The organism is Marinobacter sp. C1S70 (genome assembly GCF_000475355.1).
In the GTDB taxonomy this organism is placed as follows: Bacteria; Pseudomonadota; Gammaproteobacteria; order Pseudomonadales; family Oleiphilaceae; genus Marinobacter; species Marinobacter nauticus.
Window position 1 is genome coordinate 230687 of the sequence record NZ_AXBW01000073.1, and the last position, 115343, is coordinate 346029.

The window sequence follows — 115343 nt, forward strand, 5'->3', positions numbered from 1 at the left end:
CAGCATTCTACATTCTGCTGGCCCGGGATCACCATGGCTCGGCAGCCGATGAATACGGCAACGAGGAAGAGTCGTCCTCAACGCAGGCGCCAGCCGGCAACCACTGAACCGGCACGGCAGTCATAAAAAAGCCCGGCATGGCAACATGTCGGGCTTTTTTGCGTCAGGAGACGGCAATCCGGGCTGGTGGTTCCAGCGCCGGTTCTCCCGCCTGCAAGCGGCGGCGCCACTGGACGGTTTCGCTGGGCAACTCTCCGAAGTGTTCCCGGTACAGCGCAGCAAACCGCCCCAAATGCGAAAACCCTTCATCGGCGGCGTACCAGGAAATATGGGGCACATCGCACTGGCAATCCACTAGCCGGCGCCGAACCCGGATCAACCGGCAGCGCTGGTAGAAACGGTACGGGGTCATGCCGGTTTCCCGCTTCATCAGATAATACAGATTGCGCTCACTGACCCCGGAATGATTGGCCAGTTCCTGTAAATCAAACTCCCAGGCTGGCTCCATGCGGATTTTGTCGATAACCCGGAGAAGCCGGCGGTCGAGCTCCGGGGGCGCTTCGTTGGCTTCACAACCACCCTCCCGGGCGATGTCATCCAGTTCTTCAAACAGGATATGGGCAGAATCACAGGCATCGTTGTAATCCTGGAAGAAGTTGGAGCGCAACAGAAAATGATTCACCCGATCCGCCATACAGGCTAACGCCCCCTGCCCCGGGGTGACGTTGCTGCGCCACTGCTCCGGGTTTAACAGAATCAGACGGGAATGCTCGCAGGCACGCACCGAAATCGACTGAGTGGAGGTAATGGTGGCCATCGGAAAAGCCGGCTGTCTGCAATCGCCGTTCACCAATACATCGCACTGCCCCGATACCGGCACCACCAGCAATGTCCCAGGCAGTCCGCACAGATGCACCTCGGCATCCTGGGCCAGATCCAGGGCACACACGACCCCACGGTCAACACTCAGGGAAGACAGCGACCCAGCAACCGTTTGCGGCCGCTCAAGAGTGAGACCAACGTCATCACAGGCCAGCAACTCACGGATAGCCGCCTGCCATTCGCCGGCCGCAGCGCGATTGAGTCGAAGGTAGGCATCCAGATCCGGTTTGGCAGTGAGATTGCGCATACAGCGTGAACAGGCAGTGAGTGAGCTTGCTGTTTTAAGCCAGCGTGCCGCAAACCCCTAGCCAAATCTTGCAAAACGGCAAGAAATGGGACGGAGTTTGCCTGTTAATTGATTCTTATCAATCCAGTGGCAGCTCACTCAGGGGGGACGGCCGGGCCATCAGGTAGCCCTGGCCACGGTGACAGTTCAATTCCTGGAGCTTACGTTTCTGAATCTCGGTCTCGATGCCCTCCGCTACCACCTCCAGACTCAGCGCCTCGGCGATGGCCAGAATGGCGGAGACAATCCGCGAATCCCTGCCATCCTGCCCCAGCCGCTGAACAAACTGCTGATCGATCTTGAGCACATTCACAGGCAGCGCATGCAGATACGCCAGCGAGGAATACCCGGTACCGAAGTCGTCAATGGCAACCACCACTCCCTTGTCACCGAATTCCCGGAGTTTGTCCAGGCAACGGCGTGACAGGTTCATCAGGTGGGTTTCAGTAATCTCGATTTCCGGCTGCCAGCCAACCTGTCGAACCCGTTCGAAAAAAGGCTCCAACAATCCATCCAGCCGGCCATCAGCAATCTGGCGGGCGGAAATGTTAATGGCCAGGCGTCGGCCTCGGCCATGATCGACAGCGCAGGCCTCCAGATCCCGACGGATGCACCGGATCAGTTGCTCGGTCAGTTCGTGGATGTGCCCGCGCTGCTCGGCCACCGGGACAAAGTCCCCCGGAGACACCGCCCCCAGCTCAGGATGTTGCCAGCGCAAAAGAGCCTCCATGCCGGCCATGGCGCCGGTGGCAAGATCGTACTGGGGCTGGTACACCACCGAGAATTCCTCCGGCGCCACTTTCAGGGAAGCCACGAGGGCTTCGGACAGCCGTTGTTGCTGCTGGCCATGCTGGATTTCGCTCGCACTGTAGATCCGGTAGCAGGCCCGCCCGGCCAGTTTGGCGGTATACATGGCCCGGTCGGCATTCTGCAGCAATTCACCCGCGGTCTCGCCGTGATTCGGATAGATAGCGGCGCCCACCGAGGCGGAGAGAAAATATTCCCGGTGCTCCACCATCACGGGTGCCCGGAACACATGGGTCATGCGCTCACACACCGCTTTCAGTTGATCTTCGGTATCCAGTTCGATGATGGCGGCAAACTCATCCCCCGATAGCCGGGCAATCACATCGCCCTTGCGAACCACGGCCTGGATACAGGCCGCAGCCTGTTGCAGCACCCGGTCACCACAATCGTGGCCATGCAAGTCGTTCACAGACTTGAAAAAGTCCAGGTCGATATAAAGCACCGCAAACAGATCAGCGGTGTCTTTACGCTGGTTGACCCGGGCCTTCAGGAATTCCTGGAACAATGAACGGTTGGGTAGTTCGGTGAGGGGGTCGTAGTAGGCCAGAGTTGCCAGCCGTTCATCGCTGGCAGCCAGCTCACCCACATCCATGAACACCCCGGCATACAGGCGCTTGCCCTGATAGTCCACGGGGTAGATAGTCAGCCACTGGGGATAGTTCTCGCCGCTCTTGCGCCGGTTCCAGATCAGGCCTTCCCATCGACCGCTCTCATTCAGGCTTTCCCACATGGCCTGATAGAACTCAGGCGAGTGCAGCCCGGAACTGAGCACCGACGGTGCCCGACCCAGGACTTCTTCTGGGCGGTATCCGGTCACGGCCTGGAACATCCGGTTCACATAGGTAATCACGGCGTCCGGAGTTGAAAGCATGATGGCTCGCGGATGATTATCCACCAGGGCTTTGAAGTCCTGTTCTGTCAACGCCTGCATACGCCAAGTACCTTCCGTGTCCGGCCTGCTACAGGCAGGCTCTTTTGTCCCAGCATAAGCAGGAAATGTCGTAAACCTATCCATATTTTGCAAAAACCTCTCGCCTATGACCAAAGGCGGAGAAAAATGTGAACACAATTTCAACATTTGCAATATTCGGATACCCCGCCAACGAATACAGGTCGATAGTAGGTGCAAAACGAAACAAACGCCCCGCAGGAGCGCCCCATGCGCAGGAACGAACCGGTTACCGGTCACGAGCGCGAATACCCCGCGCACTATCACCTGATTACCACCACAGATCTGAAGGGAAAGATTACCGCTGCCAATGAAGAATTCGCGGAAGTCGCCGGCTACAGTATTGATGAACTGGTAGGGCAGCCCCACAACCTGATCCGGCACCCGGATATGCCACCCCAAGCCTTTGCCAATCTCTGGGAGACTATCCGCAAGGGCGACTCCTGGCGCGGTATGGTGAAGAACCGCTGCAAGAACGGCGACCATTACTGGGTGGACGCCTATGTCACGCCAATCATGAAAAACGGCGAACTGGTGGAGTTCCAGTCGGTACGCTGCCAGCCCCGCCGCAGCCAGGTCCGGCGTGCGGAAAAGGCCTACGCCGCCTGGAACCGTGGCTCCCTGCCCCGGCGTTTCCTGGCGGTGTCACCCCCACTGATTTCCAAACTCGCCTGCCTGTACGGGCTGCTCACAGGCAGTCTTCTGGTGTTTGGCCTGACCGCCCTGTCGATACCGGAAATGGCCGTGCTACAAGCCCTGGTCCTGTCTGTTTTCGGTGTTCTGTTCTGGCTGACCCTACCCATGATGCGAACCGCACGGGAAGCCTGTTGTGACGTCCACCCCGTGATGCCCTGGATCTATACCGGACGGCGCGACGAGGGCGGCTGGATCGAATACGATCGGCAAAAGCGCGATGCCACCTTGCGCGCGGTCTCGGCACGCATGCACGCCAACATCGGCAAACTGCATGGCCGCAAGCAGCGCACCATGGAGTGGGTTTCCAGTTCGGTGGCGAGTATCCGCAGCCAGCAAAGCGATATTGAGCAAATCACCCGGGCCTTCGAAGAACTGGCCCAGAGCGTCCGTCGTGTCAACGAGATGACCGTTCGAACCCAGCAGGCCAGTGCCGACGCCCGCCAATCTGCCAGTCAGTGCCAGCGCCAGATGGATAGCGTCAACCATTCGCTATCACGGTTACGGCAGCAGCTAACCAGCGCTAACGACGAGATGGATCGACTGACCGAACGCAGCAATACCATCAGCATGGTGCTGGAAGTTATCAGCGACATTGCCGAGCAGACCAATCTTCTGGCCCTGAATGCTGCGATTGAAGCCGCACGGGCCGGCGAGTCGGGCCGAGGCTTTGCGGTGGTGGCGGACGAGATCCGGGGCCTGGCCCAGCGCACCCACGATTCCACCCGCCGTATCGACACCATGATTGAGGAATTGCAATCGGAAACCCGGATGGTGGTCGACGTCATCAGCCAGGGCAGCGCCGCCTGTGAACAGACTGCCACCATGGCCGACGAAGCCCGCCAGGCCCTCACCACTACCCTGAAAGACATGAATATTATTGATGACTGCGCCCGTGAAGTGGCTGGTGCAACCGAACAGCAATCGGCACTGGCAGCTCAGGTGGAACGCCAGGCCGAACATCTGCTGCACCTGGGCAATCAATCGGTTCAGAGTAGCGAGAGCGCCCGCCAGGAGTCCGAGCAACTGGGATCCAATGTTGACCAGGCGCAGTTGCTGACCAGTCATTTCCTGCAGATGCTGTGCGACAAGCTCCTCAACAAGGGCGCCCAGACATCGACCCGGCAATTTCCCGAGCCGGCACAATAGGGTAGTCTGGCGATTCGTGGGGGATGGAGGCTTCGTCCCCTTTGCAATCACCCACAGGATTCCTCGTGCCTTGACCCTAGCAACCCTCTTCTGGCTGTTTGTCGCCGGTTTTGCCGTCTGGTACTGGTGGCGGGCCAAAGCCATCAAGGATTTTGTCTTGCAGGCTGCTCACCGGTACTGCAAATCCATGGACGTAATGCTGCTGGACGACGCCGTTTATCTGCGCGGACTCTGGTTCAAGCGCGATCAGAACGGAAAACTGCGAGTGTGGCGGCGTTTCCTGTTCGACTTCACCACCACCGGCGAAGAGCGTTACACCGGCCGTATCATCATGCTTGGCCAGAGCATCATTCACACCGAACTTGAACCGCACCGATTCTGACCGACTGTCACCGGAGCCGCCTCACCCAAATGGGCGATTACCGGCACCCGTGTTCGTCCGCGATACTCCCTGTTGCATGTCGACAACCAACAAAAACAACAGGAGTCATCTATGCGTTTTGCCATGCCCGTCCGGCTTGTGGCCGGAATTCTCATGCTGGTGTTCTCGGTACTGAGCCACGCCAGCTACACCCAGACCCGTCATCCGATTGTGCTGGTGCACGGTGTAACCGGCTTCAATACCCTTGGCGGTCTGATCAACTACTTCCACACCATTCCCTGGAACCTTGAACGCAGTGGCGCAAAGGTCTATACCGCCAGCGTGTCCTTCGTGAACAGCAGCGAACAGCGTGGCCAGCAACTGGCCAACTACGTCAACAGCCTGGGCCACAGCAAGGTCAATCTGATGGCGCACAGTCAGGGTGCTCCCACCTCCCGGGTGGCAGCGGCCCTGATTCCCCACAAGATCGCGTCGGTCACGTCGATTGACGGCGTGAACAAAGGCTCCAAAGTCGCCGACGTTATCCGGGGCATCATCCCTCCCGGCAGCTATGTTGAAGGTGGCGCCGACGCCATTGCCAACGCCCTGGGCGGGCTGATTAATGCCCTGTCCGGAGCCAGCAACCCCCAGGATGGTATTGCCGCCCTGGAAACCCTGACCACTCCGGGCACCACCAGCCTGAACGACGCCCTGGGTTGGAAAGGGGTTAATCGTAATGCCTGCGCGGGTACCAGCGAAGATGTCTGGATCAGTGGCCAGAAGATCAAGTTTTTCTCCTGGACCGGACGCGCCGTATGGACCAACGTGTTCGACATTACCGATCCGTTCCTGGGCGTGACCTCCCTGGCCTTTGGCAGCGAGCCCAATGATGGTCTGGTCGGCGTCTGCGCCACCATGATGGGCAATGTCATCGGCACCCACTACGACATGAACCACGTTGATGCCATCAACCATCTGCTGGGCGCCCGTTCTCTCTGGACCAACCCGGTCTCACTCTACCGCAGCCAGGCCAACCGTCTGAAAAACCGCGGTCTGTGAGGTGGTTATGAAGCACCAGTCCACCCGGAAACTGCGGTGGCTGCTTCCCGTTGCCCTGCTGGCCATTATGGCCAGCAGCGGCCTCTGGTACTGGCAGGCACCGGGTTCAGAACCCAGGCCAGACCCGGCAAAAACCTTTGCCAGTGCGCCTGCTGTCACGCCACCGGCGGTCACCCAGGCATCGGCCCCGGTTCCTTCCAATAAGAAACCGCCACACCAGACACCCGCCAGCCTTCCCGACCAGAACTTTGCCCGTTCCCTGGCCGGCACGGATATCGACGGCGCCCTCAAGGCAGACCGCAACGGCGAGTTGATTCTGGACCTTGGCGTTCGCGACTTCTTCGATTACTTCCTGAGCGCCGTGGGTGAAGTCTCACCAGAGGCCGCCATCGGACAGATCCAGTCCCTGGCCCGCAACTATCTGCCGGAACCGGCCGCCAGCGATGCCATGGTTCTGCTCGACCAGTACCTGGCTTACAAGCAGGCTGCGTTACAGCTGATGCAGACGGAACTGGATCCGAGCCGACAACACGACCCTGGCTACCAGCTAACCGCCCTCGGCGATGCCCTGAGCAGTCTGAAACAACTGCGCCGTTCGACCTTCAGCCCGGACGCACATCAGGCGTTTTTCGGCGAGGAAGAGGCCTACAGCGAGTACACCCTGGCGGCCATGAGTATCCAGCAGCGGGAAGATCTTTCCGATCAAGGCAAACAGGCGCTGATTGAATGGCACCGCAAACAGCTGCCGGAGTCGCTTCGGGCAACCGAGCAACGACTGCAGAGCGAAACCCGCGAGCATCAGGCCCGACTGTCTGCCCTGGAGAATACCGAATCACCGGAAGCCGCCGGCCGGAAGCTGGTGGAGCTGGGCATGGACCCGGAAAGTGCCGAAGGGGTCGTCAGTTACCTTAAACAACGTGAAAGTTTTGATCAGCAGTTTTCCGAGTTCGAACAGGCTGTTGACGCCGAGGATCTGGAAGGCCTGGCCGGAGCAGATCGTCAGAAACACAAGGATGCCCTGCTGGAGCAATACTTCCCCGATGAACAGAGCCGAACCTGGGCCCGACTCAGAATGCTGAACCAAAGCTGACCACTCTGTGCTCTGGCTCCCGAAATCCGGAGCCAGAGCGTTCTAGAATCGGAGCTTGTGTTCCGTGGATATCCCGACCATGACGGCCGAACAAATCCAACAGCAACAGGCCAGAGGATTCCTGACCCTGCGTTTTGTGCCGGCACTGGAAGCCGACTACCGCAAAGCGCGTTCTGCGTTAATCCGCCAACGGGCGAGACTGGCATCTATCGCTGGTCTGCTGCTCTTTCTGGTGTACGCCCTGGTAGACCTGATGACCCTGCCAGCCGAGCTGGCCCGTCTCACGGCTGGAATAAGACTGGCCATTACCTGCCCGATCATCGCCCTGGTTCTCTGGCTGGCCCACCGGAAAACCCCCGACGACCACCACTTCGAGCGGCTGTACGTGTTTGCCTATATCGCCGGAGGCCTGAGCGTCATTGCCATTATCCTGGCCGCCCGCTGGCACAGCTACCCTCTGCCTTATGAGGGCATGATACTCATGCTGATGTTCGGATACTTTGCCATGGGACTGCCTTTTTTTTCCGCCTCGGTGGCCTCCTTTGTTCTGGTGTGGGCCTACCTGCTGGCAGAGCTCTGGGCCGGCAACCCTGCCACCGCCACCCTCACCAATCTGTTCTTTCTGATGACCGCAAATGTCATTGGTATGGTCGGCGCCTGGATCAGCGAGTACCGTCACCGTGCCCACTTTCTCGACCGCCAGCTCCTGGATCTGTTGCACCAGTCCGCCAGGGACGAGAGCCGTCGGAAAACCGAGCTGATCACTGCGGCCAGCCATGATCTGCGCCAACCCCTGAATGTCATCGACCTGACGCTGGAAACGCTGCAACCTGAACGCGAACACTCCGAGGTGATGAATCAGCTTCGTGATACCGTGGGTCAGCTCCGTAATCTGCTGGGAACGGTGTTCGACAGCGCCCGACTGAACGAGGGCATGATTCAGCCGGAGCTCCAGCCTGTGCAACTGAACCATACGTTGCAGGAGCTTGAAGATCTGTTGTCAGACACCTTGTCCCGTCGCGACATCCGCCTGGACATTGCCCCGGCCGAGCCCGGGCTGGCCTTGACCGCGGATCCCAGCTTGCTGTTGCGAGTATTGCAGAACCTCGTCATCAATGCCGCCGACCACAGTGGTGGCCAGCGCATTCAGGTCAACACGGTCACCACCGGGAACTGGGCCCGCATCCGGGTGTGCGATGACGGGCGTGGGCTGCCGGAAAGCCTGCACACACAGGTCTTCGATCCCTACATCCGTGCCGGTGCCAGCCACCAGGCGGGGCTCGGGCTGGGCCTGACCATCGTGCGCGAATTCTCCCGGCTCATGGGCGGGCAATGTGGAACCGAATCATCTTCGGGCCGGGGCGCGGTATTCTGGGTGGCACTGCCGATTGCTGTTACAACCAGCCCAGGGCCCGGGCCCGGTTCACGCATTCAGTCCGATTGTGCACCCCCAGTTGGGTAAAGATCGCTTTCAGATGGGTTTTGACCGTGTGTTCGGTCAGGCCCAGGCTCTGGCAGATGCGTTTGTTGGGAAACCCCTGGGCGAGAAGCGTCAGCACTTCGAACTGACGCGGCGTTAACGGGGCTTCCGAAACCAGGGGCGCCATGCCCCCGGGGAAATAGCCCTGTCCCCGCCGTACCGATTGCATCATACGAACCAGCGCCGCGCGCCCGGCTGATTTGGCCAGAAACCCGGCCGCCCCGGCCGTTCGCACGGCCCTGACGGTGCTTTCGTCCTCACTGCTGGAGATAATCACCACCGGCGGGGTGTTCCGCAAGCCAGCCAGACGCGGCAACAGCGAAAGTCCGGCTTCTCCGTTAAGTGCCAGGTCAAGCAATACCAGATCGACCCCGGTGCCATGCACCAGTTGCTCGGCCGCGGCCTCCAGCGTGCCCACCGTGACCACCGAGAGAGCCAGTTCCTCCTGCCGGATCAGGCCCGCCAGCGCCTGCGCAAACAGGGCGTGGTCATCGACCAGCAAAACCTTCTCAAAGGCTGTGGTTCGATGATGTTCTGCCGAAGATGAGCCATGCCGGAGCGATGTCACATGCATGATGGTGCCCCGCTGTGTTTGTTTTTGTTACTGCGGACACCCCACTATAATCCAGCAAGCCCGGCGCCTCAGCGGCCTGCTTAACACTTTCTTACAAAAGTATTGAACCTTTCGCGCCATCTGATCTCGCCTGAAACATAAATGTCATATTTCTGAAGCATCCTTCCGGCATCACAACCATATGATCTGAAAAGGTTTTCAACACGATGCCTGATTTCACAAGGAAGACCGCCGGCCACTGGCTGGCAATGCTTGCAAGCGCCAGTCTCTGCGCCAGCGCCTACGCCCATGAGCTGGAAATTCACGGCTCCAACACCGTCGGCGCCACACTGGCACCCATGCTGGTAAGCGGCTATCTGGCACAGCAGGGTAATGGGTCGGTCAGTCGCCGGGCCACGGGCACCGAGAACGAGCAGATTCTGCTGACCGAGACCGAACAGGGTCCCATCAGTGTTCTGGTGGCCGCCCACGGCTCCAGCACCGGCTTCCGCACCCTGGCCAGCGGTCAGGCGCAGATCTGGGCATCCTCCCGGCCGGTCAAAGCCGCTGAGGCGGAACAGGTTCGCCAGAAGGCCGACCTGACAGCCCTGGAGAGTGAACATGTCATCGCTATTGATGGCCTTGCCGTACTGGTGCACCCCGACAACCCTGTCAATGCCATGAGTATCGATACGCTCGGGCGCATTTTCGCTGGCCAGATTCGTAACTGGTCGGAACTTGGCGGGCCGGACCGGCCAATACGGCTCTACGCCCGGGATGATCGTTCTGGCACCTGGGATACCTTTAAATCCCTGGTTCTGGGTAAAGGCTACCGCCTGGACGAATCCGCCAAACGCTACGAATCCAACGACCAGCTGTCCGATGACGTGTCCCGCGATCCCGGTGGTATCGGCTTCTCCGGCCTGGCCTCGGTGCGCAACAGCAAACTGCTGGCGATTTCCGAGGGCAATGCCCCGGCCCTGAAACCGAATCAGCTCACGGTTGCCAGCGAAGACTATCCGTTGTCCCGCCGACTGTTCATGTACACCATGGGGGAGAAAACGCCGGTCTTTGCCAAAGGCTTGATCAACTACGCCCTGGATGAGGACGGCCAGAACCTGGTGGCCGAATCCGGGTTCATTTCCCAGAATCCGATCGCGGTAAAACCGGAATTCGACACCTCCGTACCAGAGAGCTTCCGGCGACTGACCAGCAATTACCAGCGCCTGACCGTCAATTTCCGCTTTGCCGAAGGCCGCACCAAGCTCGATAACAAGGCCCAGCGGGATCTGCTACGGGTGAAGCATTACCTGCGACAGCATAATCGCGACGCCAGTGATCTGCTGTTGATCGGTTTTGCAGATGCACAGAGTCACGAACTTCGGGCCCAGATGATTTCCGAGCTGAGAGCGTTGTCGGTGCGCAAGGCACTGGGCCAGGCAGGTGTGGCGAACGTTGCCTACACAGGTTATGGCCACTACATGCCCGTTGGCGGCAAGGGAAACCTGCGCAATGGCCGGGTAGAAGTCTGGATCAAGAACCCCTGACCAGCCGGGGATTCGACCAAAGTCTGCCTGCAGACTTCGGCAATCCCCTATCCGCACCCCCATCACAGATATGTTTGGGTTTCCTATACTGCCGTTGTCACCCTCCAACCAACAGACCGGGACAATGGACATCAAAAACGACCACCGTTACGCGATTAACCTGAACGTACGGGGCATCCAGCCCTCCGCAACCCTGCGCATCAACGAGCTCAGTAACCAGCTCCGTTCCGAAGGCAAGGACATCATCAAACTGGGGCTGGGGCAGTCGCCGTTCCCGGTACCGGATCGCGTGGTCGACGCCCTCAAGGAGCACGCCCACGAAAAAGATTATCTGCCGGTCAAAGGTCTGAAGGGCCTGCGTGAAGCCATCGCCGGCTACATCAACCGCAGCGAGCGCATGCGCTGTACCTGGGAAGACGTGCTGATCGGCCCGGGCTCCAAAGAGCTGCTGTTCATGCTGCAGCTGGCCTACTACGGCGACCTGCTGATACCGCGCCCGAGCTGGGTGTCTTATGCGCCCCAGGCCCGCATCATCGGCCGTTCGGTACACTGGCTGCCGACCCACGCCGAGAACAATTGGCAGCTGACCGCCGAGGAACTGGACATCATCTGCCGGGACGACCCGTCACGCCCGCGTATCCTGATTCTCAACTATCCGTCCAACCCGACCGGATGCACCTACACCGACGATCAGCTGCTGGCCATCGCCAACGTGGCCCGCAAGTACAAGCTGATCCTGCTCTCAGACGAGATCTACGGAGAAGTTCACTTTGAGGGCAAGCACAAGTCCATTGCCCGCTACTACCCGGAAGGCACCATCATCAGCACCGGCCTGTCCAAGTGGGCCGGCGCCGGCGGCTGGCGCCTGGGTACCTTTATCTTCCCGCCCGAGCTGAGGCCACTGCAGGACGCCATGGCGATCATCGCCAGCGAAACCTACACGGCGACCAGCGCCCCCATCCAGCACGCTGCCATTGCTGCTTTCAATGGTGGTGAGGATATTGAGGAATATCTGGTTCAGTCGCGCCGGGTGCTGAAAGTGGTGGGTGAATACATGCATCGCCGTCTGACCGACATGGGCGCTGTGGTTCAGAAGCCCGAAGGTGCGTTCTACCTGTTCCCGGACTTCTCCGGTTTCCGCGACCAATTGGCCCGCAAGGACATCAAGACTTCCCAGGCCTTCTGCACCGCCCTGCTGGAGAATACCGGCGTCGCCATCCTGCCCTCCAGTGATTTCGGCTTCGTACCGGATCACCTGGGCGCCCGCCTGGCGTTTGTCGATTTCGACGGTGCCGCGGCCCTGAACCTGGCCGGTGGCGATTACGCCGACCAGGAGCTGGATGACAGCTATATCCAGCAGGCCTGCCCAAGACTGGTGCTGGCCATGGATAAAATGGAGAAGTGGCTGAACAGCCTGTAAGCCTGCCGTGCTAGACTGGCACCCTCACAGTTTCAGAAACCGCGGGGGTGCCATGTCTGACTCAGTTTCTCTCCAGGAAATCGCCGATTTCACCGAAGCCCTGGCCCGCGAAGCCGGCGAATTGATCCGCCACGAGCGGGAAGAAAACACCCTGCGCACCGACTACAAACACCAGACCGAACTGGTCACCCACGCCGACGTGATGGCCGACGAATTCATCACCGGCACCATCCGCGAACGCTTCCCCCACCAACGCATCCTCTCCGAGGAAACCATGCCGGATCTGTCCCAGGCGGAAGAGCTGGAAACGCCATTGTGGATAGTCGACCCCATCGACGGCACGGTGAACTACGCTTACGGCCATCCCCAGGTTGCGGTGTCCATTGCCTACGCCGAGAAGGGCAAAGTGCGGGTGGGCGTTGTGCACGCGCCGTTTCCCGGCGAGACCTTCCGGGCCACCGAGAGCGAAGGCGCAACCCTGAACAACCAGCCTATCCGCCACAGCGGCGCGACCGACCCCAGGCAATCGCTGTTCGCCACCGGTTTTCCGTACACCAAGGACAACCTGGAACCGCTGGTACGCCGCTTGGACGCCATGATTCACCAGTGCCGCGACCTGCGCCGGATCGGCTCAGCCGCTCTGGACATCTGCTGGGTGGCCTGTGGCCGGCTGGACATCTACTACGAAAACGTCAGCCCCTGGGACTTCGCCGCCGCCCGTCTGATCGCAAAAGAAGCTGGCGCTACGGTAGGCCATTTCGGGGAAGTTCCGGAGGGCTATCCGGCGGATCTCTATGGGCGGGATATTCTCATCTCGGCGCCGGCCGTGTGGGCGCCAGTGCGCTCAATTCTGCGGACTGCTTCCGGATACGAGTAAGGTTGGATAATATCGCCAACACCTAGCCTCATATTTTGGAGTTAGGCATGGGCTGGGATCCCTTTCCCGAAACCGCTACGAGCACATCCATGTGCGCTTCTCTCCGGCCATCCTTGGCCTCCGAAATTTCGGGAAAGGGATCCCAGCCCATGCCTTTCTGACATCAGCGATAACGCACCGAATCTAGGTTTGATCAGGAAATAGAAATCCATAGAGAAAGATCGAGGGGTATAACTCGACTATCCCAACAAAGTTCGATCGTTGTGACTGGAAGGCTAGGTGAACGAAACTCCACGGCTCAACCCCAGACCGCCTCAGACACCAGCCCCCAGGCCTCGTCGAAATCACTCGTCGGCAAGCGCGAAAACGAAGACCGTACAAAGCGCTGAATCCGGCCTTCCACGAACACCATGACAAAGTCCGCACCACGGGCCGCCGTGGTTCTGGGCCGCAGGCCCTGACGGATTTCACCTTCTTTCAGGGCCTGGCGAATCTGGGTTTCCAGCCGCTCGAAAAACTGGGATGCCCGCTTTCTCAGGGATTCATCCTCCCCCATCAGCGCATCGCCAGTCAGCACACAGCAAAGGCCCGGATTACGCTCGGCAAACACCAGCACCAGATGCGACAGCTGCTGCAGGCGCACGCGCACGTCCTCCTGTTCCTGCAGAATCACCTGGCAACGGGAAAACACCGCCTCCTCGGCAAATTCGATCAGCGCCTCAAACATTTTGCGCTTGCTGGGAAAATGCCGGTACAAGGCCGCTTCGGTAACGCCCACGGTTTTGGCCAGGCCAGCCGTGGTGATTCGGGCACCGGGATCGCTTTGCAACAGCTCGACTAGCGCCTGGAGAATAGACTCCCGGCGACTGGGTTTCTGGTTGGTCATGACAGGACTACAGCGCTCTGAAATTCTGGTTTTGGTTTTATATGCCCTCCCCGGCAAGGGAGGGACTTTTCAGAAAAAAGTGCCGTCGATCGGTGACGAGGCACTGGCATACAGTTTCTTGGGCATACGGCCGGCGAGGTATGCTTCACGGCCGGATTCGATGGCCAGGCGCATGGCGTTGGCCATTCTGATCGGATCTTTGGCCTGGGCGATCGCGGTGTTCATCAGCACGCCGTCACAGCCCAGCTCCATGGCAATAGTAGCGTCTGAGGCCGTACCAACACCCGCATCCACCAGCACCGGCACCTTGGCGTTCTCGACAATCAGCCGGATGTTATAGCGGTTCTGGATACCCAGGCCCGATCCAATCGGTGCACCCAGAGGCATGATGGCCACGCAGCCCATTTCTTCCAGACGCATAGCCAGCAACGGGTCGTCCGAGCAGTACACCATCACCTTGAAACCATCCCTGATCAGCTCTTCTGCCGCGACCAGGGTTTCCGGCATGTTAGGGTACAGGGTTTTATGTTCGCCCAGCACTTCCAGTTTGACCAGATCGTGTCCATCCAGCAGTTCCCGGGCCAGCTTGCAGGTGCGGACCGCATCTTTGGCGGTGTAGCAGCCGGCAGTATTGGGCAGGATGGTGTAGCTTTCCGGGGAAATCACGTCCAGCAGATTGGGTTCATCCGGGTTCTGGCCCAGATTGGTACGGCGTACGGCCACAGTCACGATCTCGGCGCCACTGGCCTCGATGGCATGACCGGTTTCCATCAGATCGTGATATTTGCCAGTGCCCACCAACAAGCGGGACTGGTATACCTTGCCCGCGATTTCCAGGGGTTTGTCTTCGGGGAGCTGAATCTCTGGTGTCTCTGTCATAACCTGCCTGAGTTATCTGGATAAAGTAAGAGCGGGAACCGCCTGGCTCTGATGAGGTATCAACCACCACCGATGGCGTGGACCACTTCCACCCGGTCACCTTCATTCAGGGTGAACTGCGGGTGCTGGCTGCGGGGTACAATGTCTTCGTTTACCTCCACCGCCAGGCGTTTCCCGGTCAGGGTGAGTTGTTCTATCAGGGCGGCAATGGTCGCTCCGCTTGGGAGTTCCATCGCCTCGCCATTCACCTGTACCAACATGGTTACCATTGCCTCCGTTACTTCTTCAGGGCTGCGACAATCAGCAACACCCAGCCCACCATAAAGCAGACGCCGCCCACTGGTGTCACCGGACCCAGCCAGTGGATTCCTGTCAGAACCAGCAGGTAGAGACTGCCACTGAACAGCAACATGCCGGCAAGCCAGAAGCCACAGGACAGGGTCAACAGATTTCGCGGCAGGCCAAGCGCCGGCATCAGACTCGCGGCCACCAAAGCCAGGGCATGGTACATCTGGTAGCTGACAGCCGTCTGGAATACCTCAAGGCCGCGTTCGGATACCACATGGCGCAGGCCATGAGCACCGAAAGCGCCAGCCATAACGGCCAGCAGGCCGGCGACGGCGCCGGCGACAAGTGCCCAGCGTACAATCCGGGTTCCGGGGTCAGCCGCAGTCACAGTGGATTTTCTCTCCGGTATCGAGATTCATCATGGTCAGGGCGCCGCCCCATACACACCCGGTGTCCAGCCCGATAAACCGGTCGCTGCCGGTGTTGCCTTCCAGCGCAGCCCAGTGGCCAAACACCACTTTTACATCGTCCTGACGGGGATAGGTAAACCAGGGGGCATAGCCCTCAGGCGCCTGATCGGCCGACTCTTTGGTAGCCAGTTCCAGGCGGCCGTCGCTGGCAATAAAACGCATGCGGGTAAAATAATTGGTAATCACTCGCCAGCGATCCATACCGGTGAGGGTATCACACCAGGTTTCAGGCTGATTGCCATACATTTGGCTGAAATATTCGCTCGCCTGGTCGTCCCGGATCACGGCTTCCACTTCCCGGGCACAGGCCACGGCCTGCTCCACACTCCAGATGTGCGGCAGACCGGCATGGGCCATCACCAGGTTTCGGCCGGCGTCGTGCACGCACAGATGCTGCTGGCGCAGCCACTGGATCAGCCGGTCGTGATCCGGTGCGTCCAGAATGTCATGCAACGTATCCTTGCGCTTCGGTCTGTGGCCGCCAAGCGCGACCGCCAGCAGATGCAGGTCGTGGTTGCCCAGTACCACAACGGCGGCATCGCCCAGGCTTTCGATGTAGCGCAGGGTTTCCAGTGATGACGGGCCGCGGTTAATCAGATCACCGGCCACCCAGAGCCGGTCACGGGACGGCGAAAAATCAACCTTCGCCAGCACATCCCGCAGCCGATCGTAGCAACCCTGAATATCGCCGATGGCGTAGTCAGTCATCACTTACCTCGCTGTCATCTGCCTGCAGCTTACCAGTGTCTGCCAGCAAATCCGCAATCCTGACATAGTCGGCCAGGCCCAGGTTTTCCGGGCGCAGGCCATCGTTGATTCCGAGGGACTGCAGCTGTTCTACGGTAACCATGGCCGCCAGCGCCTTGCGCAGGGTTTTTCGGCGGGCATTGAACGCGGTGCGTACCACTGCCTGCAGCGTTTTCAGGTCTTTCGCGGGGTACGGCAGTTCCTTGTGGGGCACCAGGCGGACAATGGCGGAGTCCACTTTCGGGGCCGGGCGGAAGGCGCCAGGGCCTACTTCGAACAGCGGCTGCACCTTGCAGAAATACTGGGCCATGATACCCAGGCGGCCGTAATTGTTGTCGCCCGGTACCGCCGCCAGCCGCTGCACCACCTCCTTCTGCAACATGAAGTGCATGTCCTGCACCACACCGCTCTGGGACAGCAGATGAAAGATCAGCGGGGTGGAGATGTTGTAAGGCAGGTTGCCGACAATGCGCAAAGGCCGGTCACTCACCAACTGGCTGAAATCGAAACTGAGGGCATCGGCCTCGTGAATCCGGAATTCCGGGTAGTTGAAGAACTTGGTGCGCAGCACCGGAATCAGGTCCCGGTCCAGTTCCACCACCTGCAAACGGGGATTGATGGCAAGGATTTCTTCGGTAATAGCCCCCAGACCGGGGCCGATTTCAACAATCGAGTCTTCCGGCTTGGGATTGATCGCGCGCACGATGCGTTCTATCACACCTGGATCATGCAGGAAGTTCTGGCCAAACCGTTTACGGGCCTGGTGCCCGTGTTTGTTGCTCATGACAGTTCTCCGGCCCGTGCGGCCTTGCGGCAGCGGGCCATCTGCTCGCCCACACGGATAGCGGTATGCAGGCTGCCGGCATCGGCCTTGCCGGTACCAGCCAGATCCAGGGCAGTGCCATGGTCAACCGAGGTACGGACAATGGGCAAGCCCAGGGTGATATTAACGGCCCGGCCAAAGCCTTGGAATTTCAGTACCGGCAGGCCCTGATCGTGATACATGGCCAATACCGCATCGGCATTGTCGAGCCAGTGCGGGGTGAACAGGGTGTCCGCCGGCAACGGCCCGGTCAGTTGAATTCCCTCGGCCCGCAGCTGTTCGAGGGTCGGCTCAATCACCTCGATTTCTTCCCGGCCCAGATGGCCCCCTTCACCGGCGTGGGGATTCAGGCCAGCCACCAGAATGCGCGGCTGATCAATACCAAAAAAGGCTTTCAGGTCCGCGTTCAGAATACGCGTCACCTGAGTCAGCCGGTCCGGTGTAATGGCCGCAGAAACGTCTTTCAGGGGTAAGTGGGTGGTTACCAATGCCACCCGGAGTTCTTCCGTGGCCAGCATCATCACCACCCGTTCTACGCCACACAGCTCCTGCAGGAATTCGGTATGGCCACTGAAGACGATGCCGGCTTCGTTAATAACGCCCTTGTGCACAGGCGCGGTCACCATGCCGTCGAAATCGCCATTCAGGCAACCCCGGGCGGCGATGGTCAGGGTATCCAGGACGTACTGACTGTTACCCTTATCAAGCCGGCCGGCCACCGTGGAACCACAACCTTCAACATGTCGTACCGATAAATGACCCGCCCGGGTTGCTGCCGCTACACCTGGCTGCCAGTCATGCAGCTCAATCTGGAGCCCGAGCTGGCTGGCCCTGTCTCGTAGCAGTTCGCGGCTGGCAATCACCACCAGGCCGGCGTCCCGGCTCCCGGTTGCCAGTTGCAGGCACAGTTCCGGGCCGATGCCGGCCGGTTCGCCGGCAGTGAGTGCCAGGATCACCGGTGTGCTCATGACGGGTTTGCTTCCTCGCTCTCCGGGTTCATATCGGCATATTCACCCTTGAACTCAACAAAGGCTTCGTCCCGAATCTCACGCAGCCAGTTCTGCAATTCCAGCTCGAATTTCCGCATGTAGATGGCCTGACGAGCCTGGGACTCGCGATTCTGTTCGGTCACGTCCTGGCGCCGGCGCTCCTCCACCTGCAGGATGTGCCAGCCAAACTGGGACCGGAAAGGCCCGAAATATTCGCCCACCTGCGCCTGATTCATGGCTTCTTCAAAAGCGGGCACCATCTGGCCCGGGCTTACCCAGCCCAGATTACCGCCGTCCGAGCCGGAGACCGGATCGTCCGAGCGTTCACGGGCCAGATCGGCAAAGTCGGCGCCATCCTGCAACTGCTGGTAGATCTCGCGAATGCGCTGCTCCGCCTGCACATCGGTCACCGCTTCGGAAGGCCGTACCAAGATATGCCGGACCCGGTGCTGCTGGATGAATTGCTGCTGCTCACCGCCGCGCTTGTCCATCACCATCACCAGATGAAAACCACTGTTGTTTTCCAGCACCTGCGAAGGCTCACCAACTTCCAGATCCGGTACCACCGGTGCGACCAGTGAGGGCAACTGGCTTTCAGATCGCCAGCCCATGTCGCCCCCTTCCAGGGCGTTGCTGGCATCGGATTCGGCAACCGCTACTTCCCGGAAGTCCCGACCGTTGGCAATCTGCTGGCGCAAGGCCTGTGCTGTCTCCCGGGCCTCATCCACCGACGCTTCGCTGGCCGGGTCGTCAACTTCGATAAAGATATAGGCCAGACGGTATTCGGCATCGGTACTGCCGTTGGCTTGCTGGGCCTGGAGATAGTTTTCCACTTCCCGGTCGGTAACGCGTACCCGGTTACCTACGCGACGCTGCTGCACCCGGCTGGTCAGCATTTCATTGCGGATCTGCTCCCGGGCCTGCTGATAGGTCACCCCTTCTTCCGCCAGCTGGCCTTCGAATTCGGCCAGGGTCATGCCGTTGCTGCGGGCAATATTGGCCAGGGTTTCGTTCAGCTCGTTGTCGCTGATGCGCATGCCCATCTGGTCGGCCATCTGCAGCTGCAGGGATTCCTGAATCAGTTGGTCCAGTACCCGCTGCTCAAGCAGTTCCCGGGGCGGCAGACCAGTGCCCTGCGCACTCAGGCGACCGACAATGGTATTGATACGGGCGTCCAGCTCACTCTGGAGGATCACCTCGTCATCCACGATCGCAACCACACGGTCCAGCAGTTTTCGTTCGGCCTGAGCAGTCACTGACAGCACCACCATGGCCAGTGTCAGCAGAATTGTCAGTCCGTGGCGGACAGTCGCCTTCATAATCACCTCTTGGTTTGTAAAATCGTGATCGCAGCCGGGTCGGCCTGCAGATTCAGGTTCGTTCAACGGCGCGGGTTTCCGAACCTCCGGCGCTCGCGCTCGTCGTAGCCGTAGATGGCGTCCGCGATGTTGTCGGATGCACCGCCACTGCCGCCCAGACCTTTCAGTTCAATCCGGAACAGCAAGCGGGTGTCCAGTTCTTCGTCATCAGTCAGGTAGTTCTGGTGCACCACCTGAAAACTCCAGCAGCAGTTGTTATATTCCAGACCGGCAAGGGTGCCCACGGTTCGGTCGAGCTGAGAATCCCAGACCCAGCGACCAATGGCACTGACCTGGTCCGTTACCGGAAAGACCGTTCCAATGTCGGTTTGTTCCAGCTCATCCGGCCGGCTGTAGGTATGTCCGAGTGTCGCCAGGTAACGATAATCCTCGGAGTGGAAAATCAGCTGGCTGCGGCCCTCTTCGGTTTTCCGGATTTCGTGATCCCACAGCAGGGAAGAACGAAGCTCCAGATTGTCGATGGGGTTCAGCACCAACTCGCCCGCCAGCGGTGAGCGGCTCCGGTCGGATGCGCCCTCGCCAAACAGATCCACTTCACGATCTTCGAAATAGCGCACCTGACCAACACTCACCCGAGCCCGCTCCGCACCGGTCAGGAGGTCATTGAAACGACTGGTGAGCGCCACCGTCAACTGGTTGGCGTCACCGACCCGATCCCCGCCGGTAAACCGGTCCCGCCGGAACAGCTGGTCAAAGCGGAAACTGCGGATGCCGGTATCAAAATCCGGGATATAGTTCTGATCGGATTCGGCATCGGCCCAGGCGTAATACAGCCGGGGCTCCAGGGTCTGGTTGTAGGGTAAGTCAAACAGGCTGGATCGACGATCAAAGTACAAACCATTGTCCCACTCGAACACCGGCACGGTGCGGTCAAAGCCGGCGTCACCCAGGGTGTAGTCATCCAGCTCGTAGCGGGTGTAGTCGAGGCTGACCGAGGGACGACTGAAGCCCCAGAGCGCCCTCATGGGCAACGCCAGTTCGGGAATCGCCCGTAACCGCTGGCCGTTGGCCTTGTCCAGGCCGGTAAGGTTCTCATTGTCCCGGTAGAACCAGGTGTACTGGCTTTCCAGGCTGGCCTCAAGCCAGCCGGCTTCCAGCGAGCCACCGTAGATCACTTCCGGCAACTGGGCATAGGGCTTATCAACGTCGGCAATACGGTCAGGGATGGTCTGGTAGCCGTTCAGGTAGGCTTCAAAGTACTGATTGGCTCCGTAGTAACGGACACCACCCCGACGCTGAAGATGCGTCGCCTGGTCTATTTCGAGACTGCGATTCAGATCGCTCAGGTAGTCCTCATCCGAAATCACCGAGTAATCGCCGTAGCCGCTCCAGCCTCCGCCAAATGCCGCCCGGGTGGTGAAATCAAGAGCCCAGCGCTCGCCATTTTCACCCGGATTTTCATCCCGAAAAGCAGAATCATTGTCGATATACCCCAGCTGCAGCACCGATTCGCCATACTGACTGAGGTAGCGCCCCTCCACTTCCGTGAACAGGCCGCGACCGTGGATATACTGCGGTGTGAGGGTGGCATCATAATGGGGTGCCAGATTCAGATAGTACGGCAAGGCCAGATAAGCCCCGCTACCAGCGCTGGACGAGCCAAACTGGGGATACAGGAAACCGGTCTTGCGGCGGTCATCAATCGGGAAGGTAATGTAAGGCCAGTAGAATACCGGCGCATCCAACACTTCCAGCCGCACGTGCCGTGCAGTACCAAAACCTTCCGCCTGATCCAGCTCGATGTCCGATGCCACAATCGACCAGTCGTTCTGGCCCGGACCACAGGTAGTGATCATGCCATCGGAGATAACCACCTGGCTTTCACTGACCCTGGACAGGGATGAGGCCTCGCCCCTGAGTTCCGACTCGTGCAGGAGAAACGTGGCCGTGTTGATATCCAGTTGCCCGGACTGGGTAGAATAGTTCGCGTCCTGCCCGGTCAGCAGAAAGCCTTCACCTCGGCTGACCAGCGGTCCTTGCAGTTGCAATTCGCCGGACTGCTGGTTGTACCGTGCCTCCGCGCCGGTCGCCTGGAACGGACCCTGGCGCAGGCGCACATCACCCTGCAGGTAGAGTTCGCTATCCAGTTCATAGCGGGCGTTCAGGGCACTGGCTTCCAGTGGCATGGAACCCTCAATGCCCTCGCCCGGCACCACGGCGCCATCGCCGCCAACCGTGCCAGGCAGATAACCTCCCTCGCAGAATACCGGCAGCCGACCGGCCACCTCTGGCGGCAATTCACTGCGCGGGCGCCAGTCAATCTCAGCGGCGCTGGGGCTGCTACCCGCCCCCTCGGCACGTACGCCACTCGCTGCCAATGCCACGATGACGGCCAAGCTTGAAAGCCGGAACCTGGCGCACAACAGGGAGGAGCAATGGCTGGGCACGTTGACGAAATTCCTGTTCCATTTGAATGATGGCTGGGCGTAAGGGCACCTAGTTTACACGCGCCCTCAAGGCTTGTTAACGGAAAGCCCGCTGCAATTCCGTTTTACCCTCTTTATACTCCGGTGCAGAGAGTGCCCGGTTAACGCGCCGGCCATCATCCACCGATCCAGGAATGCTGATCTGACCATGGATAACCGTTTGCAGTTGCTGACCCGCTGGGTCAGGCAAATTCCCGGCTTCTCGGCCGCCAGCCCGACACCGGTTTCCGGCGACGCCAGTTTTCGACGGTACTTCCGGGTCTGGAAAGACGTGCCGGGCGGGCAACTCGCCCCCTTCATTGTGATGGATGCTCCACCGGAGCACGAGGACTGCGTTCCGTTTGTGGCCATCGCCCGGCACTGGCATCAACACGGTATCGCCGTGCCCGCCATTGCCGCCGAGGATCTTGAGCAGGGTTTTCTGTTACTGGAAGACCTGGGCAATCTGCTGATGTTAACGGCCCTGGAACAGGGCGATGTGGACACCCTGTATCGGGCCGCGCTGGACGAACTGGCGCGTATTGCCGGGCTGGACGACCCGGCAGACTACCCACTGCCCGCCTATGACCAAGCACTGCTCGACCGGGAGATGGCGCTATTCCCGGACTGGCTGCTGGAAAAACACCTGGGGCTGGAACTCGACAACCAGGAACGGGCGCTGCTGGACACCGCCTTCGGCCTGCTCCGGGAGAGTGCCCTGGCGCAGCCGGAAGTCACCGTGCACCGCGATTACCACTCCCGCAATCTTCTGGTCCGTGATAGCCAGACGGTTCCCGGCGTGATCGATTTTCAGGATGCCGTACGCGGCCCCATCACCTATGATGCCGTCTCCCTGCTCAAAGACTGCTACGTGCGCTGGCCGGAACAGCGACTGGCAAGCTGGCTGGAGCATTTTCGTAACGCCAGCCAGCAGGCCGGTTTGCACCGCGCTGATGCAGATACTTTCCGGCAGTGGTTTGAGCTCATGGGCATGCAGCGCCATCTGAAAGCCGCCGGCATTTTTGCCCGCCTCGCCATTCGCGACGGCAAGACCGGCTACCTGGCTGACATTCCCCGCACCGTCAGTTATCTGCGAGATGCCAGCGCCCGGCAACCAGCCTTCCGGCATTTTCACGAGTGGCTCTGCAGCACCGTGATTCCGGCCATCGAACAGCGCATTGGCCCGCTGCCGGAGCCGGGAGTTCGCTGACCATGAAGGCTATGATTCTCGCCGCCGGCAAAGGCGAGCGTATGCGCCCGCTGACCCTGACCACCCCCAAGCCGTTGCTGTCAGCCGGGGGGCAGCCCCTGATCGTTCATCATATCGAGCGCCTGCGCGACGCCGGTTTCAGCGACATTGTGATCAACCATGCCTGGCTGGGGGAACAGATTGAAGCCCGGCTGGGGGATGGCGAGGCCTTTGGTGTCAGCATTCGCTACTCTGCAGAGGGTGAACCGCTGGAAACCGCCGGTGGCATCATCCGGGCCCTGCCTCTGCTGACCGACGCGGGCGACGACTGGTTCCTGGTGGTCAACGGTGACATCTGGAGCGATTTCGATTTCAGCCAGCTCCAGGCCCCGACCAATGCCGATGCCCTGCTGGTGATGGTTTCTAATCCACCCCACCACCCTGAGGGGGATTTTCATCTTCAGGACAACGGCTTTCTGAACCCTGACGGGACCGAAAAACTCACCTTCTCCGGTATCAGCGTGCTGCACCGGCGCCTGTTTGATGAACTGGACGATTCCGCCGGCAAACTTGGCCCTGTGCTCCGCAGGGCCATGGCCCCCAACCGGGTCACCGGCCTGCATCATAACGGCCAGTGGGTGGACGTCGGCACACCAGAACGATTGCAGAGCCTGGACCAGTGGCTGCACGAAAGGGCCCGGACATCATGAGGCAGAGCAATCCACCCGCCCTGCCGGCGAGAATGGAGTCGTCGTTCCAGGAACTGCTGCAGGAACTGTCCAGTTGCGGACATCAGGCCAGCACCCTGATGGAGCGCGCGCGCCTGCCGCGCTGGTACCGCAAGCCACTATTCTTTTTTCTGGGTTACATTGCCAAGGCCGATGGCCGGGTCCGGGAACCGGACATTCATTATGCCGAAGCCCTGATGAAAGCCCTGGCCCTGTCGGCCAGGCAACGCCGCAAAGCCATCGATCAGTTTCGCAAGGGCAAGGACACTGACCATCTGCCCCTGCGCCAGGGCCTGATGCTGCGCCTGGCCTTACTGCTGTGGCCGGCACCGGCCCTGAAAACCGCTATCTGCCTGTGCCATGGCGCACAAATCCTCGGCCAGCCCGGCAAGGCCCGGCGCTACCGATGCGAAGACGCCATCAGCCATATGGGGTTGCCCGTTGTCATCAGCGATGACATTTTCGAAAGCTACGCCAGCAAAGTGTGGATTCGCACTGCCGCGCCGCCGCAAAAGCCGGCGACCTACGAGCAGGCTTGCCAGATTCTGGGCGTGACCCGGCGAGATTCGCTGGAGACCATCAAACGCGCTTACCGCAAACAGGTTTCCGCCTGCCACCCGGACAAACTGGCGCAACAGAAACTGACGCCCTCGGAAGTGGCGATGGCAAAAGACCGGTTGTTACGCTATCAACAGGCCTGGGAACTGATTCGCCAGAGACATCGGGCACTTTAATCCCCGCTGGCCGACCGGTTTTTCAGCCAGGCACTGACCCGGCTGGCAACCCGCATCGCATCTTCAGCCCGGAGTGGTCGATTGAGGGCCACGGGCTGACGGTCGTAACCGGCCACGTCCGCGCGAGCAAACGCCGCCGCCCGCGCCTGGCCCTCTGCGCCGGAAGGCCCAGCGGAATCATGCAGATCCAGCACCGGCCATCCCTGTCCTCCGTTTCGCTCCTTCAACAACGAGGGCAAGGTAACGGCCTGCCGGGCCGGAAACCGGGGGGCCAGCCAGACCACCGCAGACACGGCAGCGGCGTCCGCCGCCCAGTCCGTGACATAGCCGGCAGACCAGCCAATGCCCAGCACGCCCACACGTTCATAGCCACGCTGCTGCAATACGGCTACCCCGGCGGACAGAATTGTACGAACCGAATTTCGAAAATCTGCGGTCAGGTCATCAAGAGGCGGTTCCTCAGCCACATCAATCATGACCGAATCCGGTGTATTCCCGCCCTGATCCGGGTTCTGTCCGGCGTCATCATCCAGGCCAGGCGCCATGACATCCATTCGATGTCGGCGTATCGCCTCCGGCGGCAGCCCGAGGCCAACCGTCATCACCGCAAGACCCCGCTCCGCCAGCGCCACCCGCAACGATCCCAGCACACCCTCATCGGCCGTCTGGCCTTCGTCGGCCAGTATCAGTAAAGCCCCGGTTGCCGGCGTAACGTATTCGGGCAGGAACAACCCCAACGCCCGGCCTTCGTCGTCCAGATCGAGCCAGACAGCCTGCTCCGGGTAACGCCGTACCAGCGCCCATTCGCCCAAACCCGTTGAAAAGCCCGATCTTGACGCTGGATTAGCCTTGGTCGCGGGTTCCGCTTCCTCACCCCCCTTCGCCTCATCCTGGGCCACAGCGGCGTTCAGCCAGCCGCTGATCAAGAACAGACAAAGTAATCTGATTGCTTTCAACACCATGAGCCAATGCACCTATCCCGCTGCGAAAATCACCGGCAAACTGATAGACTAGCAGGGTTGCCCAGAGGCCGATAATTCACTACCCCGAGAGAGCCCCGATGAATTCATATCTGATTGCCCCATCCATCCTCTCCGCCGATTTCGCCCGCCTGGGAGAAGAAGTCGATAACGTTCTGGCTGCTGGTGCCGACGTGGTGCACTTCGATGTGATGGACAATCATTATGTCCCCAATCTCACCATCGGGCCCATGGTGTGCGAGGCCCTGCGCAAGCACGGCGTTACCGCCCCCATCGACGTGCACCTGATGGTGTCTCCGGTGGATGACCTGATCCGCATGTTTATTGACGCCGGCGCCAGCTACATCACCTTCCACCCGGAGGCCAGCAACCACATCGACCGTTCCCTGCAACTGATCCGCGACGGCGGCTGCAAGGCCGGGCTGGTGTTTAACCCCGCCACCCCGCTGAGCTACATGGACTACGTCATGGACAAGCTCGACATGGTGCTGCTGATGTCAGTGAACCCGGGCTTCGGTGGCCAGAAGTTTATCCCCGGCACCCTCGACAAGCTCAAGGAAGCCCGCAAGAAGATTGATGCCAGCAACTACAACATTCGCCTGGAAATCGATGGTGGCGTGAAAACCGACAACATCCGGGAAATTGCCGAGGCCGGCGCCGACACCTTTGTGGCCGGCTCTGCCATATTCAACACTCCGGATTACAAGGCCACCATCGATGCCATGCGAGAGGAACTTGAGCAGGCCCGCAAGGTGATCGGCGGATGAGCCTGAAAGGCCTGTTCAACGCCCGCTGGCCGGGAGTCGCCCTGTTTGATCTGGACGGCACGCTGGTAGACAGCGCACCGGATCTGGCCGCCGCCGTGGATCAGATGCTGGAGCACCTGGGGCGTAGCCCGGCAGGCCTGGACAAGGTGCGCACCTGGGTTGGCAACGGCGCCCAGGTTCTGGTGCGCCGGGCCCTGGCCGGAAAAACCGATTGGGAACCCGCCACCGCTAAAGATGAGGCGCTGTTCAACGACGCCCTGACCATTTTCTATCATGCCTACGGCCAGCTGAATGGCCGGCATTCCGAGGTATTTCCCGGCGTCCATGACTGCCTGGACCACCTGAGGCAACTGGGCTGCCGGATGGCCGTGGTCACTAACAAACCTGACCAGTTTGTTCAGCCCCTGCTGGAAAAAACCGGTCTGGATCAGTGGTTCGACCTCTCGGTCGGTGGCGATACCCTGCCAGTGAAAAAACCGGACCCGGCGCCCTTGCTGCACGCCATGGAAAAACTGGGCGGCACACGGGGCACCACGGTGATGGTCGGGGACTCGAAGGCAGACGTCAATGCAGCCCTGGCAGCAGGCATCCCCTGCGTCGCCGTCAGGTATGGCTATAACTTTGGCGGCTCCGTTGACAGTCTCGGTGCAGATGCTGTTGTTGATTCGCTGGCCGAGCTTTTGTAATCTCGCAAGGACGTTTTATTTTGAACACATCAATTCGGGAGATTCCTGCCGTGCAGGGACTGAATCTGACTGCAGCGCGAGGCATCCTGACAACCCGCGCAACACGATGGTGGCGATGGCGCACCGGCTGAGCAAGCCCCGGGGCTGATGGCGCATGCCTGCTTGCCCGCACCACCGGTCACAGCGGTGTAACACCGTTCTGACAAAACGCAGATCAGATTTCAGGAAACCGAACCATGACACCCGAGCAATTCCACGAGCTCGCTGAAGCCGGCTATAACCGTATCCCTGTGTACCGCGAAGTTCTGGCGGATCTCGACACTCCCCTCAGCACCTATCTGAAACTGGCCAGCGGCCCATACTCCTACCTGTTTGAATCGGTACAGGGTGGCGAGAAATGGGGTCGCTATTCAATCATTGGCTTACCCAGCCAGGAAGTTCTGAAAGTCTTCGACCACCGCATCGAAGTCAGCCGCAACGGCGAAGTGGTCGAACAGGCAGAGGTCGATGACCCTCTGGCTTTCGTGGACGACTACCAGAAGCGCTTTAACGCCCCGGACCTGCCCGAACTGCCCCGGTTCAACGGTGGCCTGGTGGGCTATTTCGGCTACGACACCGTGCGCTACATCGAAAAGCGCCTGCGCAACAGCTGCCCGCCCGACCAGATCGGCACGCCGGATATTCTGTTGATGGTGTCCAATGAAATCGTGGTGTTCGACAACCTGCGCGGCAAGTTGCATCTGATTGTGCACGTGGACCCGTCTATTGAAGGCGCCTACGAAGCGGCGCAACGCCGCATCGACGAGCTGGAAAGCCAACTGCACCGCCAGACCGCCAACGCCCCCCGCACGCCGGAACATCTACGCGGCAAGGTGGTGGACGAGAGCGACTTTATTTCCGGCTTTACCCAGGACAGATTCGAAGCGGCGGTGGACAAGATCAAAGGCTACGTGCTGGATGGCGATGTCATGCAAACCGTCATCTCCCAGCGCATGTCGATTCCGTTCGAGGCACCACCCCTGAACCTCTACCGTTCGCTGCGCGTGCTCAACCCGTCACCGTATATGTACTTCCTGGATCTGGAAGACTTCCATATTGTCGGCTCATCTCCGGAAATCCTGGCGCGTGTGGAAGATGAGGAAGTCACCGTCCGGCCCATCGCCGGCACCCGCAAACGCGGCGCCACCGATGCCGAGGACAAAGCCCTGGAAAAGGAACTCTTGGCCGACCCGAAAGAGATCGCCGAGCACCTGATGTTGATCGACCTGGGCCGCAACGACGCCGGCCGGGTGTCGGAAACCGGCACAGTGAAGCTGACCGACAAGATGATCGTGGAGCGCTATTCTCACGTGATGCACATTGTCTCTAACGTGACCGGTCGACTGAAAGAAAACACCAGCTGCCTGGACGTGCTGCGCGCCACCCTGCCCGCAGGCACCCTCAGCGGCGCGCCGAAAATCCGCGCCATGGAGATTATTGACGAGCTGGAACCGGTAAAGCGCGGCGTGTACGGCGGTGCGGTCGGTTACCTGTCGTTCAACGGCAACATGGACACCGCCATCGCCATCCGCACCGCGGTCATCAAGGACAACACCCTGCACATCCAGGCCGGCGCCGGCGTGGTGGCAGACTCCATTCCCCGCCTCGAATGGAAAGAAACCATGAACAAGGGCCGCGCCATTTTCCGTGCCGTGGCCATGACCTACAACGACTACGACCATTGAGGCGGAGGAACAGATTATGTTGCTGATGATCGATAACTACGATTCCTTCACCTACAACGTGGTGCAGTACCTGGCTGAGCTGGGTGCCGACGTACAGGTATACCGGAACGACGAAATCACCATTGAACAAATCGAAGCTCTGAACCCCGAGCGACTGGTGATTTCCCCGGGCCCCTGCACGCCGAACGAGGCGGGGATCTCCATGGACGCCATTCGTCATTTCGCCGGCAAACTGCCTATCCTGGGCATCTGCCTGGGCCACCAGTCCATCGGCCAGGTATACGGCGGCGACGTCATCCGGGCAGGCAAGGTAATGCATGGCAAAGTGTCAGCGGTGTACCACAAGGATGCAGGTGTGTTTCGCGGCCTGAACAATCCCTTGCAGGCTACCCGTTACCACAGCCTGGTGATCGACAAGAACACTCTGCCCGATTGCCTGGAAGTGACCGCCTGGACCCGCAACGACGACGGCTCCGTTGAAGAAATCATGGGCGTACGCCACAAGACCCTGCCCATCGAAGGCGTGCAGTTCCACCCCGAGTCGATCATGACCGAACAGGGCCATGAACTGCTGCGCAACTTCCTGAGAACATAACAAGAGGCCGACGACCCCATGGACATGAAACAAGCACTGAACCGCATTGCCTCCAACCTGGACCTGTCCCGGGACGAAATGAAGGATGTGATGCGTATTGTGATGAACGGCGAAGCCACCGACGCCCAGATCGGCGCCTTCCTGATGGGCCTGCGCCTGAAGAGCGAAACCATCGACGAAATCACCGGCGCCACCGAAGTCATGCGCGAACTGGCCACCGGCGTGACGGTTAACGCCGAGCCTTTGGTGGATATCGTCGGCACCGGTGGCGACGGCGCCAACCTGTTCAACGTATCCTCCGCCGCCTCGTTTGTGGTGGCGGCTGCCGGCGGTTATGTCGCCAAGCACGGCAACCGGGGCGTGTCATCGAAAAGCGGAAGCGCCGACCTGATTGAGAAAGCCGGTATCAACCTGAACATGAAGCCGGAAGAAGTCGCCCGCTGTGTCGAGCAGATCGGCGTCGGCTTCATGTTTGCCCCGGCCCATCACGGCGCCATGAAACACGCCATTGGCCCACGCCGGGAACTGGGTTGCCGGACCATCTTCAATATTCTTGGCCCCATGACCAACCCGGCCGGCGTGACCCGTCAGCTGATTGGCGTATTCACCAGGGAACTGTGCCGGCCCATGGCGGAAGTGCTGCAGCGTCTGGGCGCCGAACACATCATGGTGGTCTGTTCGAAAGACGGCCTGGATGAAATCAGCCTGGCCACCGTCACCCATGTGGCGGAACTGAAAGATGGCGAAATCACCGAATATGACCTGACCCCGGAAGACCTGGGCATCAAGAGCCAGTCGCTGGTGGGCCTGTCGGTGGATGGCGCTGATGAGTCACTGGCACTGATCAAGGCCGCTTTCGGCCGCAGCCACGACGAAACCACCGAAAAAGCCCGCGACATGATCGCCCTGAACGCCGGCGCAGCCATTTATGTCGCCGGCCTGGCCAGGACCGCCAAAGAAGGCGTCGATATGGCACTCGATGCCATGGGTTCGGGACTCGCGGCCGGCAAGATGTCAGAGCTGGCTGATTTCTCCCAGTGTTTTTAACGGCCATGAGTTCCTGAAGGCCATTGCCAAGTTTGACGAGCCGGTGATGGGGGCCTTTCCAAAACTGTCTGTAGCCATGGATGGCTACAGCCAAGCCCTACAGGGACGTACTTGTGGGCGTGTTTTGGAAAGGCCCCCATCATCGGCTCCAGCACCCAATTTTGTAGGCACGAGATGACTGAACGACATTTGGACAAAACTCCCACGATTCTCCGGAAAATCGTTGACCGAAAATGGGAAGAAATTGATGAACGTAAGCCCAAGGTTTCGATTGCAGACCTGAAAGCCATGGCCGGCGATCAAGCTCCAGCGCGTGGATTCGCCAATGCCCTGCGCACCCGCATCGAAGCTCAGCGGCCAGCAGTCATTGCCGAGATCAAGAAGGCGTCACCCAGCAAAGGCATCCTGCGAGATCCCTTTGAACCGGAACGCATCGCCGAAAGCTACGAACAAGGCGGTGCGGCTTGCTTGTCAGTGCTGACTGACAGAGATTTCTTCCAGGGCCACGAAGACTACCTGAAAGCCGCCCGCGCGGCCTGCAGCCTGCCGGTGATCCGCAAGGACTTCATGGTGGCGCCCTATCAGGTGTATGAAAGCCGGGCCATTGGCGCCGACTGCATTCTGCTGATTGCCGCCTGCCTGACCAAAGACCAGATGCAGGAACTGGAGGGCATCGCCCATGAGATTGGCCTGGATGTGCTGGTGGAGGTGCATGATGGCGAGGAATTGGACGATGCGCTTACCCTGAGCACGCCGCTGGTAGGCATCAACAACCGCAATCTGCACAACTTTGAGGTGTCGCTGGACACCACCTTTGAACTGCACCACCGGATTGCCGAAAACCGACTGACCATTACCGAGAGCGGGATCATGACCCGTTCAGATGTTGAGGCCATGACCAGCCGGGGCATATACGGGTTTCTGGTGGGTGAGTCGTTCATGCGCGCGCCAGATCCGGGTGAGAAACTGCAGGAGCTGTTTGGCTGATTCACAGGATAAACGGGTGAGGAAAGTATGGACGCAGAGACCGGCAAGGATTCCGACAACCCGATACTGACCGGCCCCTTCTGGCCGGTTTTCTTCCGCTATGCCCTGCCTTCCGTAGCGGGGTTGCTGGCACTGACCACCGCCAACATCGTTGACGGCATTTTCATTGGCAACTTCGCCGGCGCAGATGCCCTGGCGGCTCTGAACCTGCTGATTCCCTGGTTTACCCTGCTATTCGGCATGGCGCTCGCCCTGGCCATTGGTGGTACCGTTCGGGCTGGCCGCTATCTGGGCGAAGGCAGGACCGACGCCGCATCTGCCATCTTCAGCAAGTGTCTGATGGCTACTCTGGCCCTGGCTCTGACCGGAGCACTGGCGGGGCTGTTGTTCCATGATGGGATCTATCGTGTGCTCGGCGCCTCCCCGGACATTTACCCGCTGATGTCCGAGTATTTTCTGGTGATCATCTGGGTGCTGGTGGCCCAGCTGGTCACCATGGTGTTGTATTACTTCGTGCGAGTAGACGGCTTCCCTGGGCTGGCAACCACGGCTCTGGTAACAGGAGCCGCCGCCAATATCCTGCTGGACGCCCTGCTGGTGGGCTACCTGGATTACGGTTTGCGCGGCGCCGCCATCGCCACCGGCCTGGCCCAGGTGCTGCAGTTCGCGGTTCTGGCCTGTTACTTTCTCAAGCCGGAACGCAAGCTTCACTTCCAGCTTCAGCAAAAACACTGGCAGGAGATTCCCCAGGCGTTCGCCAATGGCGTTTCGGAGTGGATCAACGAACTCTCCGTGGGGCTGGTTATGCTGTTGATCAACTGGCTGTTGATGACCACTCAGGGCGTGGCGGGGGTAGCCGCCTTTACCGTGGTGAACTATCTGATCTTCCTGAGCCTGATGGTGTTCTATGGCATTTCAGACGCCATGCACGTGCTGATCAGCCACAACCTCGGGGCCGGCAATGCCGAACGTATCCGGCGCTTCATGGGCTGCGGGGCCACCGTCATTCTGAGCCTGGCACTGACGCTGGTGGTCACGGTGTGGCTGTTTGGAAATCAGGTGGTCCGCCTGTTTCTGGACACCACGGCAGACCCGGCCACCGCGGCCCTGGCAGACCGTTTTCTGACCATCCTGTGGCCGCTGTTTCTGGTCAACGGCATCAACGTGTTGCTGTCGGTCTACCTGACGGCCATGCACAAAGCCCTGCCTTCAGCCCTTGTCGCCTTTTCCAGAAGCCTGGTGCTGCCCGCACTGCTGCTGGTCGGCATTGCCCGCTTTGCGCCGGAATGGCCGCTACTGCTGGCACTGCCACTGGCGGAATGGCTCACCTTCGGCCTCGCAATAGCCCTGTTTTTACGCTTCCGGCCGCAGCGGGTGATCACCGTTCCCGGCTAATTGTAAAAAATGTAAAACCATTTCACATGCAACAGATTCTCATTTAGATTTACTCCAAATTCAGGAATTTGGAGCGTCGACATGGGACCGTCTGCCCGGGCAATTGCCGAACAGGCAAGTTTTCAGGCTTTCCTGCATGGTTACCTTCAGGAAGTTGATCCCGGCGACTGGCAGTCCGCCAGCCAGCGCACCCAGGATCCGACAGGCCGGTTCTCGGGGCCTTGGGTATGCGAACTGACTCTGAACAGCCAGCGCTCCCGCCTGGCCATCGATATTGTCTACCGCTCCGCTCTGGGCCGACACCGCTACGGCAAGGTACGACAGTGGCTCAGCGGTCGTCATTGCTGGGCCGACATCGACCCTTTTCAGGCAATGTGTCTCTTGGCCCGTGAACTCTATGCGTTATCCGGCGGCATGGTGCCCGAACTCCGAAAACTCCGGGAACTGGAGTTCCTGCATCGGCTCACCGACAGCTACGGGGTCATGACCCGTTACGTCGAACACAGGCGCAACGATTCACGCCTTCTGGCCAACCGGTTTATCGATTCAGAGCAGTCTCTGTTGTTCGGACACACCGCCCATCCCACTCCCAAGAGCCGCCAGGGGATGTCGGAATGGCAGCAGCATGCCTACGCGCCGGAGCTGACCGGGCGCTTTCAGCTGCACTACTTTCTGGTTCATCGGGATTGCGTCCTGGAGGATTCTGATGGTCCTTTACCAGCCAGTGCCATGGCCGAATCTCTGTTGCAGGACAGTCAAGCCTCCCTGAACCTGCCGGACAATCATGCCCTGATCCCGGCCCATCCTCTGCAGGCTCAGTGGTTGATGACGCAGCCCGGGGTGCTGGACGCCATCGCCCAGGGGTTGATTCACCCCTTGGGCTCGCTTGGTCCGGAGTTTTCTGCGACGTCATCGGTACGCACTGTTTACTGCGAGCAAGCTGAATGGATGCTGAAGTTCTCCATTCCAGTCAAGGTGACCAACTCGCTGCGGGTCAACAAGGCCCACGAGCTGAAAGCGGGGGTGGTTATGTCCCGGCTGCTCCGGCAAACCGGTTTTGGTGAGGCCGAGCCCGGCTTCCGGATCCTTCAGGACCCGGCCTATCTGACCGTTATGCTACCCGGGCTGACCGAAAGCGGCTTTGAAGTGATTTTCCGGAACAACCCTTTCCCGCCGGGGCAGGACCAGGGGGTGATCAGCATTGCCGCCCTGACCCAGGATCCCCTGCCGGGCCGGAATTCCCGGTTACTGGATCTGATCGAGGGCCTGGCCTTGAACGAGAACCGCAGCCTGGCAGCCGTCAGCCGGGACTGGTTCCAGCAGTATCTATCATGCGCGATTGGCCCGGCACTGCGGCTTTATGATGAGCACGGCATTGGCCTGGAAGCCCATCAGCAGAACAGTCTGCTGGATGTCAGCGGGGGCTATCCACGCTGTTACTACTACCGGGACAATCAGGGTTACTACCTCTCGGAGAGCTTGCGCGGGCCACTCACAGAGCAATGTACCGACCTGAAAGAAACCCCGGAGTTGTTCTACCGGGACGCCATGATCCGGGACAGGTTCTGCTACTACCTGATCGTAAACCAGCTGTTTTCGGTAATTGCCCGCTTTGGCATTGACGACCTGATATCGGAAACCCTGTTGATCCAGCAATTCCGACATTTTCTACATGCCGAGCACAGCCGGCTTGATGGCCCGGCACAGGCGCTCGTCAAGTCGTTACTGGAAGACAGCCGTCTACCCTACAAAGGCAATCTGCTGACCCGGGTCAACGATGTTGACGAGCTGAATGCAGAGCTGGAGATGGCAGTCTACTCCAGTATTGCCAATCCACTCCGCGGCGATACCCGGGCAACACCGAAAGGCAGCACCGCCGCCCTGGCAGTCGAGGTAAGCCATGGTGTTGCCTGAACCGAGAGCCTTATCCAAAGCCCCCATGGCAGGACTGCAACCGGTGACCGCCCTGAGCGAGTTACCGGCCCAACGGGTGCTGCGGCAGCTGCTTGAAGCCCTGATGTTTGAAGGCCTGATTGCGTACCATCCGGGCGATCGCAACCGCACCGGATGGCAATGGCTGAGCTTCCAGGCTGGCAATCTGCACGGACGTTGCCGAGCCCGCATTCGGGGCTTTGGCCGACTGAGACTGGACACCAGTTCCCTGACCCTGGAGCGGAACCAGAAACCGGTGTCGCTCTCGGTGACCACGCTGGTTGCACAGCTTCCGGCAACGAACTCACACCAGCAATCTCTGTTAACGGAGCTGCTGGCCACGATCAGCAACAGTGAACGGCTGGACGCCCTGCGCAAGGCTCGTCATTCCGGAGACCGCCGGAACCTGCATGGCGAAGCTCTGGACAGCGCCCTGCACGAAGGCCACCCCTACCATCCCTGTTTCAAGAGCCGACTCGGATTCCAGGGCGATGATCTGGTGCACTATAGCCCGGAAACCAGCACCGGATTCAGGCTTCATTGGGTGGCAATTCCCCGACACAATCTGGATTCCCAGTTACCGTCTTCAGACATGGCTTTCTGGCAATCAGAACTGGGCCAGGAACAGGCTTATCTGCTACGGGCAGCATTCCACCGGGCGGGCGTTGACTGGCAACAATATGGCGCGCTGCCAACCCACCCATGGCACTGGCAGAAACTCAGCCAGGGTCCCGAGTCCGCCCGGCTTGAGGCACTGGGCATCAAATGCCTGGGGCCTCTGGGAGACCGTTACCATCCAGGGCAGTCGCTCAGGTCTCTATTCAATGCCAGCCGGCCAGCGAAAGCCTGCGTCAAACTGCCTTTGGGCATTCACAATACCTCGTCACGCCGGCATCTGGAGCCCCATTCCGTGCCATCGGCTCCTGTCATCAGCCGTTGGCTCGAGTCCATTGTCGCCGGCGATCCACTGTTTGATACCAACTACCCGCTACGTCTGCTGCCCGAATATGCCAGCCTGGGCGTTGCCGCGCGCGAAGAGCAGGGAGCAAATAATTCGGAGCTTGCGGGGGAGCTGGCCGCCATCTGGCGCGCCAGCATCGGCTCCCGGCTTCATGAGGGTGAGCAGGCCATTCCCTTAAACGCCCTGTTCCAGTGGCAACCTGACGACATGCCCTTTATTCACCCCTGGGTGGAGCATTATGGTGTGGTCCCCTGGCTGGAGGCCACGCTCAAGGCTGTCATTCTGCCAGTCTGGCATATGCTCGCTGCCCACGGCGTCGGTCTTGAGGCTCATGCCCAGAACAGCCTTCTGGTGGCGCGCAGCGGCTGGCCCAGAGCACTGATGCTTCGGGATTTCCACGACAGCGTCGAGTACGCCCGGGACTATCTGCCCCAGACTACCCCCGAACCGAACTTCGGCCCCCGGCAGGCATTCTACGATCAGGCACCGGACAACCAGTACTACCGCATGAGCAACCCGGAGGCCCTGCGCGAGCTGGTGATGGATACCCTGTTTATCTTCAATCTCAGTGAGCTCGCGCTGGTCCTGGAAGAGGCCTACGGATTTAACGAGGCGCGGTTCTGGGATCGGGTCCGGACAATCCTGACTAACTACGCACGACAACACCCGGAGCAGAGGTCCCGCCTGGATCGCCTGGGATGGGATCAACCACACCCGCTCACCGAGTCGCTGCTGCGCAGCAAACTTCAGCCAGACAGCGAGCAGCCTCGCCACCGGGTGCCAAATCCCCTGGCCCCGGGCCCCAACGACACCCTGATGCCCTTCATTGATCACCATCACAAGAGGTTACCGTGACTGCACCTTTGTTCTATGTCGACAACATGCCTTACACGCAACCGGACTGCGACCAGATAGTCCAGTGCCTGGAGGAGCGCCCTGAATTTCAGGAGCCGGCCGGTTGCCGATTTGCGGTCTGCCTGCAGGACACCGCCCACTGGCTGGCCCTGTGCCTCTGGCTGAAACCCCTTGGCGCCAGTGTGTTGCCCATTCATTCCGGCACCCCCTATGCCGCCGCCCGAACCCTGGCCGAGAGCACGGGCTGCACCTACCTGCTGTTCGGCGAGCAACTCCAGAAAGTCACGCCCGAAGTCATTCGCGGGAAAGCGAAGACGACCTGCGCCGAAGGCGGAGAGCTGATTCAGCTCAGCTCCGGCACCACGGGCAACCCCAAAACCATCACACGGCCCTGGAACGACATAGAACGGGAACTGGCCGCCTATGTTGCCCAGTTCACTGAGGCCATGACCTTGATACCGGTGGTCGCATGCCCGGTGACGCACTCCTACGGTCTGATCTGTGGTGTGCTGGCAGCCCTGCAACGGGGGATTGCCCCCCAGGTGATCACCAATCTCAATCCACGCTCTATTCTTGCGCGGCTGCGCGCAGTACCCGAGCATCTGCTCTATGCCTCCCCGACCCTGGTCAGCTTGCTGATACGAATGCTGCCTGAAAAGCAGAGACTGCACAGCGTCATGCTGTCCGGGGCGCCCCTGCCCGCCCCCGTACTGGACCAGCTTCGAAACCGCTGCCTGCGCGTTTGCCAGCAATATGGCTGTTCAGAAGCCGGCTGCGTTGCGCTGAGCCCGGACGTGACCGAGCCTGGCCAACTCGGCCTGTCGTTACCGCATGTGTCAGTGCAGGCCGGGGGCTCCCCTGGGCAACCGGATGAAATCCTGATCACGGTTAAGGCCACCGGGCAGCGCATTCACAGCAGGGATCTGGGCTATTTCGACCAGCAGGGCCAGCTGCATTTCCTGGCCCGCTCCGATGACACCATCAACGTCGCCGGCATCAACGTCTATCCGGGGGCCGTAGAAGACGTGTTCCTTGGCTATCCCGGGATTCGCGAGGCGGTGGCCTTCAAGCAACCGGATGCCTTTGCCGGTGAGCGGGTTTGCCTGCGCTTTGTAGCAGACTCAGAAATAGACACCGACCAACTGCGGCAATGGAGCCGGGGCCAACTGTCACCGCACCAGGTGCCGTCACTGATCGAACAGGTGGAAAGCATCTGCCGGCTCCCGAACGGCAAGGTCAGTCGCCGGCTGTTAACTGAATCCCTCAACCCCAAAGACCTGCGGGAGGTGCCCGCATGAGTTCAGCCACTGCCACCCGAGACGCCATTGAAGCGGTGATTCGAAGCCATCTGCCCAACGCCCGGCTTTCGGCTTTCTCAGCGACTGCCCGCCTCAACGCCGATCTGGCAATTGACTCGATTATGCTGTTGCAACTAATCGTACACCTGGAACTGGAGCACGGCCTGCATATACCCGAAGAAGCGCTGCTGAGCCATCAGCTCGAGACCATTGAGGACCTGGAAGCGCTATTGGTCGCCACAGGCAACCCGGAGGTTTCCCTGTGATCAAAGTGCACTGTTTTGTCAGCTGTGTCTGCGAGATCATCAAACGCACACCCGGTGTGGACCACCGCCCCTTCTACTTTGGCGTATGGGATGCGGACTTCTCGGTCAATGAGGAGCAGGTTCTGTCCTACCACTCGCCCCATACCCGCCACGACCAGTTCCGGGAGTGGTACCGGCTACTGTACGGCGTCACCATTGAATCCTGGTATAACCACCAGCAATCGAAAGAGGCCAACATCGACCGGCTGATTGAACTGGTGGAAACGCGCCCTTCCGATCGTCAGGTCATGGTCATGCTGGACCTTTACCGACTTCCAGAACGGGAAAACAAATTCCACCAGAACCCGTTTCCCCACTACGTGATGTTGGAAGCCACGGAAGATCCGGAGCAGTGGTTCATGTCGGACCCGGATTTTCGCTGGGAGGGTGTGCTGCCCAAAGCCAGAATTCTGGACTCGGTGCGTTCCCCGGCCGCTGCCGGCGGATTCTGTTTCGACGGTCTGGAAATCCGGCATACGCCCGCGGAAACGGTAGCCGCTTATTTCGCCCAGTGCATGAAAGCCGACACCAATCCGTTCACCAATGCCTTGCGGCAGATTCTGCACGCCCATATCGGTCCTGATGCCAGGCAACCACTGGCAAACCTGCCCCGGGCATTCCGGGAGATTCCGGTGATGGCGATTCGCAAGTACGCCTACGAGCACGCCTTTGCCTGGCTGCTGGAGGATCAGGGCCGCACCGCCGAGGGCGATCCGTGGTTCGAAGCGCTGTGCGAGGACATTGACCGGCTGGTGAAAACCTACACCCAGATCCAGTACCGGGCGCTGAAACTGGTGATGTCCGGTAACGCTGCCCTGCTGTCCGGGGTCGAGCAGTTGCTGGACGAGCAGGATCAGCGAGAGTTCTCCATCAAGGACAGCCTGCAGGGCCTGTTTGCAGAATGGCAGCAGCAACACCCTGACCTCACGGTCAACACCCGGACGTCCGCCCTGGAGGTATTGCCATGATTCGCTTCCACCTGTGCACCATCTCGTTCCGCCACCAGTTGGTGTCGTTACCGGAACTCGCCACCTGGGCTGGCGCCACCGGCTTTGACGGTATTGAACTCTGGGGCGTGCATGCCCGGCACCTGTTACAGCAGCCCGGACTGGATGGCCGCTGGCTGCAAAGCCAGGGACTGGCCATTCCCATGGTCAGCGACTACCTGCCGCTAGACGGTAGCGAGCAGGAGGCTATCCACTACACCCGCGAACTCTGCCGGCTGGCCCGACACTGGCAGGCACCCAAACTGCGAACGTTTGCCGGCCATCGGGGCAGCGCCGAGCTCGACCAGAGACAGCGCCAGGCCCAGACCCGACGTCTGCAGACGCTGACCCGTTGCGTCGCAGATGAAGGCCTGACTCTGGTGGTGGAAACACACCCCGGCACCCTGGCCGATACGGTCGACTCCACGCTGACGTTGCTAACCGACGTGGATCACCCGGCCCTGGGTATCAACTTCGACGTCTTGCATGTCTGGGAAGCCGGAGCAGACCCAAAGCTGGCGCTGCAACAAATGGCGCCCTGGGTCAGACATTTTCACTTCAAGAATATCCGTCATCGGGATCAGCTCGGCGTATTTGCTCCGGCTAATGTCTACTCACCGGCCGGTTCCCGGCAGGGAATGGTGCCTGTGCTGGACGGTGCCTGTGACTACCGGCCGCTACTGGACACCCTGGCCGGCTGGCAGCAGTCGCAAACCCATCCGGCCCCACTGGACATTTCCCTGGAGTGGTTCGGCCCGGACAGCTACCGGGTGCTATGCAGCGATCTTCACCAGTTGCGGCAAAACGTTCGCCAGAACCACGCGCAATCTCAGGCGCTGGCCGTCTGCCAGTGAACCTTATCCACCTCATCGCCGGCAAAGCGAATGAGGTGGGAAGCCACCACCTGGCCCAACTCCTCCAGCTCCGTTCCGGTGGCTGACTGGCAGCGCATCAGCAGCTCCCGGTTTGCGGCTTCGAGCCAGCATTCACCAATGGAGAAAGCCAGCCTGCCATCGGTTGCGGTCCACTCAGCCTCAATCTTGTGGCGAAAGTGTTTGCAGAGGCGATTGATCAGGCGACCGGGATCGGTGGTGGCGACTCGGGCATTCATGGTTGGCATGGCAGACTCCTTACCTCAATGGGTCAGTTAACACTGGCAGATAGCGGACGATCCGCCAGCACAATGGGGTGTCCCCGGGAGCATCGCTCGATGCGGGCCTCGATACCATAGGTTCTGGCCAACAATTCCGGCGTCAGCACCTGTGCCGGTGTGCCCAGCACGGCCTGGCCCCCCGGGGACAGAACCAGAATCTGGTCGCAATAGCGCAGGGCCAGATTGAGATCATGGCTGGCCACCAGAGCAATGGCGCCGGTCCGGCTGGTGGCATCACGCACCGCGTTGAGCACATTCAGCTGCCAGTGCAAGTCCAGGGCACTGGTGGGCTCATCCAGCAGCATCAATGGCGTCTGACGTACCAGTACCTGAGCCAGCCCCACCATCTGGCGCTGACCACCAGACATTTCCGACAGCCGCCGAAGCGCCAGTTGCCGGATACCCAGGGTGTCGAAAACCTCTTCAATCGCCAGCTCGGTTTCTTCCCGGGACCAGTCACCGCGGGCGGAGCGACAGGCACTGAATACGGTTTCATAGGCCACCAACGGAATGGCCTGGGGCAGTGGTTGCGGCAGGTAACCGACACGACGAATACGATGGTGGGCCGTCATCGCCGCAAGGTTTTCCCCGGCAAAGGTCATGGTGCCGGCAATCGGCAGCAGGCCAGCAATGGATTTCAGCAGCGTGGATTTACCCACGGCGTTAGGGCCAACCACGGCCACCAGTGAGCCCGCGGGTATCTCCGGCAGGGTAAGCCCTGTGAACACGGATCGATTCCGGTAACCGGCGGTGACGGATTGCAGCTTCAGGGTCACAATGCGGCCCTCCTGCTGCGGCCGATGATCAGGGTAATGAACAGCGGGATACCTACCAGGGCGGTCACAATCCCCACCGGCAATACCACTCCCGGCACCAGTAACTTGCTGGCGATAGATGACAACGACAGCAGAACGGCCCCGGCCAGGGCACTGCCCGGCAACAGAAAGCGATGATCTTCACCCAGCATCAAACGGGCGATGTGGGGCGCCACCAAGCCGATAAACCCGATTTCGCCAACGAAACACATGGCCGCCGCGGTCAAAAGGCTCACCCGCATCAGCACCACCAGGCGCATGCGCTCCACCCGGATACCCAGGCTTCGGGCCTGTTCCTCACCACTGCGCAACAAGGTCATGGCCCAGGCATTGCGAAGGGAAAACGGCAGGCACAGCGCAAGCACCAGGGCGACAATGGCCACTTTGTCCAGACTGGCCCGAGCCAGGCTACCCATGGTCCAGAACACAATCTGCTGAACCGACTCGGCATCGGCCATGAACTGGATCAGGCCCACCACTGCGTTGATGCCGAATAACAGGGCAATCCCAAACAGCACCACTGCATGCACCGAGGCCCCCAGAGTGCGTGACAATACCAGAATCAGCAGCGAGGCGGCTGCGGCAAATACAAACGCAGACAGGGGCAGCAATACATGGGCCGCCAATCCCAATACCGAGATATTGAAGGCAATCACCAGGGACGCCCCCAGAGTGGCAGCCGCACCGACGCCCAGGGTAAACGGGCTGGCCAGCGGATTATTCAGTACCGTCTGCATCTCCGCCCCGGCAAGGCCAAGGCAAGCGCCGACCACCACCGCCATCAACGCGTATGGCAGTCGGATATCCTCAATGATCACGCGGGTGCCGGCATCGATACCCTCAGGGTTGAGTAGTCCTCTGAACACATCCATCAATCCCAACATCGACGGCCCGCTGGCAATATCCACCAGCAGTGCCGTCATCGCCGCGAGGGTCAACCCTCCCAGGCATAACACCCGGCGCCAGACAAAACGCCGATAGTCATCGGCCAGCGAGGACGCCCTGGTGTCAGACGATTTCAGCCCTGCATCTTGCCTATACTGCACAGGCGTCATTTCTGGGCCTCCCCGGCTGTCACCCAATAGACTCCGTCAAGCGGCACTGGCTGGAATCGCCGGTAGAATTCCGCCAGGGTCGCATCTGGATCCAGCTCACCAAACGCTGCCGGATGGAACCACCGGGCCAGAGCCTGGACCGCCACCACATTCATGGGCGTGTTGTAGAAGTGGTGCCAGATAGCCATGGCCCTCCCCTCTCGAATGGGTTTTACCGCTCGCAGCCCCGGACGATCGGTGGCCCGGAGAAGGGATGCCCTGGCCGTCTGCTCATCAATACCGGCCCCTAGCATCACGTAAGCATGGTCGGTTTCGGACGCCTGATAGCGTCGGGAGCCAATGGCAGTGGCTACGTAACGCCGGGGTGGCTCACTGATCAGATATTCCAGATTGAGCACACCACTGACCCCGGGAACCCGGCCTTGCGCCACATTCTTACCGCCAGCAGCCTCGATGAAGTGCCCCATCATCCCCGCCACCATGGTCTCACAGCAGTTGTCATGCCGACCCAGACGACTGTGCAGGAACACGCTGGGCCAGTCGCTTCGCGGAATCTCGGCCACCACGCCGGTGACCCGGGCAAGCTGTTGCTGGTAGAACCGGTTGAAGACCTCGGCCTCATCCTGACGCCCGAGAACTTCGCCCAGAACAGCCATGCTCCTGGGTGTATTGACCAGAGGATCCTGCCGAAAATCGATAAACACCACTGCCACGCCCGCTCGCTGAAGGCTATCAATCAGTGCCCGGTTATGGGCGCCGGGACCGTGGCCCTCGAGACTGAAGATGGCCAGGTCAGCCCCCATGGCAAGCACACTTTCCAGACTGAAACTGTCAGCCGAGGTGTGCCCCACCCGGGGAATATCCGCCAGTGACGGGAAAGCTTTCAGGTACTGCGCATAGCCGCCCGGATCCGTCATTTCAAAATCCGGTAACAGCCCGGCAAGACGGTCGGGCAGGTGCTCTCCCTCCAGTATGGCAAGCGCGGGAATATAGCGACTCTCTCCCAGGATCACTCGCTCGACACGGTCCGGCAGCTTTACCGTCCGCCCTGCCAGATCGGTAACCGTGTCCGCCGCCAGGGAGAGCTCAGCCAGTAAACAGAAAACGCCGCCCATCAGGGCGGCTATGATTTGGTAACGCAACATCACGGGCCTCAGAACCGCATGGCCAGGCCAACACGGATGTCCCGCCCCGGCTCCGGCATGCCAACGATTCCCTCATAGTCCTCAATATGCTGGTAATCGGCATTGCTGGCATGAGCCAGGTACTGCTTGTCGCCGACGTTCTTGATGGTCAGACTCAGGCGCAGATCCTCATTGCCGGTGGGTAACCAGTGCAGAAACAGGTCGTGCACACCGTATCCGGGCTTGTCGATGGTGCCAACAGAGGTGTCCAGATTATCGATACCCTCAACAAACCGGCCCTGCCAGCCAAACTCCAGGTTTCGATCCCAGCGGTACGCCAGGTCCGCAATCCAGGTATCTCCCATGGTGTTACCCAGCAGATTGTGCTCGTACACCGTCAACGGCTGGCCATCCACTTCGGCATCGTTACTGTGGAAGCTCAGTCCGGCGGAAAGTGCCTGCCATTGGTAACCGGCCGAGATCAGGTAGCCGTCAGACTCGAGATCACCGATGTTCTTGTAGATGGATTCCCGGAACGGCAGCAACGGATCAGCAATGGCGTCCTTGATTTCAGAACGGTACACCTCGGCCGACAGCCGGAAAGTCTCGTAGCGGTAATCGAAACCGACCTCGGTATTCCGGGCTTTTTCGCCTTCCAGATCCGGATCGTTTTCAGAACCTTCCAGCTTGAAGGAGTCCTGAGTGGTTGGCCCCCGGAAGGCTTCGGCATAACCAGCTTTCAGGGTGAGACCGTCCACCACCTCCCAGGCCAGGTTGGCATTCGGGCTGACCTCGTCTTCACTGAAGCGCTGATCATCGTTGTCCTTGAGCCGGTAGTCGTCATAACGGGCGCCGGCACTGAACAGCAGACGGCTGGTGAGCCATAGATCGCCCTGCAGGTAAACGCCCAGCACTTCACCGGTCTGTTGCTCGGCCCGCTTGTCCTCCTGATACCCCGCGTTCACCTTGTCCTCACGATAATCAACACCGTAGGTCAGGCTGTGCTCGCCAAAACGACTGGTATTACGAAGGTCGCCGCCGATGTTCCGGCTAAACCCGAAGTAACGGCCCCAGCGATCCTCAACGTTCTGTTCGATGTCAGACTCGGTGTGGTATACGGTTGCCTCAAGATCCACCAGGGCATTGCCTGCAGGAGCGTATCCGTAGTTGAGGGTAGTGGTGTCCCGTCGGCCATCCAGTTCGTAAAGGCGATTGAAACTACTGACAACCCATTGTGGACGCTGGGGCCGTTCCCCCTCATCGGTACGTACTTCATGACTGAGCTTGATAGTCTGATCGGCCGGCAACTGGCCCACCAGTTTCGCAAACCCCAGCTGCTGACGGGCATCACTGCCGGCAATACGGTCGCCACTGCCATCCTTGAACGGCTCGTGGTCACTCTGGCTGACAGACACCAGAGTGCTCCAGTTATCACTCAGCCGACCAAAGGCCGTGCCACTGGCCTTGTAGCCATCGGTGTTGGAGAAAGAGCCGAATTTAACCAGGGCCCCGGCGCTTTCGCCTGGCCGCAACAAATCGTCCGGATCCTTGGTAACAAAGCGGATTGATCCGCCCAGGGCGCCTGCTCCTTCGGTGGCCCGGCCAGCCCCGGCATTGACTGCAACCTGCTTGAGCAACTCCGGCTCCACCGACAGTCGACCGGAGTGATGGAACAGTGCCCCAGCCTGGGTGGCACCATCCACGGATACGTTCAAGAGCGGGTCTTCAAAGCCTCGGACATAAACTTTCTGGGCGATGCTGTTGGACCCACCAACGCTCACGTCTGGCTGGCCCGCAAAGACGTCTTCCAGATCGTCCGCCTGGAAACGCTCTATGGTCTCTGCATCGATCACAGTATCGGCGTCCGCCTCACGGTCTGCGGTTACCTGAATAGGATCCAGGGAAACCGGCTGTGCATGAGCCAGAGGTGCTGCCATCAGCGCCAGCCAGAGGGTGTTGCGACGAAAGCGCCGGGGTTGTTTCATCGGTGAGGAATTTGCCATCACGACCGCACTCCATTATGCAAATGATTCGTATTTGGAGTGCATTCTCGATAACTTGTGTCGCGAAGTGAACCAGTTTTACATTTGTTACATCCGGACTGCAGGCAACCACAAATGCATCGCCAAGCCACCGTTCCCCGCGAGATTACAGGCCCGGATTCGCCCCCCTATGGCATCCAGCTGCCGGCTTGCCAGCGCTAACCCCAGGCCATGGCCAGACGGCACACTTTCCCGGATCCGTGTGGCACGGAAAAACGGCCGGAAGATCGCCTCCAGTTGCTCGGCCGGAACACCCGGCCCGTCGTCCTCCACCGACAGCCGGTACCCACCGGCTTCCTCCTGCAGCCGTATCATTACCGTGCCACCGGCCGGCGTATACTTGCAGGCATTACGGACCACATTTTCAATGGCCTGTGCCAACGCCCGATGACTGGTACCCCGAATCTCCGCCTGTTCCGGAAGCTCGGTCCTGATATTATGCTCCGGGTACTCGTAGCGGGCGTCTTCCGCAATGGTATCCACCAGATCGGTCAGATCCAGATCCTCCTGGTTGAGCTCCGGCTGCTCGTTCTCCAGCCAGGCCAGGGTCAGGGTGTCCTCCACCAGGGCGCGCATCAGATCGCACTCCCGCCGTATCCGGGGCAGGAAATGCTGGGTATCGATCCCTTCCTCTACGCAACTGATGGCCATATCAATCCGGGTCAGGGGCGTTCGCAGCTCATGGGAGAGATCGGAGATCAACCGGCGCTGGGACTGGATCAGATCGCCGATCCGCTCAGCCATCTGGTCAAAGGTCTCTGCCAGCGCCGTCAGTTCGTCATTTCTGTTACCTAGCAGAGCCCTGGCTCTGGCGCCCAGATTACCCTCACTGAACTGACGGGTTGCCAGTTCCAGCTGGCGAACGGGATTCATCAGGTGCCGGTAAATCACCAGACACAATGCCAGCAGCACCGTCAGTGGCAGGGCAGCTTTCAGGAATAGCCGCGCCTCCGGCAGGTAAGCGCCCGGCCGCATACGCTGAGGCAGGGTAATCAGGAAATGGGTATGGCCATCGGCGAAGGTAAGATCCATGATCGGGTTTTCGGTGAAATACAGATGGATCTTCCATTCCACGTTGCGTCCAAGCCGAAAACCCTCCTGAAACTGTGATGACAGTTCACTGCCAGCCAGCGGCTGTATCTCGGACCGAACCACCGCCGCCCAGGTGTTTTCGTCCTGTTGCAGTTGCTCCAGCCAACGGGCAAGGGCCTGTTCGTCGCCGGCCAGGTACAGACGCTCTGCTGTGTGCCCCCAGTCTTTCAGGGTCTCCTGATGCTTGCGGGCAATAAAACTCATCTGCTGTTCAGTAGTGACCCCCAGAAAGGAGATTACCCAGAACAACACCAGCGTTCCCAGCGCCAGGGTGCCTGACAGCTTCCACCACAAACGACGATTCACTGGAAGCAATACCCCTTGCCGTGCACTGTCTGCAGTCGGTCACCGGCAACGCCGGCCTCCACCAACTTGCGACGCACCCGGCTCAGGTGCATGTCCAGGCTCCGATCGTAGCGACTGAACTCTTTCTCCAGCACCACCTGGTAGAGATAGGGTTTGCTCAACGCTTCGCTCTGATGCAACACCAGAGTCCAGAGCAGGCGAAACTGGATGGGAGTCAGCGAGACCGGATTACCCTGAAAGCTGACGGTCATGGCATGACGATCAAGCTTTAACTCACCGGCAGCCAGTGTGGCAGGGTCTGCGCGCTGATCGGTTTCGCCCAGGGTGCGCCGCAGCAACGCCTCAATTCGCAACAGCAATTCGGTGAAACTGAAAGGTTTTGGCACATAGTCATCAGCCCCCTGCTGATACCCCATAATGCGCTCTTGCTCGGCACCACAGGCGGTCAGCATCATGACCGGGGTCTGGCGGGTTTTACGGAGCTTCTCCAGGAATTCGAAGCCATTCATGCGCGGCAGCAGCACATCCAGAAGAATCAGATCCAGCCGCTGCCCCATAGCGGTGATCAGTGCCTGATCCCCCTCATAACGCTGTACCACCTGATAGCCTCGGGACGCCAGTAATCCGGACAGCTGATCACTGAGGGACTGATCGTCTTCGACAATCAGGATTTTCGGATTTCGGTCGGCCAGTGTCGCCATAGCTTGCCACCCATTGCCAAATGATAATGCATATCATATGCAACGAATGACGGTAGCTCAAGTGCAGGATTCACTCAGCGGGTGCGGCAAGCGCCTCCTGCAGCAACGCCAACAGGTGAGCGGGCATGCCCTCGGCCAGCTTCAGAGCGGCACTGTGGCCACGGGGTGTCATTTTTCCCCAGGTCCGGCGCACAATGCGCAGCCATTTTTCTTTGTCGTAATCCGGGTTGTCTTCAAAGAATTGCGCAAAATAGCGCTCCAGAAACACCATACACGCCACATCTTCCAGCAACTGGGTGTCTTCGTCTTCCCGCAGTTTACGCTTGGTCAGAATGGTTTCGACCCGTTCGCACTCCGCTTTCGGGTAGTCGCAAGCCGCCATGATCTCCGCTGCCCGGCGACCATGCATGCGGCCGCAGGCCTGACGCCATTGATAGTAATTCTTGCGGCCCTCACCATAGTCACTACGGGGCATGGTCCAGCGCTCGATATGCTGGGCCCGACAGGCAATCTGCATGCGCTCGGAAGGTTCCGGCTCCAGCTCAAACAGCCAGCGGGTCATGTGCAGGCTGTAGGCGTATTCCCTGGGAAGGGATTCACCATCTATTTCCTCGCGGTTGGGATCCTGCTGGTTTGCCTGGTCGATGGCATTAATCGCACATTCCAGATTGGCACTGTTGCTCATCATTCAATCCTTCAAGTCGCACGGCTCGCTCCTGGCGCCCCCGTGTGAACAGGGCGCGCCGTTCCATCAAGCGATACTATCAGCCGGCCGGACTTCAGGTCACCGGCAAACTTCAGACCTGCGCCGAAGGCCGCGCCTTGATCCGGTCGAACCAGGCCTGCAGGTGTTCCTGTTCCGGCTTGATACGGATATTGACCACCCGGGCAAAGGCCACAGTGGTGAAAGCGTTGATGTCGGCGGCGGTGAACCGGTCACAGCACAGGTATTCCTTGCCCTCGAGCTGCTTGTTCAGGAAATGCATAAATTTCTCGACGCCCTGGCCGCACTCCTCCCCCCACTCCTTGATGGGGTTCATCCGGTCCTTGAAATAGCCGGTGGTGTGCTGAAAGCACATGCCGGTGGGCATCATGAAATAGAATTCGATCCAGCGCAGCCACTGCTCCACCTGGGCTTTCTCCAGCGGTGATTCACCCAACAGACTGGGCGTGTCCGGATAGCTTTCCTCAAAATAGCGGCAGATGGCCATGGTTTCGGCAATGCAGATGCCGTCATCCAGTTCCAGCACCGGCACTTTCTTCATCGGGTTGCGGGCAACAAAGTCCGGGCTCAGGTTCTCCCCTTTTTCAATATCCACCTGCACCAGTTCAACTTGGTCCAGCAAGCCTTTCTCGGCCAGGAACATGCGCACTCGGCGTGGGTTGGGGGCGGTTCGGGTTTCGAAGAGTTTCATCTTGTTATTGGCTCCGTTCACTCGTTGAATTGACGCCAATGAGCGTGACCGCAAAAAACAGTTGCGTCAAGCAACCGCTATTGACCAGGCAACCAATGCTCCATCTGCTGGATGATCCATCCGGGTTCATCCAGCGGCAAGTCGTGCCCGGCATCCGGATGCAGCCGAAGCGTCCAGCACCAGCGCCGTTCCAGTTCGGCGCTGCAATGCCAGTGCACAATACGGTCACCCTTGCTCGCCAGCAGCAGGGCGTCTGCCATGGGCCGCTGCGGCAAGGGCTGAAACCGGGCTGCCGCCCGCAACTGATTGAACGCCGTACGATAGTTGACAGGACGCTGGCGCTGGATGCTGTACCAGGCTTTGCACAAAGACAGTGGAATCTCTCGATTGGACGTCAGGCGCAGAATATCCCGCTCCCGGTGAAACAGCTCTCGACGGGCCAGTAGCTGAGTCACGCGCGGCCAGGCCAGCGGGCGCATGCGTTTCCAGAACGGGCTGAAACCGGAACTGGTGTTGACCAGAACCAGGTGCTGCAGCTCCCCGGGTTCGGCATGCTGGGCCCAGTCAAGGGCCACCATACCGCCCATGGACAGCGCCAACAGGCTGAACGGCCTGGGTATATGATTGACCTGCTCACAGACGCGCCTGCGAATCTCAGGGATAGTGTCAGGAGAATCCTCGCGGAACAGTGTGCCGGTACCCGGCAGATCAATGGTGTGGAACCGGTGTTCCGGAAAGGCCGAGCGAAGCTGTGCCGGGAAATCGCCCCAATGGCCCTGCTCCCGGGTAAGGCCTCTCAGAAGGATCCAGTGCATGTCATCGGCTATCCCTGTACCAGTGCATAATGGCAGCTTCCCTCAGCATGGACTCTTCATCCGCCCCCGGCAACCAGTTCTCATGACTGGCAGCGGCGTTCAACAGGAAATCAATCCACGGCATGTGACTGCGCAACACCCTTTGGTGTCGGTGCGGAACCAGTGGGTTGAAGAAGCCTTCCAGCCGAAACAGCTGACGCGGGCGTTTACGAATCCAGCGCCAGGATCCCATTTCCAGGGTGAGCGGCAGAAAAACACCGTCGCTGGTTCGGTTAACCTGTTTGTAAAAGTAGTCCCATAGATCACCATGGGTCAGATAGTGGGCAGATTGCGGCTCAAACCGGTACGTGTGATTGGGGTAAGCCTGTTCCCAGATCAGTTTGAGCGCCATGACCGAGCCAATGCGGCGCATGGGCCGGCGGCGATAGGCGTAGGGAAACCAGATCTGATCCTGCCAGCCAAACCCGGAGTGGCAATCCAGCGCCAGACTGAATGGACGACCCGGCAGCAGTTCCCGGATCACCGACTCGAGGGCCAGGTTCTCGGCTTCCATCCCCTGTTCGGGATCACCGGTATACCAGGGCAAGCGTGATGAAAGCCGCTGCCCTCCCAACAGGAAGGCACTGCGATCCTGGGCCGTGATCGGCGCATTACGCATCAGATCAACCCCGTTCGGATTGCTGCGCTGGTTCAGGTACATGCCGCCCGGGTTCAGCATGGGCAGAAGCGTGATATGCACCCGCTCCAGAAGCGCCCGTACGCTGTCATCCCAGGCCAGGCGTGCCAGAAAAGAAGACAGCCACGCCATCACCACCTGCGTGCCGATACGCTCAAGCCCATGAACTCCGCCAATGAGCATAACAACGGGCGCATCCTTGCGATCGGTACCCAGATCGACCCGATAGACCGGCAGTTCAAGGTCGCGAACGTTCACCCGGGACAGTACCGAACTGGAGACACCTTCCGGCGCCTCCGCCAGCAGCCGCTCGAGCTGGATCAGCTCCGGCAGGAAAGTGCGAAGCCTTCGTTTCTGGCCTTTGTCCCGGCGGGCTTGCTCCGCTGGTATCACAGCGTGGGGCGTCAATGCTTTCAGTTCGGTCATTTCAGGCTCTCTGGCAATGGCTGCTGACAGTGTGCGCCAGGAATGCTTCAGTCCGTTGACAGTGTCGAACCTGTTATTGCAAATAGTATGCAAGGGTATACTATGAAAATGCACATTCGCAGATTACCGTGACCCAGTCCGCTCATGCCCAGATTCCCGTTGCTCATCCTGGCCCTGTTGATGGCCGCCTGCTCACCCGATGAGGCTACAGAACCAGGACGGCATGAAGCCACGGAAAGCGCCACGCGCCAGCAACCTGCCCCCCACCCAGATCAACACCGGATCATTCTCGCCGCCGACCCCTGGTGCCCCCATAACTGCCGGGCTGGTGCGCCGGAGGAAGGTTATATGGTGGATATTGCGCGGGAGATTTTTGCCGCATCCGGCTTTGACGTTGAGTACAGAAATTATGGCTGGGCCCGTTCCCTGAGCCTGGCCCGGGAGAACCGGATTGATGGCGTTATCGGCGCCCTGAAAGGCGACGCCCCGGACTTTGTCTTTCCGGAGCGCCCCATGGGCACCGCCCGTATCGGCTTGTACACGCATCCGGAGAGTCAATGGCAATACCGGGGGCTGGAGTCGCTTAACGGAAAAACCCTGCTGGTGATCAACGGTTACTCCTACTCTCCGGAGCTGGATCGTTATATTGCAGACTATACCGATGATCCCGAACGAGTGTGGGTCCTCTCCGGAGCAGCGCCCCTGGGGCGAGCCCTCAGACTACTGGCACAGGAACGCACAGATACCTTCGCCGAAGACCAGGCGGTCATGAACTGGTTTTTGCGGGAGCATTCAGGATATAACACCCCAAAACTGGCCGGTATCGCCCATCAGGCTCCCGTCTACATTGCCTTCGCAGCCGGGAATCCAAGGGCGGAAGAACTGGCCAGGCTACTGGATGCGGGCCTGGCCAGACTGGCTGAAACTGGCCGTTTGAACGCGATCAAGGCGTCCTACGGGCTTTCCACCTCAGACTGAAAGGCCTTGATGGTATCGCCAGCCGGTGTCAGCAGCAGCAATTCGCCATGCCGGCCAATCCGGCCATCTGTTACCTGTTCCAGCAGCTCCAGAAAGCGTCTTTCCTGGTTCATCAGAGCGGGCGCACAGGCCATCATGGTGGTGGCCTGCGGACTGAAGGACAGCCCTTCTCCGGTCAGGTTATAACTTCCCACATAACGATTACAGGAGGCCCGACCCGCGACCCGGTTATCCGCCAGGAACCTCAGGGTAATCCTGGAGCGGTCAATAATGCCGGCGCAGCCAAGGTCTTCCACAACCCATTCGGCTCCCCTGAACAGGCGCTGACGATCCCCGCCACAGCCCTCGAACGTCTCATCGCCGAGTGTCAAACGAACCTGAGCCGGATACTGAGCGCCAGCCATCTGGTCTTCACACAGCTGGTGGGCGATCCGCACTTCCACACGCTCATCACCCAACGTGGCCTCATAGGCGCGGCCATGACGATTGGCAAGAATCTCGTTCAGGCGGATATCTTCGGTGACTTGCTGATCGTAGGGGCGGGTCAGCCGCATCTGGCCATTCTCGATGAGAACAGACCAGAACGGTTCCGTGCCTATCCCACGAAACGAGGATTCAATGGCGCCCGGTTCCAGACACTCGGGAAGCGTCTCGCCACGCAGGCTCAGCGTTGCCCGCTCCCCCTTGCTCCAGAACCGGGTATCCGGGTCGCCGGGCGCTACGAACAAGGCGCCTGAGGCACTCTCGGCCGGCTTGAGCAGAACCCGGCGGTTCAGGTACTCCAGCCCTACCAGTTCGTCATCACCAGAGCTGGTGACCGTAACTTCCAACTGGCCACATTGATAGCGGCCAAATTCCGACAACCCGGTCTTTGTCGGGCTGGATGAACAGGCACTCATCAGTGCGCCTGCAAGAACCACGACAGACAGCGATACACCTTGTCGCAAAAACATGAACACATCCTCTGTTGTTCCAGACTACAAGTCGCCATTGTAGAGATTCCGCCCTGGATTCACCACGATCGACGCAAAGCGCTGAGTCAGAAACCTGCCTGTGTCACGTCATCGCCAAGGCGACCGGAACTACTCCTGTTCAGCGGCTGGCGAGGCCAGGATGGTAACGCCCTGCCCGGTCTCAAGCACCAGACGGCCATCAGCGGCGAACTGATACCCGTGAACGTCGCCCAGCAGTTTCAGAAACCGGTTTTCCTGCTGCATCAGGGTCTCCGGGCAGGCCATTCGCGTCGCGGCCATCTGGGAAAACACCAGCTCTTTGCCCTGAACATGCCAGCCACCGTTGTAACGGTTGCAGGACGATGAGCCAAACACCCGCCCTTCGTCGGTGAACCCGATGGTAACCTCACTACCCTCAAGCACCGGCTCTCCATCAATCTCTTCCACCAACCACTGGCTACCAGCCAGTGATCCGGGTTCTCCACCCTCTTTCTCCGCATTGAGGGAGCAACCCCAGAGCGACCCGGTAATCAACAGCATCGCCATGACATTCTTTGCAAGACTCATATAACCCCCTGATACATAGTGAGATAACCGTTGCATTCTACACCTGCATTCTTGGGAATTCGCCTACAGAAAGGTTAATCTTGGGTCACCAGACATCCGGAGCAATACCATGGCGATCAAACTCTATCAGTTCTGCATTTCGCACTACTGCGAAAAGGTGCGTTGGGCCCTGGACTACAAGGGCATCAACTATCAGACCGTCAACCTGCTCCCGGGCCAGCATGTCAACACCATACGCAAACTGACCGGGGCGGAGTCGTCTGTGCCGGTTCTCGAGCACGACGGCCAGATCATCCAGGGCTCCGGGCAGATCCTGGATTACCTCGACAAGGTCTTTCCGGATAGGCCCTTGATGCCGGAGCATCCAGACCTTCAGGCCAGGGTTCTTGAATGGGAACAGAAGCTGGACGAACAGGCCGGCCCCGCGCTGCGCACCTGGGTGTATCATTATTTTCTGCAGCGCCCGAAAGTAGTGGTACCCATGCTGGCAGCGGGCACACCGTTCTATAACCGCATTCTGCTCAGCCTGGCCTTCAGCCGGGTTGATGAGATCATGCGCAAGTGGATGAAGATCAACCAGAAAACCGCCGATACCTCACAGGCAACCCTGGAGGCTCTGGTTACAGAACTGGCCGAGATCTATCAGCAACGTCGGTTCCTGGTCGGCGATCAGTTCACCCGCGCCGATCTCACTGCCTGTTCACTGCTGGCGCCGTTATTCCAGCCGCCCGAGTACCCCGTGCCCTGGCCAAAGCCGGCCAAGATCCCAAAGCCCGTGCAGGCCTGGCTATCCGAACGGCAGGCTGCCATCGAGCCCATCGCAGCAGTTTACCGCCAGAACCGGTGACATTTGCCAGGCGATGGCGGAATAGGCCAGAAACCCTGGCGCAATAGGACATCGCCTTTAACCGGTGCTGTGAGATGATGACTCTCTACAAGAATAATTCGGGGAGCAGCCATGGTGGTGATCGACATGATGCGGGCGGTGCTGGAAGACAGCGGGCTGATTAGCCTCTGGCAGGCCCTGGCCCCCTGGCTGGCTCTTGACGAACGACAGCTGATTTTCGTCATCGCCACCCCCGTGTTCATTGCCGTTACCTTGTGGGAATACCTGAAGATCCGGCATGACCCGCGGTTGATGAACGTGCCGGAGGCCATTCGCAACTTCGCCCTCGGTGCCGGCTACCAGGCTACTGAGTTGTTTTTTGCCGGTCTGATTGCCTTTCCCGTCTACGCACTCTGCTATCACTATCGCCTGCTTGAACTGGAGCTGAACTGGACGACCGGATTTCTGACCTTTCTCGGTGTGGATTTCTGTTTCTACTGGATGCACCGGGCCAGCCACCGCATGCGCTGGTTCTGGGCCGCCCATGTGGTCCATCATTCGTCCGAACGCATGAACTTCTCCACCGCCATGCGCCAGAATGCCACCAACATTTTCAACGGCATGTGGATTTTCTATCTGCCCATGGCGCTGATCGGATTCAACCCGGTGTGGATCGGCATCGCCTATGCCTTCTCTCTGGTGTACCAGTTTTTCGTGCACACCACCCTGGTGGGGCGCCTGCCGGCCTGGATCGAGTTCCTTTTCAACACCCCCAGCCATCACCGCGTTCACCATGGTCGTAACCCGGAATACATCGACCGCAACTACGGTGGCACACTGATTATCTGGGATCGCCTGTTTGGAACCTTTGTCCCTGAGAGCGCCAGCAACCCACCGGAATACGGCATTACCCGGCAGATTCATTCCAATAATCTGATTGTGCTCTGGACCCACGAATATGTGGACATGTTCCGCGACATGGCCCGCCCCGGCAGCTTATTGTCCCGTCTTCAGCATTTATGGAACCCGCCGGAGTGGCAGCGCCCGGCACCTCAGAACAACAACAAGGATGTGGGCCGAGACCATGACCGAACACCCTCTGACGCTGAATACCCCTGATGGCCACACCATTGTCGGACGGCAATATCTGCCGGCACAGCCCGTAGCCGTTCTGGTGATCAGCCATGGTATGGCTGAACACGCTGATCGCTATCAAGAGCTGGCTCACTGGCTCGGAGCTCACAACATTCTTGTCATCACCTATCACCACCGGGGTCATGGCCCCCACTGCCCGGCTGAACACCAGGGGCATTATGCAGACCAGGACGGATGGCAACGGGTGGTGGGCGATCTGGCGCAAGTGGTAGAGACCGCCCGCAAGCAGCATCCAGGCCTGCCCGTAAATCTGCTCGGCCACAGCATGGGCTCGTTCATCGCTCAGAGCTATGCCCAGCAATACGGCGACCGTATCAACACCCTGATCCTCAGTGCCACCAACCGCATTCACCGGCCCCAACTGCTGGCCTCGCGGCTACTGGTTAACCTGATTGCCGGCGTCCGTGGCCGGCGCCATCGCAGCCGGCTCATCGACAAGATGACCTTTGGCCAGTTCAATCGTGCTTTCCGGCCCAACCGTACCGGCAGCGACTGGCTGAGCCGTGATCCCGAGCAGGTAGACCGCTACGAAGCCGATCCTTGCTGTGGTTTTGATTGCTCCGTGGGGCTCTGGCAGGACTTCATTGCCGGCATGCTGAGCATCCGACCGGCAACCTGGCATCGGGATCTGCCGGTACACTTGCTGTCCGGCACCGCCGATGCCGTGGGCGAGATGGGGAAAGGCGTCCGCCAGCATTTTCAGACCATCCGGGAGTCGGGCATCGAGCAGGTAACGCTGCGGTTGTTCGACGGCGGGCGCCATGAGATGCTCAATGAAACCAATCGCATGGAAGTGTGGCAATACGTGCTAACCTTATGCCGTATTCAGTCGCCCGCTCGGTCGGAGGTCGGCGACATGCCACTGGCCCAGTCACTACCATAAGGAATCGCTATGAGCCGCCGTACCTGCTGGCGTTTCTTCCCTTTGCTGGCAATCTGGCTGCTTCTGCCCCTGAGCAACGCCTATGCGGGGAATCTGACCCTCGCCGTCGCTGCCAATTTCACCGACACCACCGCCAGTCTGGTGGAGACATTCAAGGCCTCAACCGGTCACCGGGTCACCGCCAGTTTCGGCTCCACGGGTAAACTCTACGCCCAGATTCGCAACGGCGCTCCATTTGATGTGTTCATGGCGGCCGATGCTCAACGCCCCCGGTTACTGGAATCCGACGGGATGGCCGTTCCCGATTCTCGCTTTACCTATGCCAGGGGCAAGCTGGTGCTCTGGAGCCCTGAGACCGCGGCCTTTATCTCTCCCATCGCCTACCTGAGCGAACAGCCGTTCTCGCGGCTGGCCATCGCGAATCCTAAAACTGCCCCCTATGGCTTGGCCGCACAGCAGGTCCTGGAACACCTGGAACTCTGGTCACCGCTGCAGCCCAAACTGGTCCGTGGCGACTCCATCGCCCAGACCTTCCAGTTCATTGCCAGCGGCAATGCCCAGGCCGGGCTGGTGGCGCTGGCTCAGGTCAAAGCCTGGCCAAATCAGGACGGAACACTCTGGCGGATTCCGCAATCTTATTATGCCCCCATCGATCAGCAGGCGATACTTCTGAAACGCAGTGCCGACAATGCTGCCGCCAGAGAGTGGCTCGCCTTCCTGCAGTCCCCGGAGGCTATTGCGATTATTCAGGACTACGGATACGACACGGCGGACTGATGCTGGAAACCTATTGGCAGCCGGTCTGGCTGACGCTGAAGCTGGCTTCACTGACAACCCTGGTACTGCTGCTGGTAGGAACTCCGATCGCCTGGTGGCTGGCCCGGTCTCGTCACTGGCTGCGCCAGCCGATTGCTGCGGTCGTCGCCTTGCCATTGGTCCTGCCGCCCACGGTGCTCGGATTCTATCTTCTGCTACTGCTTGGCCCGAATGGCTGGGTCGGCCAACTGACAGAACGTCTTGGCCTTGGTTTACTACCGTTCACCTTTGAGGGCCTGGTAGTGGCCTCGGTTATCTATTCCCTGCCCTTTACCGTGCAACCCCTGCAGAATGCTTTCGAAAGTATCCGTGAAGGCTTTCTGGAGACCGCCGCCACCCTCCGGGCCGGGCCCTGGGACCGGTTTTTCTTTGTGGTGATTCCGCTGGCCCGCAACGGCTTCATCACCGCCAGCGTGTTGACCTTCGCCCATACAATCGGCGAGTTCGGCGTCATCCTGATGATTGGCGGCAATATCCCGGGCGAGACCAAAGTGCTGTCGGTGGCCATCTACGATCACGTGGAATCCCTGGAGTACACCCAGGCCCACTGGTTGGCTGCGGGCATGGTGGCGTTTTCCTTCATCGTCCTGGTGACCCTGTACGTCCTCAATGGCAGGGCCCGGGCGGGGGCCCTGCGATGAATCCCACAGCCATCGAGGCACGTTTTATCTGCCGCTTTCCCGGATTTGAACTGGATGTCGACCTGAAGCTACCCGGCAACGGGATTACCGCTTTATTCGGTCACTCCGGATGCGGCAAAACCACGCTGCTCCGCTGCATCGCCGGGCTGCAGCAGGCTCACGGACAGCTTTCCGTATTGGGCACGCCCTGGCAGAAAGACAACCTGTTCAGACCGGTTCATCAGAGGCCTCTGGCCTATGTGTTCCAGGAAACGCATCTTTTTCCCCACCTGTCAGTACGCCGAAACCTGACGTTCGGGCAGCGCCGGGTTCCGGCACAGGACCGCCAGATCCGATTTGACGATGCCGTCTCCTGGCTCGGGCTGGCCCACCTTCTGGAGCGTATGCCTGCCAGACTGTCCGGGGGCGAACGACAACGGGTTGCCATTGCCCGGGCCATTCTCACCAGCCCGCGACTGCTGCTGATGGATGAACCTCTGTCGGCACTGGATCAGAGCTCAAAGCAGGAGATACTGCCCTACCTTGAGCGGCTGCGCGACCATCTGGCCATTCCGATGATCTACGTTTCCCACTCCACCAGCGAAGTGGCGCGCCTGGCCAACCACATTGTAATGATGGACAACGGGCGTGTTATCGCACAGGGACCGCTGCAAGAGACTCTGGCCCGTGTGGACCAGCCGTTTCGGCTGGAGGAAGACGCAGGCGTACTGGTTCAGGCAACACTGGATGCGCTGGATGAGCCATGGCATCTCGCCCGCTTCAGCTTTGATGGTGGCAGCTTGTGGCTACGACAGGATCCGCGCTTCCGGCACGGTGACCAGGCCCGCATACAGGTACTGGCAAGAGATGTGAGTATCGCGTTGACGGAGCATCGCGACCAGAGTATCCAGAATTTGCTGCCGGCGCGGGTGGACCACGTCGAGACTGACGTCACCCCCGGCACCACCCTGGTGCGCCTGCTGGCTGGCAATACTCCGTTTCTGTCCCGGCTCACCAGCCGCTCCGCGGCCCAGCTGGCACTCACACCTGGCCAGCCGGTGTGGCTCCAGATCAAATCGGTTGCCCTGGTGGACTGAACGACTTCTGGCCCCTTTGGCCACAGAGTGTGACCAGTGATATCGCTACTCTGGCGTTTAAACACACTATGCCGGGAGCGGACTGATGCCGACCAAACGTGAACACTGGGTGACCAGTGGAGACCTTCTTCTCTACGCCGTTGCGGAGGGCAACCCGGAAGCAACGCCCATTGTTCTGGTACACGGCTACCCCGACAACCACAGTGTCTGGGACAAGGTCACGGCCACACTCAGCCAGGAGTATCTGGTGATTCGTTACGATGTCCGCGGTGCTGGCCGCTCCGACAAGCCAGCCCGGACCTGGGACTATCGCCTGTCGTTGCTGGCAAAAGACCTGCAAGCAGTCGTCAACGCCATTATCCCCGACCGGCCATTTCATCTGGTTGCCCACGACTGGGGCTCCATTCAGAGCTGGGAATCGGTCACCGACCCCGACCTCCAGCAGCGTATTCGCTCCTACACCTCCATTTCCGGCCCCTGCCTGGATCATGTCGGCTTCTGGATTCGCAATCAGATCGGCTCACCGGCAAACGGAGGCACCACCAAAGTACTGCGTCAGTTGGCGAGCTCCTGGTATGTTTTCCTGTTCCAGCTGCCGCTGCTACCGGAAATGATCTGGAAAGCCGGGCTGGACAAAGTCTGGCCGAACTATCTGAAGGCACAGGAACAGGTTGAAGACGCCCGTTTCAGCCCCTGGCAGAAAGCAGACGGACAATATGGTGTGAAGCTCTATCGGGCAAACTTCCTGCCCAGGCTGCTGCGCCCAAGGCCCCGGCACACCCGCTGCCCCGTTCAGGTCATCATTCCCACGCGGGACGCCTACGTCGGCCGCCACCTGACCGAACACCTGGTGCACTGGACCGGAAAGCTGACACTTCAGGAACTGGACGCCCCGCACTGGGCACCACTGACCGAGCCCGACGCCATCTGCCAGTCTGTCGGGAGTTTTGTGACCGCTAATCGTTAATGGCTTGGCAACGAGGGACTGGAAAAAAGTGGCATGCGACCGATGTCCACCAACAGGCGGCGCATCGGTTCATCTGGAGTGCCAGGAGGAACAGGAAGGAGACAATCAGCGAGTACCGTAAACCACCATGGTTTTACCCTTGACCCGCACCAGACCCTGGTCCTCCAGGGTTTTCAGCACCCGTCCGACCATTTCCCGGGAGCAGCCAACAATGCGCCCGATTTCCTGACGGGTAATCTTGATCTGCATGCCATCGGGATGAGTCATGGCATCCGGCTCCTTGCACAGATCCAGAAGTGTACGAGCTACCCGACCGGTGACATCAAGGAACGCCAGGTCGCCTACCTTACGTGTGGTCTGGCGCAGGCGCGAGGCCATCTGCTCACCGATAAAGTACAATACGCGCGGGTCCTGCTGGGCGATTTCCCGGAACTTGGTGTAGCTGATTTCCGCCACCTCGCACTCGGTCTTGGCTTTGACCCAGGCACTGCGGGAATCCATGTTATCGAACAGCCCCATCTCGCCGAAGAAATCACCGGCATTGAGGTAGGCCATGATCATTTCGCGACCATCGTCGTCTTCAATAATGACAGTGACCGAACCCTTGACGATGTAGAACAGGGAATCGCTTTTATCACCCGCATAGATGATGGTGCTTTTGGCTGGGTAACGCCGGCGATGGCATTGGGAAAGGAAGTAATCCAGGTGTTTGGTCTTCTGTTCAACCGGCTTGACTATGGTAGCCATAATGCGAGACATGCCTCCTCAGAGTCTGGCGATTCCTGATCGTTTTTATATCCCCGCCTGTCCATGCGGGTTAGGGATTTTACTGATATGCCACGCAACTTATAACAAGAAGGTAACTTTTGGGCAACTCAAAAGCGGATACAGGATGTATCTGAAGGCAATACCGCTTTGGTCGCAACCACATCATGCCGCTTGTGGATAACTGTGCTAGCATCCTGCCAACTCATTCAGGCGCAGGCGCCAGAACCTCATCCGAACCAGACACCAGGGGTAACTCAGATGAAAGCAACCGTCGACTGGACCGGCAACGCCAGCTTCAAAGCCACCAGTGGCAGTGGCCACAGTGTTCAACTGGACGGGCCCCCTGATCATGGTGGCGAAAACCTGGGTCCGCGCCCAATGGAGTTGCTGCTGATGGGCGTGGGCGGCTGCTCCTCCTTCGATGTGATGAGCATCCTGAAGAAAAGCCGCCAGGACGTGACCGCCTGTCACTGTGAGCTTGATGCGGAGCGCGCTGATGAGGTGCCGGCTGTGTTCACCCGCATTCATCTTCATTTTGTGGTTAGCGGAAACAACCTGAAGGAAAAGCAGGTGGAGCGCGCAGTCAGCCTGTCTGCCGACAAGTACTGTTCAGCCTCGATCATGCTGGGCAAAGCCGGTGTCGAGATCACGCACAGCTTCGAAATCCAGGCCGCCAGCTAGAACGGCAGGGCAGATTCCGGCCAGCGCCCTGCAACCGCGGCTTTCCGTTATAAAAAATGTCATTGCAAATACTATTCAATGACACCTGCGGTATGCATAATACGCAACTTTCTCCGCCGGTCTGCGCAAAAGGTGAACAATTCCGTTCACCCGGTCAGTAGTCGGTGGCGGCCTCGGCAGGGAGAGCTCCTCTCCCTGTGATCATTCATCTCCATTTCCCGGAGGGGCTGAGCATGGAAACCAAACTCCAGCTGCACGGTTTCAACAACCTGACCAAATCCCTGAGCTTCAACATCTACGACATCTGTTACGCGCAGACCGAAGAACAACGCGAAGCCTATATTGATTACATCGACGAGATGTACAACGCCGAGCGTCTGACCCAGATTCTGACCGATGTGGTCAAGATCATCGGCGCCAATGTTCTCAACATTGCCCGTCAGGATTATGAGCCCCACGGTGCGTCCGTCACCATGCTGATCGCCGAGCACGAACTGACCGACAGCGAAGCCAATAACGAAGAGTCTCCCGGCCCGCTGCCGGATACCATTGTGGCGCACCTGGACAAGAGCCACGTGACGGTTCACACCTACCCGGAAAGCCATCCCCATGACGGCGTGAGCACCTTCCGTGCGGATATTGATGTGTCTACCTGCGGTCTGATTTCACCGCTGAAGGTACTGAACTACCTGATTCACAGCTTCGACTCGGATGTGGTTACCGTTGACTACCGCGTACGCGGTTTCACCCGCGACGTGGACGGCACCAAGCATTACATCGATCACGACATCAACTCGATCCAGAACTACCTGACCGAGGATACCCAGAACGCGTATCAGATGATCGACGTCAACGTGTATCAGGAAAACCTGTTCCACACCAAGATGATGCTCAAGGAGTTCAACCTGGACAACTATGTGTTCGGAGTGAACGCCAGCGATCTGGACCCGGCAGAAGCCCAGTCCATTGAGGATCGCCTGCGCCGGGAAATGCTGGAAATTTTCTACTCCCGCAACGTGGAATAATCGCTCCGGGGGTGACGACGGGGCTCCCGTCGTCACCTTCTGGTGCCTTCGTCAGTTTTTTTGACCTCCCCTGCCAGAATTCTGCGTTTTCATCCCTTCTGATACCCCGGTTAAATAGACCCATCAATAACCGAGAGGAGGACGGGATCATGCTTCGCTCCCTGAAACAGACCATTCCCGCACAGGCCACATCCGATGGCGCCGGAGTTCGCATCAAACGCTCACTGGGCCAGCGCCAATCCGTGCGAATGGACCCATTTCTGATGCTGGATGAGTTCGGCTCTGACCAGCCACAGGATTACATTGCCGGCTTTCCAGCCCACCCGCATCGGGGCTTTGAAACCGTCACCTATATGATTGAAGGGCACATGCTGCATGAGGATCACCTGGGGAATCGAGGCAACCTTCGCAACGGCGGGGTGCAATGGATGACCGCGGGCCGGGGCATCGTGCATTCGGAAATGCCACAGCAGGAATCCGGGGTCATGCGGGGCTTCCAGCTCTGGCTCAACCTGCCTGCTGCCGAAAAAATGAAGGCCGCCGGTTACCGGGACATTCAGCCAGAGGAGATTCCGGTGGCGCGCCAGCAGGGCGTATCCGTCCGGGTGATTGCCGGTGAACTGGAGATCGGCGACGGTTCCGTCACCGGTGCAGTCACCGGCGGCAGCACAGAGCCTCTGTATGCCGATGTCCATCTGGAACCCGGAGCGAGGGTATCGCTGCCCGTCCCCCAGGCGCTCAATGCCCTGGTTTACCTGTATGAAGGTGGCGCAAGCCTGGTAAGCGAAGACCGGAACCAGGCTCTGGCACTGTCCTCGGCAAACATTCTGGACCAGGGGGACGAAGTTCTGATTGAGGCCGGAGAGGCCGGGGCACAGCTGCTACTGATTGCAGGCCGGCCCATCGGCGAGCCAGTTGTCCAGTATGGTCCGTTTGTAATGAACACACCTGCTGAGATTGAGCAGGCGCTGGCCGACTACCGCGATGGCACCCTGACGGTCTGATCAGGCAAAGGTTCTGCCGGCCATCAGGCTCTGAACCATGGGCCGGATAATCAGGTCCATGGCCAAGGCCATTTTCGGCCCCGGGATCACCAGGGTGTCGTGTCGGGACAGACTGCTTTGGGGAATGGCCTGCAGTAACCAGGGAAAATCCACCTCCGCCGTTTCCCTGAAATGAATCACCACCATGCTTTCGTCCTCACTGGGCACATCCCGGGCAACGAACGGGTTGGACGTGTCCACCAGCGGAATTCGCTGGAAGTTGATGTGGGTATGAGAGAACTGCGGCACGATGTCGTGCACGTAATCGTCCATCCGATTGATGATCGTCTGAACCACGGCATCCTGGCTGTAGCCGCGCTGATGAGTATCCCGATGGATTTTCTGGATCCACTCCAGATTGACAATGGGTACCACACCAATCAGCAAGTCAACGTACTGGGCAATGTTGTAGTTGTCGCTCACCACCCCGCCATGGAGCCCCTCGTAGAACAGGGCATCGGTATCCGCAGGTAACGGGCCCCAGGGGGTGAAGGTGCCAGGTTTGTGGCCTTCGGCCACCAGGTCGCGGTCTTCGTCATGAACGTACTGTCGGTAACGGCCATTGCCGGTATGGCTGTAGTCATAGAACAGAGCTTCCAGCCTATCGATATGATTGGCTGCCAGGGCAAAATGGTTGCGTTCACCAAACTGCCCTTTAGCGGCGAGCCGTGCCATTTGTTCCCGGGTATACCGATGAAAGCTGTCGCCACTGACCATGGCGGCAGCAATGCCCTCACTGGCAAACATGCGGCTGAAGATCTGCCCGGTTGTGGTGGTGCCCGCCCCGGAAGACCCGGTAACGGCGATAATCGGATGGCGTCTGGACATAAAAAGCTCAGGTTCCCGGATGTGCGTCAGACAAGGCTGGTCAGCAGTCGGGGCTTCTCGACCACAAACCCTTGAGCGTAATCCACGCCCAGTTGTCTCAGCATATCCAGAACCTCACGGGATTCAACCTGAGAGGCAATCACTTCCCGTTCCATGTAGTGAGCCATATCAACCATGGACCTGACCATCGCCTGGTCCGTCTGGTTGGCTGCCAACTGACCGGTAAAGGCACTGTCGATCTTGATCAGATCTACCGGCAACGATCGCATGAACTGGAAGGAACTGGGGCCGCTGCCAAAGTTACCCAGGCAGAACCGGCAGCCGAGCTCTTTCATTTCCAGCATGAAATCCGCCACCGATTGCAGATCATGAATGGCAGAGGCTTCCGTCAGCTCGAACCAGAGACGCTCAATAGGCGCATCCTTCTCACTGAGCTTTTCGTAAATGAATTCCAGCAGTGACTGGTCGTTCAACGAATAGCCGGAGAGATTTATGCAGACACCGCCTACATGGCGCGGATCCGGTGACTGATCCCTCAGCCAATCCAGCATGTGCCCCACGACCCAGCGATCCACCGCCTGCATACGGTCATAGCGCTCGGCCATGCGGACAAAATCCTGGCCGGTAATCAGCTGCCCGCTGTCGTCGTACATGCTGATCAGAATTTCATACTGGGCCGCCATTCGGGTGCTGGCGTGCAGAGGGATGATCTTCTGGCAACGCAGCAGCATGCGCTCTTCGTCCGGGTTGCTCAGGCCGGCCACACGGGCCGCAATCTGTTCCTGCCGGGCCTGGTCGTCTGCGTCAAGCGTGTAGATCGAGAAACGGCCGGGGCCCTTGTCGAGAGCGGAATTGAGCGCCTGTTCGGCAGCTTTCAGCCATTTTTCGGCGCTGATCAGCGCGGGCAGTTCCGGCGCCAGGCCAACATTGGCATTTAATGTGTAACGCCGACCGCCATACTCGAAGGGCTCATCTGCAATGGCTTCCAGGAGCGCCTTGGCAATTTCCGGCCCCTGTTCTTCAGGCACCAGCATGGCAAATTCATTGGCCCCGGGACGAGCCACCGGCATGCCATCGCCCACATGCCGACAGATGACCTCCGCCACCCGTTTCAGGGTTTCATCTCCAGCCTGGTAGCCCGCTGTGTCATTCAGCAATCGGAACCCGCGCAGATCCAGTTGCAATAAAGTCCGGCTGTCTTCCCGGCGGGCAAGTTGCTGTTCCAGCATACGTTCGAATTCCCGGCGGTTAAGCAGCCGGGTCAGTTCATCATGGGTGGATGCCCAGGACAGCTGGTCATAGACGTTGCGAACCATGCGGTCGATGCTCTCATCTACCAGCGGTCGATCATACTGATTATCAGGTACGATGATGCCTTTGCGCATTTGCCTGGCCAGAGCTTCCAGCTCCAGCTCAACCACCCGCATACCCTGGTGATTAACGAATACAAACCGGCTGAAACCACGGGCAATCCACACCAGGCGGATATACTGGGGATCTTCCGCCTTGGTTTGATCCCGCAGCCAGTCGCCGGTGCGCAATTGCTGGGCCCGGTTGATCCAGCGTTGCAGGCTGCGCTGTTCCCGCTCACTGAGCACCTGTTTGTCCGGGCGGACACCACTGACCGCAGGCATTTCAACCATTTCCGGCGCCTTGTCGGGCCGACGCACCAGGAACTGCTTCAACTCATCCCGGATCTGGGAGGACGGCATATGGTTGCTGGAGATCGACGCCAGACCATCCTGAATCAGCCGCAACAGTTCGGGCAGGTTAATGCTGCTGTCCGGGTCCTCGGCAAAGGCCATCAGCGAATCGATCACTGCCAGGTAGTCCTGCCATAACTGACTGTCTGGTCCCTGGCGAATCCAGGTCAGCGACAATAAATCCCGCCAGCCACCGTCGAGCAGGCTGACCAGGGCCCTGGGAACCTTGCGGCCAGCCAGTTTGCTTTCCAGCGCGCTGGCTACGGCAGTTTTGGATTCGGCAACCTTCTGGGCACCCTCTGCGGCAGCCGTCACCCGCTCAACGTTGCGGCGATACACGAGGTTCTGCCGGTCAATCAGCGTGTCCAGCTCACCTACGGTTTGCTCAAACACACCGGTATCCTGTTCGAACTCGGTAGCAATGCGGTGAATCAGCTCATCCACCCGGCGCTGCACCACCGGGTTCAGCCGGCCACCCTTCACACCCAGTTGCGCCAGGCGGTTCATCACGCCACGGACCGGGCTGTCCTGGTCCTCAAAGAACTCGGGATCACGCATCACCACTTTCAGCACCGGCACTTCCAGCTGACGCATGCGGCTCTGGGCGTAGTCACTGAGTTTGGGGCTATCGACCACGCTCCGGAAAAACCGATCGACAACGTCCAGAGTGTCCTGCTGCTCAGCTTTGAGCCGGGTGTCACCGGTTTCACGTATCTTTTCAACCACCCGGTCCCGCAAGGGCACGGCCGGCTCTTCCGGAGCCGCAGCGCGTAGCTGCAGCTCCTGCAATTCCCTGTGCAGTTCACCCTGAGACAGCGGACGGGCATTGGCCGCAAACGGCTCTGGCGTCGCCTCTCCATTCTCCACACGACTGGCCTGCAGTGTTGTCAGCAGATTCCTCACCGTGGCAAAAGCAGTCTGGGCTGCGCGGGCATACCCCCGGAACTCTCCAGCTACCCGGTTTTTCAGCCCGCGGGCCGTTTGCCCGGGTTTGCTTTCCGACGCCTCAGGCTGCGGCTTTTCCAGAGGCATTTCAGGCTCCGGCGTTCGCGCCTTGGCGGGCGCCTCCTTCCTGGCCGGCGCCTGTTCGCTCAGATAACGGGACAGGTCCAGATCCGGCAACACACCATGCCGGATCAGGATATTGTTCAACTCCCGATACAGCGGCTCCAGCTGTTTGATCACCGTCTGCTCAAACGTCTTCAGGCAGACCTTTTCAACCTCCCGGCTGACTTTCAGTTGGGCAAGCGCGTTATGGAAGGCTTCGCACACAAGAGCGGGACCGAGGGGGTTATGATGGCCGGTGCGATTGGCGATACCTAACTTGTCCAGCCTCAGCTTGAGCTGTAGCAGGTCGCCACGGTACTGGGTATCAGCACGGGTAACCATCACCCGAATTGCCAGCCAGTCCTCAAACTCGTTTTTGTCTACCACCGACAACACTGAACCGGGCGCGCCTTTGGGCTCCGGTTTTAAGGGCGATTCCAGACTCCGGCTCATGTAATGCCAGAGCACCCGCTGGCGCCCCTGAATCTGGCCGGAGGCATCCATCAACTCATTGGCAAGCTGGTCGTTTGGGGCTTTCTGGGCCGCAACACGCAGGGCATCCACCGTCTGGACAAAACAGGCATCCATGAGTGGTTCAATAAACCGCGTGACGGTTTTGGCACACTGGTGAAGCACAAACTGAACCCGCTCACTGGGGGCGCGAAGTGACGAACGGGACTGATTACCGGAGCTGCCACACAACTGGAGCATGGCGTTGAAGGCATCGGAATCTGGACGGGTAAAATGCACGCCCATGGCACCGTCAATACGCCGCACCGGGCTGACATGAAGCTCGTATCGACGATTGCCCTCAAGACCGCGGAACCGAACCACCAGCTCGGTAACGCTGCCGCCGGCAAAGGCCCGCTCGATTTTGCCGGAGGTTTCACCCGAATAACGAATGAACATGCCTTCGGCACAGAAATCAGCAATCTGGCAGGGCCACGCCTCACCATTGCCGGCATCTATCTGAGCGGCAAGTTTTATCGGCTGTCGGGGGCTGCTGCGACGCTCTCTCGGATCCATGAACTACCTGACCAGTTGCAAAGCCGGCATGTTGCCGGATGCGAAAATCCGGCCAACGTCCCTGAGTGGGTGTAGGTTCGAGCTGTTATGATAAGGCCTATGGCGGTCGGTTAAAAATCTGTGACAGCCGTCGGCGGATAAGGAATTGTACAGCCTCATACCCACAACATCATAATATGATGATTCATGAGACAGCTTAGTCAGATCTATCTCCTTTTGCTACTGGTAACACCCCTGAATGGCTGTACGACCATTGGCTACTATGGCCAGGCCATTGGCGGCCATGTGTCCCTGATGATGAAGGCCAGGCCCATCCACCAGGTGATCACGGCACCGGAAACCGACCCGGAACTTCGTCGACAGCTTGAGCTGGCAGCGCAGGCGCGGGCGTTTGCGGCTCAGGAACTGACCTTGCCCGTGGACGACGTCTTCAGTGAATACGTAGCTCTGGGCCGCCCATGGGTGGTAGTGAATCTGGTCGCCGTGCCGGAGTTTTCGCTTACCCCCCACCAATGGTGTTATCCGTTTGTGGGCTGCCAGTCCTATCGCGGGTACTTCCAGCTAGCCGACGCCCGACAGGAGCAGACGGCGTTTCGCGAACGCCATTATGATACCTTTATCGGCGCCGTTACCGCCTATTCCACCCTGGGCTGGTTCGATGATCCGTTGCATACCGGGTTCACCTCCCTGGCGGATGACCGCATGGTCGCCCTGATGTTCCACGAGCTGGCCCACCGAGTTCTCTATATCAATAGTGATACCGCCTTTAACGAAAGTTTTGCCACCGCCGTGGAGCTGGAGGGGCTTCGGCTCTGGCTTCAGCAGCAAGGGGCACCGGAGGGTTTTGAGCGTGCCCTGGCGCGACTGCAGCACCGGCAACAGACGCTTGCACTGGTCGACGCCACCAGCGAACAGCTGCAGCAACTTTATGCGAGCCAGAACCAGATGGACAAAACCATGCTGCGGGCGCGCAAGGCCCAACTGCTCGATGAGCTGGCCCGGGACTATACCAACCTGGCCGGGCAATACGAAGAACCGGGGCCATTCGGCCCGCCGCCGGTGCAGCTGAATAATGCACAGCTGGCATTGTTCCGGCAATACAATCAGCATGTTCCCGCCTTCCGGCAGATGCTGAAAGAGCTGGACTACCGCTTCCGCGATTTTTACCAGGCTGCCGAGGAGCTTTCCCGACAGCCCGCGGACCGTCGCACTGCGCAGCTGGAATTGCTGTCAGAGCGGTTTGTAGAACACCTTTGAATTACGCTGGGTGTTGTATGAGGCCAGCTTTGGCCCCGGCAGATCCTGCACGGCGGTAGGCAGGAAACCGCGTTCCCGGAACCAGTGTTCGGTTTGGGTAGTCAGCACGAACAGTTTGTGAATGCCCTGGCCCCGGGCCAGCTTTTCAACCATGGCGAGAATCTCGTCACCACGGCCGGCGCGTCGGTAGGAGGGGTCGACCGCAAAACAGGACAACTCTCCGGAGCCCTCCTCCGGATAATGGTATAGCGCGGCGCAGCCGACAATGGTGCCGTCCCGCTCCGCCACCACAAACCGGTCAATTTCGGTTTCCAGCATTTCCCGGGAGCGGCGAACCAGCACGCCCTGCTCTTCCAGCGGCTGAATCAGCTCCAGAATGCCCCCGATATCTTCTACCCGCGCCTGGCGAATCTGTTCGTAGTTATCACCGCTGACCAGGGTGCCGGAACCATCGCGGGTAAACAGCTCCTCCAGCAGGGCGCCGTCTTCGACATAACTGATGATGTGGGCACGCCGAACGCCTTTGACACAGGCATCGCAGGCGGCCTTGAGCAGGGCCGCGTCGTGACCGGTGACGGCATTGTCGTTCAGGCGTTCGGACGCCTGACGGGCGGACAACTCACGTATCAGGCTGCCATCTTCTTCAAGCAGGCCTTCGTCGTCGATGAAGACAATCAGCTTCTCCGCCTGCAGCGCCGCGGCCACCTGGCTGCCAACATCCTCATAGGAAAGGTTGAAGGCATCACCGGTGGGCGAATAGCCCATTGGCGGCAGCAAAACAATATGCCCCAGCTCCAGCAATTGCTCGATGCCTCGGGTATCAACACGGCGGACGCGGCCGGTGTAGCCAAAATCAATGCCATCCAGCACGCCAACGGGTTTGGCGGTGACGTAGTTGCCGCTGCTGACCCGAATCCGGGCGTTATGCATGGGTGAGTTCACCAACCCCATGGAGAGCTGGCTTTCCAGGTAGGCCCTGAGCCCGCCAATGGCTTCCATAACCATCGGCAGATGGTTATCGGGGGTGATGCGCAAGCCCCGTGCGAAGGAGGATTCCAGGCCGGCATCATCCAGTCGCGACTGAATCTGGGGGCGGCCACCGAACGCCACCACCAACTTGACGCCAAGGCTGCCGAGCAAAGCGATGTCGTGGATGATGTTGATAAAATTGCGGTGCTCGATGGCATCCCCGGGCATGGTCAGGACGACGGTTCGGCCGCGATGGGCGTTGATGTACGGAGAGGAATGGCGGAATCCGTGCAGCCAGTCGTTTGATTTCAAACCTTTATTCCTTATACCCTGATAATGCTTGCCAAGAATGGAGAATGCCGGGACGGTTTTCCGCCCGCCTTACCGTTAGTCTACTCAAAGACAGAACCTTTTGATCAATCCCTTGAGGATATCCACCGTCGGCTGTAACTGGGACAGTTCAAGAAACTCGTCCGGCTGGTGCGCCTGGTCGATCGAACCTGGCCCCATCACCAGGGTCTCCAACCCCAGCTGCTGCAGCCAGGGTGCCTCCGTGGCAAAAGCAACGGCGTGTGCCGTGTGGCCCGTGAGTTTCTCACAGGCTTTGACCAGAGCGGCGTCGGCCGGGGTTTCAAACGGCGGTACGCCGTCAAACAGGGGGGCAAACGTGAGTTTGAGTTCCCGCCGCTCGGCCAGAGGCTGCATCCGGTCAAGAATCGCCTGGCGCAGGGTCTCCATGTTCATGCCCGGCAGCGGACGCAGGTCGAAGTGCAATTCGCATTGGGCGCAGATGCGATTGGGATTGTCACCACCGTGGATACAGCCCAGGTTCAGGGTGGGCACCTGTACCTCGAAGTTGGGGTTGCGGTACTTTTCCTGCCATTCGCTGCGCAGGGCCAGAAGTTCGCCGAGCGCCTCGTGCATGCCTTCCAGCGCGTTGCGGCCCAGGGCCGGGTTGGAGGAATGGCCCGATTGCCCGTCAAACCGCAACCGCTCCATCATGATGCCCTTGTGCATGCGCACTGGTTTGAGATTGGTGGGCTCGCCGATCACCGCGTAACGGGCTTTCGGTTTGCCAGCTTCTGCCAGTGCCCGGGCGCCATTCATCGAGCTTTCTTCGTCAGCAGTGGCCAGGATAATCAGCGGCTGCTGCAAGGGCTCGCCGGCAAAGGCTCTGGCGGCTTCAATGGCCAGCGGGAAAAAGCCCTTCATGTCGCAGGTGCCCAGACCGTACCAGCGGTTGTCCTTTTCCGTGAGACTGAACGGATCACTTTGCCAGCGTTTGTCGTCAAACGGTACGGTGTCGGTATGGCCTGAGAGTACCAGTCCACCCGGACCGCTACCCAGAGTGGCGATCAGATTGAACTTGCCGGGCATGCCCGGCACTTCCATGATCTCGACGGTAAACCCCAGGGGTTCGAGCCACTCTGCCAGCAGGCGGACCACACCTTCGTTACTGTGATCCCACTCCGGCGAGGCACTGCTGATGGATGGCAATGAAATCAGCCGGGCCAGCATTTCCCTGATACCCGGCACCCCTGTGCTTGCACTTGCGGTCACTTATTGCCTCCCGTCCCGGCGCTATTCCGGGCGGCCCCGGCGCCAGACTTCAAATTGTGTAATGGCACGAATCAGAATGGGGTACGCCACTTCGCCCCCGGCCACTGTGCGGGCGATTTCCATATCCCGCTCGCCAACGCTGACCAGTCGCCCCTCAACCTGGTTTTCATTCGAGAGCGTAACCTTTACGCGCCGGCCAAGCCAGGTATTGGCGTTCTCAACACTGTCAGGGTACCACTGCTCAAAATCCGGGTCTTCCGGCGGTACCACAGGCTCCATTGCCTGCGCAGGCAATGCTGGTTCCACCCGTTGCATTTCGGTCAGGTACACATCCGGCACGGTGGCACCGTTATAGGATACGCGCAGGCTGACGGTGTTTTCCGAATCGGTGCGTACGGGCAGCCCGAAGGTTTCCGAGCCGGGTGCAAGCATCATGGTCACCTCACCCCCTTCGGTCAGCCATTGCCGATACAGTGCCAGCAATTGCGGACTGGCTTCCAGGCCCCGAGCCTGCAGCCCTTTCTCCAATGCCGCGACACCCCGCCCGGCCCAGTCGCTGACCTCCAGCCCGGTCTCGCGGGCACAATAGGCAGAGAGGCGGCGCATCAGACCCGCGTCACGAACGGTCAGTTGCAGTGGCCCGGCCCCCATGGAGGCCGGGTCGGCCAGATTGCCCATGGTCAGTCTGGCGTCTGGCCAAACCAGCTCCAGGCTTCCGGTTTCACGGGTATTCAGTTCAAAACGCAGGGCATCGGGGGTCTGCTCCAGCAACATGTCGCCCCGGATATCAGGAATCCCCATACGCATCAAATCCCCACTACCCAGTTGCTGCCTTGGGTCCGGCGCACAGGACAGATTGGCTAGCGGGGCCTGGGCAGTTTCATCCGGCGCCGCCGTCACCCAGTTCCGGAACATGGTAGGCTCCAGCGTAATGCTGGCGCGCTCAACGGACAGCCGCCAACTGGCCGGCAAGCTGTCCGGGCTCATCAGTGTGGTCAACAGAGCGATTGGAGAGCCGGTTTCCAGTTCAATCAGGTCCATCTGCAATGGCTGAGTAAGCTGGAAGTCCTCCCAGTGCGCCTGCCGGAGGATGACCCGGCCATCCACAGAGGAGCTGATGCTCCCCCGCTCGAGTACACCGGATTCCGATAGTACCGTGCGCGCCTCTGCCAGACGCTGGTCCGTCAGCCACCAGACGCCAGCTTTAAAGCCGGCGAAGGCCACTATTCCTGTGATAACGAGAAATGACAGCAGGCGTTTCATCCGGTAACTCCCGGCCAGAAGTATCAGTTACGGGAAATCAGCGTACCGACCCCCTCGTCGGTGAAGATTTCCAGCAGGCAGGCGTGGGCGACACGTCCGTCGATGATGTGGGAGGTGCGCACGCCGTTTTCCACCGCACTCAGGGCACAGCGGATTTTTGGCAACATACCGCCATGGATGGTGCCGTCTTCAATCAGATCGTTCACCTGCTGGGCGGTCAGGCCGGTCAGCACTTTGTCCTCCTTGCTCTTGAGGCCGGAGACATTGGTCAGCAGGATCAGCTTTTCCGCCTTCATGGCTTCTGCCACCTTGCCGGCTACCAGGTCCGCATTGATGTTGTAGGAAGCGCCATCCGGCCCGACACCGATGGGCGCGATAACCGGGATCACGTTGCTGCGGGTCAGCATGTCGATAACATCCACGTTGACGCTTGCCACCTCGCCAACATGGCCAATATCGATGATTTCAGGCCGCTCCAGCTCCGGCGAGCGATTGACCACTTCCAGCTTCCGGGCCCGGATCAGATTGGCATCCTTACCGGTCAGGCCCACCGCGGTGCCGCCGTGGGCATTGATCAGGGAAACGATTTCTTTGTTCACCTGGCCGCCGAGCACCATTTCGACCACGTCCATGGTCTCCGCATCGGTAACCCGCATGCCGTTAACAAAGCGGGACTGGATATTCAGGCGTTCCAGCAGCTCTCCGATCTGGGGGCCGCCGCCGTGAACCACGATAGGGTTGATCCCCACCAGCTTCATCAGCACCACGTCCCGGGCGAAACTGCTTTTCAGGTCTTCGTTCTCCATGGCGTTGCCGCCGTATTTGATCACGACCGTCTTGCCGGTAAACCGTTGGATATAGGGCAGGCCCCGGCTCAGTACCGAGGCCACCTGCATTGCTGTTTCACGATCCAGCGCCATGATGTTGTGTTAATCCTTACGACAGTAATGGGTTTCAGAATTCCGCCACCAGGTCTGGTGCCGCTTTCTGCAGTTGCTCCCGGAACACGGATTTGATCCGCTCCAGTGCCTGTTCTGTTTCGGCTTCAAAGCGCAGAACCAGAACCGGCGTGGTATTGGACGCACGGCATAGCCCCCAGCCATCGGCATAATCTACCCGAATGCCATCGATGGTACTGATATTGCCGTCACCAAAATCCGCCTGCTGACCTAGCCGTTCAATGATGGCGAACTTGTCGCTCTCGGTCACCTCGACATTCAGCTCAGGGGTACTGATATCCTCGGGGAAGTCTTCAAAGACTTCATCGGAGTGACGATCCTCAATGCCCAGGATTTCCAGCAGCCGGGCAGCCGAGTAAAGGCCATCGTCAAAGCCGTACCAGCGTTCGCCGAAGAAGATGTGTCCGCTCATTTCGCCCGCCAGCAGGGCGCCGGTTTCCTTCATTTTCGCTTTCATCAGGGAATGGCCGGTTTTCCACATGATCGGGCGCCCTCCAGCTTCCGAGATCACGCTGGCCAGCCGGCGGCTGCACTTCACGTCATAGAGCACATCCGCGCCGGGATTGCGGGACACCACATCCCTGGCAAAGAGCATCAGCAGGCGATCCGGCCAGATGATCTTGCCGGTATTGGTAACCACGCCCAGACGATCACCATCGCCATCAAAGGCCAGCCCGATATCGGCGCCGGTCTCCTTAACCTTGGCAATCAGGTCCTGCAGGTTCGCGGGTTTGCCGGGGTCCGGGTGATGATTAGGGAAATCACCGTCCACTTCACAATACAGTGGTGTGACTTCACAGCCCAGTTCCTCAACCAGCATGGGGCCCAGCTCTCCGGCAATGCCGTTACCGGCATCCACCACCACTTTCAACGGCGCCGCCACAGCAATATCACCGACGATACGGTCCAGATAGGCGCGGCGCACGTCGTCCCGGGATTGCTCACCCTGCCCTCTGGCAAGGTCGGCGGTCTGGATGCGCTGGCACAGCTTCTGGATAGCCTCACCAGAGAGAGTCTCTCCGCCCAGCATGATCTTCAGGCCGTTATAGTTGGCCGGGTTGTGACTGCCGGTCACCATAACGCCAGAACCGGTCTGCAGGTGATGGGTTGCAAAATACAGCACCGGCGTAGGGATGGCACCCAGGTGAATGATGTTGCACCCGGTCGCCATGATGCCGCGCCCCAGGGCATCGGCCAGTTCCGGGCTGGAATGACGGCCATCAAAACCAATACAGATATCCGTAACGCCATGCTCAGTCGCTTCCGAGCCGATCGCGCGACCAATGACTTCAACCACCTCGGCCGAGAGGGTCTGGCCAACGATGCCCCGGATGTCATAGGCACGGAAGATTTCCGGGTTGACCTGAACGGCAGGCAACTCGGTTTCTGCCACTTCTGGAATGTCCTCGTCAAACAGGGAATCGTCGGAGCCACCAAAGCCGAGCACATCCTCGTCACCATCGAGCATGTCAATGTCGGGCATATCCTTGTCCTGAAACAGCGGCTCCTCCTCCGCCGTCGCTGCCTTGCGGCGGGCAGGAGCCGTTTTGGGGGCGGCCGACTCCGCCGCCTTGGCCACCCGTTTCTCAACCATCTGAGACAAACGAAACAGCACTTCTCCTGTGGACGCCACCATATCCCAGCGCAGGGCGGGCAATTTCATCCGCTCGCCCCCGAACACCTTATGGGCCCACTGAATGAGCGCGGTCACATCCTGGCGAATACCACGCTGGGCATTACCGAGAAGCACCCAGACCAGAACCGCCGCCACCAGCGCCGGCACCCCCACCAGAATCGCCAGGAGGATGGTGCTGACCGGCGCCACCGGCGCCGAAGCGGGTTGATAACTGACGGACCAGTCCGGATTGATCAAAGTGCGGGACAGCTCCGGGCCGCTGCCATTACCGACGCTGGCCACGGTTCGTGAAGCACCGGATACGGATTGGACCAGTGACAACTTGCCACCAAGTTGCGAATTGCTCACAGCCAGCAATGGCTGAATATGGGACGCCTCAAAGACCGCCAGTACGCTACCAACCACGGCATTGCTGGTGGGGTGACGTACCGCCGCGGCAAATTGCAGATACCACTGATTGTCCCGGGGGAAGGCGTCCGGCAACAGGTTCTGTCCATTTTCTGCCCGCCGGGCCAGTTCCAGGCCCGCAAATCCCAGCAGGGTATCGCCGTTACCGGTCCGGGGAACTTCCCGATACGGGAAGACAAACACCTGGGCGGAGCCGGGCAGCGCTGCTTGCAGTTGCTCAGCCAGATTCGCCAGATCGGAGCGCTCCGCCAGAGCAAGGGCGGCGTAGCGCTGGTTGGCCACCGCCCGAACCTGTTCCTGCAGCGCCGTCAGTGACTGATTCAGGCGCCGCTGGGCACTGTCCACCTCCATGGCACTGGCCGCCTCATAACGGGCTTCCCCGGCGGGCACCACCACCAGAAAATGCGCCAGCACCACCGCGACCACGCCGGCCACCAGCACCACCAGTGATTGATTCAGCCCGACCGATCCGAGTTTCTTTAGCCCGGAGCCAGCCGCTTCTTTGGACGCTTTGGACGGTTTCTGTTTCTTTCCGGGCTTCTTCTCCGGCTGCTCATCACCGGAAGACGCGTTGGTTTTTTTCTTGGCGAATTTCATAATGCATCCCGCAGTTATTTTCTTTCCCGGATAGTTCTGTATCCGCTGAGTATAGACGCCGGCCAGTCAACTCGCTGCCAGGTAAACAGGCCCGGCTCAGTGGCTCCCGGTGGAGCCAAAGCCACCTTCACCCCGGTCACTGGCATCAAATTCGGTCACAATCTCGAAATCCGCCTGTACCACAGGCACCAGCACCATCTGGGCAATACGTTCACCCACCTCGATGGTGAATGGCGTCTGGCCCCGGTTCCAGCAGGACACCATCAATTCGCCCTGATAATCGGAATCAATCAACCCCACCAGATTACCGAGCACGATCCCGTGTTTGTGCCCGAGCCCGCTACGGGGCAGGATCATGGCGGCCAACTCCGGGTCGGCAATATGCACAGACAGGCCGGTGGGAATCAAAAAGGTCTCGCCCGGCATGATGGTCTTGGCTTCTTTCAACGCCGCCCGGAGATCAAGGCCTGCAGAGCCTTCCGTGGCATATTCGGGAAACGGAATCCCGGTGCCAATGCGGTCATCCAGAACCCGTACCTGAAATTTTCTTTTGCTCATGCCTGTTCAATCCTGTTGCTGTGGTCTGCAATCAACGCCACCAGACGGGCAGCGATCGCCTGTTTGCTGTCCGGCCCGATGGATTCCGAACCCTCAGGCCAGAACACCGTAACCGCATTTCGATCGCTGCTGAAGCCGAGCCCGGGCACGGACACATCGTTGGCGACAATCATATTGAGTTTCTTGCGCTGCATCTTGTCGGTCGCATAGCGCGCCACATCCGTAGTCTCGGCCGCAAAGCCGACCGTGAAAGGCGCATCAGCCCTGGCTGCGATGGTCGCCAGGGTATCGGGGTTACGGACCAGCGCCAGGCTCATGTTGTCGTTGGTTTTCTTGATTTTCTCGCTGGCGAACACCTCGGGCCGGTAATCTGCCACCGCGGCCGTGGCGATAAAGATATCGCAGCCTTCATCGACCGCCTTGCTGGCGGCTTCCAGCATCTCCTGAGCGGTGCTGACAGGCCGGACATCAACCCCCGCTGGGGCCGACAAACTGACAGGTCCACTGACAAGCACCACCTCGGCTCCGGTGGCAACAGCTGCACCGGCCAGGGCATAGCCCATCTTGCCCGAGCTGTGATTGGTAATGTAGCGCACCGGATCGATCGGCTCCCGGGTTGGCCCGGCCGTGATCACCAACCGTTTGCCTGACAGCGGCCCGGTAGTTTCAACCACGCCCTCTCCGTTTACCAGACGAGCCAGACGTTCCGGCTCAAGCATGCGCCCAGGACCGGTATCACCGCAGGCCTGTTCGCCCTGGTCCGGTCCCCAGACGGTAATCTGCGGGTCTTCCGTCAACAGCGCCAGATTCCGCTGGGTACGGAAGTTCTTCCACATGGCCTGGTTCATTGCGGGGGCCAACGCTATCGGCGCTTCGGTGGCGCAACAGACCGTGGTCAACAGGTCATCGGCCAGCCCATGGACCAGACGGGCCATAAAATCCGCAGACGCCGGCGCTACCACAACCTGATCGGCCCACTTGGCCAGCTCGATGTGCCCCATGCCAGCTTCGGCTTCCGGGTCAAGCAGCGAGGTGCGCACCGGTTCGCCACTCAGAGCCTGATAGGTCAGCGGCGCAACAAATGCCTCCGCACCCCGAGTCATGACAACCCGGACTTCGTGCCCCGCTTTTTTCAGCAGTCGAACCAGCTCCGCACTTTTATAGGCGGCGATACCACCGGTAATTCCCAACAATATTCGCTTGGCGGTCATGCTGGCTCCGTAATCCCGTAAAATGAAAGAGTTATAAGATAGCATGCCGAGCGCAGACGGACAGCCCGCCAGAACCCCTGTTCGTTTACCAAATGTTACCTTTTGGAGTAACCTTTGTAATTTCGAGAACCCGGTGCAGGACGCACTCCCCCGAAACCAGCAAGGAAGCAAACATGCCACCCAGCCATTGGCCCGCCGATGAGCGGCCCCGTGAGCGATTGCTCACTCACGGCCCTGAATCATTGTCAGATGCCGAACTCCTGGCCATTTTCCTGCGTACCGGTACCACCGGCATGCCGGTGATGGCCCTGGCCCGACACCTGATCACCGAATTTTCCGGACTGCGCGGCCTGATGACCGCTTCCCGCCGACAATTCTGCGAGGTCAAAGGCCTTGGCACCGCCAAATATGCCCAGGTGCAGGCTGCCATGGAAATGGCGAGGCGAGTGATGGACGAGCCGCTGCGCCAGGGCGACCCGCTGCGCTCACCGGAAGATACCCGGCGCTTTCTCACCAGCCGCCTGGGCACTTATCCTCATGAAGTGTTCGCCGGCCTGTTCCTGGACAACCGTCACCGGGTCATCCAGTACCGGGAGCTGTTCCGGGGTACGATAGACGGCGCAGCGGTTTACCCCCGGGAGGTGGTGCGCCAGGCTCTGGAGGACAATGCCGCCGCAGTCATCTTTGCCCACAACCATCCGTCAGGCGTGGCCGAGCCAAGCCAGGCTGACATTTCCCTGACCCGCCGGCTGAAAGAGGCCCTGGGACTGGTCGATATCAGGGTTCTTGACCATATGGTTATCGGCCACGGTGAGGTAATATCCCTTGCTGAACGAGGATTGATGTAGCCCCGTGAAGGATACCGCCCCGAAACTGGCCAAATTCCCAACAATTTTTTGCGTTGGTCGGCCAGTTCTGGTATAAAAGCGTCCCTTTCTGGCGGCGTCTGGCGAGCAGCGTTCTGTTTCAGAAGCGCAAACCGGCAGCAGGTATGGCTCCGGAGCAACCAGAGACGCATTAAAAACGAATTCGTATTGATAGAGACCATTGCTCAGGTCGGAGGCAAGTATGTCCAGAGTTTGTCAGGTTACCGGTAAGCGTCCGGTTACCGGTAACAACGTTTCCCACGCGATGAACCACACTCGTCGTCGTTTTCTGCCGAATCTGCAGAACCACCGTTTCTGGGTTGAGTCCGAGAAGCGTTTCGTGAAGCTGCGCGTTTCCACCAAGGGCATGCGCATCATCGACAAAAAAGGCATTGACGCTGTGCTGGCCGATCTTCGTGCCCGCGGCGAGAAAGTTTAAGGAGCCGCATCATGCGCGAGAAAATCAAGCTGGTATCTTCAGCAGGCACTGGTCACTTCTACACGACCAAAAAGAACAAGCGTAACACCCCGGAAAAAATCGAGATCAAAAAGTACGATCCGGTTGTCCGTAAGCACGTTGCGTACAAGGAAGCCAAGATCAAGTAATTGATCCTGCCTCCACAAAAAACCCGGCATCTGCCGGGTTTTTTATTGCCTGGACGCATCAGACAAGACTCAGAATGTTTCCAGATAGCCTTTGGGCAGCGCCACATCCATGGCAATGGGAAGGTGGTCGGAAACCGGATAGCTCACCACTTCAGAGCGCCGGATTTCCAGAGAGGGACTGACAAGAATATGGTCAAGCGCCTTTTCCGGGCGCCAGCTCGGGAAGCTGTGCGCGGTGTCGGGCAGCGGAATCAGATCGGTTTCTTTCAGCGGTGTTCGTGTCAGCAACTGCTCTGCATGGGCATTCATGTCCCCCATCAGCACCACATGCCGATAGCTCGCAATCTGCTCGCGGATAAATCCAAGCTGCTTCTGCTGGGCCGACTTGCTGAGAGAGAGATGCATCAGCACCAGTACCAGCGGGTCTTCCTCATCCCCGTAGCGCGCAATGATGGCGCCACGCCCGGGAATCAGTCCCGGCAATTTGTGTTCAGTGACATCCAGCGGGCGGAAACGGCTCAACAGGCCATTACTGTGCTGGGCAATCTGGCCGAGGTTGCGATTTAATTGCTGATACCAGTAAGGAATCCCGGCCGCCTCGGCCAGGTATTGCACCTGATTGATGTAACCACTGCGGAGACTTCCGCCATCACACTCCTGCAGGGCAACCACATCATACTGGCTGAGCAGGGTGGCAATCCGATCCAGGTTTTCGTAGCGCCGGCGATTGGGCAGAAAATGCTGCCAGCTGCGGGTCAGGTAATGGTGATAGGACGAAGTGTTGATACCAACCTGAATATTGAAAGTCAGTAGCCGGATGTGCCGGTGAGCTTCAAACTCCGGCACATGCTCGCTCCCGGAACAAGTGCCCCGGGAGCTTTCCTGGTTTCTGAGTATACCGTTCAGCTGGTTACGGATTCGCTTGTACATTATCAGCCGCTTCTCCGGTCAGCCCATCCAGCGTCCGGCGAACCGCATGGCGCCTTACTCAGACCCGCTGCGCTCTTTTTCCGCCAGATACTCGACCACCTTCAGGGTGTTTTCGTGACTACCCGCCATGGAGGCACTTACCACGTACTTGCCATCAACCAGCATAGTCGGTGTACCGGTAATGCGCGCGCCACGAATCTTGGCCTGGGCCTGCTGCACTCTGGCACGCACCCCGAAACTGTTGTAGTTTTCCAGAAACTTCTCGGCGTTCACGCCATACCCGGCAACAAAATCAGCCAGAGCTTCCGGGGTATTGAGGGGACGGCGCTCTCCGGCCAGGGCATCAAACAGCGCGTCATGCACCTTGTCCAGCTCGCCCATCGCCTCAAGGGCATAGAATGCGTAGGCATGCGGCTCCCAGCTGCGACCCAGTGCCGCTGGCAGCTTCACATAGTTGATGTAGTCCGGAGCCTCCGCTTCCCAGGCTTCAGCCAGCGGCTTGAAGTTGTAGCAGTGCGGACAGCCGTACCAGAAGACTTCCGCCACTTCGACACCGTTATCCGATGCCGTTCTTACCGGATTATCCAGTACCCGGTAATGCTCTCCGGCCACCCAGGGCTGGGCATTGACCAGGGAAGCGGCAGACAACAGTGAAAGTGCCAGAACGGCGGAAGACGTCAGGGTTCTGATCATCGGGAATCTCCGTGCCATCAATGAATTTTAACGGGGATTATGACCCAGGGATGCGGAAAAGTTCCACCGGAGGGCCAAAGGAATGCGTTACCGAACGGTTAGGTATTATGAATACCGGATACCAAAAACCCCGCCGAGGCGGGGTTTTCAGTCGTAACTGACGGCTGTCGATCAGTTCAGGCCGGATACGTAGCTGGCGACCGCCTCAATCTCAGCGTCTGTCAGCTTGGAGGCAACATCCATCATGATGCCGGCATTCGCGCCTCCAGCACGCTCACCCGCCCGGTAAGCCTTCAACTGCTTGATAACATATTCTGCAGTCTGCCCGCCCAACGCAGGGTAACCTGCCGGCTCGTTGCCAATGCCGGAGGGGTTATGGCAACCGGAACAGGCCGGTACACCAGAGGCCATATTGCCGCCGCGGTACAGTGCCTGACCCTGCTCAACCAGATCCGGATTGGCCTGACCAACAACCATTTCCTGGCTGTTGAAGTAGGCAGCCAGATCCTGCAAATCCTGATCGGACATGGCGTTGAGCAGGCCCGTCATTTCAGGAATGGCACGATCCCCGGATTTGATGTCAACCAGCTGGTTGTACAGATATTTCTCGCCCAGACCGGACAGTTTCGGATACACAGCCATTACCGGCTTGGCTCCGCCCTGACCATGACAGCCCGCACACACTGCTGCGTTCTGTTCACCCGCTGCCGGATCTCCTGCCCCGTGAGCCATCGCTGTAAGGCCAACTCCGAGAACAACTCCTGCGATCAGTCTTTTCATGCTCGCTCCGCTTCTCTCATCTTTGCATCTTGAAAGTATTCTTCGTTGTGCAGCCGGCAGGCACTGGGTCGTCAGGCGCAAAACCGGGGCATACAGCGGCAACGCGAGGCGTCCCGCCGGAAATTGGTGTAGCATTATACATTAATCGCCGATAACTGAAATCCAAAGGAACACCAACCGTCGTGGACCCTGATCTGACTCAAAAAAGCCTCTCGTTCAACAGCGCCCGTTTTCTCATCAGCGCCTCCAAACTGGACGAATGCCCCCCCGACCATGGCGCTGAAGTTGCCTTTGCCGGCCGCTCCAATGCGGGCAAATCCAGCGCCCTGAACGCTATCACCGCCAACGGCAAACTGGCCCGCACCAGTAAAACGCCCGGCCGGACCCGGCTGATCAACTTTTTCAGCCTGAACCGGGAACATGCCCGTCTGGTCGACCTGCCCGGTTACGGCTATGCGAAAGTGTCCCGGGACATGAAAGACGACTGGCAACAGCATCTCGGCCATTACCTGAATGATCGCCGCTGCCTGCGTGGCCTGGTTCTGGTGATGGACATCCGGCACCCGCTCACAGATTTCGACCAGATGATGGTGGAATGGTGTGAACATAACCACCTCCCGCTCATGATTCTGGCCACGAAGGCCGACAAACTGAAGTTTGGTCAGGCAAAAACCGCCATGCTGGGTATCGCGAAAAAGCTGAAGGAATATCAATGTGTGGAGCACCTCATCATGTTCTCCGCCACCTCCAAGCGCGGAGTCGACGAGTGCCGGGAAGCGCTGACCCACTGGCTGGAAGCCTCGGAACAGGCGCCGGTTGAGGCATAAAAAGCCGGCCTGAAGAAGACAGGCCGGTGAAAACGTCAGGGTTTGCGACGTGCTATGTGCCTCTGCAACCACAGAGGCCGAAAACCTGAGAACTCACTCAGGAGACGCAGGGAGTGTCCGGTTCCCAACGTCATTAGCTGTGACTGCGCCGCATTCAAAAAGTTCAATATCAGATCAAACTTTGACCAAACCAGCCAGGCTCATGCCTCAACGCCAGAGATACCCTGGGCCTCAGGCAAGGTAGGACGGTATTTTTCTCGCAATGCCAGCACCCGTTCACGATACTCCGGCGTGAGATAGGGCACTTCCAGGGTAAGCACCTGATAGATCCCCTGTTTTAACTCGGTCAGGGACAGACTGGCAGGCTCCTCGGCCGCATGAGCCGTCTTCAGGAAAGCCATCCAGTTGGTAATCACCAGCCAGACATTCAGTGACATGGCCGAACGCAGATCCTCCGGCTGAGGCTGGATAATGCCGGCATCCGCCAGCTTTGCGAAGATCCGGTTGATGGCCGCCAGACAGCGATTGGTAAACTCCCGGTAGTCCTGGCGCAGCCGCGGGTCACTGTCGAGCAGGTATTCCAGATCCCGGTGGAAGAAGCGATAGCTCCAGAGGCCGTCAAACACCGACTCCAGATAGAAGGTCATATCCTCCAGGGTGATCGGTCGGTCTTCCGGAATATCCAGGTAGTAGTCCACCAGCTTTTCATATTCCTGGAAAATCTCGTAGATGATGTCGGACTTGTTGCGGAAGTGGTAATACAGATTACCCGGCGATATCGCCAGGTGCGCGGCAATGTGATTGGTGGTGATGTTGCGCTCACCCTTGTCATTAAACAGCTCCAGGCTGGATAACAGTATCTTGTCTCTGGTTTTCATCGTCATGCCGGTGTTTGTTGTTATCAGTGTCACGGATGGCCTAAAGAGCCATCCGGCTTTCTTGACTGCCTAGAGTATATACTCTAATAATAGCCTCAAGCGCAAATCGCACAGATTTTGGCCAACGACAATAACCGACTGCCAGCGCCTGTCGCTCCAGGCAGTCAGGGGGAGAAAACCATGGGTGCCACCGTCGTCCAGCTCACCGAGAGCAAAAAGCAGATCCAGCACACGCATCGCGTCTTTGAGGACCAGAAGAAGGCGTTCCGCAACAACCCGATGCCGTCCCTGACCGAGCGCAAAGAGAACCTCAAGCGTCTGAAACGGGCGCTACTGGCCCATCAGGATCGCCTGGTCGAGGCCATCGATCGGGATTTCAGCTGTCGCTCCAAAGACGAATCCCTGATCGCCGAAGTCATGCCGTCTATTCAGGGCATCAATTACACGCTGAAGAATCTTGGCGACTGGATGAAGCCCTCCAAACGCCATGTTTCGGTTCTGTTCCAGCCCGCCAGCAACAAGGTTTACTACCAGCCCAAAGGGGTTGTAGGCGTCATCGTGCCCTGGAATTACCCTCTGTATCTGGCGGTCGGTCCACTGGTCGCTTCCCTGGCGGCCGGCAACCGCACCATGATCAAGATGTCGGAATTCACTCCGCACACGTCGGCCCTGTTCAAGGAGATCATCGAGTCGATGTTCCCGGAGGATCTGGTGTCGGTGATCACTGGCGAGGCCGATGTGGCTGCTGATTTCTCCCAACGGCCTTTCGATCACCTGCTGTTTACCGGTTCTACTTCGGTGGGCAAGCTGGTGATGCGCGCGGCAGCCGAAAACCTGACCCCGGTAACCCTTGAGCTCGGCGGCAAATCCCCGGCCATTGTTTCGCCGGATGTGCCGATGGAAGATGCGGCCCAGCGTATCGCCTTCGGCAAAGCCTTCAATGCCGGCCAGACCTGTGTGGCACCGGACTATGTGCTCTGCCCCGCCGACCGGGTGCAGGCGTTCGTGGATGAATTCCGGGCGCGGTTCGCCGAGATGTACCCCAGCCTGCGGGATAACGACGACTACACGGCCATCATCAATGAACGCCAGTACAATCGTTTGCAGGGCTATCTGGAAGATGCCAGGGCCAAGGGGGCTGAACTGGTGGAGATCAATCCCGCCAACGAGAACATGAAGGACGGTACCCGGAAGATTCCGCTGACACTGGTGCTGAAGACCACGCCGGACATGAAGGTGATGCAGGATGAAATTTTCGGCCCGATCCTGCCGGTCATCAGTTACGGCAGTCTGGACGAGGCGATCCATTACATCAATGACCGGCCACGGCCGCTGGCGCTGTATTTCTTTGGCTATGACAAGTCGCACCAGCAGCATGTGGTGGACAACACCCATTCCGGCGGCATGTGCATCAATGATGCCCTGATGCACGTGGCCCAGGACGACCTGCCGTTCGGCGGGATTGGTGATTCCGGTATGGGGCACTATCACGGTAAGGAAGGCTTCCTGACCTTCTCTCATCACCGGGCGATTTTTACCAAGCAGAAGTTCAACAGCGGCAAATACGTGTATGCGCCCCATGGTACGGCGGCGCATCGGTTGGTATATAAGCTGTTTATTCGTTAATCAGAGAACACCACTTCTCTCCAGCCCCAGCCTTCGGACTGGGTGCAGGCCGGCGGGAGGGAGGTCTTTCCGGGACACGCCGTAAATACTTCCCTGTAGGCTTGAGCAAAACATCCCTGTTTTGCACAGTCCCGGAAAGACCTCCCTCCCACCGGCGATCAAACGTTTCGCAACGCGCAAAAAAAAGATAACAAAACGGCCAACAATCAGATGACAGACCCAGTTTCGACAGACAGCTCGCCCAACGCATCCTCTCTGGACCGCCGCAGTTTCCTCAAAACCGGTTTAGGCGGCGCGGTGTTCCTGAGCACCATCAGCCTCTCTGCCGGGCTAACCGGCTGCGCTACGGCCCCCGCAGGCCGGGTCAGCGCGGTCGACAGCCGCATGGACGCCCGCTACCAGTTCCAGTTTCTGAGCCGGGATGACATCGCCCTGTTCGAGGCCCTGTTGCCGGCCATGTTTGCCGGAGCTCTGCCGGAGGAACCGAACCAGCGTCGCTTTGCCATTGCCGGCACGATTGAACGGATCGACCAGGGCATTGTGAAGTTCGGCCCGGCGAATCAGCAGGAGCTGCGCAAGCTCTTTGATCTGCTTAACTTCGCTCCCACCCGGATCGCCCTGGCCCGGGTATGGTCAGACTGGCCTTCAGTCAGTACCGCCGATGCCGACGCGTTTCTGCGGCGCTGGCGCGACAGCCGGATCGGACTTTTGAATAACGGCTACATTGCCCTGACCAAGATCGGCAACGTCGCCTTCTATGGGCATGAAGACCACTGGCACCTGTCTGGTTATCCGGGGCCTCCCGCCTGGATGGTAGATGCCTTGCCACAGTTCAAACCTGCCGTCTGAGAAACCCCGGATACCCATCGTATTGAGGAGCGAAGTATGTCCATGAACGATCCCATTGCCCGGGGACTGGCTGCCGGCTGGAATGTGACCGATGCCAGCAAACTGAGCGAAAACCGCACAGTAGAGGCGGATGTTGTGGTTATCGGTACCGGTGCCGGAGGTGGCACAACCGCGGAGATCCTCGCCCGTCAGGGGCTGTCCGTGATTCTGGTGGAAGAGGGTCGACTGTATTATCAGAAAGACTTCAAGATGGACGAGCTGACGTCCTATGCCAATCTGTACCAGGAAGGCATGAGCCGGGTCACCGCCGATGGCGCCATCGCGATTTTGCAGGGCCGCTGTGTCGGCGGCTCCACCACGGTAAACTGGACCAGCAGCTTCCGCACACCGGACGAAACGCTCACCTACTGGAGCCAGGAGCTCGGCCTCGAAGGACTGGCGCCGGACGCCATGGCCCCCTGGTTTGAGGGCCGTGAGCAGCGCCACAACATGGCGCCCTGGGAAACCCCACCCAACCTGAACAACGACATCCTGCGCCAGGGCTGCGAAAAGCTCGGCTACTCCTGGCAGGTAATCCCAAGAAACGTCAAAGGCTGCTGGAACAGCGGTTACTGCGGCGTAGGCTGCCCCACCAACGCCAAACAGGGGGCACTACTCACCACCATCCCGGGCGCACTGGATCACAAGGCACAGCTCTTCCACGGTCTGCGGGCAGAACGCCTGGTGATGAGTCAGGACCGGATCGACCACCTGCTCGCCTCCGCCATGGGCCCGGACGGCGTCACCCCATCCGGCGTCACGATCACCCTGAAAGCCCGGCAATTCGTGGTCGCCGCCAGCGCCATTGGCTCCCCCGGCCTGCTGCTTCGCTCGCAGTTGCCCGACCCTTACCAGCGCGTGGGCAAGCGATCCTTCATCCATCCGGTCAACGCCACCGTCGCCCGCATGCCGGCGAAAATCGACCCGTTCTACGGCGCTCCCCAGTCCATCTACTCGGACGAATTTAACTTCAAGGCAGGCACCGACGGCCCGGCAGGTTACAAACTGGAAGTACCGCCCCTGCACCCGGCCATGGCAGCCGGCGTGGTACCCGGCCACGGCCAGCCACAGCGAGACAACCTGGGCCAGCTGCCCTGGATGCAATCCGTCATCGCCCTGCTGCGCGACGGCTTCCACCCGGACAGCCCGGGCGGCACAGTGTCACTCAGAGACGACGGCAGCCCGGTACTGGACTACCCGATCACCGACTACCTCTGGCAAGGCTTGCGCAAGGCCTACCTCACCATGGCCGAAATCCAGTTCGCCGCCGGCGCCGAAGCCGTCCAGGCCATGCACCTGGACTCCGACTGGTACACCAGTTGGAACCAGGCCAGAGACGCCATCAACAACCTGCCCATGAAGCCCCACCGCGCCCGCCTGTTCACCGCGCACCAGATGGGCGGCTGCAGCATGGGCACTGACCCGAAAACCTCGGTAGTGAACAGTTTCGGTGAGCATCACCACATCGCCAACCTGAACATCCACGATGCCTCCATCTTCCCCACCAGTATCGGCGCCAACCCGCAGTTGTCGGTGTATGCGTTGGCAGCGAGGAACAGCTCGAGACTGGCGCAGAGGCTTGCCAACTCTGCCTGAACCGCGATTAAGAGACCCCTTCCAGAGAGGCAATAAGGAGTCTGAAGTAGGAGGCCGGGGCGGCCAGCACTCCAGTTGATCGAGCAGGTCGGGGGCGGGTTTCCGGGAGTCTTGAGGGCCATGGACGGCCCGAAAGAAGCGCACATGGATGTGCTTGTAGCGTCTCCCGGAAACCCGCCCCCGACCTGCGCCAGCACCAGAGTCATAAAACAGATTGTCGGCGCTCCGGACTACAGCCCCAAAGGCAATGCTGCTATCCTACGGCTCACCAACAAAAGGAGCTGTGCATGCCCAAAGTCATCTATCCCGGCACCTTCGACCCCATCACCAACGGCCACACCGACCTCATCGAACGGGCCGGCCGCATGTTCGATGAAATTGTCGTCGCCGTCGCCTACAACCCGAAAAAGCAGCCACTTCTCAATCTTGAAGAACGCTGCGAACTGGTCCGCAAGGCCACCGCACACCTCCCCAACGTCAGCGTCACCGGCTTCAGCAACCTGCTCGCCGACTTCGTGCGCGAACAGAACGCCTCCGTTATCCTGCGGGGACTGCGCGCGGTTTCTGACTTTGAATATGAATTCCAGCTTGCCGACATGAACCGCCGGCTGGCGCCGGAAGTCGAGAGCGTGTTCCTGACACCCGCCAACCACCTGTCCTACATCTCCTCCACCCTGATCCGCGAAATTGCCTCGCTGGGCGGGGACATTTCCGAGTTTGTAGACCCGGCTGTGGCAGAAGCCCTGCAACAGAAGTTCAGCGAATCCTGAGGAAAATCCGAAGGGCGTTGATGATCACCGAAGCGCAGCTGATGGCGAAGTACCAGCAGCTGGCGGGTCGTTGAGATTCAGAGCAGCGGAGGCAGGGGGATTTCCACGTCGTTGACGGTGAGTACCAGATCCTCCATCCGGCCATCCATGACCAGGCGCTCACCGTTCTGAACCAGCAGGCCCTGTTTGATCAATGGCGCCACCTGCATACGCACGGCGGGATAGTCTTCCGCAAGGGCAACCGGCATGCTGAAATTCACACTCCCGGTCAGCGCCTGCATGACCATCAACATGTTGTCACGCTGTTGATCGGAGAGCTCCGGATGGCTGATGTCCAGTGAGCCGGTAACTTCCCCTTCAGGCGTTGCCAGACTGAGCTCCCGGATCCCCATGGAAAAGCCTTCGGCAGCAAGACTGCGGAGGGCTTCGTTAAAACGCTGCATCACCGCCATCTGTTGTTCAAACGCGGCCCTCGGGTCGTCTCCGGCGGTCAAAGCCAGTGCCTGCATATCCGCCATGGCGCCACTGAAGTCATTCCAACTGGCCACATCCAGGTTCTCCAGCGCCACCTCCAACCGATGCGGCCCAAAGGCCTGATCCGCCAGAGCAGCCGATTCCAGCGACAGGGTAACCTGCGAGTCCAGGCGCTCGCCGTTCTGGCGGGCATCACTGGCGCTTTCAAGCGACATCCCTGCAAAGGTCATTGTGGGAGCCTCAGCCCCCTGCAAGGTCAGGTTATCCACGGTCATCACGCCAGCGCCGGTCCAGATATCCCCCACCAGCCATTCCATGCTCTGTTCCATATGGACGTTATCGATCGTCACATCCATTTCCGGATCGCTGAGGCGGATAGCCGGCCAGACCACCAGCAAGTCTGCCGCTTCACCAAGACGCCCAACATCAATCCGCACCAGACCGCCACTGCTCTTGAGTGAGGTTTCCCGCTCCGGGTTATCAATGTCCATCACCGGTGCTGTCAGCTCAAGCGTGGCGCTGCCCCAGAGCCGGGTTTCCAGCGTCAGACTGGGCTCATCGTCCGGAAACCAGTCAGCACCCTCTGGCTGCCACCCCTGGCGCGGGCGGAAATCCATCAGGCTGCCGGTGACGCCATGGGACACCTGGATTTCGATCGCTATGGTGTGAGAATCCCCGGTCTCAGGATCTCTCAGGGTCACGGTAGCGGATACCTCGGAACCAAGCACACCACGACGATACTGCTCGGTCTCAAGATTCATAAAGGGCTGGGCCCGGTTTACTTCCAGTGTTGCTTCACGCCAGTGCTGCTCGGTGACATAGCCCACACCCCAGGGAGCACCGCCAGCCACCAGCAGTACGGCCAGACCGGCCAGCGTCCATTTTTTCAGTTTCAAGGTATCCGTCCTGTGTTTTTTTCGGTGCCGGCCCACCGGCCTCAGTTGGGTTTGCCGGTCAGGCGCTCCAGCAGGACCAGCTGTGATGCCAGTCGCTCTTCGCCTTCCCCGGGCTGATTCTGAATGTAACTGCCATCGGGCTGCAACACCCAGGCCTGGCAATTGTCCGCCAGATAGGTATCCAGATCTTCCCGCAGGCGTGCAATCAGCGCGGGCTCCTCAACCGGGAACGCGGTTTCGACCCGGTGCAGCAGATTACGCTCCATGCCATCAGCACTGGAACAATACACCTCCGGCCGGCCACTATTACCGAAATAGTACACCCGCGTGTGCTCCAGGAAGCGGCCGATCACCGAACGCACCCGGATATTGTCCGAGAGTCCCGGCACTTCCGGACGCAGGCAGCAGATGCCACGGATGATCAGATCAATCTTGACCCCGGCCTGGGAGGCCCGATACAGGGCCTTGATCATCTGCGGCTCGGTCAGGGCATTGAACTTGAAGATAATCCGCCCCTGCTCACCATAGCTGGCCTCTCGTTCGATCAGACTGATCAGACGGTTGTGTAAGGTAAACGGCGCATGAAACAGCTTTTTGATCTTCAACGCCTTGCCCATGCCGGTCAACTGCTGGAACAGCTTGTTGACGTCGTCGCCTATGGACTCGTCACAGGTCATGAAACTGTAGTCGGTGTACAGGCGTGCGTTCCCGGCATGGTAATTACCGGTGCCCAGATGCACGTAGCGCCGCAGGCGGCCTTCTTCCCGGCGGACAATCAGGATCATCTTGGCGTGGGTTTTGTACCCGACCACACCGTAAACCACGATCACGCCGGCTTCCTGCAGCCGACTGGCCAACTCCAGGTTCTCGGCCTCGCTGAAACGGGCTCTCAGTTCGATAACCGCCGTCACTTCCTTGCCTCGACGCGCGGCATCGGCCAGGGCCTCGACAATTTCCGAGTCGGCACCGGTGCGATAAAGCGTCTGGCGAATGGCCAGCACCTGTGGATCCTTGGCTGCCTGGCGCAGCAGGTCCACTACCGGGCTGAAGTTTTCATAGGGATGTAACAGCAGCAGGGGCCGTTTGCGAATGGCATCGAACATGGATTCCTTGCTGCGAATCTGGCGCGGAATCGACGGCGAGAAGCTGGAATAGGTCAGGTCTGGGCGGTCCACCAGGCCACCCACCGCCATCAGGCGGGTCAGGTTTACCGGGCCGTGGACCTGGTAGAGATCCCGCTCGGTCAGGCCGAACTCCCGGAGCAGGAACTGCACCAGCTCTTCCGGGCAGTTATCCGCCACCTCAAGGCGAACGCCATCGCCAAACCGACGGCTCAGCAGCTCGCCGCGCAGGGCCGAGGCCAGGTCTTCCAGATCGTCTTCAAGCTCAAGGTCCGCGTTCCGGGTCAGCCGGAACTGATAGCAGCCCTTCACTTCCATCCCCGGGAACAGCTCATCAGCATGGGCGTGAATCATGGACGACAGGAACACCAGGTTGTCACCACCCTCGCACACCTCATCCGGCAAGCGCACCAGGCGCGGCAGGGAGCGAGGCGCGGGCACAATCGCCATCCCGGTCTCACGACCAAAGGCATCCTTGCCGTCCAGCTCAACGATGAAGTTCAGGCTCTTGTTCACCAGGCGGGGGAACGGGTGTGATGGGTCCAGCCCGATCGGGCTGACCACCGGCAGAATTTCCTCGTCAAAGTAATTGCGCACCCACTCGGCCTGGGCCGGTGTCCACTCGCGGCGCCGGACAAAATGGATGTTCTCCTGCTCCAGCTCCGGAATCAGGACATTATTGAGAATATCGTACTGTTCGTGGATATAGTCGTGGGCAACGCGGCTGATCTCCGCCAGCACCTGTTCCGGCAACATGCCGTCGACACCCACCGTTTCGCGGCCATACTTCATCTGCTGGCGCAGGCCCGCCACCCGGATTTCAAAGAACTCATCCATGTTACTGCTGAAAATGCAGCAGAAGATCAGACGATTGATCAGAGGATGCGTGGTATCCAGCGCCTGCTTCAACACCCGGTAATTGAACTGCAGCTGGCTCAGTTCGCGGTTGAAGTAGTTCTCGCTGGCATCCAGATTCACTTCCTCACCAACGGGAGGAAGATCCACCGGCGCCGGGACGCTCTGTTCACTGCCTGGCTCTGTCACGGTTTCGCTTGTCATTGCTCTTTATATCCATCGTTGAGGCGGGCTTCGGCCACCAGCCGCTGCCCGGTTATGATCGCTGTCGTTCCCGCATCAGTCTGGCGGCGCGCACGGCGAAATAGGTCAGAATGCCATCGGCACCGGCACGACGCATCGCCATCAGGCTCTCCATCATGACCGCATCGCCATCCAGCCAGCCGTTTTGAGCTGCGGCCATATGCATGGCGTATTCGCCACTGACCTGGTACACAAACGTTGGCACCTGCAGTTCGGTTTTCACCCGGCGCACGATATCCAGATAAGGCATGCCCGGCTTGATCATCACCATATCGGCGCCTTCAGCCAGATCCATGGCCACCTCATGAATGGCCTCATCACTGTTGGCCGGGTCCATCTGATAGGTGGCTTTGTTACCCTTGCCGAGGTTGGCAGCCGAGCCGACCGCATCCCGGAACGGACCGTAATAACTGGACGCATACTTGGCAGAGTAGGCCAGAATCCGGGTGTTCACATAGCCTGCCCCCTCCAGGGCTTCACGAATGGCCGCCACCCGACCATCCATCATGTCAGAGGGTGCCACCACATCGGCACCGGCATCGGCATGGGACAGTGCCTGATTGACCAGCGCTTCAACCGTGACATCGTTCAGCACATAGCCATCGTTGTCGATAATGCCGTCCTGCCCATGGGTGGTGAACGGATCCAGCGCCACATCGGTAATCACCCCCAGTTCCGGATGCGCCTTTTTCAGGGCACGAACCGCCCTCTGGGCCAGGCCATCAGAATCCCACGCGCCGGAGCCGGACAGGTTCTTTTTCTCCGCCGGCACTACCGGGAACAGCGCCACGGCGGGAATACCGAGCTCTACCAGTTCCGCCGCCTGCTCCACCAGCAGATCGACGCTCAGGCGCTCGACACCCGGCATGGAGGGTACGGATTCACGCTGATTCTCGCCTTCAAGCACAAACACCGGGAAAATCAGGTTATCGGGTGACAACTGGTTCTCCCGAACCAGACGACGGGAAAAATCACTGGCACGATTGCGACGCAAACGGGTGAACGGATAGGCTCGACTGGAGTGCGCAAGACGCGGCTTCGACACGGATAACCTCCTGAACATGGATGGCCTTGGAAAGTGATGACATCATACACCCCAGAAGCCGCCCGTTGCAGGCCTGAGCCGAGTGTGCCGTTGACAGATGACAAAGAGATGACAGAAAAACAGAGTTGCCGGGGCAACGGAAGCCGCTGCCCGGCGAGGAAACGCCATCAGAGGGAACGGTTGTTGAACCCGATCTCCACCTTGCGCGGGGTATCAGAACGGAAGGTGGTGTCCACCTCCTGTATCTTTCCGCCGCCTTGCAGGAAGGCCTCAATATCTGCCTGCAACTGGGCCCGGACCCGGGCACGGCCGGCAATGGAATGGTTATCGTCGCTGTCGCTGGTCCAGTTGCTGGACTGCTCCAGATTGCTTTCGTCGAATTCACTCATGGCTTATCTCCATCAACGAAAACAGCTTTACGGGTGGCCAGATGCTCTGGAAGACGCACCCCGTCTCGACTGCCGGCCATCTGACGGCCCGTCTTGGCGTCTTTATAATCTGCTTTCACGACCGACGCTATTTCCTGACAACCACTTTTTTGTAATTTTTTGTAATTGGAGATAACCCATTGTTTTAAAAGATCAGATAACAGCCCTTTAACGGCACACAGAATTGACACAAAGAATGAATATTGATTCAATGCTTGCAAGGAGCCGGCATGGCCTACCGCGAAACTGAAAAAATGCGCCAGCGCAAAGCCGAAGCGCGGAAAAAGATCATTGAATGCACCTGGGAGTGCGTATCCGAAGGCGGCTTCCGCAGCGCACGCATTACCCGCATCGCGGGGCTGGCCGGCGTTGCCACAGGCACTATCTACCGCCACTTCGAGTCACGGGAGGACCTGTTTGCAGAAATCTTTCGCCTGGCCACCCAACGTGAAGTCGACAAAGTCGCCGAAGCACTCGCGGTAGGCGGTAGTGCGGTTGAACGCCTGGACAACGCTCTGCGTCAGTTCGCTCGCCGGGCCCTGAAAGGCCCGATGAAAGCCTGGGCACTGATTGCCGAGCCGGTAGACCCGAAAGTGGAAGAAGAGCGACTGGTGTATCGCAAAGCCTACGCCAGCCTGTTTGAACAAGCGATCCGGAGCGGCATAACCGAAGGCTGCATACCGGATCAGGATGCCCGCCTTACCAGCACCTGCCTGGTTGGCGCCATCTCGGAATCCCTGGTGGGGCCGCTGTCACCGACCCAGACAGAAACACCACCGGGACACGACAACAACGAAGATGAGCTGGTCGACACCATCGTTTGCTTCTGCCTACGGGGGTTAACCGGCACCAGGAGCTAACCATGAACAGCCCGCAGCGCAAGACCGAGTCCAACGCCGACAGCCACTATCTGTCAGCCACTCACGAGGTCATCAACCAGCCCCGACCGCTGGAAAACTATAACCTCTACGAACAGGACAGCGCGCTCCGGGAAGCCGTATTGCGAGAAGGCGCCGGCCACGCCAGCGAAGACCTCAGCCGCTTCGGCGCCTGGGCCGGCAAGGCCGACACCATCGAGCTGGGCAACCTGGCGAACGCCAACAAACCCAGCTTTCGTACCCACGACCGCTACGGCCACCGGGTAGACGAAGTCACCTTCCACCCGGCCTACCATGAACTCATGCGCGTGGCCTTGGAAAACGGCCTGCACAGCTCCCCCTGGACCAACCCGGGCAAAGGCGCCCACGTGGCCCGGGCCGCCAAGTATTACCTGCACTCCCAGGTGGAAGCCGCTCACTGTTGCCCGGTCACCATGACCTTCGCGGCCATCCCATCCATCCAGAACCAGCCAGACCTGGCCAAACTCTGGGCCCCGAAAATCCTGGCCAACGAATACGACAGTCGCAACGTGCCAGACGGCGACAAAACCTCCGTCACCATCGGCATGGCCATGACCGAAAAACAGGGTGGCAGCGACGTGCGCGCCAACACCACCGTGGCCTACCCGACAGGACGGGAAGGTCCCGGACAGGCCTACGAACTGGTCGGCCACAAATGGTTCGTTTCCGCCCCCATGTGCGACGCCTTCCTGGTACTGGCCCAGACCACCAATGGCCTGTCCTGCTTCCTGATGCCCAGATGGCGCCCGGATGGCAGCAAGAACCCCTGGCAGGTACAGCAACTCAAGAACAAAATGGGTAACGTTGCCAACGCCTCCAGCGAAGTGGAAATCCGCGGTGCGCTGGCATGGATGGTGGGCGAGGAAGGCCGCGGCGTCAGAACCATCATCGAAATGGTCGCCATGACCCGCTTCGACTGCATGATTGGCAGCGCCGCCGGCATGCGCCAGGCCGTGGCACAGGCGACGCACCACTGCCACAACCGCAGCGCCTTCGGCGCAACCCTCAGCGACCAGCCGCTGATGCAGAACGTCCTGGCCGACCTGATCATCGAAAACGAAGCCGCCCTCGCCTACACCATGCGCGTCGCACGGGCCATGGACAACCAGAACAACGAACACGAACGCCTGCTGGCCCGCCTGGCCACCCCCGTCGGCAAATACTGGATCTGCAAACGCACCCCCAACCACGCCTACGAAGCCATGGAATGCATCGGCGGCAGCGGCGTGATGGAAGACTGCATCATGCCCCGCCTGTTCCGGGAATCGCCGGTCAACGCCATCTGGGAAGGCAGCGGCAACGTCCAGTGCCTGGACACCCTGCGCGCCCTTCAGAAAGAACCCGAAACCCTCGACGCCTTCTTCAAAGAAACGGCCGAAGCCCGTGGCACCGACCGCCGCTTCGACCAGTACCTGGCACAACTGCAACACGACTTCGCCGACATCAGCGATTTCCAGTACCGGGCCCGCAACCTGGTCGATCGCATGGCCCTGGCCATGCAGGGCTCCCTGCTGCTGCGCTTTGGCGACAAAGACGTCGCCGACGCATTCTGCGCCTCACGCCTGCAAAGCGGCGGTGGCATGAACTACGGCAACCTGCCCTCCGGCACCAACCCGGCGGCGATTATCAAACGGGGGACGCCTGTAGTAGGCTAGAGGAAACTCAGTCCGCTAGGCGCACCAGTAAGATGCCAGCAGACTGACAAGACTCCCCTTGCGAGGTTTGTGAACCGGCGGGGGATGGCTTTCCAAAAATTTGCGGAGCCAGGGATGGCGGAGCAGAAGCGCCACAAGGATGTGCCGAAGGAGCGGTTTTTGGAAAGCCATCCCCCGCCGGTTCCTGCACCAACACGCGGTATCGGACCATGTCAGAAGCCCTTAGAAAACTGCTGAAAGAAGGCAAAACCCCACAACAGCACCAGGATATTACCCCCCACGTAGGCGTCCTCACCCTGCACTTCCAGCTCTACGGCTGCGAAGACCTGAAAGCCAAACGCAAAGCCTTCACCGCCATGAAGGCCATCTGGGGCAGAGAACCCGACCTCGCCGTCGCCGAAACCGCCGACCAGGAAGCCCTCGACTGTGCCACCTGGACCATCGCCGCCCTGGGCGCCAGCGCCCAGCAGATCACCCAGCGCCTTGACCAGGTGGAAAAAGACATCCAGGACCGCATCGACGCCGCCATCCTGGATGTACACCGGGAAATCCTCTAACCCGGACCAGTGGCCCGCCAGGCATGGCGTCATTGCCTGACAGGTCTTATACTACGCAGCCTCAGGGAACCAATGCCCCGCTTGGCGGCTGGCAGACATTTTTCGCAACCGGGCCTCGCCCGGCTCCATCCGACGGGTTTCCGGAACCAACCCATCGGATACCACTGAATGTGTGTGGTGCTATGACCGGAAAGAAAAAATCCGCCCAGGCCTCATTAGAGGCAATGTATCGCGTGTTCACGGTGCCCGAAGCGCCGGAGTCGACCCTGAGCCGGATCGACCAGGACATCTCCCGTAACCTGGCCGGATTCCTCCAGGAGCACATCGTCGCCATCGAACGGGACCTGTCCGAAGTCGAGAAAGACTTCTCCGACTACGTCATCCCGGAGAAACCTGTTTTTGTCTCCGAGCAGACCCAGTTCCTGCTCGACAAACTGGTGGCCAACTCCGTTCATACCGCGTCACCCGCCTTCATCGGCCACATGACCTCGGCACTGCCCTACTTCATGCTGCCGCTGTCGAAGATCATGATCGCCCTGAACCAGAACCTGGTGAAAACCGAAACCTCCAAAGCGTTCACGCCCATGGAACGCCAGGTACTGGGCCAGATACACCGGCTGGTGTACCAGGAAGACGGTTCTTTCTATCGTAAATGGATGCACGATCCCCGGCACGCCCTGGGCGCCATGTGTTCCGGCGGGACGGTCGCCAACCTCACCGCCCTGTGGGTGGCTCGTAACCGTGCCTTCCCCGCTGAAGGCAGCTTCCGCGGTCTGCACGAAGAAGGCCTGTTCCGCGCCCTGAAATACTACGGCCATGAAGGCGCCGCCATCGTCGTGTCCAAACGCGGCCACTACTCCCTGCGCAAAGCCGCCGACGTACTCGGTCTTGGCCGGGACGCCCTGGTGCCAGTGGAAACCGACGAATTCAACCGCATCCAGACCGACGCCCTGCGCGACAAATGCCTGGAGCTGCAGAAGCAGAAGATCAAGATCATGGCCATCTGCGGCGTGGCCGGCACCACCGAAACCGGCAACGTCGATCCGCTGGATGCCATGGCCGACATCGCCCGGGAATTCGGCGCCCATTTCCACGTCGACGCCGCCTGGGGCGGGCCAACCCTGTTCTCCCGCACGCACCGGCACCTGCTGCGCGGCATCGAAAAGGCCGACTCGGTAACCTTCGATGCCCACAAGCAACTGTATGTACCGATGGGCGCCGGCCTGGTGGTCTTCAAGGATCCCAGTCTGGCCAGCGCGGTAGAACACCACGCCCAGTACATCATCCGGAAAGGTTCCCGGGACCTCGGCAGCACCACCCTGGAAGGCTCCCGCCCGGGCATGGCCATGCTGATCCACTCAGGCCTGAAAATCCTCGCCAGAGAAGGCTACGAAATTCTCATCGACCAGGGCATCGACAAAGCCAAAACCTTTGCCAACATGATCGATGAACAACCGGATTTCGAACTGGTCACCCGCCCGGAACTGAACATCCTGACCTACCGCTATTGCCCGGAAGATGTACGCCAGGCACTGGCCATGGCCGATGAGCTGCAGGCAGAAAAGATGAATACCTGCCTGAACCGCATCACCAAATTCATCCAGAAAACCCAACGGGAACGCGGCAAAGCCTTCGTCTCCCGAACCCGGCTGGAGCCAGCCCGTTACTATCACTTCCCGTGCATTGTGTTTCGGGTGGTTCTGGCCAACCCGTTAACAACGCCGGATATTCTGGAAGATATTCTCAGGGAGCAGAGGGAACTGTCGAAGGAAGATGGGATTGCCGATGAAATGGCCATCCTGCACCAGATGGCTGCGGCGGTTTTGAAGCAGAACCAGAAAGAGGCCAGGCAGGCCTAGTGCTTCCGGAATACAGCTCCGCGGCGTGGGGCGGGGCGGGGCTTGTGGGAGCCCCAACCTACTCCAAAGCCAGAATCAGTAAAGCGCCTCTTCGTCATCCAGCACCTCGTGCAGGATTTCCAGAAACATCTTGTCGGCCTCACTCCAGCTCTCCGGAATCCGGATCGTGGTATTGGCACTGATCTCACGAGCCATCAGCTCATCGGCATTGGCCTCGCCCTTGTACTTGCGGGCAATCTCCATGGATTTCACGGCAATCGTCGGATCGCTCATCACTTTCTTGATGAACACCCGCAACTCTTCAATCATCCGCGCCTGACGGCTCTCGACAGATGAACTCATGTTGTACTCCCCGAATATGGATAGCGACAGGCCACGCCTGCCGGATGCATTACCTATAGTATGGACAAAGCGCGGGGCCATCACCAGCCCCGCACAACGGTCAGACCATCAGGCCACGCAGAGTGAAGAACAGGAACGCCGCCATAATCGCTGACGCCGGCACGGTAATGATCCAGGCCGCGGCAATCTTTACCAGATGGGAGCGCTTGACCATCTCCTCGCGGTAAATCTTCTTCAGGCGCTTGCGCTCCGACTTGGACAAAGGCACCTGCTGCTTTTTCTTCTTCGCCTGCTTCAGCAGCTTCTCCATTTCCTCCACAGAGGCATTACGGAAATCATCCAGGAACGGCTTGAGGCGCTCCTGATCGGTCGGGTCATGCTGTTCGATGATCTTGTGCAACTGGGTCGCGTAGTTGGATTTCAGGTACTCACGCAGGAAGCCGACACCGAAAACGCCGCCAATGGCAATGTGGGTGGAACTGACCGGCAGGCCAAGCTGGGAAGCCAGAATCACCGTCAGTGCCGCAGACAGTGCAATACAGAAAGCCCGGGTCTTATCAAGCTCAGTAATCTCGGAACCCACGGTTTTAATCAGGCGCGGGCCGAACAGCATCAGCCCGACCGCCAGCCCCAGAGCACCTACCAGCATCACCCAAAGCGGGATCTTCGCTGAGGTAACCACACCACCACCGGCCTGAATGGCGTCATTGATGGCCGCCAATGGGCCAATGGCGTTAGCCACGTCGTTGGCGCCGTGGGCAAAGCTCAGCAGGGCCGCGGCGAAGATCAACGGCCAGGTGAACAGGGCATTCACTCCCTGCGCACTGTTTTCCATGGTCGAGGCTTTGCGGCCCACGAGGGTGCGCATCACGAAAAACACCACACCCGCCACAATCAGGCCGATCACCGAGGCTTCCACCATATCCACTTTGACGATCTTCTTGACGCCCTTGATCATCAGATAGGTGGCAAAGGCCCAGGCCATAATCGCCACCAGCCAGGGCACAAAGGTACGGGCAGAAGACACCAGATTCTGGCGGTACAGTACGGTTTTCTTGATTGCGAACAGGAACAACGCCGCCAGGGCACCGCCGAGCACCGGCGAGATCACCCAGCTTGCAGCAATTTTGCCCATCACCGCCCAATCGGCAATGGCCCAGCCCCCGGCCGCAATACCAGCCCCCAGGACACCGCCAACGATTGAGTGGGTGGTTGAAACCGGCGCACCCATCCAGGTGGCCAGGTTCAGCCACAGGGCGCCAGCCAGCAGGGCCGCCGTCATTAACCAGACAAAGGCGCGCGGATCTTCCAGGCTAGTCGGATCAATTATTCCACCCTTGATGGTCGACACGACATCGCCACCGGCGATCAACGCGCCGGCCGCCTCGAATACCGCAGCAAGAAGAACGGCAGCCCCCAGCGACAAGGCGCCGGAGCCCACCGCCGGGCCGACATTGTTGGCCACATCGTTGGCCCCGATATTGATCGCCATATAGCCCCCGATAACGGCGGCGGCCATCAATAACATGGCGTTAGGCAGGCCCTGGCTGAAGGAGCCAACCACAAGCCAGACACAAAGAAGGAAAAGTACGCTAAGTCCGACCCTGTACCGTTCCGTGGAGGGGCTGGTGAGAAGGTTATCCAGAAAGCTGCTGGAACGGGCCATACCAATTGATTCTCTTGTCTTGTGGACAGAAGGGGTTTCGGCAGTATTCGCCGGGGGCAAACTATAAATTTTTTGCCATCAAATTGAAACAAATCCCGGTTGATGGCCCCCTTCACAATCCTGATAGTTAATGCTGCAATTCAGATGGTTTTTGACGCATAATTCCGGAAAATATGTCAAAAAGAACAACAGTTAATGACGAATACCAGCCAAATCCAGTCCAGCGAGCATGAAGAGCTGCAGATCTCCCGGCTGCTCAATGGCCTGTCAGCCATGGCGGTCCTGTTCCTGGCCGGTATCGGTGCCAAGGCGTGGTATGCCGAGCATTATATGCACGCATGGGTGCTCTGGGCATTTGTTGTTCCAATTGTCGCCAATATAGGCTGGTACGCCTGGCGCCGGGATCGAACGGTACAGAAAAGGGGACTGCTGGTCATTGTCGGCCTGCTGTTTACCTACCTGATTGCCTCCGGCGGCGAGGGCAACACGGGCCCACTCTGGTTCTATGTGTTCCCACCGTTGCTGTTCTACCTGACCAGCCTCAAGGGTGGCACCGCCATCCTGCTGTTCTGCTACCTGCTTGCCGTTCTGGTTTTTCAGTTTCCCGATATGCCCGGCGTCAGTGCCGAATACAGTACCGACTTCAAGATCCGTTTCTTCGCCACGCTTACCTTTGAGTCAATCTTCTGTTTCGTGCTGGAAGCCGGACGTTTACGGGCCCGCAACAAACTGGTGGCACTGGCCCAGGCCCACGAACACGCTGCCCGCACCGACGAACTGACCGGGCTGGCCAACCGGCGGGACATGCAGGGCCGTCTGAACACCGAATTCTCGCGGTTCGAGCGCTCCGGCCACCATTTTTCCGTTGTGCTGATCGATCTGGATCTGTTCAAACGCATTAACGATGATTTCGGCCATGATGCCGGCGACGAGGTCTTGCGCCAGTTCGCCGATCTGGTCCGGCAAATGGTCCGCCAGTCGGATGTGGCTGCCCGCTGGGGCGGCGAAGAGTTTCTGCTGCTACTGCCCGACACCACCTTGCTGCAGGCCCTCACACTGGCTGAGCGCCTGCGCGCCGAAGTGGCGGCCACCCGTTTTCACCACCGGGAACAGACCCTGCCGGTCACCATCAGTGCCGGGGTATGCTCGATTTCCAAATCCGGATCGATCAACGAATTACTCAAGCAAGCAGATGTGCAGCTCTACAACGCCAAGGAGAGCGGTCGGAATCGAATTTCACCCCGGGTAAGGAGCCAGGACACCGGGTCCAGCCCTCAGACGCCGGCTTGAGCCGAACCCGCCACGCCATTACTATCTGCTCCCGAATATTCCCACCCCACCAACACAGGCAGTGGTCATGGCAGCAATCCGCATTCTAACCGGCAGCGTTTACGGGGGCGCCCTGCTGACAGCGCGCCGTATCAAGCAGGAACTGGAACCCGAAGGGCATACCGTCACGGTTCTGGAGAATCCAACTCTGGCCGATATCAGCGACAACCACGATGCCTTGCTGGTATGCACCTCCACCACCGGCCAGGGAGAAGTCCCTGCCAACCTGTTACCGTTTTATCTGGATTTGCGCGAACAACTTCCCCAACAACCCGGCCGCCCCTTTGGCGTGATCGTGCTGGGCGACAGCTCCTACGGCGATACCTTTTGCGGTGCCGGAGATCTGATGGAAGAGGCGCTTTATGAAACCGGCGCCCGCAAGGTCGGTGACACTCTGCGGATTGATGCGCTGGAAACTCTGGAGCCGGAGGCCGAGGCCCTGCCCTGGGTACGGAACTGGATTAACGGCATTTGACCAATAATTACACAAGTTACCAAAAGTCTGCCGGTTACGACTTGAGCCGCCTCAGACGACAGGCCATACTCAGGCCATAACGACAAGAACGGTAACCTGTGATTCTGATGCAACTGGCCCGATCCCTGGCAGCCCTGCTGATTCTTCTGGCGCTTTCGCTTCCCGCTATGGCTGCCAGTGATGGCTATATTCCAGCCATTGAGTACCTGAGACTGGCGCCGGACGACCAACGCAGCCCGCAACAGGCTCTGGAATCCGGCGACTGGCAAATCCTGAACGAACAAACGCCTAATTTTGGTTACACCCGGGACCAGGTCTGGCTGAAGTTCCCCATCACCCGGCCCCAAACCACCAATCTCCTGGAGATCACCTACCCGCACCTGGACCGGATCGATTTCTATCTGTTACGGGACGGCGAAATCCAGCTGAACTACCAGACCGGTGACCGCATGCTGTTCTCGGAGCGCCCGGTGGAGCATCCGCATTTCCTGTTTCCGTTCCAGCTTGAAGCCGGTCACGACTACCGCATCTTGCTGAGAATCGACACCGACGGTGCCATGCAAGTGCCGCTCAGGCTGTGGAACAATCGCAGTTTTTTCGAGAAGACCTCCGTAGAAAGCCAGGTTCACGCCCTGTACTACGGAATCCTGATTACCGCCATCTGCTTCAACCTGTTTGTATTCCTGGCGCTCAGGGAGTCGATCTACCTCTATTACGTACTCTCGACTCTGGGCTACCTGATCCTGATCGGCACCCTGAACGGTATTACCTACCAGTTTATCTGGCCCGCGCTTCCTGGCCTGCAAAGCAACGCCATGGTCCTGTCCATACCACTGGCCTTGCTTTTCACACTCATGTTCGCCAGATCCTTTCTGAAACTGGAGCAATGCAGCCCCCAACTCGATCGACTCATACTCGGCACTATCCTGCTAAACGGCGCCCTGGCTCTTGCTCTTGCCACAACTGTGATTGACTATGGCACGGGTATCCGACTGGCTGTCGCTCTGGCCATGCCGAGTTGCCTGCTGTTAACGGTTGTCGGACCGATACAGTGGGCCAGAGGCAATCCACAGGCGGTTTACTACACTCTGGCCTGGGGGGCCGTCACTCTGGGCAGTGCCATTACCGCCGCCAATAAGTACGGTCTGATTGCCACCAGCTTCTTCTCTGTGTATGGCATGCAGCTGGGCTCGGCCTTCCAGGCCATACTCCTCAGCCTCGCCCTTGCCATCCGGATATATCACGAACGCCAGGCGAAAGTGCTGGCCCAGGAGGCTGAACTGAAGGCGCTTGAAGCCCGACGCGCGGCCGAACTCCGGCTGATGGACCAGGCCCTGCATCATCCGCTCACCGGCCTGCCTAACCGCAGCAGCTATGAAATGCGCCTGAACGAATTGATCCGGAGCCAGCGCGGCAAACGCTTCGGCGTGGTCATTATCCATCTGGACAACCTGTATGCGGTCACCAAGACCCTGGGCCACCGCAACACCGACCGCATACTGGAGCTGGCCTCCAAACACTACAACGCGGTGATCAAGGATGTACCTGGGGCCATCTCTCTGGAGCAGACCGACAACCGAACCTTCTTCCTGGCCAGCCTCGACCCGCAAACCTTTGCCTTTGTGGTGGATGCTGACCAGGCGCTGTCGGTACCCAGAATCGTGCTGCGCAGCATTGAAGAGATCCGCTACCCGGTAGATTTCCTTGGCATGCAGGTTCCCCTGAACCCGCAACTGGGCGTGGCTTTCTACCCGACTCACGGAAACGATGCCAACACCCTGATTCGCCGGGCGGTGATCGCCGAAGGTTCTGACCGCGCCCGAGACCGCGGAATTGCCTACTACAAATCCTCCCGGGACTCCTACAGCGCCGACCGACTGACTCTGGTCTCCGACCTGCGCCACGCCATCGATCACAACGAGCTGACTCTGTTCCTGCAGCCCAAGCTGTGCCTTCGTACCCGCGCTATTACCGGATTTGAGGCACTGATTCGCTGGCCAGGACGGGAACAGCCGGTTCGGCCCGATGAAATCATCGCAGTGGCCGAACAGACCGGCCTAATCAAACCGCTGACGCGCTGGGTACTGAAAGAGGCCCTGGAAATGCGCGGGCGGCTGCTGGAGATCGGCTGGGATGCCGGAATCGCCGTCAACATCTCGCCCAACAATCTACGGGAACCGGATTTTGCCGTGTTCGTGCAACGGTTGATGCAAAGCTACCAGATCCACTCCGGGGCCATCACCTTCGAGGTCACGGAGACCTCCATGATGCAGGACCCTACCAATTCCCTGCGGGCGCTGAATGCGCTTGATGCCGCGGGCATTCCGCTCTCCATTGACGACTTCGGTTCCGGCTATTCATCCCTGTCCTACATCAAGCAATTGCCAGCTGGAGAAATCAAGATCGACCGTTCGCTGATTACCGATATCGCGGAACGGGAGCAGGACAGAGTGATCGTGCGCACCACCATCGATATGTGCCACAGCCTCGGCTACACCGTGGTGGCCGAGGGGGTGGAGGATGAGGAAACCCTGTCACTGCTGCACGACATGGGGTGCGATCTGGTACAGGGCTACTTCCTAACCCGACCGCTACCCTTTAACGAAATGGTTGACTGGCTCGGCAACTACAATCCTCAGGCCTTACGCTCCCGGATCAGTGCTTCCTGAGTGGTGGAGGCCACCAACACACCATCCCGGGTAAAGAAATTGCCCCGATTGAAGCCCCTGCCCGCCGATGCACTCGGACTGTCCTTGTCATAAAGTAGCCAGTCATCCATACGGAAATCCCGATGAAACCAGATGGCATGGTCCAGGCTGGCAACCTGCATGTTCTTGCTCATGAAGGTGCGCCCGTGAGGAGTCAGGGACGTCCCCAGAAACGAGAAGTCAGAGGCATAAGTCAACAGACACCGATGCAGTACCGGGTCATCCGGTAAAGGTCCGAGGGCCCGAAACCAGTTCTGGCGATGGGGCGGGCGCTTTTCCGGCTTGAATGGATTCATCGGGTCTACCGGACGGATCTCTATGGGCCGGTCACGGGTCAGCATGTCCCGCATTTTCTCCGGCACTTTATCTGCGATCAGCTTGCCCCAGTCCTGCTCCGACTTGAGCGTATCGGGGTCCGGCGCTGCCGGCATGGCAACCTGATGGTCCAATCCGTCTTCTGCGACCTGGAACGACATGGAACCGGTCAGGATTTCCTTGCCGTCCTGACGGGCAATCACCCGGCGCACCGAGAACGTGCCGCCATCCCGAACCCGCTGAACTTCATAATCGATCGGCATGCTGTGATTGCCAGGGCGCAGAAAATAGGCGTGCAGGGAGTGGCAGAGGCGATTTTCGACGGTCCGGCTGGCCGCCATCAGGGCCTGCCCCAGAACCTGCCCCCCGAATACATGCGGAAAGCCCAGATCCTCACTGTCGCCCTGAAAATGATCGTCTCCGATCGGGGAAAGATCCAGCAACTCCACCAGTTTTCGGGTTACATCCAGCATGCGCGCTCCTGTCTTTTGTTAGCTCACGAACGGGTTTTCTACCCCAGACAGGAAAATTTCGCAACGGCTGAAACTGCCAAAGACGGCAATCGGCTACCAGCCAACCTCACTGGTAGCCGCAGGCTTCAGTCCCGGTGAATAGGAGGAACTTCCTTCGACAGTGTCTGCTTTTCCAGAGCGAACCGGCCGGTCACTGCGAAGCCAAGCGTGTCGCCGTCCGGGCTCCGGAACAAGGCTTTGACGTCAGCCCCGTCCTGTTCCACCTGCCATTCGCCCTCGGCATCCATCGGCGGTGGGCAGACTGCGGTCGGGCAACAGGGTGTTTTTACCATCACCGGCATGGTGCCGTAACTGACTTCCGTGCGCGCACCGGCCAGTGTTTTCGCCAGCGCCCGGGCACAGGCCATCAACGGCAGCACATAGAGCAGAACGCGCCCATCCACTTCGGCACAGTCGCCCAGGGCAAAGACATCCGGTGCGGACGTTTCCAGAGCCCGGTTCACCTGAATACCCCGGCCGGAACGGATCCCGGCTTCGCGGGCCAGTTCAGTGCGGGGGCGCAGCCCCACTGCAGACACAACAAGGTCGGCCTGGAGTTGCTCACCATTACCGAGCGTCAGCTCGACACCACTGCCCTGCTTCTCTACCCGCTCAACCACCGTCCCCAAATGAAACCGCACCCCAAGCCTCTCCAGCTCGGCCTGCACGGCACCGGCGGCTGCCTCCGGCAGCAGGCTGGGCATCAGAGATGAGTCCGGGGCGATAACGTCCACTTCGTAGCCACCATTGCGCAGATCATTGGCAAACTCACACCCGATCAGGCCCGCCCCCATAATCGCGACCCGCTTGCCCTCGGCGAGGGCTTTACGGAAGGCACGGTAATCCATCAGGTCGTTGATGGAATGAACCCGGTCCTGCGCGTTACCATCCAGACTCAGGCGGATGACGTCGGCGCCCCAGGCCAGAACCAGCTTGGCATAACGTATGCGCTGGTCGCCCAGTTTGAGCTCATGGGCATCGGTATCAATGCCCGTAACCGTGGACCAGGGACGAATTTCCACCCCCAGCTGCTCGGCCATAGCCTCAGGGTTGGCCTGGGCCAGACCATCCGCATCCTTGTCTTTGGTAAAGCCGGTCGACAACATAGGCTTGGAATAGCTGACGCCGTCGTCGGCAGTCACCATAATGACCGGGGTTTCCTTATCCAGTTTGCGAAATTCCCGTACCAGTGAGTAACCCGACAAACCGGTACCAACGATCACAATAGGTGTCTGCTCGGTCATGACTCTGTCCTGCCTTTAGCCGATTTCGATCATTTCAAAATCTTCCTTGCCCACACCGCAGTCCGGGCAAACCCAATCCTCGGGCACATCTTCCCATTTGGTGCCAGGCTCAATACCGTCCTCCGGCCAACCCTCGGCTTCATCGTAAATCAGACCACACACCACACACTGCCACTTCTTCATAACTAGCTCCCACCGATTTGTCTGCGAGGATATTATTGTCGAACAATAAAGCAATCAAGCACAAAGATCACAAAATGCGACCGAGTTCCAGCCGACCACCACTCACCCGATTGGCTGCCATCATAACCGCGACACCGGCGTTGACCAATGCCACCACCGACAGCCCGGATCGGGGTTTTCTGCCAATAGCCACAATTACAGACCCGGCAATACCGCCGCGCCCCTCCCTTCGATCGCCCCACTTCGGTATAATCCGCCGTTTTGGACAGGACCCGATCGTTATGACCGATACCGTCGCTGAAATGAACCAGGTCATGGCAGACGCTGACTGCCTGGTTCCCGAAGATCAGGTGCATACCGCCATCGACACCATGGCCAGCGCCATCACCGATCGCCTCAAAGACAGTAACCCCCTGTTGTTCTGCGTCATGAACGGCGGCCTGATCCTGACCGGTCAGCTCTTGCCACGACTGAAGTTTCCGGTTCAGGCCGAATATCTGCACGCCACCCGTTACCGCCAGGAGACCACCGGCGGCATTCTGGAATGGAAGCTTCAGCCGGAAGCCGACATGAAAGGCCGCACGGTTCTGATCGTCGACGACATCCTGGACGAGGGTACGACGCTGTGCGCCATCGCAGATTACTGCCTGGCCCATGGCGCCAGCGAGGTTCTGACTGCGGTGCTGGTAGACAAGGAGCACGATCGCAAGGCGCGCCCCGGCCTGAAGGCAGACTTTACCGGCCTTTACGTTGAGGATCGATTCCTGTTCGGCTATGGCATGGACTACAAAGGCTATTGGCGCAACGCTCCGGGAATCTATGCCGTTAAAGGACTGTGACCAGCCCCCCGAGCTGAGCATACCTCCCACGTTCTGGTACCGGTCGCTGGCGGCGGCCGGCCTTTACTGTCCTGAGGTTCATGGCCCGGCCCGCTACTGGCTGATGGTAGAAGGTTCCTTTACCCGGGCACTGCAGCAAAAATGCCAGGAACGCTTTCACGTTGAAATTCTCAGGGAAGGTTTTTCAACCCCAACCCCTGAAGAAGCGAAGCGCCTGAACCTGGCACCACGCCAGCTCGCCTGGGTACGGGAAGTTCGCCTTTGCGGTGACGGCCGCCCTTGGGTGCTGGCCCGGACAGTGATCCCACAGACCTGTCTGCATGGCCACGGCCGCCGCCTGCGCAATCTTGGCAACAAGCCACTGGGCGCCTATCTGTTCAGCAGCCCCGAGTGGCAGCGGGGGCCACTGGAAACAGGGCTCTGCAAAGTCCGCAGCAACGGCCACCCTCGCCTTGCCCGCAGATCCCTGTTCCACCGGGGTTCCTGCGCCCTGTTGGTGGGGGAATACCTGTTACCCCGGCTATACCAGTCTCACAACCAGGGTTAACCCTACCGCTGCCGCTGGCTATAATCGGGTGCACTCTCACGCATCAACAAGCGGATACCAGCTCCTATGTTGCAGAACGCCCTGCCCACCCATGTTCATGCCCGCCTGGCGGATTACGCACGACTGCTGCGCATCGACCGTCCGATCGGCACTTTGTTGCTGCTGTGGCCAACTTACTGGGCACTCTGGCTGGCGGCCGAGGGGACCCCGTCATTTGCCAACCTGCTGATCTTCACCCTGGGCGTATTTTTCATGCGGGCCGCGGGCTGCGCCATCAACGATTTTGCCGACCGGGACTGGGATCGCCACGTCAAACGCACCAAGGATCGCCCGCTCACCGCCGGCCGGGTCCGTGCCTGGGAAGCCGTCGCCCTGTTTGCCGGGCTATGCCTGGTGTCGTTTCTGATGGTGGTGCTGTTCACCAACACCCTGACCCTGTATCTGTCATTCGGTGGTGCACTGCTGGCCTTTATCTACCCGTTTATGAAGCGTTACACCCATTTGCCCCAGCTGTTTCTGGGCGCCGCCTTTTCCTGGGCCATTCCCATGGCCTGGGCAGCTGAGGCCAACCAGCTCAGTCAGCTCACCTGGTTGCTGTTTACCGCCAACGTGCTCTGGACGGTCGCCTATGACACCCTCTATGCCATGGTCGACCGGGATGACGACCTGAAAGTCGGCATAAAATCGACAGCCATCCTGTTTGGTGATGCAGATCGGGCGATCATCGCTCTGCTGCAGACCATGGTGGTGGTGATTCTGGTGATGGTGGGCCAGCGGGCGGAACTGGGCTCCTTCTATTATCTCGGCGTTGTGGCCATGGCCACGCTCTTCGTCTACCACCAGTACCTGGCCAGGGAGCGGAACCGGGAAGGATGCTTCAAGGCATTTCTCAATAACAACTGGGCCGGCTTTGCAGTGTTTCTGGGGCTGGCGTTGGATCTGGCGTTCTGACTACCCGCCCATGTCATATACTTGTAACAAAGACGCGTTGTAATGACTCGGCAACATTACAAGGGAGTGTGTTCGCACCTCTGATCAGAGAACTCCCGAGGTCTGACACAGGTTGATGCATATGAGTGGAAAAACTGTCCTGATCGTCGATGACGAAGCGCCTATCCGTGAAATGATTGCGGTCGCGCTCGAAATGGCGGATTACGACTACCTGGAGGCAGCGGACGCCCGTGAAGCCCATGCCCTGATTATCGACAAGCAACCAGACATGATCCTGCTGGACTGGATGCTGCCGGGCACCAGCGGTGTCGAACTTGCGCGCCGGCTGAAGAAAGAAGAGGCCACCGCCGATATCCCTATCATCATGCTGACCGCCAAGGTGGAAGAGGATAACAAGATTCAGGGCCTGGAAGTCGGTGCCGACGATTACATCACCAAGCCGTTCAGCCCACGTGAGCTGGTAGCCCGCCTGAAAGCGGTTCTGCGTCGTGCCACACCGCCGGGTGTCGACAGCCCCATCGAAGTGGATGGTCTGACCCTGGACCCGGTCGGCCATCGTGTGACCACGGCCGACGGTGCCATTAATATGGGCCCGACCGAGTACCGCCTGCTGCAGTTCTTTATGACTCACCAGGAACGGGTCTATACTCGGTCTCAACTGCTGGATCAGGTGTGGGGCGGCAACGTGTATGTCGAGGAACGCACCGTCGACGTTCACATCCGCCGCCTGCGCAAGGCGCTGGGAGACAGGTACGATCATCTGATTCAGACCGTGCGGGGAACGGGCTACCGGTTTTCCACCAAAGTGGCCTGATTTACTCCCTGACGACAGCCCCGGACCGCCCCTCATCGTCCGGCGATCACGGCATCAGCGCCGGCAACACGACAAGGCAGTAGTGGATGCAACACAACTGGTCCCGTTACCTGAGACTGATCATCACCGCGCTCGCAGGCACCACACTGGTGGGGTTCTATTTCGGCGAGCCGCTCTACGGGTTGCTGGTGGGGCTTGTTGCCTATCTCTGGTGGACCCTGGTCCAGGCCCGGCGCCTTTACCAGTGGCTGGGAAACCCCAGCGCTTCCGACGAAGCGCCCCAGAGCATCGGCTTGTGGGGTGATATCTTCGACAGCCTGCACAAGCTGAACCAGAACCACCTGATGACCCAGGATCGCCTGCGGGCCCGTATCAACCGGGTTCAGGAATCCACCAACGCCATGCGCGACGGCGTTATCATGACCGATGCCCGTGGCGCCATGGAGTGGTGGAACGGCTCAGCCGAATACCTGCTGGGTTTCCGCCGCAGCACCGATCAGGGTCAGTACATCCATAACCTGATCCGCAACCCGGCATTCAAGGCCTATTTCGATACCCGGGATTACCGCGAGCCCCTGGAAATCAACTCGCCAGCCAAGCCCCACATCCATCTGCAGATCCAGATCAGCCTGTTCGGCGACGATGACCGCCTGATCGTGGCCAAGGATGTCACCCGGCTGTATCAGCTTGAACAAATGCGGCGCGACTTTGTCGGCAACGTTTCCCATGAAATGCGCACACCGCTGACCGTGATCAGTGGCTACCTTGAAACCCTGGTGGATCATGGTGATGAGCTGCCTGCCAAGTGGCGCCGGGCTATCAATACCATGGCGGCACAGGCCTCCCGGATGGAGGCCTTGATCACAGATCTGATTCTCTTGTCCCGTATCGAAACCGGCGAGCATACGGTGGATGACACGCTGACCGATGTCGACGCCCTGCTGAACCAGATCTGTCATGATGCCCGGGCCCTGAGCGGCGACAAGGGCCACCAGATCACGGTTCAGATCAGTGACCACCGCCTGCTGCAGGGCGATGAAAGCCAGCTACGCAGTGCATTTTCCAACCTGGTGTTTAATGCGGTGAAATACACGCCGGCCGGCGGAGCCATCACAGTTGCCTGGAGCACCAATCGCGACGGCGCCCACCTTTCGGTGAAGGATACCGGCATCGGCATTGACCCGATCCACATCCCCAGGCTGACCGAACGGTTCTATCGCGCCGATCCCAGTCGCCACAAGGATACCGGCGGAACCGGCCTGGGCCTGGCTATCGTCAAGCATGTGCTGATCAATCACGACGGCAATCTGGAAATTCGCAGCAAAGTCGGCGAAGGCAGCGAATTTATCTGCCATTTTCCAAGGGAGCGCCTGGTCGAACGGATTCCCGAACAGGTTCCGGAGGACTGAGGCGCCCCCAGTTAGCGGTTTGAGGCCCGGAACCTGGCCACAAATCGCGACAGATCCTCCAGCTTCTTCGGGTCTTCATCGACAAAACGGATAGTGACGCTGACAAAGTCGGTATCCTGGCGCTTGTCCACCGCCTGCAACTGATGCACGTAACCGTTCAGACGCGCCATCTGGCCATCGCCCATGTCGATATCCACCACCGCCTGATCGAGAATCCCCGGGAATTCCTGATCCCGCTTGGCGATCACCCGTACTTCCGTCAGGTTAATGTCCTTGACCACCGACTTCAGGGTACTGTCGGAAAACCTTACAGATGCCATACTCATGGCGCCACGGGCCTGAGGCTTGCCTGCAGCCGCTTTTGCGCTACCGGCATTCAGCAGCGGGTTATCAGCCGCGGGTTCAGGTTTTGAGGCTTCCGGCCTTGGTGCCGGCGCCTCCCGCTTCTGGGTGAGAAGGGTGGCGGATTCCTTGAACGCATCCGCCGGCCCTTCCAGTGATTTGCCGCTGCGATCCATGGCGTCCTTCAGGCGGCGGCCCATCACCTTGATGATCTTTTTGCTCAATCCCTCAGGGCTAAAGGGCTTACCCAGGTATTCAGACACCCCTTCCTTGACCGCCTCAATGACATGATCCTTGTCGCCGCGACTGGTGATCATGATGAATGGTACCTTCTGGTACTGCGGTTGCTGGCGCATCCACTGCAGTAGTTCCAGCCCGGACATTTCCGGCATTTCCCAATCGCACAGCACCAGGTCAAAACTGGTTCTCGACATCAGGGATTGGGCCCGCCGACCATTCTGGGCATCGGTAGTTTCAATGACGGGAAAGCGCTGGCGCACTGTCCGTTTCACCAGATCTCTCACAAAACTGGCGTCATCGACCACCAGCGCCTTCAGTGTTGCCATAACGACATCTGCTCCGGATTCCACTCATGCTCCAACTATAGAACATCCCGATGGCAAGGTGACCGGGGTGCTACAAAAAGACGACAAACCCGAAAAGTCAGGCGAACTCGTGACCGCAGAAAATGATGCGGCACTGTAGGCTATGGCGGTATTTTCCAACACGGAAAACGCGCTAACATGGCAGCCAACGCCTTAATGACTCTATTGCGAGGATTCCCGTGCCTGACCTGATCTCCCGGACTGCCATTCGCCGTACACTGGTGGCGATTTCCCTGAGCACGCTGGCGCTGGTTGCCAGGGCAGAAACCGAAACAACCGCCACACCGGCGTTTGAGCAATGCAAACAGGCGCTCGGAGAGAAAGCCGTCGCCGCCGGTGTGCGTGAATCCACGGTGCAGTCCGTGATGGCCGGCGTGGTGCACCTCGACAGAGTGATTGAGCTGGACCGCAGACAGCCCGAATTTACCACCACCTTTGCCGACTACCTGAACCGACGGGTTAACGACGCCCGGGTCGGCAAAGGCCGAGAATTATTGGCAGAACACCGTGAACTCCTGGACCGCGTGACCGCGGAAACCGGTGTTCCCGCCCCCTATCTGGCCGCATTCTGGGGTCTGGAAACCAACTATGGCAGCTACTTCGGCAAGATGCAGGTGCCCAGTGCCCTCGCCACCCTGGCTTGCGATGCCCGGCGCAGCAGCTTCTTCACAGAGCAATGGATCGCTGCCCTGCGGATTATTGACGAAGGCGCTATTCCCGCTGATCAGATGGAAGGCTCCTGGGCCGGCGCCATGGGCCATGTGCAGTTCATGCCGACGGTATTCCTGAAACACGCGGTCGACGCCGATGGTGATGGGCGCCGGGATCTCTGGAACAGCCTTCCAGACGCCATGATGTCTGCCGGTCGTTTTCTTCAGTCCATGGGTTGGGATGGCGACTATCGCTGGGGGCGGGAGGTGCTGTTACCCGACAACTTTGATTTCAGTCTGGCCGATGGTCGTCGTCTGCCCCTGGCAGACTGGCGCAAGATGGGCATCACCGATGCCTTCGGTAACCACCTGGCCAACGAGCCCATTGAGGCGGCCCTGATCGTGCCCAGCGGCCACCAGGGCCCGGCCTTCCTGGTTTACAGTAATTTCCGGGTGATCATGGGCTGGAACCGGTCCGAGTTCTACGCCATCGCCGTTGGCCATCTGGCAGACCGGATTGCCGGCGCCGGAAAGCTTCAGAACCCACCACCAGAGGATCAGCCCGCGCTGTCACGGAATCAGGTGCTGGAGCTTCAACAGGCACTGAATGACAAAGGCTACCCGAGCGGCGAACCCGATGGCATCCTCGGCTCCAACACCCGCAAGGCCATTCGCGCGTACCAGAAAGCGGAAGGCCTGGTGGCTGACGGCTTTCCATCAGAACAGGTATTAGCGGCTCTCGGGGTTTACAGCGGCTCCTGAAAGCGTCCAGTTTTTTTACATCTAGCGAAACAAAATGCTGTAACGCTTTGTATTTACTTGATAAAAATACTGGCACACATTTAGCTACATACTTTCGCAGTGCCTGGCGATTTCCGGGCAATCCTACAACTGTGAGTAGTAAGGTGTGGACAATGCTTAAATTGATGAAAGGAATCGTAGCGGCCGCGACTCTCGGCTATGCAGCTACCGCGTTTGCCTTCCCGATAAACCTCGAGTCCATCGAAGGCACATTCAACAATGCACAGGGCGCCAGTGTGACGTATGAACAAAATGGCTCTGAAGTGTACTGGGGAAATCCAGCCCACCTGGATCAACGAAGCGGCTACCAATTTGATGCGTTTAATCCGCTGCCTCATCAGATCAATGATGATTCGCCATTTACATTGGGTAAATTCACCCATGTGAATATGCCAGTGACGGGCGATACGCTCACCTCCGTTGACCTCGACGTAGCCTTGGGCTTTGAAGGGGGAGGAAACCCTGAAGCAACTTTTTCGTTTACTCACGAAGAAACACCGAACAACGCGTCAAATCCATTTGAAATCTGCATATTTGGCCACTGCTTTGTTCTATGGGACCAGCACAATGGCCCGGTTGCGGACACCGTACTTTTCTCAAACGGAATTGTGTCCAATGAAGAGTTTGTCTTCGATGGCAACATGTACAGCTTGGAGCTGGTCGGCTTTGCAAATGGAACCCACGAGCTGATCACGGATGAGAAATCCATCAATTCAGTGGATCTTCTGGCCAAACTCACTGCTCGCAGCGTACCCGAACCCGGCACTCTCGCGCTGCTTGGCCTCGGCCTGGCCGGCCTGGGACTGGCGCGCCGCCGTAAGGTCTGAGCAATCCCCTCTTCGCCGGCAGTGCCCTGTGCTGCCGGCGATTCCTACCTCCCGTGATCTGAATCCCGAATCCGCGCATAATA

The 115343-nt window shown here is 59.3% G+C and carries 110 protein-coding genes (1 of these 110 cut by a window edge); 59 read left to right on the plus strand and 51 right to left on the minus strand.

What is annotated here, in order from left to right; genetic code table 11:
• Window positions 1-107, plus strand: the 3' end of a protein-coding gene (locus Q669_RS16470; protein ID WP_022993129.1) for an efflux RND transporter permease subunit. 2989 nt of this gene lie to the left of the window's left edge; the window shows 107 of its 3096 coding nt (coding positions 2990-3096); its start codon lies beyond the left edge, outside the window; it ends in the stop codon at window positions 105-107.
• A gap of 56 nt (window positions 108-163) precedes the next feature.
• Here the strand turns inward: Q669_RS16470 and Q669_RS16475 are convergent, their stop codons facing one another.
• Both Q669_RS16475 and Q669_RS16480 read right to left on the minus strand, forming a co-directional pair.
• The gene (locus Q669_RS16475; RefSeq protein ID WP_022993130.1) at window positions 164-1129 is read right to left on the minus strand and encodes a helix-turn-helix domain-containing protein; all 966 of its coding nucleotides are present in this window, start codon (window positions 1127-1129) and stop codon (window positions 164-166) included.
• A gap of 118 nt (window positions 1130-1247) precedes the next feature.
• A complete protein-coding gene (locus tag Q669_RS16480; RefSeq protein WP_022993131.1) occupies window positions 1248-2906 on the minus strand; it encodes a putative bifunctional diguanylate cyclase/phosphodiesterase in 1659 nt (552 codons plus the stop codon).
• A 228-nt stretch (window positions 2907-3134) separates the two neighbouring features.
• Between Q669_RS16480 and Q669_RS16485 the strand changes: the two genes are divergently transcribed.
• The 5 genes from Q669_RS16485 (at window position 3135) to Q669_RS16505 (ending at window position 8738) form a co-directional block, all read left to right on the plus strand.
• Window positions 3135-4766, plus strand: a complete 1632-nt coding sequence (locus Q669_RS16485) for a PAS domain-containing methyl-accepting chemotaxis protein (RefSeq protein ID WP_022993132.1) — start codon at window positions 3135-3137, stop codon at window positions 4764-4766.
• 70 nt (window positions 4767-4836) lie between these two features.
• Window positions 4837-5148 carry a DUF3301 domain-containing protein gene (locus Q669_RS16490; RefSeq protein WP_022993133.1) on the plus strand — a complete coding sequence of 104 codons (312 nt, stop codon included), beginning with the start codon at window positions 4837-4839 and terminating at the stop codon, window positions 5146-5148.
• Between the two features lie 111 nt (window positions 5149-5259).
• Window positions 5260-6186: an esterase/lipase family protein gene (locus Q669_RS16495; protein WP_022993134.1), complete on the plus strand. Its 927-nt coding sequence runs from the start codon at window positions 5260-5262 to the stop codon at window positions 6184-6186.
• 7 nt (window positions 6187-6193) lie between these two features.
• On the plus strand, window positions 6194-7276 hold the full coding sequence (locus tag Q669_RS16500) for a lipase secretion chaperone (protein ID WP_014422774.1): 1083 nt from the start codon (window positions 6194-6196) through the stop codon (window positions 7274-7276).
• Between the two features lie 79 nt (window positions 7277-7355).
• Window positions 7356-8738, plus strand: a complete 1383-nt coding sequence (locus Q669_RS16505) for a sensor histidine kinase (RefSeq protein WP_036149929.1) — start codon at window positions 7356-7358, stop codon at window positions 8736-8738.
• Here the strand turns inward: Q669_RS16505 and Q669_RS16510 are convergent.
• Complete coding sequence (locus tag Q669_RS16510; RefSeq protein ID WP_014422776.1) at window positions 8671-9330, minus strand: response regulator transcription factor; 660 nt, start codon at window positions 9328-9330, stop codon at window positions 8671-8673. The genes Q669_RS16505 and Q669_RS16510 overlap by 68 nt on opposite strands.
• A 206-nt stretch (window positions 9331-9536) precedes the next feature.
• Here Q669_RS16510 and Q669_RS16515 point away from each other — a divergent pair, with 206 nt between their 5' ends.
• The 3 genes from Q669_RS16515 (at window position 9537) to Q669_RS16525 (ending at window position 13153) form a co-directional block, all read left to right on the plus strand.
• The gene (locus tag Q669_RS16515) at window positions 9537-10856 is read left to right on the plus strand and encodes a substrate-binding domain-containing protein (protein WP_223268813.1); all 1320 of its coding nucleotides are present in this window, start codon (window positions 9537-9539) and stop codon (window positions 10854-10856) included.
• A 124-nt stretch (window positions 10857-10980) separates the two neighbouring features.
• Complete coding sequence (locus Q669_RS16520; protein WP_022993136.1) at window positions 10981-12276, plus strand: pyridoxal phosphate-dependent aminotransferase; 1296 nt, start codon at window positions 10981-10983, stop codon at window positions 12274-12276.
• Between the two features lie 52 nt (window positions 12277-12328).
• Window positions 12329-13153: an inositol monophosphatase family protein gene (locus Q669_RS16525; protein ID WP_022993137.1), complete on the plus strand. Its 825-nt coding sequence runs from the start codon at window positions 12329-12331 to the stop codon at window positions 13151-13153.
• 298 nt (window positions 13154-13451) lie between these two features.
• Here Q669_RS16525 and slmA read toward each other — a convergent pair whose 3' ends face one another.
• The 9 genes from slmA to Q669_RS16570 all read right to left on the minus strand — a co-directional run bounded on the left by slmA (window position 13452) and on the right by Q669_RS16570 (window position 21950).
• Window positions 13452-14039 (minus strand): nucleoid occlusion factor SlmA, encoded by a 588-nt coding sequence (gene slmA, locus Q669_RS16530; RefSeq protein WP_014422780.1) that lies wholly within the window; start codon window positions 14037-14039, stop codon window positions 13452-13454.
• Window positions 14040-14108: 69 nt separating this feature from the next.
• Entirely contained in the window at window positions 14109-14918 is an 810-nt protein-coding gene (locus Q669_RS16535; RefSeq protein ID WP_022993138.1) for a thiazole synthase, read from the minus strand.
• Window positions 14919-14977: 59 nt separating this feature from the next.
• Window positions 14978-15178, minus strand: coding sequence for a sulfur carrier protein ThiS (thiS, locus tag Q669_RS16540; RefSeq protein ID WP_031210319.1), 201 nt, complete (start codon window positions 15176-15178; stop codon window positions 14978-14980).
• 17 nt (window positions 15179-15195) lie between these two features.
• Window positions 15196-15594: a DUF423 domain-containing protein gene (locus Q669_RS16545; RefSeq protein WP_022993140.1), complete on the minus strand. Its 399-nt coding sequence runs from the start codon at window positions 15592-15594 to the stop codon at window positions 15196-15198.
• Window positions 15581-16384: a symmetrical bis(5'-nucleosyl)-tetraphosphatase gene (locus tag Q669_RS16550; protein WP_022993141.1), complete on the minus strand. Its 804-nt coding sequence runs from the start codon at window positions 16382-16384 to the stop codon at window positions 15581-15583. Before Q669_RS16550 ends, Q669_RS16545 begins: the two co-directional genes overlap by 14 nt.
• A complete protein-coding gene (gene rsmA, locus Q669_RS16555) occupies window positions 16377-17207 on the minus strand; it encodes a 16S rRNA (adenine(1518)-N(6)/adenine(1519)-N(6))-dimethyltransferase RsmA (protein ID WP_022993142.1) in 831 nt (276 codons plus the stop codon). Before rsmA ends, Q669_RS16550 begins: the two co-directional genes overlap by 8 nt.
• Window positions 17204-18214 (minus strand): 4-hydroxythreonine-4-phosphate dehydrogenase PdxA, encoded by a 1011-nt coding sequence (gene pdxA / locus Q669_RS16560; protein WP_014422785.1) that lies wholly within the window; start codon window positions 18212-18214, stop codon window positions 17204-17206. The genes rsmA and pdxA overlap by 4 nt, the downstream gene beginning before the upstream one ends.
• The gene (locus tag Q669_RS16565; protein ID WP_011786920.1) at window positions 18211-19554 is read right to left on the minus strand and encodes a peptidylprolyl isomerase; all 1344 of its coding nucleotides are present in this window, start codon (window positions 19552-19554) and stop codon (window positions 18211-18213) included. Before Q669_RS16565 ends, pdxA begins: the two co-directional genes overlap by 4 nt.
• A gap of 62 nt (window positions 19555-19616) precedes the next feature.
• The gene (locus Q669_RS16570; protein WP_022993144.1) at window positions 19617-21950 is read right to left on the minus strand and encodes an LPS-assembly protein LptD; all 2334 of its coding nucleotides are present in this window, start codon (window positions 21948-21950) and stop codon (window positions 19617-19619) included.
• 238 nt (window positions 21951-22188) lie between these two features.
• Here Q669_RS16570 and Q669_RS16575 point away from each other — a divergent pair, with 238 nt between their 5' ends.
• The 3 genes from Q669_RS16575 to Q669_RS16585 are packed head-to-tail and all read left to right on the plus strand — an operon-like array spanning window position 22189 to window position 24670.
• On the plus strand, window positions 22189-23229 hold the full coding sequence (locus Q669_RS16575) for an aminoglycoside phosphotransferase family protein (protein ID WP_011786922.1): 1041 nt from the start codon (window positions 22189-22191) through the stop codon (window positions 23227-23229).
• Window positions 23230-23231: 2 nt separating this feature from the next.
• The gene (murU, locus tag Q669_RS16580) at window positions 23232-23918 is read left to right on the plus strand and encodes an N-acetylmuramate alpha-1-phosphate uridylyltransferase MurU (protein ID WP_022993145.1); all 687 of its coding nucleotides are present in this window, start codon (window positions 23232-23234) and stop codon (window positions 23916-23918) included.
• On the plus strand, window positions 23915-24670 hold the full coding sequence (locus Q669_RS16585; RefSeq protein ID WP_036149899.1) for a DnaJ domain-containing protein: 756 nt from the start codon (window positions 23915-23917) through the stop codon (window positions 24668-24670). Before murU ends, Q669_RS16585 begins: the two co-directional genes overlap by 4 nt.
• Here Q669_RS16585 and Q669_RS16590 read toward each other — a convergent pair.
• Complete coding sequence (locus Q669_RS16590; protein ID WP_022993147.1) at window positions 24667-25632, minus strand: DUF3530 family protein; 966 nt, start codon at window positions 25630-25632, stop codon at window positions 24667-24669. The two genes, Q669_RS16585 and Q669_RS16590, sit on opposite strands and share 4 nt — an antisense overlap.
• A gap of 98 nt (window positions 25633-25730) precedes the next feature.
• Between Q669_RS16590 and rpe the strand changes: the two genes are divergently transcribed.
• From rpe to Q669_RS16655, 13 genes are all read left to right on the plus strand, one after another.
• Window positions 25731-26417, plus strand: a complete 687-nt coding sequence (rpe, locus tag Q669_RS16595; RefSeq protein ID WP_022993148.1) for a ribulose-phosphate 3-epimerase — start codon at window positions 25731-25733, stop codon at window positions 26415-26417.
• On the plus strand, window positions 26414-27103 hold the full coding sequence (locus tag Q669_RS16600; RefSeq protein ID WP_014422790.1) for a phosphoglycolate phosphatase: 690 nt from the start codon (window positions 26414-26416) through the stop codon (window positions 27101-27103). Before rpe ends, Q669_RS16600 begins: the two co-directional genes overlap by 4 nt.
• Before the next feature lie 236 nt (window positions 27104-27339).
• Entirely contained in the window at window positions 27340-28827 is a 1488-nt protein-coding gene (gene trpE, locus Q669_RS16605; RefSeq protein WP_011786928.1) for an anthranilate synthase component I, read from the plus strand.
• 16 nt (window positions 28828-28843) lie between these two features.
• Complete coding sequence (locus Q669_RS16610) at window positions 28844-29422, plus strand: aminodeoxychorismate/anthranilate synthase component II (RefSeq protein ID WP_011786929.1); 579 nt, start codon at window positions 28844-28846, stop codon at window positions 29420-29422.
• 18 nt (window positions 29423-29440) lie between these two features.
• A complete protein-coding gene (gene trpD, locus Q669_RS16615; RefSeq protein WP_011786930.1) occupies window positions 29441-30469 on the plus strand; it encodes an anthranilate phosphoribosyltransferase in 1029 nt (342 codons plus the stop codon).
• A gap of 174 nt (window positions 30470-30643) precedes the next feature.
• Window positions 30644-31456 carry an indole-3-glycerol phosphate synthase TrpC gene (gene trpC, locus Q669_RS16620; RefSeq protein ID WP_023011302.1) on the plus strand — a complete coding sequence of 271 codons (813 nt, stop codon included), beginning with the start codon at window positions 30644-30646 and terminating at the stop codon, window positions 31454-31456.
• A gap of 27 nt (window positions 31457-31483) precedes the next feature.
• Window positions 31484-32851: an MATE family efflux transporter gene (locus tag Q669_RS16625; RefSeq protein WP_022993150.1), complete on the plus strand. Its 1368-nt coding sequence runs from the start codon at window positions 31484-31486 to the stop codon at window positions 32849-32851.
• A gap of 81 nt (window positions 32852-32932) precedes the next feature.
• The gene (locus tag Q669_RS16630; RefSeq protein WP_022993151.1) at window positions 32933-34765 is read left to right on the plus strand and encodes an IucA/IucC family protein; all 1833 of its coding nucleotides are present in this window, start codon (window positions 32933-32935) and stop codon (window positions 34763-34765) included.
• Window positions 34766-34790: 25 nt separating this feature from the next.
• Complete coding sequence (locus tag Q669_RS16635; protein WP_227501132.1) at window positions 34791-36599, plus strand: IucA/IucC family protein; 1809 nt, start codon at window positions 34791-34793, stop codon at window positions 36597-36599.
• Window positions 36596-37897 (plus strand): AMP-binding protein, encoded by a 1302-nt coding sequence (locus Q669_RS16640; protein ID WP_022993153.1) that lies wholly within the window; start codon window positions 36596-36598, stop codon window positions 37895-37897. Before Q669_RS16635 ends, Q669_RS16640 begins: the two co-directional genes overlap by 4 nt.
• Window positions 37894-38163 (plus strand): phosphopantetheine-binding protein, encoded by a 270-nt coding sequence (locus Q669_RS16645; protein ID WP_022993154.1) that lies wholly within the window; start codon window positions 37894-37896, stop codon window positions 38161-38163. The genes Q669_RS16640 and Q669_RS16645 overlap by 4 nt, the downstream gene beginning before the upstream one ends.
• Window positions 38160-39170, plus strand: coding sequence for a DUF6005 family protein (locus Q669_RS16650; RefSeq protein WP_022993155.1), 1011 nt, complete (start codon window positions 38160-38162; stop codon window positions 39168-39170). Before Q669_RS16645 ends, Q669_RS16650 begins: the two co-directional genes overlap by 4 nt.
• Window positions 39167-40042 carry a sugar phosphate isomerase/epimerase family protein gene (locus Q669_RS16655; protein WP_011786938.1) on the plus strand — a complete coding sequence of 292 codons (876 nt, stop codon included), beginning with the start codon at window positions 39167-39169 and terminating at the stop codon, window positions 40040-40042. Before Q669_RS16650 ends, Q669_RS16655 begins: the two co-directional genes overlap by 4 nt.
• Here the strand turns inward: Q669_RS16655 and Q669_RS16660 are convergent.
• From Q669_RS16660 to Q669_RS16710, 11 genes are all read right to left on the minus strand, one after another.
• Entirely contained in the window at window positions 40018-40308 is a 291-nt protein-coding gene (locus Q669_RS16660; protein WP_022993156.1) for a DUF2218 domain-containing protein, read from the minus strand. The two genes, Q669_RS16655 and Q669_RS16660, sit on opposite strands and share 25 nt — an antisense overlap.
• A 23-nt stretch (window positions 40309-40331) precedes the next feature.
• Window positions 40332-41117: an ABC transporter ATP-binding protein gene (locus tag Q669_RS16665; RefSeq protein ID WP_014422803.1), complete on the minus strand. Its 786-nt coding sequence runs from the start codon at window positions 41115-41117 to the stop codon at window positions 40332-40334.
• Window positions 41114-42211, minus strand: a complete 1098-nt coding sequence (locus Q669_RS16670) for a FecCD family ABC transporter permease (protein ID WP_022993157.1) — start codon at window positions 42209-42211, stop codon at window positions 41114-41116. Before Q669_RS16670 ends, Q669_RS16665 begins: the two co-directional genes overlap by 4 nt.
• Window positions 42208-43356 carry an ABC transporter substrate-binding protein gene (locus tag Q669_RS16675; RefSeq protein WP_011786942.1) on the minus strand — a complete coding sequence of 383 codons (1149 nt, stop codon included), beginning with the start codon at window positions 43354-43356 and terminating at the stop codon, window positions 42208-42210. Before Q669_RS16675 ends, Q669_RS16670 begins: the two co-directional genes overlap by 4 nt.
• A gap of 8 nt (window positions 43357-43364) precedes the next feature.
• On the minus strand, window positions 43365-45338 hold the full coding sequence (locus Q669_RS16680) for a TonB-dependent receptor domain-containing protein (protein ID WP_022993158.1): 1974 nt from the start codon (window positions 45336-45338) through the stop codon (window positions 43365-43367).
• An 87-nt stretch (window positions 45339-45425) separates the two neighbouring features.
• Window positions 45426-46775, minus strand: a complete 1350-nt coding sequence (locus Q669_RS16685) for a sensor histidine kinase (RefSeq protein ID WP_022993159.1) — start codon at window positions 46773-46775, stop codon at window positions 45426-45428.
• Window positions 46772-47476 carry a response regulator transcription factor gene (locus Q669_RS16690; protein ID WP_022993160.1) on the minus strand — a complete coding sequence of 235 codons (705 nt, stop codon included), beginning with the start codon at window positions 47474-47476 and terminating at the stop codon, window positions 46772-46774. The genes Q669_RS16685 and Q669_RS16690 overlap by 4 nt, the downstream gene beginning before the upstream one ends.
• A 70-nt stretch (window positions 47477-47546) precedes the next feature.
• Window positions 47547-48164, minus strand: coding sequence for a DUF4202 domain-containing protein (locus Q669_RS16695; protein ID WP_036149900.1), 618 nt, complete (start codon window positions 48162-48164; stop codon window positions 47547-47549).
• A gap of 109 nt (window positions 48165-48273) precedes the next feature.
• The gene (locus tag Q669_RS16700; RefSeq protein ID WP_022993162.1) at window positions 48274-48891 is read right to left on the minus strand and encodes a glutathione S-transferase family protein; all 618 of its coding nucleotides are present in this window, start codon (window positions 48889-48891) and stop codon (window positions 48274-48276) included.
• A 77-nt stretch (window positions 48892-48968) separates the two neighbouring features.
• Window positions 48969-49706, minus strand: coding sequence for an alpha/beta fold hydrolase (locus tag Q669_RS16705; RefSeq protein ID WP_022993163.1), 738 nt, complete (start codon window positions 49704-49706; stop codon window positions 48969-48971).
• 1 nt (window position 49707) lies between these two features.
• Window positions 49708-50808 (minus strand): M14 family zinc carboxypeptidase, encoded by a 1101-nt coding sequence (locus tag Q669_RS16710; RefSeq protein ID WP_022993164.1) that lies wholly within the window; start codon window positions 50806-50808, stop codon window positions 49708-49710.
• Window positions 50809-50952: 144 nt separating this feature from the next.
• Here Q669_RS16710 and Q669_RS16715 point away from each other — a divergent pair, with 144 nt between their 5' ends.
• Complete coding sequence (locus tag Q669_RS16715; RefSeq protein ID WP_036149902.1) at window positions 50953-51786, plus strand: substrate-binding periplasmic protein; 834 nt, start codon at window positions 50953-50955, stop codon at window positions 51784-51786.
• Here Q669_RS16715 and Q669_RS16720 read toward each other — a convergent pair.
• Together Q669_RS16720 and Q669_RS16725 are read right to left on the minus strand one after the other, a co-directional pair.
• A complete protein-coding gene (locus Q669_RS16720; protein ID WP_022993166.1) occupies window positions 51762-52739 on the minus strand; it encodes an META domain-containing protein in 978 nt (325 codons plus the stop codon). The genes Q669_RS16715 and Q669_RS16720 overlap by 25 nt on opposite strands.
• Window positions 52740-52868: 129 nt before the next feature.
• A complete protein-coding gene (locus Q669_RS16725; protein ID WP_022993167.1) occupies window positions 52869-53306 on the minus strand; it encodes an META domain-containing protein in 438 nt (145 codons plus the stop codon).
• A 109-nt stretch (window positions 53307-53415) separates the two neighbouring features.
• Between Q669_RS16725 and Q669_RS16730 the strand changes: the two genes are divergently transcribed.
• The 7 genes from Q669_RS16730 to Q669_RS16760 all read left to right on the plus strand — a co-directional run bounded on the left by Q669_RS16730 (window position 53416) and on the right by Q669_RS16760 (window position 59670).
• The gene (locus Q669_RS16730; protein WP_022993168.1) at window positions 53416-54153 is read left to right on the plus strand and encodes a glutathione S-transferase family protein; all 738 of its coding nucleotides are present in this window, start codon (window positions 53416-53418) and stop codon (window positions 54151-54153) included.
• A gap of 111 nt (window positions 54154-54264) precedes the next feature.
• The gene (locus Q669_RS16735) at window positions 54265-55251 is read left to right on the plus strand and encodes a sterol desaturase family protein (protein WP_022993169.1); all 987 of its coding nucleotides are present in this window, start codon (window positions 54265-54267) and stop codon (window positions 55249-55251) included.
• Window positions 55217-56170: an alpha/beta hydrolase gene (locus Q669_RS16740; RefSeq protein WP_036149933.1), complete on the plus strand. Its 954-nt coding sequence runs from the start codon at window positions 55217-55219 to the stop codon at window positions 56168-56170. Before Q669_RS16735 ends, Q669_RS16740 begins: the two co-directional genes overlap by 35 nt.
• Before the next feature lie 9 nt (window positions 56171-56179).
• Window positions 56180-56947 carry a molybdate ABC transporter substrate-binding protein gene (gene modA, locus Q669_RS16745; RefSeq protein WP_022993171.1) on the plus strand — a complete coding sequence of 256 codons (768 nt, stop codon included), beginning with the start codon at window positions 56180-56182 and terminating at the stop codon, window positions 56945-56947.
• Window positions 56947-57627: a molybdate ABC transporter permease subunit gene (gene modB / locus Q669_RS16750; protein WP_022993172.1), complete on the plus strand. Its 681-nt coding sequence runs from the start codon at window positions 56947-56949 to the stop codon at window positions 57625-57627. Before modA ends, modB begins: the two co-directional genes overlap by 1 nt.
• Window positions 57624-58703: a molybdenum ABC transporter ATP-binding protein gene (gene modC, locus Q669_RS16755; protein ID WP_022993173.1), complete on the plus strand. Its 1080-nt coding sequence runs from the start codon at window positions 57624-57626 to the stop codon at window positions 58701-58703. Before modB ends, modC begins: the two co-directional genes overlap by 4 nt.
• An 85-nt stretch (window positions 58704-58788) precedes the next feature.
• Window positions 58789-59670, plus strand: a complete 882-nt coding sequence (locus Q669_RS16760; RefSeq protein ID WP_022993174.1) for an alpha/beta fold hydrolase — start codon at window positions 58789-58791, stop codon at window positions 59668-59670.
• A 105-nt stretch (window positions 59671-59775) separates the two neighbouring features.
• On the opposite strand, the gene crp is transcribed toward Q669_RS16760, so the two are convergent.
• Window positions 59776-60417 carry a cAMP-activated global transcriptional regulator CRP gene (gene crp, locus Q669_RS16765; RefSeq protein WP_007153756.1) on the minus strand — a complete coding sequence of 214 codons (642 nt, stop codon included), beginning with the start codon at window positions 60415-60417 and terminating at the stop codon, window positions 59776-59778.
• A gap of 279 nt (window positions 60418-60696) precedes the next feature.
• Between crp and Q669_RS16770 the strand changes: the two genes are divergently transcribed.
• From Q669_RS16770 to Q669_RS16780, 3 genes are all read left to right on the plus strand, one after another.
• Window positions 60697-61119, plus strand: coding sequence for an OsmC family protein (locus Q669_RS16770; RefSeq protein ID WP_011786961.1), 423 nt, complete (start codon window positions 60697-60699; stop codon window positions 61117-61119).
• A 233-nt stretch (window positions 61120-61352) separates the two neighbouring features.
• Window positions 61353-62144, plus strand: coding sequence for an adenosylmethionine decarboxylase (gene speD / locus Q669_RS16775; RefSeq protein WP_022993175.1), 792 nt, complete (start codon window positions 61353-61355; stop codon window positions 62142-62144).
• A 149-nt stretch (window positions 62145-62293) separates the two neighbouring features.
• Window positions 62294-63148, plus strand: coding sequence for a pirin family protein (locus Q669_RS16780; protein WP_022993176.1), 855 nt, complete (start codon window positions 62294-62296; stop codon window positions 63146-63148).
• On the opposite strand, the gene Q669_RS16785 is transcribed toward Q669_RS16780, so the two are convergent.
• Together Q669_RS16785 and Q669_RS16790 are read right to left on the minus strand one after the other, a co-directional pair.
• The gene (locus Q669_RS16785; protein WP_011786964.1) at window positions 63149-64015 is read right to left on the minus strand and encodes a phosphoribulokinase; all 867 of its coding nucleotides are present in this window, start codon (window positions 64013-64015) and stop codon (window positions 63149-63151) included.
• 26 nt (window positions 64016-64041) lie between these two features.
• A complete protein-coding gene (locus Q669_RS16790; protein ID WP_022993177.1) occupies window positions 64042-67791 on the minus strand; it encodes a DUF1631 family protein in 3750 nt (1249 codons plus the stop codon).
• Window positions 67792-67977: 186 nt separating this feature from the next.
• Here Q669_RS16790 and Q669_RS16795 point away from each other — a divergent pair, with 186 nt between their 5' ends.
• Window positions 67978-69048, plus strand: a complete 1071-nt coding sequence (locus tag Q669_RS16795; RefSeq protein WP_036149905.1) for an aminopeptidase — start codon at window positions 67978-67980, stop codon at window positions 69046-69048.
• Here Q669_RS16795 and argA read toward each other — a convergent pair.
• From argA to coaBC, 7 genes are all read right to left on the minus strand, one after another.
• Window positions 69022-70329, minus strand: a complete 1308-nt coding sequence (gene argA, locus Q669_RS16800) for an amino-acid N-acetyltransferase (RefSeq protein ID WP_022993179.1) — start codon at window positions 70327-70329, stop codon at window positions 69022-69024. The two genes, Q669_RS16795 and argA, sit on opposite strands and share 27 nt — an antisense overlap.
• Before the next feature lie 84 nt (window positions 70330-70413).
• The gene (gene argE / locus Q669_RS16805; RefSeq protein WP_014422828.1) at window positions 70414-71577 is read right to left on the minus strand and encodes an acetylornithine deacetylase; all 1164 of its coding nucleotides are present in this window, start codon (window positions 71575-71577) and stop codon (window positions 70414-70416) included.
• Between the two features lie 21 nt (window positions 71578-71598).
• Window positions 71599-72840: a hypothetical protein gene (locus tag Q669_RS16810; protein ID WP_022993181.1), complete on the minus strand. Its 1242-nt coding sequence runs from the start codon at window positions 72838-72840 to the stop codon at window positions 71599-71601.
• Between the two features lie 23 nt (window positions 72841-72863).
• On the minus strand, window positions 72864-73760 hold the full coding sequence (gene argB / locus Q669_RS16815) for an acetylglutamate kinase (protein WP_014422830.1): 897 nt from the start codon (window positions 73758-73760) through the stop codon (window positions 72864-72866).
• A gap of 34 nt (window positions 73761-73794) precedes the next feature.
• Window positions 73795-76440 (minus strand): phosphomannomutase/phosphoglucomutase, encoded by a 2646-nt coding sequence (locus Q669_RS20060; protein ID WP_022993182.1) that lies wholly within the window; start codon window positions 76438-76440, stop codon window positions 73795-73797.
• Window positions 76441-76536: 96 nt separating this feature from the next.
• A complete protein-coding gene (gene dut, locus Q669_RS16825) occupies window positions 76537-76998 on the minus strand; it encodes a dUTP diphosphatase (protein ID WP_011786972.1) in 462 nt (153 codons plus the stop codon).
• A complete protein-coding gene (coaBC, locus tag Q669_RS16830; RefSeq protein WP_022993183.1) occupies window positions 76995-78209 on the minus strand; it encodes a bifunctional phosphopantothenoylcysteine decarboxylase/phosphopantothenate--cysteine ligase CoaBC in 1215 nt (404 codons plus the stop codon). The genes dut and coaBC overlap by 4 nt, the downstream gene beginning before the upstream one ends.
• Before the next feature lie 173 nt (window positions 78210-78382).
• Here coaBC and radC point away from each other — a divergent pair, with 173 nt between their 5' ends.
• From radC to rpmG, 3 genes are all read left to right on the plus strand, one after another.
• Window positions 78383-79057, plus strand: a complete 675-nt coding sequence (gene radC / locus Q669_RS16835; protein ID WP_014422834.1) for a RadC family protein — start codon at window positions 78383-78385, stop codon at window positions 79055-79057.
• 220 nt (window positions 79058-79277) lie between these two features.
• Window positions 79278-79514 carry a 50S ribosomal protein L28 gene (gene rpmB / locus Q669_RS16840; protein WP_011786975.1) on the plus strand — a complete coding sequence of 79 codons (237 nt, stop codon included), beginning with the start codon at window positions 79278-79280 and terminating at the stop codon, window positions 79512-79514.
• 11 nt (window positions 79515-79525) lie between these two features.
• Window positions 79526-79681 carry a 50S ribosomal protein L33 gene (rpmG, locus tag Q669_RS16845; protein ID WP_008173465.1) on the plus strand — a complete coding sequence of 52 codons (156 nt, stop codon included), beginning with the start codon at window positions 79526-79528 and terminating at the stop codon, window positions 79679-79681.
• Window positions 79682-79750: 69 nt separating this feature from the next.
• On the opposite strand, the gene Q669_RS16850 is transcribed toward rpmG, so the two are convergent.
• The 3 genes from Q669_RS16850 to Q669_RS16860 all read right to left on the minus strand — a co-directional run bounded on the left by Q669_RS16850 (window position 79751) and on the right by Q669_RS16860 (window position 82084).
• Window positions 79751-80611, minus strand: coding sequence for an endonuclease/exonuclease/phosphatase family protein (locus Q669_RS16850; RefSeq protein ID WP_011786976.1), 861 nt, complete (start codon window positions 80609-80611; stop codon window positions 79751-79753).
• 54 nt (window positions 80612-80665) lie between these two features.
• A complete protein-coding gene (locus Q669_RS16855) occupies window positions 80666-81304 on the minus strand; it encodes a thiol:disulfide interchange protein DsbA/DsbL (protein WP_011786977.1) in 639 nt (212 codons plus the stop codon).
• A 171-nt stretch (window positions 81305-81475) separates the two neighbouring features.
• The gene (locus Q669_RS16860; RefSeq protein ID WP_011786978.1) at window positions 81476-82084 is read right to left on the minus strand and encodes a c-type cytochrome; all 609 of its coding nucleotides are present in this window, start codon (window positions 82082-82084) and stop codon (window positions 81476-81478) included.
• Between the two features lie 182 nt (window positions 82085-82266).
• On the opposite strand from Q669_RS16860, the gene yihA reads away from it, so the two are divergent.
• Window positions 82267-82911: a ribosome biogenesis GTP-binding protein YihA/YsxC gene (gene yihA / locus Q669_RS16865; RefSeq protein ID WP_011786979.1), complete on the plus strand. Its 645-nt coding sequence runs from the start codon at window positions 82267-82269 to the stop codon at window positions 82909-82911.
• 200 nt (window positions 82912-83111) lie between these two features.
• Here the strand turns inward: yihA and Q669_RS16870 are convergent, their stop codons facing one another.
• A complete protein-coding gene (locus Q669_RS16870; RefSeq protein WP_022993185.1) occupies window positions 83112-83789 on the minus strand; it encodes a TetR/AcrR family transcriptional regulator in 678 nt (225 codons plus the stop codon).
• A 180-nt stretch (window positions 83790-83969) separates the two neighbouring features.
• Here Q669_RS16870 and Q669_RS16875 point away from each other — a divergent pair, with 180 nt between their 5' ends.
• The 4 genes from Q669_RS16875 to coaD all read left to right on the plus strand — a co-directional run bounded on the left by Q669_RS16875 (window position 83970) and on the right by coaD (window position 88669).
• Window positions 83970-85415: a coniferyl aldehyde dehydrogenase gene (locus Q669_RS16875; RefSeq protein WP_011786981.1), complete on the plus strand. Its 1446-nt coding sequence runs from the start codon at window positions 83970-83972 to the stop codon at window positions 85413-85415.
• A gap of 210 nt (window positions 85416-85625) precedes the next feature.
• On the plus strand, window positions 85626-86264 hold the full coding sequence (locus Q669_RS16880) for a hypothetical protein (protein WP_022993186.1): 639 nt from the start codon (window positions 85626-85628) through the stop codon (window positions 86262-86264).
• A gap of 36 nt (window positions 86265-86300) precedes the next feature.
• Entirely contained in the window at window positions 86301-87899 is a 1599-nt protein-coding gene (locus Q669_RS16885; RefSeq protein ID WP_022993187.1) for a GMC family oxidoreductase, read from the plus strand.
• A 287-nt stretch (window positions 87900-88186) separates the two neighbouring features.
• Window positions 88187-88669, plus strand: coding sequence for a pantetheine-phosphate adenylyltransferase (gene coaD / locus Q669_RS16890; protein WP_014422845.1), 483 nt, complete (start codon window positions 88187-88189; stop codon window positions 88667-88669).
• Window positions 88670-88746: 77 nt separating this feature from the next.
• Here the strand turns inward: coaD and Q669_RS16895 are convergent, their stop codons facing one another.
• The 5 genes from Q669_RS16895 to Q669_RS16915 form a co-directional block, all read right to left on the minus strand.
• Window positions 88747-90039, minus strand: coding sequence for a DUF945 family protein (locus tag Q669_RS16895; RefSeq protein ID WP_022993188.1), 1293 nt, complete (start codon window positions 90037-90039; stop codon window positions 88747-88749).
• 41 nt (window positions 90040-90080) lie between these two features.
• Window positions 90081-92219: a polyphosphate kinase 1 gene (gene ppk1 / locus Q669_RS16900; RefSeq protein ID WP_011786986.1), complete on the minus strand. Its 2139-nt coding sequence runs from the start codon at window positions 92217-92219 to the stop codon at window positions 90081-90083.
• Between the two features lie 52 nt (window positions 92220-92271).
• Window positions 92272-93321: a porphobilinogen synthase gene (gene hemB / locus Q669_RS16905; RefSeq protein ID WP_049756904.1), complete on the minus strand. Its 1050-nt coding sequence runs from the start codon at window positions 93319-93321 to the stop codon at window positions 92272-92274.
• A 149-nt stretch (window positions 93322-93470) separates the two neighbouring features.
• Window positions 93471-93692, minus strand: a complete 222-nt coding sequence (locus tag Q669_RS16910) for a hypothetical protein (protein ID WP_011786988.1) — start codon at window positions 93690-93692, stop codon at window positions 93471-93473.
• The gene (locus Q669_RS16915; RefSeq protein ID WP_036149906.1) at window positions 93689-93952 is read right to left on the minus strand and encodes a hypothetical protein; all 264 of its coding nucleotides are present in this window, start codon (window positions 93950-93952) and stop codon (window positions 93689-93691) included. The genes Q669_RS16910 and Q669_RS16915 overlap by 4 nt, the downstream gene beginning before the upstream one ends.
• Before the next feature lie 9 nt (window positions 93953-93961).
• Here Q669_RS16915 and Q669_RS16920 point away from each other — a divergent pair, with 9 nt between their 5' ends.
• The 4 genes from Q669_RS16920 to panP all read left to right on the plus strand — a co-directional run bounded on the left by Q669_RS16920 (window position 93962) and on the right by panP (window position 98701).
• Complete coding sequence (locus tag Q669_RS16920; RefSeq protein ID WP_022993190.1) at window positions 93962-94591, plus strand: TetR/AcrR family transcriptional regulator; 630 nt, start codon at window positions 93962-93964, stop codon at window positions 94589-94591.
• 2 nt (window positions 94592-94593) lie between these two features.
• Window positions 94594-96285: an isovaleryl-CoA dehydrogenase gene (locus Q669_RS16925; protein WP_011786991.1), complete on the plus strand. Its 1692-nt coding sequence runs from the start codon at window positions 94594-94596 to the stop codon at window positions 96283-96285.
• A 209-nt stretch (window positions 96286-96494) separates the two neighbouring features.
• The gene (locus tag Q669_RS16930) at window positions 96495-96842 is read left to right on the plus strand and encodes a DUF503 domain-containing protein (protein WP_011786992.1); all 348 of its coding nucleotides are present in this window, start codon (window positions 96495-96497) and stop codon (window positions 96840-96842) included.
• Window positions 96843-97024: 182 nt separating this feature from the next.
• A complete protein-coding gene (gene panP / locus Q669_RS16935; protein WP_036149907.1) occupies window positions 97025-98701 on the plus strand; it encodes a pyridoxal-dependent aspartate 1-decarboxylase PanP in 1677 nt (558 codons plus the stop codon).
• 75 nt (window positions 98702-98776) lie between these two features.
• Here the strand turns inward: panP and Q669_RS16940 are convergent, their stop codons facing one another.
• On the minus strand, window positions 98777-99043 hold the full coding sequence (locus Q669_RS16940) for a hypothetical protein (protein ID WP_031210303.1): 267 nt from the start codon (window positions 99041-99043) through the stop codon (window positions 98777-98779).
• 100 nt (window positions 99044-99143) lie between these two features.
• On the minus strand, window positions 99144-100709 hold the full coding sequence (locus Q669_RS16945; protein WP_022993193.1) for an inorganic phosphate transporter: 1566 nt from the start codon (window positions 100707-100709) through the stop codon (window positions 99144-99146).
• A gap of 195 nt (window positions 100710-100904) precedes the next feature.
• Between Q669_RS16945 and Q669_RS16950 the strand changes: the two genes are divergently transcribed.
• The 3 genes from Q669_RS16950 to Q669_RS16960 all read left to right on the plus strand — a co-directional run bounded on the left by Q669_RS16950 (window position 100905) and on the right by Q669_RS16960 (window position 105182).
• A complete protein-coding gene (locus Q669_RS16950) occupies window positions 100905-101999 on the plus strand; it encodes a GGDEF domain-containing protein (protein ID WP_022993194.1) in 1095 nt (364 codons plus the stop codon).
• Between the two features lie 67 nt (window positions 102000-102066).
• A complete protein-coding gene (locus tag Q669_RS16955; RefSeq protein WP_011786997.1) occupies window positions 102067-102513 on the plus strand; it encodes a flavodoxin in 447 nt (148 codons plus the stop codon).
• 107 nt (window positions 102514-102620) lie between these two features.
• Window positions 102621-105182 carry an EAL domain-containing protein gene (locus Q669_RS16960; protein ID WP_036149935.1) on the plus strand — a complete coding sequence of 854 codons (2562 nt, stop codon included), beginning with the start codon at window positions 102621-102623 and terminating at the stop codon, window positions 105180-105182.
• Here the strand turns inward: Q669_RS16960 and tesB are convergent.
• From tesB to Q669_RS16975, 3 genes are all read right to left on the minus strand, one after another.
• Window positions 105149-106009 carry an acyl-CoA thioesterase II gene (gene tesB / locus Q669_RS16965; RefSeq protein WP_011786999.1) on the minus strand — a complete coding sequence of 287 codons (861 nt, stop codon included), beginning with the start codon at window positions 106007-106009 and terminating at the stop codon, window positions 105149-105151. The genes Q669_RS16960 and tesB overlap by 34 nt on opposite strands.
• A 125-nt stretch (window positions 106010-106134) precedes the next feature.
• The gene (locus Q669_RS16970) at window positions 106135-107292 is read right to left on the minus strand and encodes an NAD(P)/FAD-dependent oxidoreductase (RefSeq protein WP_022993196.1); all 1158 of its coding nucleotides are present in this window, start codon (window positions 107290-107292) and stop codon (window positions 106135-106137) included.
• A 15-nt stretch (window positions 107293-107307) separates the two neighbouring features.
• On the minus strand, window positions 107308-107475 hold the full coding sequence (locus Q669_RS16975) for a rubredoxin (RefSeq protein ID WP_008173532.1): 168 nt from the start codon (window positions 107473-107475) through the stop codon (window positions 107308-107310).
• 281 nt (window positions 107476-107756) lie between these two features.
• Between Q669_RS16975 and Q669_RS16980 the strand changes: the two genes are divergently transcribed.
• From Q669_RS16980 to phoR, 5 genes are all read left to right on the plus strand, one after another.
• Window positions 107757-108314: a hypoxanthine-guanine phosphoribosyltransferase gene (locus Q669_RS16980; protein ID WP_022993198.1), complete on the plus strand. Its 558-nt coding sequence runs from the start codon at window positions 107757-107759 to the stop codon at window positions 108312-108314.
• Complete coding sequence (locus Q669_RS16985; RefSeq protein WP_022993199.1) at window positions 108295-108861, plus strand: chorismate--pyruvate lyase family protein; 567 nt, start codon at window positions 108295-108297, stop codon at window positions 108859-108861. Before Q669_RS16980 ends, Q669_RS16985 begins: the two co-directional genes overlap by 20 nt.
• A gap of 66 nt (window positions 108862-108927) precedes the next feature.
• On the plus strand, window positions 108928-109812 hold the full coding sequence (ubiA, locus tag Q669_RS16990) for a 4-hydroxybenzoate octaprenyltransferase (protein WP_022993200.1): 885 nt from the start codon (window positions 108928-108930) through the stop codon (window positions 109810-109812).
• A gap of 121 nt (window positions 109813-109933) precedes the next feature.
• Complete coding sequence (phoB, locus tag Q669_RS16995) at window positions 109934-110626, plus strand: phosphate regulon transcriptional regulator PhoB (RefSeq protein WP_022993201.1); 693 nt, start codon at window positions 109934-109936, stop codon at window positions 110624-110626.
• A gap of 86 nt (window positions 110627-110712) precedes the next feature.
• Entirely contained in the window at window positions 110713-112035 is a 1323-nt protein-coding gene (gene phoR, locus Q669_RS17000) for a phosphate regulon sensor histidine kinase PhoR (protein ID WP_014422865.1), read from the plus strand.
• Window positions 112036-112046: 11 nt separating this feature from the next.
• Here the strand turns inward: phoR and Q669_RS17005 are convergent, their stop codons facing one another.
• Entirely contained in the window at window positions 112047-112943 is an 897-nt protein-coding gene (locus Q669_RS17005) for a response regulator (protein WP_022993202.1), read from the minus strand.
• A 218-nt stretch (window positions 112944-113161) separates the two neighbouring features.
• On the opposite strand from Q669_RS17005, the gene Q669_RS17010 reads away from it, so the two are divergent.
• Both Q669_RS17010 and Q669_RS17015 read left to right on the plus strand, forming a co-directional pair.
• Complete coding sequence (locus Q669_RS17010; protein WP_022993203.1) at window positions 113162-114394, plus strand: lytic murein transglycosylase; 1233 nt, start codon at window positions 113162-113164, stop codon at window positions 114392-114394.
• A 152-nt stretch (window positions 114395-114546) separates the two neighbouring features.
• Entirely contained in the window at window positions 114547-115260 is a 714-nt protein-coding gene (locus Q669_RS17015; protein ID WP_022993204.1) for a THxN family PEP-CTERM protein, read from the plus strand.
• The last annotated feature ends 83 nt before the right edge of the window (window positions 115261-115343 follow it).

Excerpts from the sequence above, each read along its gene's own strand:
- Q669_RS16770 (WP_011786961.1), top strand. The coding sequence starts at position 60,697 with ATGAAAGCAACCGTCGACTGGACCGGCAACGCCAGCTTCAAAGCCACC.
- rpmB (WP_011786975.1), top strand. The coding sequence starts at position 79,278 with ATGTCCAGAGTTTGTCAGGTTACCGGTAAGCGTCCGGTTACCGGTAAC.
- murU (WP_022993145.1), top strand. The coding sequence starts at position 23,232 with ATGAAGGCTATGATTCTCGCCGCCGGCAAAGGCGAGCGTATGCGCCCG.
- Q669_RS16925 (WP_011786991.1), top strand. The coding sequence starts at position 94,594 with ATGAACAGCCCGCAGCGCAAGACCGAGTCCAACGCCGACAGCCACTAT.
- hemB (WP_049756904.1), bottom strand. The coding sequence starts at position 93,321 with ATGTTCAGGAGGTTATCCGTGTCGAAGCCGCGTCTTGCGCACTCCAGT.
- Q669_RS16735 (WP_022993169.1), top strand. The coding sequence starts at position 54,265 with ATGGTGGTGATCGACATGATGCGGGCGGTGCTGGAAGACAGCGGGCTG.
- ppk1 (WP_011786986.1), bottom strand. The coding sequence starts at position 92,219 with ATGACAAGCGAAACCGTGACAGAGCCAGGCAGTGAACAGAGCGTCCCG.
- Q669_RS16655 (WP_011786938.1), top strand. The coding sequence starts at position 39,167 with ATGATTCGCTTCCACCTGTGCACCATCTCGTTCCGCCACCAGTTGGTG.
- Q669_RS16860 (WP_011786978.1), bottom strand. The coding sequence starts at position 82,084 with ATGAAAAGACTGATCGCAGGAGTTGTTCTCGGAGTTGGCCTTACAGCG.
- Q669_RS16525 (WP_022993137.1), top strand. The coding sequence starts at position 12,329 with ATGTCTGACTCAGTTTCTCTCCAGGAAATCGCCGATTTCACCGAAGCC.
- Q669_RS16635 (WP_227501132.1), top strand. The coding sequence starts at position 34,791 with ATGGCAGGACTGCAACCGGTGACCGCCCTGAGCGAGTTACCGGCCCAA.
- Q669_RS16550 (WP_022993141.1), bottom strand. The coding sequence starts at position 16,384 with ATGACTGACTACGCCATCGGCGATATTCAGGGTTGCTACGATCGGCTG.
- Q669_RS16880 (WP_022993186.1), top strand. The coding sequence starts at position 85,626 with ATGACAGACCCAGTTTCGACAGACAGCTCGCCCAACGCATCCTCTCTG.
- Q669_RS16495 (WP_022993134.1), top strand. The coding sequence starts at position 5,260 with ATGCGTTTTGCCATGCCCGTCCGGCTTGTGGCCGGAATTCTCATGCTG.
- Q669_RS16610 (WP_011786929.1), top strand. The coding sequence starts at position 28,844 with ATGTTGCTGATGATCGATAACTACGATTCCTTCACCTACAACGTGGTG.
- Q669_RS16720 (WP_022993166.1), bottom strand. The coding sequence starts at position 52,739 with ATGTTTTTGCGACAAGGTGTATCGCTGTCTGTCGTGGTTCTTGCAGGC.
- speD (WP_022993175.1), top strand. The coding sequence starts at position 61,353 with ATGGAAACCAAACTCCAGCTGCACGGTTTCAACAACCTGACCAAATCC.
- rpmG (WP_008173465.1), top strand. The coding sequence starts at position 79,526 with ATGCGCGAGAAAATCAAGCTGGTATCTTCAGCAGGCACTGGTCACTTC.
- Q669_RS16660 (WP_022993156.1), bottom strand. The coding sequence starts at position 40,308 with ATGCCAACCATGAATGCCCGAGTCGCCACCACCGATCCCGGTCGCCTG.
- Q669_RS16945 (WP_022993193.1), bottom strand. The coding sequence starts at position 100,709 with ATGGCCCGTTCCAGCAGCTTTCTGGATAACCTTCTCACCAGCCCCTCC.
- trpD (WP_011786930.1), top strand. The coding sequence starts at position 29,441 with ATGGACATGAAACAAGCACTGAACCGCATTGCCTCCAACCTGGACCTG.
- rsmA (WP_022993142.1), bottom strand. The coding sequence starts at position 17,207 with ATGAGCAACAAACACGGGCACCAGGCCCGTAAACGGTTTGGCCAGAAC.
- Q669_RS16760 (WP_022993174.1), top strand. The coding sequence starts at position 58,789 with ATGCCGACCAAACGTGAACACTGGGTGACCAGTGGAGACCTTCTTCTC.
- Q669_RS16520 (WP_022993136.1), top strand. The coding sequence starts at position 10,981 with ATGGACATCAAAAACGACCACCGTTACGCGATTAACCTGAACGTACGG.
- Q669_RS16565 (WP_011786920.1), bottom strand. The coding sequence starts at position 19,554 with ATGAAGGCGACTGTCCGCCACGGACTGACAATTCTGCTGACACTGGCC.
- Q669_RS16975 (WP_008173532.1), bottom strand. The coding sequence starts at position 107,475 with ATGAAGAAGTGGCAGTGTGTGGTGTGTGGTCTGATTTACGATGAAGCC.
- trpE (WP_011786928.1), top strand. The coding sequence starts at position 27,340 with ATGACACCCGAGCAATTCCACGAGCTCGCTGAAGCCGGCTATAACCGT.
- Q669_RS16600 (WP_014422790.1), top strand. The coding sequence starts at position 26,414 with ATGAGCCTGAAAGGCCTGTTCAACGCCCGCTGGCCGGGAGTCGCCCTG.
- modC (WP_022993173.1), top strand. The coding sequence starts at position 57,624 with ATGAATCCCACAGCCATCGAGGCACGTTTTATCTGCCGCTTTCCCGGA.
- dut (WP_011786972.1), bottom strand. The coding sequence starts at position 76,998 with ATGAGCAAAAGAAAATTTCAGGTACGGGTTCTGGATGACCGCATTGGC.
- Q669_RS16730 (WP_022993168.1), top strand. The coding sequence starts at position 53,416 with ATGGCGATCAAACTCTATCAGTTCTGCATTTCGCACTACTGCGAAAAG.
- Q669_RS16670 (WP_022993157.1), bottom strand. The coding sequence starts at position 42,211 with ATGACGCCTGTGCAGTATAGGCAAGATGCAGGGCTGAAATCGTCTGAC.
- Q669_RS16645 (WP_022993154.1), top strand. The coding sequence starts at position 37,894 with ATGAGTTCAGCCACTGCCACCCGAGACGCCATTGAAGCGGTGATTCGA.
- modA (WP_022993171.1), top strand. The coding sequence starts at position 56,180 with ATGAGCCGCCGTACCTGCTGGCGTTTCTTCCCTTTGCTGGCAATCTGG.
- phoR (WP_014422865.1), top strand. The coding sequence starts at position 110,713 with ATGCAACACAACTGGTCCCGTTACCTGAGACTGATCATCACCGCGCTC.
- Q669_RS16510 (WP_014422776.1), bottom strand. The coding sequence starts at position 9,330 with ATGCATGTGACATCGCTCCGGCATGGCTCATCTTCGGCAGAACATCAT.
- ubiA (WP_022993200.1), top strand. The coding sequence starts at position 108,928 with ATGTTGCAGAACGCCCTGCCCACCCATGTTCATGCCCGCCTGGCGGAT.
- rpe (WP_022993148.1), top strand. The coding sequence starts at position 25,731 with ATGAATTCATATCTGATTGCCCCATCCATCCTCTCCGCCGATTTCGCC.
- Q669_RS16955 (WP_011786997.1), top strand. The coding sequence starts at position 102,067 with ATGGCAGCAATCCGCATTCTAACCGGCAGCGTTTACGGGGGCGCCCTG.
- trpC (WP_023011302.1), top strand. The coding sequence starts at position 30,644 with ATGACTGAACGACATTTGGACAAAACTCCCACGATTCTCCGGAAAATC.
- Q669_RS16980 (WP_022993198.1), top strand. The coding sequence starts at position 107,757 with ATGACCGATACCGTCGCTGAAATGAACCAGGTCATGGCAGACGCTGAC.
- Q669_RS17005 (WP_022993202.1), bottom strand. The coding sequence starts at position 112,943 with ATGGCAACACTGAAGGCGCTGGTGGTCGATGACGCCAGTTTTGTGAGA.
- radC (WP_014422834.1), top strand. The coding sequence starts at position 78,383 with ATGCCACCCAGCCATTGGCCCGCCGATGAGCGGCCCCGTGAGCGATTG.
- Q669_RS16790 (WP_022993177.1), bottom strand. The coding sequence starts at position 67,791 with ATGGATCCGAGAGAGCGTCGCAGCAGCCCCCGACAGCCGATAAAACTT.
- Q669_RS16855 (WP_011786977.1), bottom strand. The coding sequence starts at position 81,304 with ATGATCAGAACCCTGACGTCTTCCGCCGTTCTGGCACTTTCACTGTTG.
- Q669_RS16970 (WP_022993196.1), bottom strand. The coding sequence starts at position 107,292 with ATGACCGAGCAGACACCTATTGTGATCGTTGGTACCGGTTTGTCGGGT.
- Q669_RS16710 (WP_022993164.1), bottom strand. The coding sequence starts at position 50,808 with ATGACCGAACTGAAAGCATTGACGCCCCACGCTGTGATACCAGCGGAG.
- pdxA (WP_014422785.1), bottom strand. The coding sequence starts at position 18,214 with ATGAGCACACCGGTGATCCTGGCACTCACTGCCGGCGAACCGGCCGGC.
- Q669_RS16870 (WP_022993185.1), bottom strand. The coding sequence starts at position 83,789 with ATGAAAACCAGAGACAAGATACTGTTATCCAGCCTGGAGCTGTTTAAT.
- Q669_RS16940 (WP_031210303.1), bottom strand. The coding sequence starts at position 99,043 with ATGAGTTCATCTGTCGAGAGCCGTCAGGCGCGGATGATTGAAGAGTTG.
- Q669_RS16950 (WP_022993194.1), top strand. The coding sequence starts at position 100,905 with ATGACGAATACCAGCCAAATCCAGTCCAGCGAGCATGAAGAGCTGCAG.
- Q669_RS20060 (WP_022993182.1), bottom strand. The coding sequence starts at position 76,440 with ATGAAATTCGCCAAGAAAAAAACCAACGCGTCTTCCGGTGATGAGCAG.
- panP (WP_036149907.1), top strand. The coding sequence starts at position 97,025 with ATGACCGGAAAGAAAAAATCCGCCCAGGCCTCATTAGAGGCAATGTAT.
- Q669_RS16810 (WP_022993181.1), bottom strand. The coding sequence starts at position 72,840 with ATGAAACGCCTGCTGTCATTTCTCGTTATCACAGGAATAGTGGCCTTC.
- Q669_RS16630 (WP_022993151.1), top strand. The coding sequence starts at position 32,933 with ATGGGACCGTCTGCCCGGGCAATTGCCGAACAGGCAAGTTTTCAGGCT.
- Q669_RS16725 (WP_022993167.1), bottom strand. The coding sequence starts at position 53,306 with ATGAGTCTTGCAAAGAATGTCATGGCGATGCTGTTGATTACCGGGTCG.
- coaD (WP_014422845.1), top strand. The coding sequence starts at position 88,187 with ATGCCCAAAGTCATCTATCCCGGCACCTTCGACCCCATCACCAACGGC.
- slmA (WP_014422780.1), bottom strand. The coding sequence starts at position 14,039 with ATGACCAACCAGAAACCCAGTCGCCGGGAGTCTATTCTCCAGGCGCTA.
- Q669_RS16960 (WP_036149935.1), top strand. The coding sequence starts at position 102,621 with ATGCAACTGGCCCGATCCCTGGCAGCCCTGCTGATTCTTCTGGCGCTT.
- Q669_RS16675 (WP_011786942.1), bottom strand. The coding sequence starts at position 43,356 with ATGTTGCGTTACCAAATCATAGCCGCCCTGATGGGCGGCGTTTTCTGT.
- Q669_RS16625 (WP_022993150.1), top strand. The coding sequence starts at position 31,484 with ATGGACGCAGAGACCGGCAAGGATTCCGACAACCCGATACTGACCGGC.
- Q669_RS16740 (WP_036149933.1), top strand. The coding sequence starts at position 55,217 with ATGACCGAACACCCTCTGACGCTGAATACCCCTGATGGCCACACCATT.
- crp (WP_007153756.1), bottom strand. The coding sequence starts at position 60,417 with ATGGCTACCATAGTCAAGCCGGTTGAACAGAAGACCAAACACCTGGAT.
- Q669_RS16920 (WP_022993190.1), top strand. The coding sequence starts at position 93,962 with ATGGCCTACCGCGAAACTGAAAAAATGCGCCAGCGCAAAGCCGAAGCG.
- Q669_RS16500 (WP_014422774.1), top strand. The coding sequence starts at position 6,194 with ATGAAGCACCAGTCCACCCGGAAACTGCGGTGGCTGCTTCCCGTTGCC.
- Q669_RS16585 (WP_036149899.1), top strand. The coding sequence starts at position 23,915 with ATGAGGCAGAGCAATCCACCCGCCCTGCCGGCGAGAATGGAGTCGTCG.
- phoB (WP_022993201.1), top strand. The coding sequence starts at position 109,934 with ATGAGTGGAAAAACTGTCCTGATCGTCGATGACGAAGCGCCTATCCGT.
- Q669_RS16515 (WP_223268813.1), top strand. The coding sequence starts at position 9,537 with ATGCCTGATTTCACAAGGAAGACCGCCGGCCACTGGCTGGCAATGCTT.
- Q669_RS16910 (WP_011786988.1), bottom strand. The coding sequence starts at position 93,692 with ATGAGTGAATTCGACGAAAGCAATCTGGAGCAGTCCAGCAACTGGACC.
- Q669_RS16785 (WP_011786964.1), bottom strand. The coding sequence starts at position 64,015 with ATGTCCAGACGCCATCCGATTATCGCCGTTACCGGGTCTTCCGGGGCG.
- tesB (WP_011786999.1), bottom strand. The coding sequence starts at position 106,009 with ATGCTGGATGTAACCCGAAAACTGGTGGAGTTGCTGGATCTTTCCCCG.
- Q669_RS16575 (WP_011786922.1), top strand. The coding sequence starts at position 22,189 with ATGGATAACCGTTTGCAGTTGCTGACCCGCTGGGTCAGGCAAATTCCC.
- Q669_RS16700 (WP_022993162.1), bottom strand. The coding sequence starts at position 48,891 with ATGAAACTCTTCGAAACCCGAACCGCCCCCAACCCACGCCGAGTGCGC.
- modB (WP_022993172.1), top strand. The coding sequence starts at position 56,947 with ATGCTGGAAACCTATTGGCAGCCGGTCTGGCTGACGCTGAAGCTGGCT.
- Q669_RS16795 (WP_036149905.1), top strand. The coding sequence starts at position 67,978 with ATGAGACAGCTTAGTCAGATCTATCTCCTTTTGCTACTGGTAACACCC.
- Q669_RS16480 (WP_022993131.1), bottom strand. The coding sequence starts at position 2,906 with ATGCAGGCGTTGACAGAACAGGACTTCAAAGCCCTGGTGGATAATCAT.
- thiS (WP_031210319.1), bottom strand. The coding sequence starts at position 15,178 with ATGTTGGTACAGGTGAATGGCGAGGCGATGGAACTCCCAAGCGGAGCG.
- Q669_RS16475 (WP_022993130.1), bottom strand. The coding sequence starts at position 1,129 with ATGCGCAATCTCACTGCCAAACCGGATCTGGATGCCTACCTTCGACTC.
- Q669_RS16885 (WP_022993187.1), top strand. The coding sequence starts at position 86,301 with ATGTCCATGAACGATCCCATTGCCCGGGGACTGGCTGCCGGCTGGAAT.
- Q669_RS16985 (WP_022993199.1), top strand. The coding sequence starts at position 108,295 with ATGCCGTTAAAGGACTGTGACCAGCCCCCCGAGCTGAGCATACCTCCC.
- Q669_RS16715 (WP_036149902.1), top strand. The coding sequence starts at position 50,953 with ATGCCCAGATTCCCGTTGCTCATCCTGGCCCTGTTGATGGCCGCCTGC.
- Q669_RS16780 (WP_022993176.1), top strand. The coding sequence starts at position 62,294 with ATGCTTCGCTCCCTGAAACAGACCATTCCCGCACAGGCCACATCCGAT.
- Q669_RS16875 (WP_011786981.1), top strand. The coding sequence starts at position 83,970 with ATGGGTGCCACCGTCGTCCAGCTCACCGAGAGCAAAAAGCAGATCCAG.
- Q669_RS17015 (WP_022993204.1), top strand. The coding sequence starts at position 114,547 with ATGCTTAAATTGATGAAAGGAATCGTAGCGGCCGCGACTCTCGGCTAT.
- Q669_RS16535 (WP_022993138.1), bottom strand. The coding sequence starts at position 14,918 with ATGACAGAGACACCAGAGATTCAGCTCCCCGAAGACAAACCCCTGGAA.
- Q669_RS16705 (WP_022993163.1), bottom strand. The coding sequence starts at position 49,706 with ATGCACTGGATCCTTCTGAGAGGCCTTACCCGGGAGCAGGGCCATTGG.
- Q669_RS16680 (WP_022993158.1), bottom strand. The coding sequence starts at position 45,338 with ATGGCAAATTCCTCACCGATGAAACAACCCCGGCGCTTTCGTCGCAAC.
- Q669_RS16695 (WP_036149900.1), bottom strand. The coding sequence starts at position 48,164 with ATGATGAGCAACAGTGCCAATCTGGAATGTGCGATTAATGCCATCGAC.
- Q669_RS16930 (WP_011786992.1), top strand. The coding sequence starts at position 96,495 with ATGTCAGAAGCCCTTAGAAAACTGCTGAAAGAAGGCAAAACCCCACAA.
- Q669_RS16590 (WP_022993147.1), bottom strand. The coding sequence starts at position 25,632 with ATGGTGTTGAAAGCAATCAGATTACTTTGTCTGTTCTTGATCAGCGGC.
- Q669_RS16690 (WP_022993160.1), bottom strand. The coding sequence starts at position 47,476 with ATGGCGACACTGGCCGACCGAAATCCGAAAATCCTGATTGTCGAAGAC.
- Q669_RS16850 (WP_011786976.1), bottom strand. The coding sequence starts at position 80,611 with ATGTACAAGCGAATCCGTAACCAGCTGAACGGTATACTCAGAAACCAG.
- Q669_RS16505 (WP_036149929.1), top strand. The coding sequence starts at position 7,356 with ATGACGGCCGAACAAATCCAACAGCAACAGGCCAGAGGATTCCTGACC.
- argB (WP_014422830.1), bottom strand. The coding sequence starts at position 73,760 with ATGGCGCTGGATCGTGAAACAGCAATGCAGGTGGCCTCGGTACTGAGC.
- Q669_RS16485 (WP_022993132.1), top strand. The coding sequence starts at position 3,135 with ATGCGCAGGAACGAACCGGTTACCGGTCACGAGCGCGAATACCCCGCG.
- coaBC (WP_022993183.1), bottom strand. The coding sequence starts at position 78,209 with ATGACCGCCAAGCGAATATTGTTGGGAATTACCGGTGGTATCGCCGCC.